At 49.5% G+C, this 115,343-nt stretch carries 81 protein-coding genes, 4 tRNA genes, 3 rRNA genes and 6 pseudogenes (1 of these 94 running past the window's edge); 43 read left to right on the forward strand and 51 right to left on the reverse strand.

The annotated features are described in order from the left end of the window. The first annotated feature begins 359 nt into the window (after positions 1-359). From J4864_RS00005 to rrf, 5 genes are all read left to right on the forward strand, one after another. Positions 360-1,892, forward strand: a 16S ribosomal RNA gene (locus J4864_RS00005). Positions 1,893-2,030: 138 nt separating this feature from the next. After that, positions 2,031-2,104, forward strand: a tRNA-Ile gene (locus J4864_RS00010). 22 nt (positions 2,105-2,126) lie between these two features. Beyond that, positions 2,127-2,200: transfer RNA gene (locus J4864_RS00015), tRNA-Ala, on the forward strand. A gap of 220 nt (positions 2,201-2,420) precedes the next feature. Next, positions 2,421-5,322 (forward strand): 23S ribosomal RNA (locus J4864_RS00020). A 167-nt stretch (positions 5,323-5,489) separates the two neighbouring features. Continuing rightward, positions 5,490-5,602 (forward strand): 5S ribosomal RNA (gene rrf / locus J4864_RS00025). The 16S, 23S and 5S rRNA genes sit together here with 2 tRNA genes alongside, the layout of an rRNA operon. Before the next feature lie 158 nt (positions 5,603-5,760). Here rrf and J4864_RS00030 read toward each other — a convergent pair. The 3 genes from J4864_RS00030 to J4864_RS00040 all read right to left on the reverse strand — a co-directional run bounded on the left by J4864_RS00030 (position 5,761) and on the right by J4864_RS00040 (position 9,932). Continuing rightward, a complete protein-coding gene (locus tag J4864_RS00030) occupies positions 5,761-6,744 on the reverse strand; it encodes an ISAon1 family transposase (RefSeq protein ID WP_449579655.1) in 984 nt (327 codons plus the stop codon). Position 6,745: 1 nt separating this feature from the next. Further along, positions 6,746-7,090 carry an ISAon1 family transposase N-terminal region protein gene (locus J4864_RS00035; protein WP_211813866.1) on the reverse strand — a complete coding sequence of 115 codons (345 nt, stop codon included), beginning with the start codon at positions 7,088-7,090 and terminating at the stop codon, positions 6,746-6,748. A gap of 709 nt (positions 7,091-7,799) precedes the next feature. Next, on the reverse strand, positions 7,800-9,932 hold the full coding sequence (locus J4864_RS00040; RefSeq protein ID WP_211814143.1) for a TonB-dependent receptor: 2,133 nt from the start codon (positions 9,930-9,932) through the stop codon (positions 7,800-7,802). Between the two features lie 176 nt (positions 9,933-10,108). Here J4864_RS00040 and J4864_RS00045 point away from each other — a divergent pair, with 176 nt between their 5' ends. The 7 genes from J4864_RS00045 to J4864_RS00075 all read left to right on the forward strand — a co-directional run bounded on the left by J4864_RS00045 (position 10,109) and on the right by J4864_RS00075 (position 16,739). Beyond that, entirely contained in the window at positions 10,109-11,293 is a 1,185-nt protein-coding gene (locus J4864_RS00045; protein ID WP_025068328.1) for a sensor histidine kinase, read from the forward strand. A gap of 583 nt (positions 11,294-11,876) precedes the next feature. Beyond that, entirely contained in the window at positions 11,877-12,395 is a 519-nt protein-coding gene (locus J4864_RS00050) for a YceD family protein (RefSeq protein WP_211814144.1), read from the forward strand. Positions 12,396-12,417: 22 nt separating this feature from the next. Further along, entirely contained in the window at positions 12,418-12,603 is a 186-nt protein-coding gene (gene rpmF, locus J4864_RS00055; protein ID WP_004382259.1) for a 50S ribosomal protein L32, read from the forward strand. Positions 12,604-12,605: 2 nt separating this feature from the next. Beyond that, positions 12,606-13,625: a beta-ketoacyl-ACP synthase III gene (locus J4864_RS00060; RefSeq protein ID WP_211814145.1), complete on the forward strand. Its 1,020-nt coding sequence runs from the start codon at positions 12,606-12,608 to the stop codon at positions 13,623-13,625. Between the two features lie 139 nt (positions 13,626-13,764). Further along, the gene (era, locus tag J4864_RS00065) at positions 13,765-14,646 is read left to right on the forward strand and encodes a GTPase Era (protein ID WP_211814146.1); all 882 of its coding nucleotides are present in this window, start codon (positions 13,765-13,767) and stop codon (positions 14,644-14,646) included. A 357-nt stretch (positions 14,647-15,003) separates the two neighbouring features. After that, complete coding sequence (gene der, locus J4864_RS00070; RefSeq protein ID WP_211814147.1) at positions 15,004-16,317, forward strand: ribosome biogenesis GTPase Der; 1,314 nt, start codon at positions 15,004-15,006, stop codon at positions 16,315-16,317. Between the two features lie 17 nt (positions 16,318-16,334). Further along, positions 16,335-16,739: a hypothetical protein gene (locus J4864_RS00075; protein WP_211814148.1), complete on the forward strand. Its 405-nt coding sequence runs from the start codon at positions 16,335-16,337 to the stop codon at positions 16,737-16,739. Positions 16,740-17,188: 449 nt separating this feature from the next. Here J4864_RS00075 and J4864_RS00080 read toward each other — a convergent pair whose 3' ends face one another. Both J4864_RS00080 and J4864_RS00085 read right to left on the reverse strand, forming a co-directional pair. Beyond that, complete coding sequence (locus tag J4864_RS00080) at positions 17,189-17,959, reverse strand: ABC transporter ATP-binding protein (RefSeq protein ID WP_211814149.1); 771 nt, start codon at positions 17,957-17,959, stop codon at positions 17,189-17,191. A 97-nt stretch (positions 17,960-18,056) separates the two neighbouring features. After that, positions 18,057-18,803: an MlaE family ABC transporter permease gene (locus J4864_RS00085; protein WP_007368089.1), complete on the reverse strand. Its 747-nt coding sequence runs from the start codon at positions 18,801-18,803 to the stop codon at positions 18,057-18,059. A 511-nt stretch (positions 18,804-19,314) separates the two neighbouring features. On the opposite strand from J4864_RS00085, the gene lptB reads away from it, so the two are divergent. From lptB to J4864_RS00115, 6 genes are all read left to right on the forward strand, one after another. Beyond that, positions 19,315-20,151: an LPS export ABC transporter ATP-binding protein gene (lptB, locus tag J4864_RS00090; RefSeq protein ID WP_211814150.1), complete on the forward strand. Its 837-nt coding sequence runs from the start codon at positions 19,315-19,317 to the stop codon at positions 20,149-20,151. Between the two features lie 374 nt (positions 20,152-20,525). After that, the gene (gene tig / locus J4864_RS00095) at positions 20,526-21,893 is read left to right on the forward strand and encodes a trigger factor (protein WP_211814151.1); all 1,368 of its coding nucleotides are present in this window, start codon (positions 20,526-20,528) and stop codon (positions 21,891-21,893) included. 177 nt (positions 21,894-22,070) lie between these two features. Continuing rightward, positions 22,071-22,763: an ATP-dependent Clp endopeptidase proteolytic subunit ClpP gene (gene clpP / locus J4864_RS00100; RefSeq protein ID WP_040554688.1), complete on the forward strand. Its 693-nt coding sequence runs from the start codon at positions 22,071-22,073 to the stop codon at positions 22,761-22,763. 10 nt (positions 22,764-22,773) lie between these two features. Next, a complete protein-coding gene (gene clpX / locus J4864_RS00105) occupies positions 22,774-24,012 on the forward strand; it encodes an ATP-dependent Clp protease ATP-binding subunit ClpX (protein ID WP_211814152.1) in 1,239 nt (412 codons plus the stop codon). A gap of 103 nt (positions 24,013-24,115) precedes the next feature. Beyond that, on the forward strand, positions 24,116-26,299 hold the full coding sequence (recQ, locus tag J4864_RS00110; RefSeq protein ID WP_211814153.1) for a DNA helicase RecQ: 2,184 nt from the start codon (positions 24,116-24,118) through the stop codon (positions 26,297-26,299). A 255-nt stretch (positions 26,300-26,554) separates the two neighbouring features. After that, positions 26,555-27,211: a YiiX/YebB-like N1pC/P60 family cysteine hydrolase gene (locus J4864_RS00115; RefSeq protein ID WP_211814154.1), complete on the forward strand. Its 657-nt coding sequence runs from the start codon at positions 26,555-26,557 to the stop codon at positions 27,209-27,211. A 508-nt stretch (positions 27,212-27,719) separates the two neighbouring features. Here J4864_RS00115 and J4864_RS00120 read toward each other — a convergent pair. The 4 genes from J4864_RS00120 to J4864_RS00135 form a co-directional block, all read right to left on the reverse strand. Beyond that, positions 27,720-28,595 (reverse strand): tRNA threonylcarbamoyladenosine dehydratase, encoded by an 876-nt coding sequence (locus J4864_RS00120; RefSeq protein WP_211814155.1) that lies wholly within the window; start codon positions 28,593-28,595, stop codon positions 27,720-27,722. Positions 28,596-28,697: 102 nt separating this feature from the next. Continuing rightward, the gene (locus J4864_RS00125; RefSeq protein ID WP_211814156.1) at positions 28,698-29,555 is read right to left on the reverse strand and encodes a CvfB family protein; all 858 of its coding nucleotides are present in this window, start codon (positions 29,553-29,555) and stop codon (positions 28,698-28,700) included. 125 nt (positions 29,556-29,680) lie between these two features. Continuing rightward, on the reverse strand, positions 29,681-30,376 hold the full coding sequence (locus J4864_RS00130) for an ABC transporter ATP-binding protein (protein ID WP_211814157.1): 696 nt from the start codon (positions 30,374-30,376) through the stop codon (positions 29,681-29,683). A gap of 111 nt (positions 30,377-30,487) precedes the next feature. Next, the gene (locus J4864_RS00135; RefSeq protein WP_211814158.1) at positions 30,488-32,605 is read right to left on the reverse strand and encodes a cation:proton antiporter; all 2,118 of its coding nucleotides are present in this window, start codon (positions 32,603-32,605) and stop codon (positions 30,488-30,490) included. 479 nt (positions 32,606-33,084) lie between these two features. Between J4864_RS00135 and J4864_RS00140 the strand changes: the two genes are divergently transcribed. From J4864_RS00140 to lipA, 4 genes and pseudogenes are all read left to right on the forward strand, one after another. Next, on the forward strand, positions 33,085-34,092 hold the full coding sequence (locus tag J4864_RS00140; protein WP_211814159.1) for an aspartate-semialdehyde dehydrogenase: 1,008 nt from the start codon (positions 33,085-33,087) through the stop codon (positions 34,090-34,092). Positions 34,093-35,145: 1,053 nt separating this feature from the next. Then, positions 35,146-38,555, forward strand: a pseudogene (locus tag J4864_RS12000) (leucine-rich repeat protein). Positions 38,556-38,569: 14 nt separating this feature from the next. Then, entirely contained in the window at positions 38,570-38,761 is a 192-nt protein-coding gene (locus J4864_RS00150; RefSeq protein ID WP_040554970.1) for a hypothetical protein, read from the forward strand. Positions 38,762-39,549: 788 nt separating this feature from the next. Further along, entirely contained in the window at positions 39,550-41,370 is a 1,821-nt protein-coding gene (lipA, locus tag J4864_RS00155; protein ID WP_211814160.1) for a bifunctional lipoate--protein ligase/lipoyl synthase, read from the forward strand. 197 nt (positions 41,371-41,567) lie between these two features. Here lipA and J4864_RS00160 read toward each other — a convergent pair whose 3' ends face one another. From J4864_RS00160 to guaB, 7 genes are all read right to left on the reverse strand, one after another. Next, positions 41,568-42,731 carry an OmpA family protein gene (locus J4864_RS00160; protein WP_211814161.1) on the reverse strand — a complete coding sequence of 388 codons (1,164 nt, stop codon included), beginning with the start codon at positions 42,729-42,731 and terminating at the stop codon, positions 41,568-41,570. Positions 42,732-43,159: 428 nt separating this feature from the next. Further along, on the reverse strand, positions 43,160-45,031 hold the full coding sequence (mutL, locus tag J4864_RS00165; RefSeq protein ID WP_211814162.1) for a DNA mismatch repair endonuclease MutL: 1,872 nt from the start codon (positions 45,029-45,031) through the stop codon (positions 43,160-43,162). A gap of 11 nt (positions 45,032-45,042) precedes the next feature. Next, positions 45,043-45,330 (reverse strand): ubiquitin carboxyl-hydrolase, encoded by a 288-nt coding sequence (locus J4864_RS00170; protein WP_211814163.1) that lies wholly within the window; start codon positions 45,328-45,330, stop codon positions 45,043-45,045. Between the two features lie 241 nt (positions 45,331-45,571). Next, a complete protein-coding gene (locus tag J4864_RS00175; RefSeq protein WP_211814164.1) occupies positions 45,572-47,503 on the reverse strand; it encodes an OstA-like protein in 1,932 nt (643 codons plus the stop codon). Further along, the gene (locus J4864_RS00180; protein ID WP_211814165.1) at positions 47,500-48,942 is read right to left on the reverse strand and encodes a peptidylprolyl isomerase; all 1,443 of its coding nucleotides are present in this window, start codon (positions 48,940-48,942) and stop codon (positions 47,500-47,502) included. Before J4864_RS00180 ends, J4864_RS00175 begins: the two co-directional genes overlap by 4 nt. A 25-nt stretch (positions 48,943-48,967) precedes the next feature. Next, positions 48,968-50,392 (reverse strand): peptidylprolyl isomerase, encoded by a 1,425-nt coding sequence (locus tag J4864_RS00185; protein WP_211814166.1) that lies wholly within the window; start codon positions 50,390-50,392, stop codon positions 48,968-48,970. A 75-nt stretch (positions 50,393-50,467) separates the two neighbouring features. Then, complete coding sequence (gene guaB / locus J4864_RS00190) at positions 50,468-51,952, reverse strand: IMP dehydrogenase (protein ID WP_211814167.1); 1,485 nt, start codon at positions 51,950-51,952, stop codon at positions 50,468-50,470. A 527-nt stretch (positions 51,953-52,479) separates the two neighbouring features. On the opposite strand from guaB, the gene J4864_RS00195 reads away from it, so the two are divergent. Continuing rightward, positions 52,480-52,968 (forward strand): Dps family protein, encoded by a 489-nt coding sequence (locus tag J4864_RS00195; RefSeq protein ID WP_007368120.1) that lies wholly within the window; start codon positions 52,480-52,482, stop codon positions 52,966-52,968. Positions 52,969-53,535: 567 nt separating this feature from the next. On the opposite strand, the gene asnS is transcribed toward J4864_RS00195, so the two are convergent. The 5 genes from asnS to J4864_RS00220 all read right to left on the reverse strand — a co-directional run bounded on the left by asnS (position 53,536) and on the right by J4864_RS00220 (position 58,443). Next, complete coding sequence (asnS, locus tag J4864_RS00200; RefSeq protein ID WP_211814168.1) at positions 53,536-54,927, reverse strand: asparagine--tRNA ligase; 1,392 nt, start codon at positions 54,925-54,927, stop codon at positions 53,536-53,538. A 148-nt stretch (positions 54,928-55,075) separates the two neighbouring features. Continuing rightward, positions 55,076-56,605 carry a pseudouridine synthase gene (locus J4864_RS00205; RefSeq protein WP_211814169.1) on the reverse strand — a complete coding sequence of 510 codons (1,530 nt, stop codon included), beginning with the start codon at positions 56,603-56,605 and terminating at the stop codon, positions 55,076-55,078. 134 nt (positions 56,606-56,739) lie between these two features. Continuing rightward, positions 56,740-58,086 carry an adenylosuccinate lyase gene (purB, locus tag J4864_RS00210; RefSeq protein WP_211814170.1) on the reverse strand — a complete coding sequence of 449 codons (1,347 nt, stop codon included), beginning with the start codon at positions 58,084-58,086 and terminating at the stop codon, positions 56,740-56,742. A gap of 160 nt (positions 58,087-58,246) precedes the next feature. Beyond that, positions 58,247-58,321, reverse strand: a tRNA-Val gene (locus J4864_RS00215). A gap of 47 nt (positions 58,322-58,368) precedes the next feature. Continuing rightward, positions 58,369-58,443 (reverse strand) — tRNA-Val (locus tag J4864_RS00220). 1,507 nt (positions 58,444-59,950) lie between these two features. On the opposite strand from J4864_RS00220, the gene J4864_RS00225 reads away from it, so the two are divergent. Continuing rightward, a complete protein-coding gene (locus J4864_RS00225; RefSeq protein WP_211814171.1) occupies positions 59,951-60,385 on the forward strand; it encodes an HU family DNA-binding protein in 435 nt (144 codons plus the stop codon). Between the two features lie 315 nt (positions 60,386-60,700). On the opposite strand, the gene cysK is transcribed toward J4864_RS00225, so the two are convergent. Together cysK and J4864_RS00235 are read right to left on the reverse strand one after the other, a co-directional pair. Further along, positions 60,701-61,648 (reverse strand): cysteine synthase A, encoded by a 948-nt coding sequence (gene cysK, locus J4864_RS00230; protein WP_211814172.1) that lies wholly within the window; start codon positions 61,646-61,648, stop codon positions 60,701-60,703. A gap of 19 nt (positions 61,649-61,667) precedes the next feature. Further along, positions 61,668-62,954, reverse strand: coding sequence for an O-acetylhomoserine aminocarboxypropyltransferase/cysteine synthase family protein (locus J4864_RS00235; RefSeq protein ID WP_211814173.1), 1,287 nt, complete (start codon positions 62,952-62,954; stop codon positions 61,668-61,670). A 472-nt stretch (positions 62,955-63,426) separates the two neighbouring features. On the opposite strand from J4864_RS00235, the gene J4864_RS00240 reads away from it, so the two are divergent. The 3 genes from J4864_RS00240 to J4864_RS00250 all read left to right on the forward strand — a co-directional run bounded on the left by J4864_RS00240 (position 63,427) and on the right by J4864_RS00250 (position 66,217). Further along, a complete protein-coding gene (locus J4864_RS00240; RefSeq protein ID WP_211814174.1) occupies positions 63,427-64,245 on the forward strand; it encodes an AAA family ATPase in 819 nt (272 codons plus the stop codon). Positions 64,246-64,266: 21 nt separating this feature from the next. Then, entirely contained in the window at positions 64,267-65,298 is a 1,032-nt protein-coding gene (locus J4864_RS00245; RefSeq protein WP_007368134.1) for a DUF4435 domain-containing protein, read from the forward strand. Between the two features lie 130 nt (positions 65,299-65,428). After that, positions 65,429-66,217: a Fic family protein gene (locus J4864_RS00250; RefSeq protein WP_211814175.1), complete on the forward strand. Its 789-nt coding sequence runs from the start codon at positions 65,429-65,431 to the stop codon at positions 66,215-66,217. Between the two features lie 24 nt (positions 66,218-66,241). On the opposite strand, the gene J4864_RS00255 is transcribed toward J4864_RS00250, so the two are convergent. Further along, on the reverse strand, positions 66,242-67,648 hold the full coding sequence (locus J4864_RS00255; RefSeq protein ID WP_246479392.1) for a DEAD/DEAH box helicase family protein: 1,407 nt from the start codon (positions 67,646-67,648) through the stop codon (positions 66,242-66,244). Between the two features lie 100 nt (positions 67,649-67,748). Between J4864_RS00255 and rhuM the strand changes: the two genes are divergently transcribed. Then, on the forward strand, positions 67,749-68,750 hold the full coding sequence (gene rhuM / locus J4864_RS00260; RefSeq protein ID WP_211814176.1) for a virulence RhuM family protein/type II toxin-antitoxin system death-on-curing family toxin: 1,002 nt from the start codon (positions 67,749-67,751) through the stop codon (positions 68,748-68,750). A gap of 48 nt (positions 68,751-68,798) precedes the next feature. Here the strand turns inward: rhuM and J4864_RS00265 are convergent, their stop codons facing one another. The 10 genes and pseudogenes from J4864_RS00265 to fic form a co-directional block, all read right to left on the reverse strand. Then, entirely contained in the window at positions 68,799-69,275 is a 477-nt protein-coding gene (locus J4864_RS00265; protein WP_211814584.1) for a phosphohydrolase, read from the reverse strand. Positions 69,276-69,304: 29 nt separating this feature from the next. Further along, a pseudogene (locus J4864_RS00270) lies at positions 69,305-69,550 on the reverse strand (cell filamentation protein Fic); the annotation flags it as partial. Between the two features lie 232 nt (positions 69,551-69,782). Continuing rightward, the gene (locus tag J4864_RS00275; protein WP_211814178.1) at positions 69,783-70,241 is read right to left on the reverse strand and encodes a DUF6078 family protein; all 459 of its coding nucleotides are present in this window, start codon (positions 70,239-70,241) and stop codon (positions 69,783-69,785) included. Next, positions 70,238-70,915 (reverse strand): hypothetical protein, encoded by a 678-nt coding sequence (locus J4864_RS00280; RefSeq protein ID WP_211814179.1) that lies wholly within the window; start codon positions 70,913-70,915, stop codon positions 70,238-70,240. The genes J4864_RS00275 and J4864_RS00280 overlap by 4 nt, the downstream gene beginning before the upstream one ends. A 252-nt stretch (positions 70,916-71,167) precedes the next feature. Next, the gene (locus J4864_RS00285; protein ID WP_211814180.1) at positions 71,168-71,308 is read right to left on the reverse strand and encodes a hypothetical protein; all 141 of its coding nucleotides are present in this window, start codon (positions 71,306-71,308) and stop codon (positions 71,168-71,170) included. A gap of 282 nt (positions 71,309-71,590) precedes the next feature. Further along, on the reverse strand, positions 71,591-71,965 hold the full coding sequence (locus tag J4864_RS00290) for a hypothetical protein (RefSeq protein ID WP_211814181.1): 375 nt from the start codon (positions 71,963-71,965) through the stop codon (positions 71,591-71,593). 90 nt (positions 71,966-72,055) lie between these two features. Then, complete coding sequence (locus tag J4864_RS00295) at positions 72,056-72,274, reverse strand: hypothetical protein (RefSeq protein ID WP_211814182.1); 219 nt, start codon at positions 72,272-72,274, stop codon at positions 72,056-72,058. A 41-nt stretch (positions 72,275-72,315) separates the two neighbouring features. Further along, positions 72,316-73,512 (reverse strand): LPO_1073/Vpar_1526 family protein, encoded by a 1,197-nt coding sequence (locus tag J4864_RS00300; protein ID WP_211814183.1) that lies wholly within the window; start codon positions 73,510-73,512, stop codon positions 72,316-72,318. Continuing rightward, complete coding sequence (locus J4864_RS00305) at positions 73,493-73,681, reverse strand: hypothetical protein (protein WP_004350115.1); 189 nt, start codon at positions 73,679-73,681, stop codon at positions 73,493-73,495. Before J4864_RS00305 ends, J4864_RS00300 begins: the two co-directional genes overlap by 20 nt. A gap of 76 nt (positions 73,682-73,757) precedes the next feature. Beyond that, a pseudogene (gene fic / locus J4864_RS00310) lies at positions 73,758-74,444 on the reverse strand (protein adenylyltransferase Fic); the annotation flags it as partial. A 213-nt stretch (positions 74,445-74,657) separates the two neighbouring features. Here fic and J4864_RS00315 point away from each other — a divergent pair. After that, positions 74,658-75,845, forward strand: coding sequence for a transposase (locus J4864_RS00315; protein WP_246479394.1), 1,188 nt, complete (start codon positions 74,658-74,660; stop codon positions 75,843-75,845). A gap of 13 nt (positions 75,846-75,858) precedes the next feature. Here J4864_RS00315 and J4864_RS11740 read toward each other — a convergent pair. From J4864_RS11740 to J4864_RS00380, 15 genes and pseudogenes are all read right to left on the reverse strand, one after another. Further along, positions 75,859-76,078: pseudogene (locus J4864_RS11740) on the reverse strand (cell filamentation protein Fic); the annotation flags it as partial. Between the two features lie 10 nt (positions 76,079-76,088). Further along, on the reverse strand, positions 76,089-77,165 hold the full coding sequence (locus tag J4864_RS00320) for a Fic family protein (protein WP_211814185.1): 1,077 nt from the start codon (positions 77,163-77,165) through the stop codon (positions 76,089-76,091). A 28-nt stretch (positions 77,166-77,193) separates the two neighbouring features. Further along, complete coding sequence (locus tag J4864_RS00325; protein ID WP_211814186.1) at positions 77,194-77,412, reverse strand: helix-turn-helix domain-containing protein; 219 nt, start codon at positions 77,410-77,412, stop codon at positions 77,194-77,196. A 63-nt stretch (positions 77,413-77,475) separates the two neighbouring features. After that, positions 77,476-80,946 carry an anti-phage protein Upx-like protein gene (locus J4864_RS00330; protein WP_211814187.1) on the reverse strand — a complete coding sequence of 1,157 codons (3,471 nt, stop codon included), beginning with the start codon at positions 80,944-80,946 and terminating at the stop codon, positions 77,476-77,478. A 273-nt stretch (positions 80,947-81,219) separates the two neighbouring features. Beyond that, positions 81,220-81,849 carry a hypothetical protein gene (locus tag J4864_RS00335; RefSeq protein WP_211814188.1) on the reverse strand — a complete coding sequence of 210 codons (630 nt, stop codon included), beginning with the start codon at positions 81,847-81,849 and terminating at the stop codon, positions 81,220-81,222. Between the two features lie 2 nt (positions 81,850-81,851). Then, on the reverse strand, positions 81,852-82,772 hold the full coding sequence (locus J4864_RS00340) for a relaxase/mobilization nuclease domain-containing protein (RefSeq protein ID WP_211814189.1): 921 nt from the start codon (positions 82,770-82,772) through the stop codon (positions 81,852-81,854). Beyond that, a complete protein-coding gene (locus tag J4864_RS00345; RefSeq protein ID WP_211814190.1) occupies positions 82,769-83,122 on the reverse strand; it encodes a plasmid mobilization protein in 354 nt (117 codons plus the stop codon). Before J4864_RS00345 ends, J4864_RS00340 begins: the two co-directional genes overlap by 4 nt. A gap of 143 nt (positions 83,123-83,265) precedes the next feature. After that, on the reverse strand, positions 83,266-84,156 hold the full coding sequence (locus tag J4864_RS00350; protein WP_211814191.1) for a DUF8464 domain-containing protein: 891 nt from the start codon (positions 84,154-84,156) through the stop codon (positions 83,266-83,268). A gap of 203 nt (positions 84,157-84,359) precedes the next feature. Next, entirely contained in the window at positions 84,360-85,574 is a 1,215-nt protein-coding gene (locus J4864_RS00355) for a virulence-associated E family protein (protein ID WP_211814192.1), read from the reverse strand. An 11-nt stretch (positions 85,575-85,585) separates the two neighbouring features. Then, positions 85,586-85,942 carry a helix-turn-helix domain-containing protein gene (locus tag J4864_RS00360; protein WP_211814193.1) on the reverse strand — a complete coding sequence of 119 codons (357 nt, stop codon included), beginning with the start codon at positions 85,940-85,942 and terminating at the stop codon, positions 85,586-85,588. A gap of 254 nt (positions 85,943-86,196) precedes the next feature. Further along, a pseudogene (locus J4864_RS11910) lies at positions 86,197-86,562 on the reverse strand (mobilization protein); the annotation flags it as partial. A gap of 85 nt (positions 86,563-86,647) precedes the next feature. Further along, on the reverse strand, positions 86,648-87,106 hold the full coding sequence (locus tag J4864_RS00365) for a DUF6078 family protein (RefSeq protein ID WP_211814194.1): 459 nt from the start codon (positions 87,104-87,106) through the stop codon (positions 86,648-86,650). After that, a complete protein-coding gene (locus tag J4864_RS00370) occupies positions 87,096-88,019 on the reverse strand; it encodes a RipA family octameric membrane protein (RefSeq protein ID WP_211814195.1) in 924 nt (307 codons plus the stop codon). Before J4864_RS00370 ends, J4864_RS00365 begins: the two co-directional genes overlap by 11 nt. Before the next feature lie 66 nt (positions 88,020-88,085). Next, on the reverse strand, positions 88,086-89,990 hold the full coding sequence (gene dnaK, locus J4864_RS00375; protein WP_211814196.1) for a molecular chaperone DnaK: 1,905 nt from the start codon (positions 89,988-89,990) through the stop codon (positions 88,086-88,088). Between the two features lie 357 nt (positions 89,991-90,347). Beyond that, positions 90,348-93,059, reverse strand: a complete 2,712-nt coding sequence (locus tag J4864_RS00380; protein ID WP_211814197.1) for a DNA gyrase/topoisomerase IV subunit A — start codon at positions 93,057-93,059, stop codon at positions 90,348-90,350. Between the two features lie 520 nt (positions 93,060-93,579). Here J4864_RS00380 and J4864_RS00385 point away from each other — a divergent pair. The 4 genes from J4864_RS00385 to J4864_RS00400 all read left to right on the forward strand — a co-directional run bounded on the left by J4864_RS00385 (position 93,580) and on the right by J4864_RS00400 (position 98,308). Next, complete coding sequence (locus J4864_RS00385; protein WP_211814198.1) at positions 93,580-95,127, forward strand: glycine--tRNA ligase; 1,548 nt, start codon at positions 93,580-93,582, stop codon at positions 95,125-95,127. A 92-nt stretch (positions 95,128-95,219) separates the two neighbouring features. Further along, positions 95,220-95,882, forward strand: a complete 663-nt coding sequence (locus tag J4864_RS00390; RefSeq protein WP_211814199.1) for a BamJ family beta-barrel-assembly machinery protein — start codon at positions 95,220-95,222, stop codon at positions 95,880-95,882. A 34-nt stretch (positions 95,883-95,916) separates the two neighbouring features. After that, entirely contained in the window at positions 95,917-96,738 is an 822-nt protein-coding gene (locus J4864_RS00395) for an alpha-1,2-fucosyltransferase (RefSeq protein WP_211814200.1), read from the forward strand. 148 nt (positions 96,739-96,886) lie between these two features. Further along, positions 96,887-98,308, forward strand: coding sequence for an MATE family efflux transporter (locus J4864_RS00400; RefSeq protein ID WP_246479396.1), 1,422 nt, complete (start codon positions 96,887-96,889; stop codon positions 98,306-98,308). Between the two features lie 92 nt (positions 98,309-98,400). Here J4864_RS00400 and J4864_RS00405 read toward each other — a convergent pair whose 3' ends face one another. Further along, positions 98,401-99,951, reverse strand: a complete 1,551-nt coding sequence (locus J4864_RS00405; RefSeq protein ID WP_211814201.1) for a phosphatase PAP2 family protein — start codon at positions 99,949-99,951, stop codon at positions 98,401-98,403. Between the two features lie 696 nt (positions 99,952-100,647). Here J4864_RS00405 and J4864_RS00410 point away from each other — a divergent pair. The 8 genes and pseudogenes from J4864_RS00410 to J4864_RS00445 all read left to right on the forward strand — a co-directional run bounded on the left by J4864_RS00410 (position 100,648) and on the right by J4864_RS00445 (position 111,785). Next, positions 100,648-101,730 (forward strand): OmpA family protein, encoded by a 1,083-nt coding sequence (locus tag J4864_RS00410; protein ID WP_007368158.1) that lies wholly within the window; start codon positions 100,648-100,650, stop codon positions 101,728-101,730. Between the two features lie 349 nt (positions 101,731-102,079). Beyond that, positions 102,080-104,002 carry a 1-deoxy-D-xylulose-5-phosphate synthase gene (gene dxs, locus J4864_RS00415; protein ID WP_211814202.1) on the forward strand — a complete coding sequence of 641 codons (1,923 nt, stop codon included), beginning with the start codon at positions 102,080-102,082 and terminating at the stop codon, positions 104,000-104,002. Positions 104,003-104,148: 146 nt separating this feature from the next. After that, complete coding sequence (gene trkA / locus J4864_RS00420; protein WP_007368160.1) at positions 104,149-105,489, forward strand: Trk system potassium transporter TrkA; 1,341 nt, start codon at positions 104,149-104,151, stop codon at positions 105,487-105,489. 2 nt (positions 105,490-105,491) lie between these two features. After that, entirely contained in the window at positions 105,492-106,949 is a 1,458-nt protein-coding gene (locus J4864_RS00425; RefSeq protein ID WP_211814203.1) for a TrkH family potassium uptake protein, read from the forward strand. Between the two features lie 121 nt (positions 106,950-107,070). Further along, the gene (locus tag J4864_RS00430) at positions 107,071-107,415 is read left to right on the forward strand and encodes a DUF6078 family protein (RefSeq protein ID WP_262897211.1); all 345 of its coding nucleotides are present in this window, start codon (positions 107,071-107,073) and stop codon (positions 107,413-107,415) included. A gap of 441 nt (positions 107,416-107,856) precedes the next feature. Next, positions 107,857-109,104, forward strand: coding sequence for a VapE domain-containing protein (locus J4864_RS00435; protein WP_211814204.1), 1,248 nt, complete (start codon positions 107,857-107,859; stop codon positions 109,102-109,104). Positions 109,105-109,568: 464 nt separating this feature from the next. After that, positions 109,569-109,835, forward strand: a pseudogene (locus J4864_RS00440) (cell filamentation protein Fic); the annotation flags it as partial. Positions 109,836-110,075: 240 nt separating this feature from the next. Next, positions 110,076-111,785, forward strand: coding sequence for a hypothetical protein (locus tag J4864_RS00445; RefSeq protein WP_211814205.1), 1,710 nt, complete (start codon positions 110,076-110,078; stop codon positions 111,783-111,785). Between the two features lie 751 nt (positions 111,786-112,536). Here J4864_RS00445 and J4864_RS00450 read toward each other — a convergent pair. Next, positions 112,537-113,838 carry an alpha-L-fucosidase gene (locus tag J4864_RS00450; RefSeq protein ID WP_211814206.1) on the reverse strand — a complete coding sequence of 434 codons (1,302 nt, stop codon included), beginning with the start codon at positions 113,836-113,838 and terminating at the stop codon, positions 112,537-112,539. Between the two features lie 275 nt (positions 113,839-114,113). Here J4864_RS00450 and J4864_RS00455 point away from each other — a divergent pair, with 275 nt between their 5' ends. Both J4864_RS00455 and J4864_RS00460 read left to right on the forward strand, forming a co-directional pair. Continuing rightward, a complete protein-coding gene (locus J4864_RS00455; RefSeq protein ID WP_246479399.1) occupies positions 114,114-114,710 on the forward strand; it encodes a DUF4840 domain-containing protein in 597 nt (198 codons plus the stop codon). 93 nt (positions 114,711-114,803) lie between these two features. Beyond that, positions 114,804-115,343: the 5' portion of a DUF3316 domain-containing protein gene (locus tag J4864_RS00460; RefSeq protein ID WP_211814208.1), read on the forward strand. Its footprint extends 279 nt past the window's final position; only the first 540 of its 819 coding nucleotides appear in the window; its start codon is at positions 114,804-114,806; its stop codon lies beyond the right edge, outside the window.

Consider the following 115,343-nt stretch of genomic DNA (forward strand, 5'->3'; position numbering starts at 1 on the left):
TTCTTTATACCTTTGCACTCGCTTTACGAAACGAGCCGCACGGCTTGTTCCGTTTGCACAGAAAGAAAGAGTTCTTTGAAAGGATTTACATAGACAGAGAAGTAGTACAAGAAGCGTCTGCGCGGCACGCATGCCGTGCGGACGGGTAAAAGAAACGAACCGATCAATTCGGCATCAGGGCAGGCATTCTGGCTTCCGCCATTCTGCCGTTCCGCCCTTTTGCTTTTTGAACGAGGTGCTCTTTGAGCTTGATATTTCGGTAAAGGCGTTCCGGGACAGAGATTATCCGAGGCCTGGATGACGGGACGGGGCTTTCGCTCCTGTCCGCTATCCGTCGTCCGGTCTTGTCATCACATTTTACAGTGGAGAGTTTGATCCTGGCTCAGGATGAACGCTGGCTACAGGCTTAACACATGCAAGTCGAGGGGAAACGGCGTTGAGTGCTCGCACTCTTCGGACGTCGACCGGCGCACGGGTGAGTAACGCGTATCCAACCTTCCCGTCACTGCGGGATAACCTGCCGAAAGGCAGACTAATACCGCATGGCCTTCACTGACGGCATCCGAGGTGAAGTAAAGCTTTTTTGCGGTGACGGACGGGGATGCGTCTGATTAGCTGGTTGGCGGGGTGACGGCCCACCAAGGCGACGATCAGTAGGGGTTCTGAGAGGAAGGTCCCCCACATTGGAACTGAGACACGGTCCAAACTCCTACGGGAGGCAGCAGTGAGGAATATTGGTCAATGGGCGGAAGCCTGAACCAGCCAAGTAGCGTGCAGGAGGACGGCCCTACGGGTTGTAAACTGCTTTTATGCGGGGATAAAGTGAGGGACGCGTCCCTTTTTGCAGGTACCGCATGAATAAGGACCGGCTAATTCCGTGCCAGCAGCCGCGGTAATACGGAAGGTCCGGGCGTTATCCGGATTTATTGGGTTTAAAGGGAGCGTAGGCCGGGGATTAAGTGTGTTGTGAAATGTAGGCGCTCAACGTCTGATGTGCAGCGCATACTGGTTCCCTTGAGTACGCGCAACGCCGGCGGAATTCGTCGTGTAGCGGTGAAATGCTTAGATATGACGAAGAACCCCGATTGCGAAGGCAGCCGGCGGGAGCGCAACTGACGCTGAAGCTCGAAGGTGCGGGTATCGAACAGGATTAGATACCCTGGTAGTCCGCACGGTAAACGATGGATGCCCGCTCTCGGCGCCTGGCGCCGGGGGCCAAGCGAAAGCGTTAAGCATCCCACCTGGGGAGTACGCCGGCAACGGTGAAACTCAAAGGAATTGACGGGGGCCCGCACAAGCGGAGGAACATGTGGTTTAATTCGATGATACGCGAGGAACCTTACCCGGGCTTGAATTGCAGAGGAAGGATTTAGAGATAATGACGCCCTTCGGGGTCTCTGCGAAGGTGCTGCATGGTTGTCGTCAGCTCGTGCCGTGAGGTGTCGGCTCAAGTGCCATAACGAGCGCAACCCCTCTCCCCAGTTGCCATCGGGTTATGCCGGGCACTCCGGGGACACTGCCGCCGCAAGGTGCGAGGAAGGTGGGGACGACGTCAAATCAGCACGGCCCTTACGTCCGGGGCTACACACGTGTTACAATGGCCGGTACAGAGGGCTGGCGTTCCGCGAGGCGCGCCGAATCTATAAAGCCGGTCTCAGTTCGGACTGGGGTCTGCAACCCGACCCCACGAAGCTGGATTCGCTAGTAATCGCGCATCAGCCACGGCGCGGTGAATACGTTCCCGGGCCTTGTACACACCGCCCGTCAAGCCATGAAAGCCGGGGGTGCCTGAAGTCCGTGACCGCGAGGATCGGCCTAGGGCAAAACTGGTGATTGGGGCTAAGTCGTAACAAGGTAGCCGTACCGGAAGGTGCGGCTGGAACACCTCCTTTCTGGAGCGGTCGTCTTTCCGCTTCATGCGACGGGAGCGTCTCGGGTTCGTTTCCCTTCCTGTGCTGCTCCGTCTCTGTCTTTTCGAATAAGAGAAGAGGAAGTCCGGCAGCGGAGGCCGCATAGCTTTCTTCCAACTCAGTCCTATAGCTCAGTTGGTTAGAGCGCCACACTGATAATGTGGAGGTCGGCAGTTCAAGTCTGCCTGGGACTACTTCCGTCCTTTCTCTTTTCCCGGGGGATTAGCTCAGCTGGCTAGAGCACCTGCTTTGCAAGCAGGGGGTCAACGGTTCGAATCCGTTATTCTCCACTTCCGGAGGGAACCGGTGCGGGTCCGGGGGATTCCATCCTCCCGTCCTCCTCCTTCTCTCTCCGCACGATCTTTGACATATTGACACAGGCAAGACTGTAAAGCAGAGCCGGTCTCCTCACGGAGTCCGGCGTTCTCCGGGGGTTTTTTCCCCCGGATGGAATCTGAAAGACAGCTGAAAGTATGAGCTGCATCCCCGCGTTTTCCCGCGGGGAAGGCGAAGAAAGTAAGAAAGGGCGCATGGCGGATGCCTTGGCTCACGGAGGCGATGAAGGACGTGATAAGCTGCGATAAGCCCCGGGTAGGTGCAAATGACCGTTGATCCTGGGATTTCCGAATGGGACAACCCGGCAGGCTGAAGGCCTGTCATCACCGCATCTGCGGTGAGGCGAACGGAGGGAACTGAAACATCTTAGTACCTCCAGGAAGAGAAAATAAACGAATGATTCCCCCAGTAGCGGCGAGCGAACGGGGAGTAGCCCAAACCGGCTGCGTAGCGATGCGCCGCCGGGGTTGTAGGACCGCGCCGTCGCACCCTGACTGTGAGGAGAACCCGCTGGAAAGCGGGACCGTAGCGGGTGACAGTCCCGTATCCGGAGCATGATGGGGCGTAGCGGTATCCTGAGTAACGCGGAACACGTGGAATTCTGCGCGAACCCGCCGGGACCATCCGGCAAGGCTAAATACTCCCGTGAGACCGATAGTGAACGAGTACCGTGAGGGAAAGGTGAAAAGCACCCCGCGAGGGGAGTGAAAGAGTTCCTGAAACCGTGCGCCTACAAGCGGTCGGAGCCGCGCGAGCGGTGACGGCGTGCCTTTTGCATAATGAACCTACGAGTTGCCGTGTCCGGCGAGGATAAGCGTCATGAGACGCGCATCCGCAGTGGAAGCGAGCCTGAAGAGGGCGTCGAGTCGGACGGGGCAGACGCGAAACCAAGTGATCTACACTTGCCCAGGCTGAAGTCCGGGTAACACCGGATGGAGGGCCGCACGGATAAGCGTTGAAAAGCTTCCCGATGAGGCGAGTGTAGGAGTGAAAGGCCAATCAAACTTGGAGATAGCTCGTACTCCCCGAAAGGCATTTAGGTGCCGCGTGCGGCGATATCCATGAGAGGTAGAGCGACCGATAGGTCGAGAGGGCTTCACCGCCTGTCGAGACCTGACGAACTCCGAATGCTCATGGACTGCAGCCGTGCAGTAAGGGGGCGGGTGCTAAGGTCCGTCCCCGAGAGGAGAAGAATCCAGACCGCCGTCTAAGGCCCCGGAATTCTGCCTGAGTTAGTCTAACGAAGTCTGGTCCCCGTGACAGCCAGGATGTTGGCTTGGAAGCAGCCATTCATTCAAAGAGTGCGTAACAGCTCACTGGTCGAGGGTCCGGGCGTGGATAATAATCGGGTATAAGGCAGATGCCGAAGGCGCGGGATAGCAATGTGCATTGCAAGTATCGGTAGGGGAGCATTCCATGGCCGCTGAATGGTGAGGGCGACCGATCCTGGAGGGCATGGAAAAGCAAATGTAGGTATGAGTAACGATAAAAAGGGTGGGATTCCCTTTCGCCGAAAGACCGAGGTTTCCCGGGCGATGCCAGTCAGCCCGGGGTCAGTCGGGTCCTAAGCCTCAGCCGAACGGCGATGGCGATGGCAGATGCGGTCAACATTCCGCAACTCGCATTATCAGTGACGTGGAGACGGAGCAGTGACACTGCCGCGCCCTGACGGAACAGGGCGTTTAAGTGCGTAGGCTTTGACAGCGGCAGGCAAATCCGCCGCTGGAGCTGAAACACGAAAGTACGGCTCTTCCTCCGGGAAGGGCCGAGCGCAGGTAACCATACTCCCGAGAAAATCCGCTAAACTTAATGGTACTGCGACCCGTACCGCAAACGGACACACGTGGTCGGGTAGAACATACTGAGGCGTTGAGAGATTCATGGTCAAGGAACTAGGCAAACTGACCCCGTAACTTCGGGATAAGGGGTCCTCGTGGCGACACGAGGCGCAGAGAATAGGTCCAGGCAACTGTTTAACAAAAACACAGGGCTGTGCGAACTCGAAAGATGAGGTATACAGCCTGACACCTGCCCGGTGCCGGAAGGTTAAGAGGAGACGTCACCAGCGATGGGAAGCGTCGAATTGAAGCCCCGGTAAACGGCGGCCGTAACTATAACGGTCCTAAGGTAGCGAAATTCCTTGTCGGGTAAGTTCCGACCTGCACGAATGGTGTAATGATCCGGACGCTGTCTCGACCATGATCTCAGTGAAATTGTAGTATCGGTGAAGATGCCGATTACCCGCGATGGGACGAAAAGACCCCGTGAACCTTTACTGCAGCTTAGCACTGACCTCGGTCATCCGATGTGTAGGATAGGCCGGAGGCTTCGAGGCGGGCGCGCCAGCGTCCGCGGAGCCGCCCTTGAAATACGGCCCTTCGGCTGTCTGAGGTCTAACGCGCCTGTGGCGCGGACACTGCTTGGCGGGCAGTTTGACTGGGGTGGTCGCCTCCAAAAGCGTAACGGAGGCTTCCAAAGGTGCCCTCGGGCCGATCGGTAACCGGCCTCATGGAGTGCAATGGCATAAGGGCGCCTGACTGGGAGGCAGACATGCCGAGCAGGTGGGAAACCAGGGCATAGTGATCCGGCGGACGTGCATGGAAACTCCGTCGCTCAAAGGATAAAAGGTACTCCGGGGATAACAGGCTGATCCCCCCCAAGAGCTCATATCGACGGGGTGGTTTGGCACCTCGATGTCGGCTCGTCACATCCTGGGGCTGGAGAAGGTCCCAAGGGTTGGGCTGTTCGCCCATTAAAGTGGCACGCGAGCTGGGTTCAGAACGTCGTGAGACAGTTCGGTCTCTATCTATCGTGGGCGTTGGAGTTTTGCGTGGTGCCGTCACTAGTACGAGAGGACCGTGGCGGACAGACCTCCGGTCAGCCGGTTGTGCCGCCAGGTGCACCGCCGGGTAGCTGAGTCTGGATCGGATAAGCGCTGAAAGCATCTAAGTGCGAAGCCGGCCGCAAGATTAGAACTCCTCATGAGGGCCGTCAGAGACGATGACGTTGATAGGGCGCAGGTGTAAAGACGGCGACGTCAAAGCCGAGCGCTACTAATTGCCCGAGACTTTCTTCCGGGTCTCCCCCGCCTTTCCGGCGCCGGGGAGGCCGGCGCTCACTCTTCCGGCTGTCCCCTCCCCCCTCCGGGGGACGGGTTCCTGTCCTGCCTGTGCGATACGTCACCCATACGGGCGCCGCGTCCCTGCGGAAGGACATTCCGCGGGAGCGCCGTCCCGGATACATTCAGGTGGTTATTGCGGCGGGGTCCCACCTCTTCCCATTCCGAACAGAGAAGTTAAGCCCGCCTGCGCCGATGGTACTGCAATGCAATGCGGGAGAGTAGGTGGCCGCCTCCTTTCAGACACGGGAGAGCCCCGGAGAGAAATCTCCGGGGCTCTCCCTTTTTCTGTTGGGGGCAGGCGGTGATAAGCGATGTTAGGCGGTTATAGGAGGGAGAAGAGGGTCAGTAGAAAATAAGGGGTCAGTCCTAAAACCCAGTTGCAAGCCTACCCGCTTAAACACACAATTTCATAAGCCTATATAAAAAGAAAGGAATATCTGTAACTCCTCTGAACTGTGCCCTGAATGCCTTAACCTTAGCATTGAATGACTCGGCATTTGCATTCGTAGCTCTGTTTACAAAGAAATTGAGTATGGTTTGATAATGATTTTCAAACGTGTCAATCACTGTGTAGAAATTGTCCACTCCCAGCTCTTCAACCTCATTAAACCATTTTGCCAGCTTCAGCCTTGCAGCATCCTTGATGCTCTTGATGTTATAAATGTCGGTAAGTTTCATAGCCAAATCATATGCCTTTTTCAGTGTCGGATAATGTTCAAAGATGATCTGTGCCCTACCTTTCTGTGTTTCAGTCCACTTGGTCTTGTGCTTGGTCAATATGAACTTTGCTCTGGCGAGCAACTGCTTGCGCGTGTCACCATTGCTGTATCTAAATGGTATATATTCCTTTCCCTTACTTTTAGCTTCTTTTATCTCCTCATTCTCTTTATCTCTTGCCATCCATCGGTAAGCGATACGCATGTCATCCAGAGCATCATAATATAGTTTCTGCACATGAAATCTGTCATTGGTAATAAGTGCTTTGGGAAAAACAGAGCGGGCTATGCGCATCATCGAAGATGACAAATCGAGTGTTATCTCCTTGACAGTCTTCCGTTTAGAAAGGTTTATCTTCTTGAGAACCTGGATGACGTCCTCAGCCTTGGTCCCTTTAACCACAGCCACTAAAGTCCCTTTTCTGCCCTTTCCCGCCTTGTTGGTCAGAAAAGTATAAACCTCGCCACTGCTTAGACAGGTCTCATCGATACTTAGACTCTCTCCTATGTTATCTTCAAACAATAGCCAGTCTTGAGCATGATCCAACTGATTCCAGCTACGATAATCACTGAAATGTTCCTTGTACTGTGTGGATAACAGCTTGCCATTTACGCCATAGTGCGCACCAATGCTTGCGATGCTCTCTGCAGTGGACTCAATTCTATTCTTTTAAAAAAGAAACGAACTCGGGGGATAGTTTACTGCCCTCGGCCGTCAAATCATCATATGAATAAGTAAATATCTCTCCGTTGGAACTGTCACGCCACTTGCGACGGCGAACATGGAGGTAAACTGCTTTGCCACGAAGGGGAAAGTCCTGAATAACACGCTCGCTGGTAAAACCATAACTGCTTACAGTGCCTAACTTATGGTCTGACTTTTCCATGAAGTTACGCTCGTCAAGCCAAAAGTCAAACTGGGAAACACTCTCTTGAATATCGACAACATCAAAGTAGTCGGCAAGTACATCTGGAAAGATGCAACGTAATAATTGGTGACTCTTCATGATGCAAAGGTAATAAATACTTATGAAATTATGTGCTTAAGCGGATAGACTTGCAACTGGGTTTTAGGACTGACCCAATGATAGGCGATGATAGGGGGAGAAGAGGGTCAGTAGAAAATAATAGACTGTGATGGGTTTTGAAGTAAACTGTTGAATTGCTTTTTTGCAATTGAGGAAGTCTGCTGTACTGTGAGGATTTCTCCACCGGGAATGGTGAACAGAAAAAGAATGATTATGTTCTTGAATTATTGCTGTCCGGTAAAACTTTTTGGGTCTGTCCTTGTTAGATAAAATAGACTTAAACTTATGATTTCTTTGAATTATCGGTCATTATAGGTTTGCCGTTGCCAAAATAAACACATTTTTATAATGCTTGCAGTGTGAAACAGAAAACCAAGCCTCTGGATAAGTAAAACAGCTGCAACACCGATGGATAAAAAGATACAGAGGTTTCAGTTTATTTTTACCGGACAGTGATATTCTTGAATATGCCTGCCTGACAGTATCTGTGGAGGGCAGTTATCAGTCTGGCATTGGGCAGAATGATGACTAATCAGCTGGTCTTTGTCGGGTTGAATGATGATTTCTGGAGAATTGCGATAGAATGTTTACCAATCAGTTTTTGGTAGACTATGACTCCGCAATTTATCCTATAGAGCGATGTAAAATTATTCGCTCGGTAGGATAAATTGCGGATTTTTGTTGTAGCTTAGTATCTGAAGCTTGCAGTGAGGGTTATATTGCGTCCGTCAGCATGTGCATATTCCGCATTGCGGGCCATCAGCATGGAGGACGGAGTGTAATAGGTGTAGTTCAGCAGATTGGAAACGGCCAGGCTCAGGTCCCATGCCTTCAGCCTTACTCCTGCCGTAAGATTCAGAAGGTTGATGCGGTTCACCTTTCCTTCTCCTTCGTTGTATGCCCCTGCGGCATTCGGTGCAAAGCGGTCACGTTTTCCCGTATGGATGTACTGTAGGTTCAGATAAGTGTTCTTGACCGGAGCATAATTGACGTACATTGCCAGTTTGGCGGCAGGAATGGAGATGTTTGACATATAGGTGTCCCAATCTCCTGATGCCGATTTCAGCTTTCCTTCGAACCATGAAAGATTTGCTCCTGCCTTGAGGTTGCTTAGAATCTGTGCATCTGCGCTTAGTTCAATGCCATAGACCTTCTGCGGTGTACGGTTCACTACCCAGAATCCGTTTTCAATCTTGAGGTCGCTACCCAGTTTTGAGTAGGTGTAGAAGAATGAACCGTTGATCTGCAGCCAGTTGTTGATGTTTGAATAAGCTCCTATTTCGTAGTTGTCCGTCTTTACCGGTTCGGTGGAGATCTTTTCGAGTACATCCGCTTTGGCAGCACGCAGGGTGCGTCCCAGGTCGAAGATGGAGAACCCCTGTGAGAAAGCGACGAAAGGCTGGAAGACGGGATACCTGTTATAGGAAAGCCCGATATTGAACGAGAGGTTGTTGTATCTGAGCGAGCCACCTTTCACATGAACCTGCGGGGCAGAGAGCTTGTTACGCAGCACATCGTAATCGGGCACGCTTACATTGATGAAGTCGTAGCGTCCGCCCAGCTTGATGTTGAACCACTGCCACAGCGTTGTCTTTGTCTGCAGGAACGGCGCATGGTTGTTGCTCGTCAGCCACGGCATCCAGTAACGTCCGTCGACGAGGGGCTGTGCCGTCTTGTCGAAAAGGTAATCATAACCATAGACAAGGTGCGTGAAAGCATTGTCCGAGAATATGAGACGAGTGCTGAACTGCGTGCGGAAACCGAATTTACGGTCCTTGACGGCCGACTGTCCGCTGGTCTCCTCCCAGCGTGGCTGTGCCGGATTGGCTTTCCGGAAGTCGAAGATGGTGTACAGGCTCGATCCGTAGACAGCCGTTTCAAAATCCGTATGGGCGAACAGATCATGTGACGTGAACTTCAGGTAGGCATTGTGGTTGTAGCGTGTTCCCTCGTCCACTGCCAGCGGATCCCTGTCGCCGACGATGCCGATGGCCGGCTGCTTCAGGTATTTGCCGCCGGAAGGGACAAGGCGTGTGTCCTGCAGACTGCGGTAGAAGTTGTACATAAGTTCGATTCTGTTCTTCGGCGAAAAGGCATAGCCCAGTTTCACGAGTGCATTCGTCGTATAGGTGTCTCCAAGCCCGTACCGGGGCGAGATGAACTGTCCGTCCCCGTCGACGCTGCTTCCTGTCCGTCCGAATGTCCCATTGACAAGGTAGTCGAGATTCCCGGCCGCCCCGTATAGCTGCTGGTTGATACGATATCCTTGTCCCTTTCCCTGACGGAAGAAGTTGTAGGTAGAACCGGAGAGCGTCGTCTGTCCGCCGATGGCTCTGTGGGCAGCATTCTTCTTGGTGATGATATTGATCAGGCCGCCGATGGCACCATTTCCGTATAATGCCGTTGATCCTTTCACGATCTCGATATGGTCGATTGCCGATACGTCGATCGTACGGATGTCGCGGTCGGTAGAGCGCAGAGGGGTAGACTGCGGAATACCGTCGATCAGTACAAGCGCGCTTCTGCCGCGGAGCGACTGTGAACGCGAACTGGTTGTATTGCTCGAAAGTGCCATGCCCGGTGTGAGCAGTCCCAGCAGATGTGACATATCCGGAGCGACCTTGCTCATCTCGGCAATCTGTTTCTGGTCGATGATTGTGACCGTTGCCGCTGCGTTCGACTTCACCTCCGGAATGCGGGTCGTGCTGATGGTTACTTCCTTCAGCTGCAGAGTCGCTTCTCGTGTGCTGTCAGTCTGTGCATGACAGGGAATGGCAGCCGTGGCTGCTATCGCAAGTGACAGAAAAATCTTTTTTTTCATTTTGAATGCAATCTTGTTAAATAATAATTAAAGATGTGCAAAAGTATGGAAACGCTTCCTTTCCTGCAATACCTAAAACAAGGTATTCTCACGACGTACAATCTGTTTTCCCTGCTGATGCGGTCTTGTCCTATGACCATGCAATAATCTACACGCTTTGTCGTTAGATGGAATATATGCAGTGGACAGACAGAATCCGGCAGGTAAAGATATTCCTGGTAGTGGCAGCAATCATCATTGCCGTCGCCTCGCTGGTTGTGTCCCATTTCCTGACCGATGACCTTGCCAGGCAGGAGCGGAGCAGAATGCAGGTCTGGGCAGAAGCGATGAAGTCGCTGAGCGAGGCGGATGAGAACACGGACCTGAGCCTGGTGCTGAAGGTGCTGGACGAGAACAACTCTATCCCGGTCGTCGTCCTGGACAGTGAGGGCACTGTGACGGATTGCCGTAACGTAAGTGTCAGGGCACACAATGCCGCCGACCGTACGGCGAAACTGGCGGATATGGCCTTGCGGATGAAATCGGCGGGGCGGGTGATCCGTATTCCTTTAAGCAGCCGCCGCGGAGATTACATAGACGTGTGTTATGATGAATCGCTGATGCTGAAGCGCATAGCTGTCTATCCTTACATCCAGCTGGGCGTGGTGATGCTTTTCGTGGTCGTGGCGGTCATGGCCCTGCTCACCTCGAAGCGGGCGGAGCAGAACAAGGTGTGGGTGGGCCTGAGCAAAGAGACGGCCCATCAGCTGGGTACGCCTATTTCCTCTCTGATGGCATGGACAACAATCCTGAGGGAAAACTATCCCGACGACGAACTGCTGCCGGAGATGGACAAGGACGTAAAACGGCTGCAGCTCATCGCCGACCGTTTCTCCAAGATCGGCTCCGTCCCCGAGCCTGTCCCTGCCGACCTGAAGGAGGTGCTGCAGCACGTCGTGGACTACATGAACCGGCGTACATCCCGGAAGATAGACATCAGGACCGAGTTCCCGTCCGGCAACTTTATTGTAAAGATGAATGCCTCGCTCTTCGAATGGGTTGTGGAGAATCTCTGCAAGAATGCCGTCGATTCGATGGGCGGTGCGTCCGGTTCCATCACGATCCGTCTGGAAGAGGCCGGAAGACGTGTCGTCGTAGAGGTCTCGGACACGGGCAGGGGAATTAAAAAGAAGGATATAAGAAATGTGTTCCGTCCAGGTTTCACGACCAAGAAACGTGGCTGGGGACTGGGATTGAGCCTTGCCAGGCGCATCGTGGAGGAATACCATCACGGAAGGATCTTCGTGAAGAGTTCAGAGATCGGGAAAGGAACCACTTTCCGTATTGAACTTGGGAAGGAGCAGGAAATGCGCCAGATATAAGGGCAGATGACCAGCAGAGGGACATACGGAGGATGCCTGTCCTTGCGAATCGGATACCTGAAGCGCTCCCTCATGCGCTTTCCGGGGGCTGAATCGTGAGTACCTTTTCTGCACGCTGACGGCTGGTACTCCTGTTCCCGGCGGCCGGTACCCGTGTTCCCAGGCATCGGTACTCCTGTTCCAGACCGGTTGGGAACAGGATTCCCGGTGCCCTTGATGACCCATCTTGATCTGCAAGACGCTTCTTTGCCGTATCAGTTGAATCGGCAGACACTCTTTTCGCAAGCCTGCCGGATTGTCGGGTACAGGTGGAAAGTCCATGCCGGAACGGCAGGGCGACAATGCCCCTGTCGGATTGCCGTAGCACCGGAACGCTGCTTCCGTAGTCCGTCATCGTATGTTCCATGGCCTGCTTTTGCAGGCAGCCGGCTCCTGTGCCGGCTTGCCGTTGCATACGTTTTACCGGCTGCCTTATATAGGAAAGGAATGATGATGCAGGAGAGGCTTGCTTTATGCGTCCTCACTTTTTTTACTTTTAATTTGCTTATAATCAGAAAAATATTCGTAACTTTGCAACCCAATTATGGACTTGGAAACCCTTAAGATTGACTTGAAAGGTCTGGAAAAAGGTGCAAGTCACCTTGATTTCGACCTGGATGACACTTACTTTAAGGCGATTGACGCTCCCGAAGTGAGGCGGGGGTGCGTGCGTGTGTCTGTCGACATCGTGCGCACGGAAAATGATTTCTTTACCCTGGACTTTCATGAGACAGGCACGGTGATGGTTCCGTGCGACCTCTGTCTCGAACCGATGGAGCAGTCTGTAGAGACAACGCAGCGTCTCGAAGCGAAATTTGGAACAGAAAACTCAGAAGAGGACGACCTTGTGACGGTGGCCGAGGACGAAGGAATACTCGATGTCACATGGCTCCTCTACGAATTCATTGCCCTCGCAATCCCTATCAGGCATGTGCATGCACCTGGAAAATGCAACCCTGCTATGATACGAGCTCTCGAAGAGCACTCTGCCGCCCGAAGCGGTCAGGAAGACGGGGTGACGGTGGATCCGCGCTGGGAAACTCTATTAAAACTGAAAGAATAATATATTAAACGTTTAAAGAATTATGGCACATCCAAAAAGAAGACAGTCAAAGACCCGTACACTCAAGAGAAGAACTCACGATAAGGCAGTAGCTCCTACACTGGCAGTATGCCCCAACTGTGGCGCTTATTATGTTTACCACACGGTTTGTCCTACCTGCGGTTACTATCGTGGCAAGGTTGCTGTCGTAAAGGAAACAGCTGAATAGACATGAGCAACATCAATGCGATCATCACAGGTGTCGCAGGTTACGTGCCCGACTATGTCCTCAACAACGAGGAACTGTCGCGTATGGTGGATACCAATGACGAGTGGATCACCACCCGCACGGGCATCAAGGAGCGCCGCATTCTCACGGAGGAAGGTCTCGGCACATCCTATATGGCACGCAAGGCGGCCAAACTTCTGATGAAGAAGACCGGTGCCGATCCTGACAGTATCGATGCTGTCATCGTCGCCACTACGACTCCTGACTATCCGCACCCTTCCACAGCTTCCATTGTCTTGGGCAAGCTGGGTCTGAAGAACGCTTTCGCATTTGACTTTGCTGCTGCGTGCTGCGGCTTCATGTATGCTTTCGATGTTGCCTGCAACATGATTCAGAGCGGCCGTCACAAGCGCATCATCGTAATCGGAGCTGACAAGATGTCGGCCATTACCGACTACCGTGACCGTGCGACCTGTCCGCTCTTCGGCGACGGGGCAGGTGCCGTGATGGTGGAAGGGACGACCGAGGAAAACATCGGTCTGATAGACTCCTACCACCGTACGGACGGCAAGGGACTTCCGTTCCTCCACATCAAGGCGGGCGGTTCCGTATGCCCTTCTTCCCGGTTCACGGTCGACCATCGGCTGCATTACACTTACCAGGAGGGGCGCACGGTGTTCCGTTATGCTGTCACGGCCATGGGCGACGACTGTGCGGCTTTGCTGGAACGCAACGGTCTGACACAGGAAGACATCAATTATGTTGTCTGTCATCAGGCCAATCTGCGTATCATCGAGGCTGTGGCAAAGCGTATCGGTGTTCCGATGGAGAAGGTGCTGGTGAACATCCAGCGTTACGGCAACACCAGCGCCGCCTGTATGCCGCTTGTTCTCTGGGACTTCGAATCGAAACTGAAGAAAGGCGACAGAATCATCTTCACGGCTTTCGGAGCGGGTTTCGTCAATGGTGCCTCTTATTACAGGTGGGCGTATGACGGAGCTTCCGCAGCGGTTAAGAAATAAAGACGCTAAGTTATCATACACAAAAGAACGCATCTTTCTTTTCCCAATAAGATTGATGCGTTTTTTTAGGAGTCAAGTTTGTCAAGGAGTTGAAACAGATTGACCGGGGCGGCTCCTCCCCGGTAACTTAGAAAAGATTATGCACAAAGCAGGATTCGTAAACATCGTCGGCAATCCGAATGTCGGAAAGAGCACACTGATGAACCAGCTCGTCGGTGAGAAGCTCAGCATTGCCACTTTCAAGGCACAGACAACGCGCCACCGTATCATGGGTATCGTCAATACGGAGGATGCTCAGATCGTCTTCTCGGACACGCCGGGCGTGTTGAAGCCGAACTACAAGATGCAGGAGATGATGCTCCAGTTCTCCGAGTCGGCCCTGGCCGATGCCGATGTCCTGCTTTATGTGACGGATGTCATCGAGAATCCGGAGAAGAACATGGACTTTCTGGAGAAGGTCGCGAAGATGACGATACCGGTAATCCTCCTGATCAACAAGATTGACGAGAGTGACCAGTCGAAGCTCGGCGACCTCGTGGAGAAGTGGCACAGCCTGCTTCCCGATGCGGAGATCCTCCCCATATCGGCCAAGAACAAGTTCGGCACGGATATGCTCATGAAGCGCATCCATGAACTGCTGCCGGAGAGTCCGGCCTTCTTTGACAAGGATCAGCTGACGGACAAGCCGGCAAGGTTCTTCGTCTCGGAGATCATCCGTGAGAAGATCCTGCGCTATTACGACAAGGAAATCCCTTATTCTGTTGAGGTTGTCGTTGAGCGTTTCAAGGAGGATGACCGCCAGATACATATCAATGCGGTCATCTACGTTGAGCGCAGCAGCCAGAAGGGCATCATCATCGGGCACCAGGGAATGGCGCTCAAGAAAGTGGCGACCGAGGCCCGCAAGAGCCTGGAGCGTTTCTTCGGCAAGAAGATTTTTCTTGAGACGTTCGTGAAGGTGGACAAGGACTGGCGCAACTCGCAGAAGGAGCTGAACAACTTCGGGTATAATCCGGAGTGATCCGAGAGGAAAAGTGAAAAGGTGAAAAAGTAAAAAGCGCCGGTTCTTACGGGGGATGCCTGACGGAAAAAGACGGGAGAGGTTCTGGGACTTGTGCCCTATGGGACTTTATTTGTCTATGGATTCAATTCGACTGACAGGACTGGCGGAATCAATGAATCTGACAGTCCTCCCTGATCATAAGAGAAACAGAATCGCCCTGACTGTTTAGTAGGGCACACTCTCGCACAATGCGAGGGCTGGGGAATGGTCATCCCCGGCAAATATTCATCGGATGCCTGACCACATCCGGCGCCTCCTCACAGTAGAATACCGGCATTGTCCAGTTGTCCATGAGGAGGGAAAAGACCAGCATGAATGGCAAATTTAGTAGCGATTGTGGGCCGTCCGAACGTCGGTAAGTCCACGCTTTTCAACCGGTTGACCCAGACCCGCCACGCCATCGTGAGCGACACGGCCGGTACGACGCGCGACCGGCAGTATGGCAAGTGCCAGTGGAACGGACGCGAGTTTTCCGTTGTCGACACTGGCGGATGGGTCGTCAAATCAGATGATATTTTTGAAGATGCGATCCGCAAGCAGGTGCTTGTGGCGACCGAAGAGGCCGACCTCGTGCTCTTCCTTGTTGATACCGAGACCGGTGTCACCGACTGGGACGAGGATGTCGCAATGATTCTCCGCCGTACCAAGCTGCCTGTGCTTCTTGTCGCCAACAAGGTGGACAACAGCGGCGAGTCCTATCAGGCGGCCGAGTTCTATAAGCTCGGTCTGGGCGATCCCGTCTGTATCAGTGCCGCTACGGGCGGCGGTACAGGCGACCTGCTGGACCTGCTGCTTGAGCGGCTGAAGGATGCGCCGGACGAGACGGTCGACCAGGACATACCCCGTTTCGCCGTCGTAGGCCGTCCTAACGCCGGCAAGTCGAGCATCATCAATGCCTTCATCGGCGAGGACCGTAACATCGTGACCGAGATTGCCGGTACGACCCGCGACAGCATCTATACCCGTTACAACAAGTTCGGTTTCGACTTCTATCTCGTCGATACTGCCGGCATCCGCCGCAAGAACAAGGTGACCGAGGATCTGGAATTTTACAGCGTCATGCGTTCCATCCGAAGCATCGAGAACTCTGACGTCTGCATCCTTATGCTGGATGCAACCCGAGGCATCGAGGCGCAGGACATGAATATCTTTCAGCTCATCCAGCGCAACAACAAGAGCCTTGTTGTAGTCGTGAACAAGTGGGACTTGGTGGAAGACAAGAACCAGAAGGTTATCGATACTTTCGAGAATGCTATCCGTAAGCGTATGGCACCGTTCGTCGACTTCCCGATCATCTTTGCTTCTGCACTGACCAAGCAGCGTATCTTCAAGGTGCTGGAAACGGCAAAGGAAGTCTATCAGAACCGCAAGAGGCACATCGGTACGACGAAGCTGAACGAGGTGATGCTGCCCATCATCGAGTCGACGCCGCCCCAGTCGGTGAAGGGAAAGTACATCAAGATCAAGTACTGTTCGCAGCTGCCCAACACGCAGATACCGTCTTTCGTGTTCTATGCCAATCTGCCGCAGTATGTCAAGGAGCAGTACCGCCGTTTCCTGGAGAACAAGATACGCGAGAACTGGAACCTGCACGGCTGTCCGATCAATGTGTTCGTCCGTCAGAAGTAGCCGTAGGAGGTGTGTATATGAAGTGGATGATACTACCCTTTCTTTTTGCTTCGGCATTGCTGCTGGCGGCTTGTGGAAGTAAGAAGGAGGAGGTTGATCAGGGAGAACTGGCTGCCCGTGCGGCCAGACTCTATTATGAACAGCTGCTGAAAGGGAAGTATGAAGCCTTCTTGAAGGGTGAGAACCGGCCGGACAGACTGCCCGACGGCTATCGGAAACAGCTGCTGCTGAATCTTCAGCAGTTTGTGGAGCAGCAGAAAAGCCGGCACGAAGGAATCGACTCGATATCGTTAGGAGCATCCGTGTTCTCGGCGAAGGACAGTACAGCCAGTGCTTTTCTGCTCTTTCATTTTGGTGACAGGACGACGGAACAGGTCGTTGTCCCGATGATCAAGAAGAAAGGCGTGTGGAGGATGAGATAAGCACTGTGTGGGATAAAGAGACGCGAACGGATTTTCCAGTCACTCCCGTCACACTTCGGTGGCACTCAAAGTGTTTATATACAGCGTATTGGCTGTAAATGTTAAAATGACAGCCGGCAAAACAAAAACTTATCTGGTAAGGAAAGTCGGTCTCTTGAAAGTTTTAGTGGCGGCATGAAAGCCTGTGTGCAAGGGATTGTTCTGCACTTTTCAGGCAGGTTTTATCATCCCTGTTTCCGGGGCGCTCTTCGGCGGTCGAAGGGTGCTTGAGCGGAGCCTGACAGAGGCTTGTCTGCAGTCCTGCCAAGCCTCTTTCTGCATGGTCTTTAATGATCGGTTCCCTTGTGTCTGCCGATGGGAAAAGACAATCCCTTATCCTCCCTGTCTTGGCAGGAAGGATAAGGGATTGTGCAGGAATATATCAGTGTGTCATGAGCTGCCGGGTCTCCTTACAGCGCAGTCTTGTTTTCTTCTATGCTCTTGACTTTCTTGAAGAGGTCGGAAGCGAAGACGAGGTCGTTCAGCTTCTGGTTGTGGGAGGAAATGACCGTGTCCTTGTTGCCCTGCCACTCCTTTCTGCCATCAGCAATGAAGATGATATTCTCCCCGATGCCCATCACCGAGTTCATGTCGTGGGTGTTGATGATGGTCGTCATGTCGAACTCCCGGGTGATGCTGGTCAGCAGTTCGTCGATGACGAGCGATGTCTTCGGGTCCAGTCCGGAGTTCGGCTCGTCACAGAAGAGGTACTTCGGGTTCATCACGATGGCGCGTGCGATGGCGACACGTTTCTGCATGCCGCCCGAAATCTCACCGGGAAACTTCTGCTCGGCTCCTGCCAGGTTTACACGCTCCAGACATTCCATCGCCCGGCGGTCACGTTCCTGTGCCGTCATATCCGAGAACATGTCCAGCGGAAACCGCACATTCTCCAGCACGGTAAGCGAATCGAAGAGGGCTGCACCCTGAAAGATCATTCCCATTTCGCGGCGCATGAGAATCTTCTCCTTCTTTGTCATGTTGACGAAGTTGCGCCCGTCATAGAGCACTTCGCCGCTGGTCGGGTCGAGCAGGCCGGTGAGCGACCGCATCAGTACGGTCTTTCCCGCACCGCTCTGTCCGATGATGAGGTTCGTCTTCCCGTCTTCAAAGACGGTGTTTATATCCTTCAGCACTTCCTTGTTGCCGAACGACTTGTAGAGATGTTTTACTTCAATCATAATGAGAACTTCCTCCAGTCCCTCCCAAGGAGGGCAGTAGGTTTTGCTTTTTCACCTTTGTCAATGTTTACTTTCCCCTCAGGGAGAGGTGTTCATATTAACTCAATATCTGCGTCAGGAACACATCGCTGAAGAGAATCAGGACACTCGAGCAGACGACGGCATCGGTGGATGCCTTGCCCACTTCTACGCTGCCGCCTTTCACCGTATAGCCCATGTAGGAGGATACGCTCGAGATGATGAAGGCGAAGAAGAATCCTTTGATGATGCTCATCCACATGAACCAAGCATTGAAGTCGTGCTGCAGTCCGGCGGTCAGGTCGATCGGCGTGATGATGTGCCCGATGTATGCCGTTGCATACGCTCCGATGATACCCGTAGCCGCCGAGAAGATGACAAGGAACGGCATGATGGTGATCAGTCCCAGCATTTTCGGCAGGATGAGGTAGCTGGCGGAATTGATGCCCATAATTTCCAGGGCGTCGATTTGCTGCGTGACCCGCATCGTCCCCAGCTCTGATGCGATGTTCGACCCGACCTTCCCCGAGAGGATCAGGCACATGATGCTGCTGGAGAACTCCAGCAGCATGATTTCGCGCGTCACGTAGCCCGACACCCAGTGAGGCATCCAGGGGCTCTGCACGTTGAGCTTGATCTGTATACATATCACCGCACCGATGAAGAACGAGATGAGCAGGACGATGCCGATGGAGTCGACCCCCAGCTGCGACATTTCCTTGACGTACCGTTTCAGGAACATCCGCATCCGTTCAGGGCGGCTGAACGACCGTCCCATCAGTATAAGATAATTGCCGAATGTGTTCAGCCACTTGAAGACAAGCATGATTTCTCCTTTTGGTTTGAATGTGCAAAATTAGCCAAAATATCACAGAAACAGGCAGGAAAGACATTATTTAATAGTCGGGAAGGCTGCTTCCCGCCCTTTGTAGACGGCGTCTCCGCACCAGTCGTAGGTGTGTTTCCCCGATGTTCTTCGTATCCCCGCAGGTTCTTGTTGTTGTAGTGCGCAATACAGATCGGTGTGTTTCCCCGATGTTCTTCGTATCCCCGCAGGATAACCGGGCAGGTGCAGGCTGTGAAAAGCGGTCCGGCAGAGTGCGGGAGATGTAGCCCGATGTGCGGACCGGCGGCAGCCCCGTGCCGGCACAAGCCCTGCTGGTGAAGGAGACAGGCGGAAGCGTACGCGTACGCCCCCCGGTCCGTATGCAGCTCTTCTCTTTTGTTTCTTTTCACGTCTTTATGACGGCTGTCTGCTTTTAATTTATTAATTTTGCAGCGATTGCAGCGGTGGTGTCAGGTGATGCCCGCCTGTGTAAATGCTAAAAGAAAAAGCTATGTCAGAGACAGATAAGATTGTGGTCCGTCCGCAGGAGGAGGGGAGTGTGCTCCGGACGGAGAAGCTGGTGAAGCGGTACGGGAAGCGTACGGTAGCCAACGGGGTAAGCATCCATGTGCGGCAAGGGGAAATCGTGGGACTGCTCGGGCCGAACGGTGCCGGAAAGACAACGTCGTTCTATATGACGACGGGGCTTGTCGTTCCGAACGAGGGGCACGTCTACATCGACGACCGGGAGATCACCAACTTCCCCGTCTACAAGCGCGCCCGTGCCGGCATCGGCTATCTGCCGCAGGAGGCGAGCGTCTTCCGCAAGATGAGTGTGGAGGACAACATCATGAGCGTACTGGAAATGACGAAGCTCTCGAAGCAGGAACGCATCGACAAGATGGAGGGCCTCATACGGGAGTTCCGGTTGGAGAAGGTGCGCAGGAACCTCGGCGACCGTCTCTCCGGCGGTGAGCGTCGCCGCTGCGAGATAGCCCGCTGTCTGGCGATCGACCCGAAGTTCATCATGCTCGACGAGCCGTTTGCCGGGGTAGATCCGATTGCCGTCGAGGACATCCAGCACATTGTATGGCGGCTGAAGTTCCGCAATATCGGAATCCTCATCACGGATCATAATGTACATGAAACGCTGAACATCACCGACCGCGCCTATCTCCTTTTTGAGGGGCGCATCCTCTTCAAGGGAACGCCGGAGGAGCTGGCTGCCAACAAGATCGTGAAGGAGAAGTACCTCGGTACAGACTTCGTCCTGCAGAAGAAAGACTTCCAGCTGCTCGACCAGCGCAAGCGGGCACAGGAAGAGGCAGACGGCATTGTCCGCCAGTAATCCGGCCTCCCGGCAGTCGCCGTAGCGTTGCTGATACGGTGTCCCGGCGGCGACCGTGTCCCCAAGCATCGGGCACGGCATTTCCGGCCGTTCCGGTTGTGGAGTCCGGTGTTGCGGCCTTTCGCCTGGAAGGTACGGATGGGCGTGGACGTACTGTGGGGAAGCGGCAAGGTCATGGCTGGATCCGGAAGGGATATACCCGTCCTCCAGCCCCGTCCTCCTTGGTTAAAAAAACAAATTTCCACCTGTATATTATAAAGGTATGCGATTTTTTAAGTACCTTTGCACCTCAAAGACTGCGGGGAGGGAGTGTGTCTTCTCGCAGCTGTACGCTGTTGATAAATAACAATAAACAATAATATAGAACATCAAAGATGAAAATTTCATTTGAGAATCCCGACAAGGTGAACGGTCTGATGACGATTACCGTTGAGGAAGCTGATTACAAGGATGAGGTGGAGAAGACCCTCAAGGATTACCGCAAGCACGCCAATGTCCCCGGCTTCCGTCCGGGGCAGGTGCCGATGGGCTTGGTCAAGCGTCAGTACGGCATGCAGGTCAAGATGGATACCATCAACAAAATCCTGGGTGAGAACCTTCAGAAATACATTGCCGACAACAAAATCCAGATGCTGGGCCAGCCGCTGGCGCCGGAGGCCGGGGAGGCTGTCGATCTGGAAAAGGCTGCTCCTTATGAGTTCAAGTTCGATATTGCCGTTGCTCCTGAGTTCAATATTGAACTGAGCGGAAAGAACAAGGTTGATTACTATGAGATCGCCGTTGACGACAAGCTGATCGACCAGCAGGTAGAGATGTTCCGGAGCCGTGCAGGCCACTATGACAAGGCCGAGACCTTCGACCCGGAGCAGCGTGATATGCTGAAGGGGGATCTTCGCGAGCTGGACGAGAACGGCAATACGCTCGAGGGCGGCATCACTGTGGAGGGCGCTTCGATGATGCCGCAGTACATCAAGGTCGAGGATCAGAAGAAACTTTTTGACGGAGCCAAGCTGGGCGACATCATCACTTTCAACCCGACTGCCGCTTATCCCGACAACGATATAGAAGTCTCTTCTCTCTTGAAGATCAAGAAGGAGGAAGTGGGCGAGCATAAGGGCAACTTCTCTTACCAGATTACCGAGATTTCACGCTTTGTCAAGGCTGAGAACAATGCCGAACTCTGGAACGGTGTCTACGGCGAAGAGGCCGGCATCAAGGACGAGGCCGGTTTTCGCAAGGCGATTGCCGACGGCCTGAAGGAACAGCTGAAGGGTGATTCTGACTACAGGTTCATCCAGGATCTCCGTGCTTACTGCGAGAAGAAAGTGGGCAAGCTGACCTTCCCGGACGCGCTCCTGAAGCGCATCATGCTCGCCAACAACAAGGACAAGGGCGAGGAGTTCGTAGAGAAAAACTATGAGCAGAGCATCAGGGAACTGACATGGCACCTGATCAAGCAGCAGCTGGCAGCAGCCCACGGCATCAAGGTAGAAGACAATGATGTCCGTGAGAGTGCGCGTCAGATGGCCCGTGCGCAGTTCGCCCAGTATGGTATGACAAACGTTCCGGACGACTACCTGAACGGCTATGCGGACGATATGCTGAAGAAGCGTGAGAACATCGACTCGTTCGTCGAGGCTGCACTCGACCGCAAGCTCGCTGCCGCTGTCAAGGAAATTGTCAAGCTGAATGTCAAGAGCGTAAGTCTTGAAGAGTTCAACAAACTTGTAAGCGAACAATAATTTTAGGAAAAATCTTCCTTTAGATAGAGAGGTTATCGATTTTTTTGCTTATCTTTGCTTAAGATATGCAGCCGGATGTCGCCCCCGGGTGGCACGGTGTTTGTATAGATGGCAATGATAAGAGAGGTCGATAACCTCTGTTTTTTTGTCACATTTTATATTATAGAAAGGAAAACAATGAACGACTTTAGAAAGTATGCTACCAGGCATCTCGGGATCGACGGTATGGTGCTGGACGACGTGGTGAAGGCACAGGCACAGTATCTGAACCCGTACATTCTTGAGGAACGGCAGCTGAACGTGACCCAGATGGATGTGTTCTCCCGGCTGATGATGGACCGCATTATCTTCCTCGGCACGCAGATAGATGATTACACCGCCAATACGCTGCAGGCGCAGCTGCTTTATCTGGACTCCGTCGACCCCGGAAAGGACATCTCCATCTACATCAATTCCCCCGGTGGAAGCGTGACGGCCGGACTGGGCATCTATGATACCATGCAGTTCATCTCGAGCGATGTGGCGACCATCTGCACAGGCATGGCCGCCTCGATGGCTGCCGTGCTGCTCGTGGCCGGTCAGGAAGGCAAGCGTTCGGCTCTGACCCACAGCCGTGTGATGATCCATCAGCCGCTCGGCGGTGTACAGGGTCAGGCTTCCGATATTGAGATTGAAGCACGCGAGATACAGAAGTTCAAGAAAGAACTCTATACCATCATCAGCAACCACTCGCACCAGCCGTTTGACAAGGTTTGGAACGACAGTGACCGCAACTACTGGATGACGGCGGAAGAAGCCCGGGAGTACGGCATGATCGACGAGGTGCTGACGAGGAAACCAGTTAGTAACGCTCCAGAAGCAGTAAAGTAAAGGAGAGACGATGCCCCAGAAGAAATGCAGTTTTTGCGGCCGGAGTGAGAAGGACGTGAAGCTCCTGATCACAGGCCTGAACGGTTATATCTGTGAGGACTGTGCGCAGCAGGCTTATAACATCGTCATGCAGACGGGTGCTCTGGCACAGGAACAGAACGGTGACGGCGGATCTTTCAAGATAAAGAAGGTGCCGAAGCCGAAAGAGATAAAGAAGTATCTTGACGAGTATATCATCGGGCAGGATGAGGCGAAACGCTATCTTTCGGTAGCGGTCTACAACCATTACAAACGGCTGCAGCAGCCCAAGGACGATGACGGTGTCGAGATAGAGAAGAGCAATATCATCATGGTCGGCTCTACAGGTACGGGCAAGACTCTGCTTGCCCGCACGATCGCCAAGCTGCTGGAGGTGCCTTTCACGATTGTGGATGCGACTGTCTTCACTGAAGCCGGCTATGTAGGGGAGGATGTTGAGAGCATTCTGTCGCGTCTCTTGCAGGTTGCCAACTACGACGTGGAGGCGGCAGAGCGCGGCATCGTCTTCATCGATGAGATCGACAAGATCGCCCGTAAGAGCGATAACCCCAGCATTACCCGTGACGTAAGCGGCGAGGGGGTGCAGCAGGGTCTGTTGAAGCTTCTGGAAGGAACGATGGTGAACGTGCCGCCCAAGGGCGGACGCAAGCATCCGGACCAGGACTACATACATGTTGACACGCGCAACATCCTCTTCATCTGCGGAGGTGCCTTCGACGGCATCGAGCGCAAGATAGCGCAGCGGCTCAATACGCATACGGTTGGTTACAACTCGGTGCAGAATGTCGCACGGATCGACAAGGCTGACCTGATGAAGTATGTCTTGCCGCAGGATCTGAAGTCGTTCGGCCTCATTCCGGAGATCATCGGGCGTCTTCCGGTGCTGACCTATCTCAATCCGCTCGACCGGGAAGCGTTGCGAAAGATACTCGTCGAGCCGAAGAACTCCATCGTGAAGCAGTATGTCAAGCTGTTCGGCATGGACGGCATCACGCTCAGCTTTACGGATCCGGCACTCGATTACATCGTGGACAAGGCTGTCGAGTACAAGCTCGGTGCGCGCGGTCTGCGTTCTATCGTCGAGGCGGTGATGATGGATGCGATGTTCGATGTGCCGTCCCGGCGTATCAAGTCGTTTGAAGTGACGGAGGAATACGTCCGTCAGCAATTGGATAAGGCGCACATTCAGAAAGCGAATGCTGCCTCGTAACCTTATACACATACAGCCTGCGGATGTGAAGACGGATTCATGTCGGCAGGCTGTGTCGTTTTTCTACCGAACCTAAAAGGATAAGGAACAACCAGCTATTAACATGACACAGGAAGTCAATCTTACCGGAAAACTTAAACATTACTTTGGCTTTGACAAGTTCAAAGGCGATCAGGAGGCCATCATCCGCAATCTTCTTTCCGGACACGACACGTTCGTGCTGATGCCGACAGGCGGCGGAAAGAGCCTGTGCTATCAGCTTCCTTCATTGATCATGGAGGGGACGGCGATTGTCGTCTCTCCGCTCATCGCCCTGATGAAGAACCAGGTGGATGTCATCAACGGCATCAGCGAGGAGGACGGGGTGGCGCATTACCTCAATTCTTCCTTGAAGAAAGCCGAAATCGACCAGGTGCGTGCGGACATTGTCTCGGGACATACGAAACTGCTCTATGTCGCGCCGGAGTCGCTGAACAAAGAGGAGAACATAGCTTTCCTGAAATCAGTAAAGATCAGCTTCTATGCCATTGACGAGGCACACTGTATCTCGGAATGGGGACATGACTTCCGTCCGGAGTATCGGAAGATCCGTCATGCGATTGAAGCGATCGGCGTGGCTCCGGTCATTGCGCTTACGGCGACGGCTACCGACAAGGTGCGTACGGACATCGTGCGCAGTCTGGGCATCGAGGATTGCGTGGAGTTCAAGAGCTCCTTCAACCGTCCGAACCTGTATTACGAGGTACGGGCGAAGAAGAGCGACGACGATACAGACAGGCAGATCATCAAGTTCATCAAGCAGCACGCCGGCAAGAGCGGCATCATCTACTGCCTGTCGCGCAAGAAGGTGGAAGAACTGGCCGCCGTCCTGCAGGCCAATGACATCAAGGCCGCACCTTATCATGCAGGTCTCGACTCGGAGACGCGGTCGAAGACGCAGGACGACTTCCTGATGGAGGATCTGGACGTGATCGTGGCGACGATCGCCTTCGGAATGGGAATCGACAAACCCGACGTGCGCTTTGTGATCCATTATGATATCCCGAAGAGCCTTGAAGGTTATTACCAGGAGACGGGACGTGCCGGACGCGACGGTGAGGAAGGTATCTGTATCGTGTTCTATTCCAAGAAAGACCTGAACAAGCTGGAGAAGTTCATGGAGGGGAAACCGGTCGCCGAGCAGGACATCGGACGGCAGCTGCTGCAGGAGACGGAAGCCTATGCCGAGTCGTCTGTCTGCCGGAGGAAGATGCTGCTGCATTATTTCGGTGAGGAATACCCGAAGGACAACTGCGAAATGTGTGACAACTGCCTGCATCCCAAGAAGAAGATCGAGGGGAAGAAGCAGCTTCTGATAGCCCTTCAGGCGGTGAAGGTGCTGAAGGAGAACTTCCGGCAGGAGTATGTCATCGACTTTATAAGGGGCAGGGCTACTGACGACCAGAAAGACCATAAGCATGACGAACTGGAGGAGTTCGGAGCCGGAGAAGACGAAGATCCGAAGATATGGAATCCTGTCATCCGTCAGGCGCTGCTGGCCGGCTATCTGGAGAAAGACGTCGAGAATTACGGACTTCTCAGACTGACTGCCGCCGGCAGGCGTTTCATGAAGTCGCCGGAGTCGTTCATGATCGTGATGGATGCCGAGTTTAAAGATGATGGCGATGATGAAGAGCCGGTGGCAGGTACGGCTGTTCTCGACCCGGAACTCTTCTCCATGCTGAAGAATCTCCGCCGCAAGATCGCCCGTAAACTGGAGATTCCGCCATACGTGATTTTCCAGGACGTATCGCTGGAACAGATGGCGATGATGTATCCTGTCAACGAACAGGAACTGCAGAATATACAGGGAGTGGGAGCCGGCAAGGCGAAACGCTACGGAAAGGAGTTCTGTGAACTGATAAAACAGCATTGCGAAGAAAACCATATCGAACGGCCGGAGGAACTGCGTGTCAGGACGGTGGCGAAAAAATCGATGCAGAAGGTCAAGATCATCCAGAGCATCGACCGCCAGCTGCCGCTCGACGACATTGCTTCGGCGGAGGGACTCGACTTCGACGATCTGCTGACGAAAATCGAGGAAATCGTTTATAGCGGGACGAAACTCAATATTGACTACTTCCTTGAGGAAATGTATGACGAGGAGCAGATAGACGACATCTACGACTACTTCATGGACAGTGAGACCGACAGCATTGAGACGGCAATGGAAGAACTGGACGGAGACTACAGTGAAGTTGAAATCCGTCTTGTCCGTATCAAGTTCCTTTCCGAAATGGCCAACTGATGCTGTTGCAGTTCAGACAGTAGGCAGAGGAAAGTGTGCCCCTACAGTTTAGCTGCCGTATGATCTTTTGGTGCAGCCTCCTCCGCCAGGGAATATCCGCTGCCGGGACGGCCGTACGCTCAATCCTGTTCCGTTTCCATGCCTTGATGCCGTTGTGCGGATCTTGTTTTCAGCATTGAGCATTTTGCCGGTATGCTATCTGCACAGATCAAGAAACCCGTAGACATATATTATTAACATCAGACTTTATACTCCATGAGAAGATTCCCGGAAAACCTGAAGCCCCTGCTTTTAGTCTTGTTCATTCTGTTCTGTGGCTGTTCGTCAGCGTTTGAGCAGGATGAAGACATCTCCCTCCGCAACCTGCGTGAGGGAGACCTGATGTTTGTTGTGAAGGAACAAAGCAATGCCATTACAGATGCAACGCAGGGCATTGACGGACTGAAGATTGACCATGTGGCGATTTTCCATCATACGGACAGCCTTGATTATGCACTGGAAGCAATCGGGAAAGGGGTTGTGCTTACCGCCCTGACCGACTTCCTCAACCGTGCGAAGGGGAAAGAAGGCAGGCCGCTTATTGCTGTAGGAAGGGTAATTGCCGACTGTGATATAGCTGCTTCTATGAAACGGGCATTGTGCTATCTCGGCAGGCCTTACGACCACTTCTATATGCCCGATGACAAGGAAATCTATTGCAGTGAACTGGTCCAGAAGTCGTTCGTCGACCATCATGGACTCCCGGTATTCCACACTATCCCTATGTCCTTTCATGGTAAAGACGGTAGGATTTTAGACTCCTGGATCCGCTTCTATGCCTTCTACCATCGTGAAGTGCCCGAAGGAGAACCCGGTACTAATCCCGGACAGCTGTCACGTGACAAGGCCGTAAAAGTTGCTTACGCATTCTGAACTCTGACTTTCGAATAACCTGATCATTGTGAATGGCCTTTGTCATACCACAACTCCTTTCAGAGATAATCACAATATAATTTTAAATTCATTTGCTGTCATTCTAACATTTCGAGATAATATCCTGTAAGCTAATCACTTTTACACCTGCTTGGGATGACGGGAATGACAGCAAATAGAATTTAGTGCTGTTCGGTGAGCATTTTCAATATAAGTTGTTCATTGGTGCTTTACTGTATATAAAAGCGGCCGGAATGCAGGTCTTCCCGTTCCCTGCAGATGTGTTGATGGCCGTCACTTATGGAGTTGTCGGTAAACACCAGTCATGTTGTTGGCCCGCTCCCTGCCGTATATTGCCGGAATGGGAGCAACTTATAGTCGGTGAAGCATTGTGTCGGAAAGACTTATTTAATAAGGGACTTACTTATTCTGCACTTATAATTGTACCGGCACCCGTAAAGGGTTCTGACTTGTTATCATCTTTCATCTTCGCTTTTTAAATTTCTTGTCAAAAGCACTGCTTGTCCGCCGCCTCCTGCTCCGCTTTGATCCGTTTATGCTCTTCCAGCATCATTGCAGCCCGCTCACGTGCGATGCGGGCCGGTTCGCTTGCTGCCTCTTCTTCGGGTCGGATGCGCATGGTGTGGGCTGAAAGGATAAGGTCCTTCACCGCCTCTCCTCCTGCGATTAGTCCTGCTGCGGCCGGTACCCATGCGTTTGAGGCGGGCACGGAATGCCGGATGGTGTCGGAGCAGTCTTCATCGGACGGGCCGGAACCGTCGAGTGGCAGGATGCTTTCGAGCGGTTCTTCGGGGCTGTAGACTACTTTGAGATGTTTGATATTCGTCTTGCGGAGTTTCTTGCGGATGACTTTTGCCAGCGGGTCGTTGATGGTCTTGAAGATGTCGGTCACACGGAACAGGGTGGCATCCAGCTTGTAGGCGGCACCCATGCAGGCAAGCAGAGGGGTATTCTGCTTGTGGCAACGGAAGATGAGGTCGAGTTTTGCCTTGACCGTATCAATACAGTCAATCACGTAGTCATAAAGAGTGAAATCGAACTGGTCGGCATTGTCCGGCAGGTAGAATGTCCGGTGCTTGCGTACAATACAGTCGGGATTGATGGCATGGATGCGTTCTTCAGCCACATCGACCTTATATTGTCCTACCGTCTTGGTGGTGGCAAGGAGCTGCCGGTTGATATTGGACGGACACACACGGTCGTTGTCGATGATGTCAATGGCCCCCACACCGCTGCGTGCGAGCACTTCGACGGCATAGCCTCCTACGCCCCCGACTCCGAAGACCGCCACGCGGCTGCCGTTGAGGGTGTCGGTAGCGGGTCTGCCAAGGAGGAGTTGGGTTCTTGAGAATTGGTTGTGCATAGGCGGTGATGGGCGGTGATAGGCGATGATGAGATTTATCCTGATGGCCTCCTCTGTCGAGATGGTTCTTGATAGAGGAAACGGGGCAGGGGAGCGGGACTCTCAGACTAATTTTATCATCAGTGGTTCGACGGTGATGAGATGGCGCTTGTAGAGGTCGCCGACGGCTCGTTTGTACACTTTCTTCGATACCTGGAAGCGGCGTTTGATGTCTTCTGCCTCGCTCTTGTCACCGAGGTCGCATACACCGCTGTTGTCCTTCAGATACTGGAGCAGGACTTCTGCAAAGTCTTCAGCATGCCGGTGTCCGGCCGGCTGTAGCGTACAGTCTATCTTTCCGTCACGGCGGACAGTGGAGATGTAACCTTTGAGCCGGTCGCCGGTATGAATGTACTGGAAAATCTGGTCTTCATAGACAAGTCCTGCATACCGGTTGTCAACGATGACCTTGAAGCCGAGGTCGGTCTTCTGCCATACCAGCAGGTCAACTTCCTGTCCGTGCTTGTAACCTTCCGGACATTCGTCGAGATAATGTTCCACCTTTGCCGAGGCTACAAGCCGGTAGGTCTCTTCGTCGAGATGGATGTAGACGATATAGCTGCTGCCTTTCTCCATTCGTTTCTTCTGTTCACGGAACGGACTGAAGAGATCTTTCGTGACACCCCATGACAGGAATGCCCCATACTCATTGACCCACGAACATTCCAGATAAGCGAAGTCGCCTACCTGTGCCAGTGGTTTCTCGGTCGTGGCGATGGGGCGTTCGTCCTGGTCGAGATAGACGAAGACTTCTATCTCGTCGCCGATCTGCGTGCCCTCCGGGACGTATTTCTGCGGCATGAGGATTTCACCTGCCGGTCCGCCGTCGAGATAGAGACCGAACGGATCGCCGTTGCCTTCACGCAGGGCGACTTTCTGTACTGTGAGCGTATTGTATGCTCCGAGTTTTATTTTAGACATTTTTGAAGATGATTATTGGGTGATGATAAGCGATGATAAGCGATGATAAGCGATGATAAGCGATGATAAGTGGGGATAAGCGATGATAACGGTGATAGGTGATATAGAAAGAAGGATGGTAGACCTTATTCTGATGTTTTTGTTTCAGGAGTATTCTCTCTTTCCGGGGAGGCTTCTATCAGACCGTCCTTCAGGTGGATGGTCCTGTCTGTTATCTTGGCAAGTCCCTCGTCATGCGTCACGATCACGAATGTCTGTCCGAATCTGTCGCGGAGATCGAAGAAAAGCTGATGCAGTTCCTGCTTGTTTTTTGTGTCCAGACTGCCCGAGGGCTCATCGGCAAGGATGACGGCAGGATTGTTTACCAATGCTCGGGCAACGGCTACACGCTGCTTCTCACCGCCGGAGAGCTCGTTGGGCTTGTGTCCGGCACGGTCGGCCAGTCCCATGAACTCAAGCAGTTCACCGGCACGTTTCCGTGCATCCTTCGTCTTCCTGCCTGCGATATAGGCAGGAATCATGATGTTCTCCAGTGCGGTAAACTCCGGGAGGAGCTGATGGAACTGGAAGACGAAGCCCAAGTGCTGGTTGCGGAAGTCGCTCAGCCTGCCGGCCGACAGGCTGCCGACATCCACACCGTCCACGATGACGGACCCGCTGTCGGGTCTGTCCAGTGTGCCGAGTATCTGCAGCAGGGTGGTCTTTCCGGCTCCGGACGGCCCGACAATGCTGACGACTTCGCCTTTGTCAATGTGCAGGTCGATGCCTTTCAGCACCTGAAGTGACCCGAAACTCTTTGTTATGTTCTTAATGTCAATCATATTTTTTTCTTTTCTCTGTCCGATCGAATCTGTTGGGAAGGCAGGCCGGTAAGGTCTGCCGGGACGGGTAGACCCGTCTGTTTTGTGAAACGGATCAGGCAGAGGCAATGCCTATACCTTATTCTGAATCCACTCCCTTACAGCCTCGTAGGCACTGCGCTCCTCTGTGTGCTGCGGCTGGGCGAAGGTCATGTCGTCCATCCGGTTGCCGTACTGGTCAGGGAAGATAATCATCAGTGTCTTGCCCTTGAAGTACTTGTTCACCTCTTCGGGTAGCCGTTCCATCGCACTCTTGTAGGAAATGGTTCCCTTGCGGGCCGTCACGATGACGAAGAGGTGGTCTTCCCGTATTCTCGTCGCCAGTCCTGGCAGTTCGTTCCAGTGTTCCAGTTCCTCATACTCGGCCCTGACGCTCGGGAAACGGTTGTGGATGAATTCCTTGACAAGCTGCAGCGTATCCTGCCGGCCGTGGAAAACGATACGGCACTCCAGGTTGCCGGCCATTCTCGCCATCCGCTCCACCCAGCGGTAGAAGCCCGGCTCGAACTCCGCACGTGAGGGGACAGCCACCTGTATGCGGCGGATGGTATTCAGCGGCTGCATGATGCGGGTGATGATGATCTGTCGGCTCAGTCCGTTGTACAGGCTCCGTGTAAACTCCCCCCAGAAGCCCCGGCTGACTTCCTTGTGGAAGTGCAGACCCATCAATATCTCTGATGCCTGAAACTCCTTGAAAGCGTGTTTGATGCCATTGGCGATGTTTGCCGCAATACGCACCTGTGTGGTCATGGGTACGTCCGATGCGCTGGCCAGATGCTGAAGATGGTCCAGCAGTCGCTGTCCTTCGGCCTGGTTGTGCCGCATGTTCACATCATCATACACCACATTCAATGCCACCAGCTCCCGTCTGGAGCGGGGATTGCGCATCATCGTCGCCATCGTGACGAGGTTGTCGGCATACTCCCGGTATTTCACCGGGATGAGTATCTTCTCGTCGTCAACGTCCTTCTTCAGTTGCGGTTCCTCCTTCTCCTGCAGGCGGAGACGCTGCGCCGCGCGCTCGGTGATGACGGTCGAGATGACGCAGGTGAAGAGAATCATGATGACGATGCCATTCAATACTTCATCGCCGAACAGATAACTTCCCGGTGCCGTCTCCAGCTGCCGGCCTACCATTACCATGGCGATGGCGCCGGCGGCATGGGCACTGGTCAGTCCGAACATCATGTGCCCCGACAGCCACGGCATACGGAAGAGCCGTGCTGCCAGGTAAGCCGCCACGGCTTTCCCCAGTGTGCCGAAGAAGACCAGACAGAATACCACCCAGAGGATTCTGCTCCCGGCAAAGAGCAGCCGTACATTGATCAGCATACCCACACCGATCAGGAAGTAAGGAATGAACAGTGCGTTGCCCGTGAACTCGATGCGGTTCATCAGCGGTGATACCTTGGGTACAAACCGGTTCAGTATCAGTCCGGACATGAACGCACCGAAGATGCCTTCCAGTCCGACGGCATCCGACAGTGCTGCCGAAAGGAAGACGACGGCAAGGACAAAGATGAACTGCATCACCGAGTCTGAATAGCGACGGAGAGACCAGCGTGTCAGTCGGGGGATGATGAGAATGAGTCCGGCACAGTAGACAGCGAACTTCACGACGAACAGCAGCCAGAAGCCGATACCGCTGCCGCCATGGAACGAATTGACGATGGAGGCCATGACGATCAGTGCCAGGAAGAGCGCCGTCATGGAGGAGCCGACACTCAGCGTCGAACTTGTGTGGCGTGTCAGTCCGTACCGTCCTACGATGGGGTAGGCGATCAGCGTGTTCGAGGCCATGATGGCTGCAAGCAGGAGGGATGCCAGAGGCGTGTAGTGCAGCAACCCGGTCGCCATGGCGTAGGTTATCGCAAAGGGAGCAAGGAAAGTAAGCATGCCGAAAACAGCCACGCGGCTGCGGTTCCTCTTCAGTCCCTCCATGTCCATCTCCAGTCCGGCAAGGAACATGATGTAATAGAGGCCGACACGTCCGAAAAGCTCAAACGAGGCATCGCGCTCCAGTATGTCCAGTCCGTATTGCCCCACGACGACACCCGCCAGCACCATGCCGATGATATGCGGAATGCGCAGTCGTCCCATGATGATGGGCGAAAGCAGTATCATCAGCAGGACGACGAAGAAAATCAGCGTCGGGTCGGTGATAGGAAAATATTGGGATAAATTCAGCATGAAAGTCTATACGCTTGTTGTCTGCAAATTTACACAAAAACTGCGATTTATAAGCCAGCGGGAGAAAGAAAATGTTTTTTTCTTCAGAGGGGGATAGCGGAAAAGTCTGATATGTCTCTACATGATGAATAGGCTTTGATGGCGTATTTATGAGCAGAGAGAAAGTGTTGAAAGTGGAATGACCGGTTTTTGACGAGTTCGTTCTTAGGTGGAAGCAACAGAATCGCATAGGGATGACAGCCGTTTAAAATCACTGTCAGACGTGGGATTCTTTCTTCTGCTTTGAAGACTTTAATCTTCTGTCGTACGAAAGATAATTGCGTAATCGTACGGTGCATATTGTCTTGCAAAAGGTTATAATCAAATTGAAAGTGCTGCAAAAATCGAAAAAAGAAAGGCTGACAGTAGCCGGCATTGCGGGAAAAATAGTACTTTTGCAATGACAAAGGATTCGTAAAACCAATAAAGACATAAAAGAGATGAAAGTAGCAATTGTTGGTGCCAGCGGTGCCGTAGGACAGGAACTCCTGCGCCTTCTGGACGAGAGAAACTTTCCGCTGGACAGCCTGGTGCTGTTTGGTTCGACACGTTCAGCCGGACGTAAGTACACCTTCAAGGGGAAGGATTACGAAGTGAAGCTGCTCCAGCACAATGATGACTTCAAGGGTGTTGACATTGCTTTCACCAGTGCCGGTGCGGGTACATCTGCCGAGTTTGCGGAGACCATCACCCGGTACGGTGCCGTGATGATCGACAACTCCAGCCAGTTCCGTCAGGATGCCGATGTACCGCTGGTCGTTCCGGAAATCAATGCCGAGGATGCGCTCGTTCGCCCGCGTGGCATCATTGCCAATCCCAACTGCACCACCATCATGATGGTCGTCGTGCTGAATCCGATCGACAGGCTCAGCCCTATCAGGAAAGTACACGTCAGCAGTTACCAGAGTGCATCCGGTGCCGGTGCAGCGGCCATGCAGGAACTGCAGCAGCAGTATAAGGAACTGGTGGAGACGGGCGAGGTGAGGACCATCGAGAAGTTTCCGCACCAGCTCGCTTACAATGTCATCCCGCAGATTGACAAGATGACCGGGAACGACTACACGAAGGAAGAGATGAAGATGTTCAACGAAACACGGAAAATCATGCACTCCGACATCCGTACCTCTGCCACCTGCGTCCGTGTGTCGTCGCTCCGCAGCCACTCCGAGGCGGTCTGGCTCGAGACCGAGCGTCCGCTCTCCGTCGGGGAAGTCCGTGAGGCTTTGAAGACGGCTCCGGGCGTGACGCTTGTCGACGATCCGCAGCACTATATCTATCCGATGCCTCTGGAGAGTGCCGGCAAGGATGATGTCTTTGTCGGGCGCATCCGCAAGGACCTTGCTGACGAAAACGGCATCACCCTCTGGCTCACCGGCGACCAGATCCGCAAGGGTGCTGCACTGAATGCCGTGCAGATTGCAGAGTATCTGGTCAAGTCGGGGCTTTAACGGTCTGTATTGATTTCTCTTTTCAGGCAGCTGGAACTTGCCTTTCCTTGAAAGCGTAGCACGATGCTCTTTCAAGAAGAGGCAAGTTCTATTTGTTTAAAACGGTGGAGATTTCCTCTAAATGGTCATTCCCCGACGTCATTCCTGTTCTAAACGTACTTCACGTTTGTTCCGTCCGGCAAACCTTTTCTGTATAAGTCGGTCATTCCGAATGCAAGTGATTTCATGAATAGGGTATAACCATATCAATAGGAAAAACTTCTGGTTCTTCCGTTAAATGGATAGGATAGAATAAAGGGCTTGTGTACTTGCATAGTATGACTCTCCCAAAACGGATGGTCTTGCAAAGGAGTGTAAACTACAGGATAAAATGCAGAAAAGACAAATTGATACGATGCCTGTCCGTCAGCATTTCTTTCCGTCTTTTACAAACAACTTATTCTCAGATTATCTGTGTTTGTAAAGATTTTTATGCAGTTCAAAGCTGACACATGCTCTTCTGGCTTCTAAAAGATGCCTGATTGACCTGCAACAGGTGCTCTCTTAGCGTGTTACCAACGCCCTTTTGAAGTCCAATCAGGCACCTTTCACAAACGACTTGACAACCGATTGATTGACTGCTGGTTACAAACTCGATTTTTGCACGTGTTCTTTACATTTACAGGTGAACTGTTTGAAATTATGTAATGGTTTTTCAAAATCTTATCTGTCTTTTCAACGTATTAAAATGAAAAGGTCTTTGACTCGGAGGCTGATGACAGGATCGGCAGTTGACGGTCTTGGCCATGTTTTTGTTTCATCAATCACTTCGGTTCTTCCGTTAAAGCTATATGAAAAGCATCTACGCATTTAACGGAAGAACCAGACTTCTGTTACCCATTCAAATCAACTTTGATCCATAAATACTTGTGTTTTCAATATAAAATGTTTACCTTTGCGGACGAGAGTTGTTATATAAGAAAGAGGCTAAACATAATTTAAAGTGCTGTGGGTTTTAAACGAATGGCAGGCACTCACAAAAATCAGCTGGAATTATTAAAATAATTGATAAATATGGTAAAAACTAAACTTTTTTTATTGGCATTGCTGTTTGTGGTAATACCGAAAGGGCTCTATGCCTATACCAATGGCCAGATTGTTAAGATCAATCACATGAACTATAAAGTGACTTCGGTTGATTTACACTATCTTGCTTTTTTGAATGCTGACAATGTTGTTGGCGAGTTGGTGATTCCTGAAACAGTTCCAGATGGTCATGGTACAACTTTCACTGTTACAGGCGTAACTTATATGGGGGGGTATGATTGTAAGATGATTACTTCGGTTAAGTTACCTGAAAGTATTACTTACTTGGATGCAGGTGTCTTTTCAGGCGCTAGTTTGGAATCTATCAATATTCCAAAGAAAGTAGAAAGAATCGAAGAAAATGCAAATACACAGTTGAAAAAGGTGCCTAAGTACACCGTGTCTTCCGATAATCCCCATTTCAGTTCAGATAGTGATGGCGCCCTTTATTCAAGGGATGGGAAGACGCTGCGTTTTGTACCTTCATCTGTTCCTCTTACCGGTGGTACCTATACTGTTAAGCCCAATGTGGAAATTATTAAAAATTCGTGTTTCAGTCTGATTGATGGTTTAAAAAAAATAGTTCTTCCCCCCAACCTGAAAGAAATATCTGTTGGCTATCCTTCTATCGCCCCACTCAACTCGCTTGAGGAGTTTGCCATAGCTGGTGGAGGAACTACTCCTTTTAGAACAGAAGCTGGGGTACTCTGTAAAGGTGAAGAGCTTATGCTCTATCCTCGTGCTAAGAACACAGAGGATTACACAGTACCTAGCAGTATAACCACTCTTGCAGGTTTCGCTATTGCTTATCCTGAGAAGATGAAAACAATCGACCTGAATCGGGTTACCAGTTTGGCAAAATCTTCTCTTTTTTCAGCCTATAAGCTTACCACGATTACCCTTCCTAAGGAGCTAAAGAAATATGATTCCACTACAAAGAAGGGTATGGAACCTGGTTGTTTTGGTGCTTGTACAAAAGTTGATAAGTATATAGTTCCTGAGGAGAACACAGACTTTGTTGCTGTGAACGGCGTGATTTATTCTAAGCCTGAAAAGGATATCCTCTATTTCTATCCGGCTGGTAAACCTGGTGATACCTACGACATCCTTCCAACAACAAAGATGATTGAGGCTCTGGCTTTCTGGTCTGTACAGAGTCTTACGGCAATGACCTTTCCTGTAGGGTTGGAATCAATCAATGATGAGGCTTTTCGTCAGCTGCCAAAACTTGAAAATGTGACATTCACGGAACCTTCAGATGTTAAGCATCTTGGTACAGCTGTTTTTAGAGCGTGTCCGAAATTGAAAGAGGCGACATTGCCTTCAAAGGTGACATCGCTTGATAAGCCTTTTGACGGTTGTGCCAATTTAGAGACGATTAATGTTCCGAATGGCTCCCAACTAAAAACGCTCCGTTCCAATTCTTTTTCTACTAACAAAAATTTGAAGCATTTTAACTTCAAAGGAAATTGTCAGCTTGAAAAAATTGAATCGAATGCTTTTGCCTACTTGCCAAAACTCGAGTCTTTCAAATTCCCCAAGACAGTAAAGACTATTGAAATCAATGCTTTCAGAGGCTGTTCGGGTATGAAAACAGCAGAATTCCCTTCTGATGCCGAGATTGAAGTTATTGGTCAGGGGGCTTTCGCAGACTGTGGTTTGACGCAGTTTACCGTTCCTAATAGGGTGCAGAAGATTGAACGCGAAGCATTTAACAAATGTGCAGCATTAGATGTCGTGAATATTTCAGCAGCTACGACGGATATTAGCCCGAGGCTTTCAAGTCCTGCTTTAAACTCACAGATATTAATGTAAGTAGAGACAACACTGTTTACTCCAGTATTGATGGTTACCTCTTGTCTAAGGATAAGAAGACATTGAAGATATTCCCTGCAGGTAAGGCCAATGACCATTTCACATTACTGCCTCCTTCACTCACAACCATAGGTGAATACGCATTCTATGATTGTACGGTCTTGAAGAATGTGGTGATTCCCAACTTGGTTACTAAGATAGAAAAACGTGCGTTCGGTGGTTGCTCTAACCTGAATACTATCACGTTCCTCTGTGATAATAAAATCGATCCAGTTAATATCAACCAAAAAACGAATGAAAGATCTTTCGATGATGGTGTACAGGCTCCTAATTTGATGAAAAATATTGATATCCATGTACGTAAGGAGAAACTTGGCGATTACACTGGTGATGCTTTCTACAAAAAGTTCAAGACCATCAGCCCTTCTTTTATGGATGGTACAGAAGAGTATATAGCTGTGTCTGATATGTCTGTGGATATGCTCAAAACAACGAGCACAGATGAGACTTTCGTTTTCCCGGCAAAAGTAACCCACAACAGCAAGAACTATGTTGTGAGCTTGGTTGGCGACTATTCCTTCGATGGCGTTAGCAGCAGGATGAAGGAGGTTGTTGTAACGAAAGATGTTAAGTATGTTGGAGCTAAGGCCTTCATGACCGATAAGGATCACGATAAGAGTACTATTCAAAGTGTTTTCTTTATTGAAAGCAATCCCACGAAGCGGATGTTGAGCACTACTCGTTTTGAACTCGATGATACACGTAAGAGCTACAACGAGTTTGCAGAGACAACTACCATCTACGTGAAGAAAACGGCTCTCACGAAATACAAGAAAGTCTGGACTAAGACAATCTATAATACAGCTACCAAGACTGAAGAACCAAGTCCTTTTAATTTCACGTCACATCTTAAATATCAGATTCCCGGTGTAACAATAAAAAACAAATATGGGACATTTGCACGTGAGTTTGATGTGGACTTCAGTGTTTATAACGCAGAAAAAGGAAATAGCAATGTAGCAGCTTTTGTTGCCAAGATAGGCGATGTGAAATCGGGAAATGGAGACTATGGGAATTCTGACTATTTTGTAAGAATGTCCAGTGTAGACGTAAATGGTGGTTCCAATAACAGCTATGGTTATGTGCCGGCTAACACCGGCGTGTTATTGAAAGTGCTGGACAAAGAAGCTACATCAAATGATTTCTACTATGCCATTGGTGAAAAGGATGATCAAGTCTATAACATTAGCAATAATATCATGACAGGTGTTGTAGTAAATTCAAAGAGTGTGTCGGCATCGGTTACAGATCCGGTCTATCTGATTCAAGGCGGTATCTTTAGAAAGGCTGTGAGCACCATTAATCCCTTCCCCATCCATAAGGCGTATGCCAAGATTCAGGGCATACCTGCAGGTGCCAAGTTGACACTTGTATTTGCAGACGACGATGAAACAACCGGAATAACGACGGTAGACGCTGCCAAGACCGATGATGATAGCTATTACAACCTCAACGGTCAGCGTGTGATAAAGCCGCAGCATGGTATCTTTATCCATCGCGGAAATAAAGTAATTATTAAATAATGCATAAGGAAATTATGGAAGAAAAAAAATATATTACACCGACCACAGAGGTTGTTCACATGACGACTGAAAACATCATGATCACCGCCAGTCCGGGTGTGGGAGGCAATTACAATCCCAGTGAAGAGATAGGCGCAAAGAAGAATGACTTTTTCGAGGAAGATGTTGTAGTTGAGTGGCCTAGCTATAATTTTTGGGATGAATAACTCATAACTATATATTATTTTGTAATTCTTTTTTTAAGATGCGGACCGGATAGTTGAAACTATACGTTCCGCATTTTTTCGTACGTTCGGCATGGGTATAGTCTAAACGGGGAAAGTACCGGATAAACCCAAATAGCGAGAATCATATAGCTAAAGGAAAGGGTGTCCACCGTGAGATGAAATCTGAAGAAAGCTGATGGCAACCTCCTGCTCCAACGCATAGGAACTTCATATAAGACATGTAGTGTGGGTAAGGTTGCTAAACAAACTAAAGCCCGATGGCTATTCGTAACGGTTGATATAAATGAAGTAGTTATGAGGAAAAGGCAATGCCTTTGTCCGAGTAAGTTTCATGTACGTGAAAATCAGTTGTTCTTACTGAAGTTATGGGGTAGAACTTGCCATGAAAAGTCATCAGAGGTCATAGTGACCAAGGCGTAAGTTGCTTATAAGGAAGGTGCGAATTGTGCTGTGCAATTGTAAAACAAACCGATGTGAATAATTGTCCACGTTGGTCTGCCGTTGACAGAGGTGTTTGTCAACGCTTTGTGTCTTTTGCTTTTTATGCCGGTTTAAAGGAAGGCGTGCATTGCTATCCATGACATTCGGGTCTTACCGGACAATAATCATTCCGATTGTCACTACTTGCAGACAGGTAGGTCGGCCCGCTTGCAGAAACAAGCCTCGCAGGGTCGATTTGTCCTTATCTTTCAGTTTCTCCGGCTTTCTTTTCTTCTATTGGCTTTTTATTCGTAAATTTGTCCGTATAAACAATCAAATACCAAGCTATGAAATATATACTACTGCCGGAACCTGACGTTATCCGCCGGCTCCCCTTCTATTTTGCGGTAGAGGAGTATGTGGCACGCCATTATACAGACGATGACTACTTTATGGGCTGGCGTGTGAATCCTACGGTCATGCTGGGACGCAACCAGCTGATAGACAATGAGGTGAATGCGGATTACTGCAGGCAGAATGCGATTGACATCTTCAGACGGAAGAGCGGCGGGGGATGTATTTATGCCGACAGGGGCTGCATACAGTTCTCTTATATCTCCCGCACCTCCAATGCCGGCGAGGCCTTCGCACGGTACATGCGGCGTATGGCCGGGATGCTGCAAGGACTGAAGATCGATGCACGGCTGTCGGGACGCAATGACATCCTGATTGATGATACGAAGGTGTCGGGGTGTGCTTTTTACCAGCTTCCCGGCCGGAGCGTGCTGCACAATTCCCTGCTCTTCGACACCCGGCTCGACCATCTCTCCAATGCACTCACACCGGCAAAGGAAAAACTGCAGAGCAAGGGAGTGGAGTCTGTAAAACAGCGGGTCATAAACCTTGCGGCCTATACGCATCTCGGCATTTCTGCTTTCATGGACTATGTACGTCGTGAGATGTGCGGTGCAGAGGTGCTGCAGCTGACTGACGAGGATATGAAGGGTATGGCGGAGTTGGAGAAGGAACTGGCATCGGACAGCTTTGTCTATGGAAAGAATCCGAAGTACACCGTCGTGCGGAAGCACCGCTTCGAGGGTGTCGGTACGCTGGAAGCGCATCTGGAGCTGAAGAACAACATCATAGGAAATATCAATATGGTGGGCGACTACTTCCTTCTCGGCGACATCGACCATGACTTCCTGGCACTGCTCAAGGGATGCGCATTCACCCGGGAGGCGGTAGGCGAGACGTTGCAGGACGTGGATCTGTCTGCCATTGTGCGGGGCTTGCAGCTGCGCCAGTTCCTCCGTCTGCTCTTCGGACGTGAGCCGCACGTGAGGAAGCCTGAATGGTTGAAGATCGACCTTACCTCGAAGAAATCGACCGGTGAGACGGCTGGAATCTTGGCTAAACACCACATGAACACAATTTGTACCAGTGGTCTCTGTCCTAACCGGTCGGAATGCTGGATGGCACGCACGGCGACACTGATGATCGGCGGTGAAATCTGCACGCGTAAATGCCGGTTCTGCAATACGCTGAGCGGTCGTCCGCACCATCTCGATCCCAATGAACCGCGCCATGTGGCGGAATCGATAAAGGCACTCCGGCTGCGGTATGCCGTCATCACCTCAGTCGACCGCGACGACCTGCCCGACTATGGAGCCGCCCATTGGATAAAGACGATAGAAGAGGTCAGGCGGCTGAATCCCGGCACGAAGATAGAGCTTCTCATCCCCGACTTCATGGGACAGGCCGACCTCATCCGGCAGGTGATGGAGACCCGTCCGCATGTGGCAGGGCATAACATGGAGACCGTGCGCCGCCTTACACCTTCTGTCCGCTCTGTTGCCCGGTACGACCGCAGCCTGGATGTCCTTCGTGAAATCGTGCGTTGCGGTGTCACCGCCAAGACCGGCTTCATGCTCGGTCTCGGGGAAACTTGCGAGGAGATATTAGAGACGATGGACGATATTCTTTCGACCGGATGCCGGAGGCTGACACTCGGCCAGTATCTCCAGCCGACCGCCCGTCACCTGCCGGTCAGGGCCTATATTACGCCTGAACAGTTTGCTGAATACAAACGGATTGCCTTGGCAAAGGGATTCCGGCATGTGGTAAGCGGCCCGCTGGTGCGCTCTTCCTATCATGCTGCCGAGGGATAGACGGCTCTTTCTCCGAGAACCTCCCCCGGCCTTCCCGGAAGCGGGAGAATGGAATTTGCGGGCCGAGACAAGCGATGGAAGAGAGAAGACTGGCCATGTAACGGGGGAGAGCGGGAAATGAAAACCGATGAGATCACGCATAAAAAAAGTGCTTCCTTTTACGGGAAGCACTTTTTTTATGCGTGATAAATAGAGGATTACTCTGTAACCTGAACAGTAGCGCGACGGTTGAAGGAGATAGGAGACAGAGTCTCTACACCACCCTTGCCGACTGCGGTAATCTTGCCGTTCTCAACGCCCATCTTGACGAGCTCGTTGGCAACCGTGTTGGCACGACGCTCAGAAAGCTTCTGGTTGTAAGCAGGAGTACCTGTTGCGCTGTCAGCATAACCTGTAACGAGGAGGCTGTTGTTGTTGTCCTTTGCATACTTTGCAAGAGCCTGAACGTTTACGAGATCCTTCTGAGAAGCGATGGTAGACTTGTTGATGTTGAAGAAGACGGAAACCGGTGTGTTGACCAGCTGCTTGACAGACTCTGATGTTGTCTCTACCGGCTTCTGGTTGGCAAGCTGGTCGCGGAGACGGGCATTCTCTGCCTCTGAGTCGCGGAGCTTTGCGTTGAGTGCATCGAGGGCTGCCTGGTGCTGTGCGTTGATGGCCTCTACATCCGGAACCTTGTTCCAAGTGCCCTTGCCGAGGTTGAAGTTCAGACCTACCTCTGCGTAGAGGTTGTTGTCGTGAGACTCCCAGCCGCGTGCCTTGGTCGTAGCCTCTGCGACACCGTCGAGGTCACCCTCGTAGCGGTTCCATCCTGCCTCGAGGTAGACACGCATTGCCTTGCAGACCTTCCATGAAGACTGGACACCTGCGCTCAGCCCCATTGCATAGCGGTCGGCAGACATAGAACGGCCGACACCGGCACCTGCGAACGGAATGAGGTTCCATACACGGTTCTCATTGTAACCGCAGAGGAGGTTGCTCAGGTTGAACATTACCTGCTCCTGCGCAAGCCAGTACTTGTTGCCGTTGTCGAGGCGGGAAGCCGGGTTGAAGCTGGCACCTACACGCTTTCCCCAGATGCCCTGTACCTTTGTACGGAGACCGAGACCCGGTGTGAACCACTTACCTACGGCAATGGAAGCACCTGGGTTTGAACGGAATCTCTTCAGTGGGCTGATTGCGGCATCACGGCCGTGCTCCTGGTTTGAATACCATGCATTCCAATCTGCACCAACCTGTATGAACCAGTTGCTCCAGAAAGAATTTGTTGCGACACTGTACTTCTCAGTAAGTGTCTCATTCTGAGCAAAGCCAGTCATTGTACAACCGGCTAATGCCAAAAACATAAATAACTTTTTCATAACCTTATTTATTTAACAATCTAAATTTGTTCACCTCTTCTTTAATGGATGTGATTTTATCATTCACACCAGAATCATGTGCAAAGGTAGTAATTTAATTCTAACTATAATATTATTTCTCAAAAAAATCACACTTTTAACAAAGTGCCCCTCTAAGATTTTCCTTTTTGTCCACCTTTTTTCCTTAATAGGCAGGTACCAAAAGGGTTATGAAGGGTTGGCGGGATGCTTGTCCCGGTCTGTTCTAAGAATTTCATACCGGAATACCGGTACCGTGGAAGCTGCCAGTAGCTGGGTTTCCGGTCTGTCTGCTGAATGCGAGGATGTTTGTCTCAGAACCGTATGTTGGATGATCAACAAGTGCCCCTTCTCGAGGGGTTCGTGCAAGGGAGTTCGGCAGAGATCCCGCACCTGTATGGATCCGGATTCTATCGGTCGAACAGGTGCTCGATGTCCTGCTGTTTCATGATGGCGATCACCGGCTCTCCCGAGGGGGTGTAGTTGACGTTGTCGCAGGCGAAGAGTTCGTTGACGATGTTGTCCATCTCGGCATTGCCCAGAACCTGTCCCTGTGGAATGGCGGCATTGCGTGCAAGACTGAGCGCCAGGGCATGGTCGATGTCCGCTTTCACGCTCGTGCCGCTGTCTACCGCCGCCGTCACCATCTCACGGATGAGTGCGACGACGTTCAGCCCCTCAATGCCGGCCGGGACGGCATTGACGGCATAGCTTCCACCGCCGAGGCTGTCGAGCTGGAATCCCATCTCTCTCATCTCGGGCAGGATGCTGTCGAGGGCAAGCTGGTCGGTGGCAGCGAACTGCACCATCTCCGGGAACAGCACTTTCTGCGAGTGTGGCTTGTGCTCGGACAGCTGGCGGAGGTAGGATTCATAGAGGATGCGGATGTGGGCGCGGTGCTGGTCGATGATCATGAGCCCGGACTTCACCGCCGTCATGATGTAGCATCCTTTGTATTGGTAATGGGAAGGGGCTTTGTCTTCTATCATCGACTCCATGACCGGCTGTGTCGCCATGGAGGAGACGACCGTCTCTCCGTCTGTTCCGGTACCGGCCGTCTCCCCCTCCTGCCGGTCAAAGAGCTGTGACTGCTGCGGTCCGGCATCAGAATCCAGCCCTGGATACAGGTTCTCCCATCCTTTCGGGGATGCCGGACGGGCGGGTCTGGCGGTCTGCTTGAAAGGATTGTAAGCAGGATTGAAGTCTATTTTCGGGGCGGTTGTTCCTGTCGTGGGATTGAATACCGGGATGTCTGGTTTTCCTTCTGTGTCGAAGTCGATGGCAGGGATGTCATTGAAGCGTCCTACCGCTTCCTTGACGGCGGCGAGCAGTATCTGCCAGATGGCCTGTTCGTTCTCGAACTTTATCTCGGTCTTGGTCGGATGGATGTTCACGTCGATGTTCTCGGCCGGCACTTCGAAGTAGAGGAAGTACGGCACCTGTTCTCCCTGCGGGATGAGCCGGTCGAAGGCGGTCAGGACGGCCTTGTGGAAATAGGGGTGCTTCATGTACCGTCCGTTGACGAAGAAATACTGGTGAGGAGCCTTCTTGCGGGCAGACTCCGGTTTGCCCACGAAGCCATGTATACGGCAGAGGCTTGTATCGGCGTCTATCGGCAGCAGATCCTGGTTGAGCCGTTTCCCGAACACTTCCACGATGCGCTGGCGGAAGTTGCAGGAGCGGAGGCAGAAGAGCTCCGTGCCGTTGCTGTGCAGGGTGAAGGCTATCTGGGGACAGACCAGCACAATGCGTTCGAAGGCGGTGATGATGTTGTTCAGTTCGGTGGTGTTCGACTTCAGGAACTTGCGGCGGGCGGGAACATTGAAGAAGAGGTTCTCGACCAGGAAGTTGCTTCCTGCCGGACACGAACAAGGCTCCTGCCCCGTAAAACGGCTGCCGGCGAGGGACAGATGTGTCCCGAGTTCTTCGGCCTCCATGCGGGTCTTCAGCTCGATCTGTGCGACGGCGGCGATGGAGGCCAGTGCCTCGCCGCGGAATCCCATCGTATGGAGCGAAAAGAGGTCGTCGGCCTTGCGGATCTTGGAAGTGGCATGACGCTCGAAAGAGAGCCGTGCATCGGTCTCCGACATGCCTTTTCCATCGTCGATCACCTGGATGGACGTACGTCCGGCATCGGCTACCAGCACATTGATGTGCTGCGCCCCGGCATCAATCGCGTTCTCCACCAGCTCCTTGACGACCGAGGCCGGCCGCTGGATGACCTCGCCGGCTGCTATCTGGTTGGCTACGCTGTCTGGTAAAAGTTGTATGATGTCACTCATGAACGGTCCGTTTAAAAGATGAACAATAATAAGGTGAGCAGGGCGATGACGCCTGCGGAGAGTATCAGCGATGTCCACATCGCCGTATAGCGGTTGTGCCGGCGGCGGAGCAGTCCGGGCTTCAGAGAGCCTCGTATCCTGCGTTGTAACGCTTCGCGGGATGCGCCTTCCGGTCCGGATTCTCCGTCGGGCTGATGCTGCGCGCGCTGTTCGAGGTCGTGGAGAAACGCTTTGCGCTCGTCCACATACATGTATTCGTGGTGGAAGCGGCGGGGATGTGATGACGGGAGGAAAAGCATAGGGGGAGTTGAAGAGGGGGAAAGGGTTTAAGGGAGTTAAGCCGGCAGCTTTCGAGACTGGCCGTTAGGTGCGGAGGAGACAGATGGACTTCCGGGACAAGGGCAGGGGGCGGGAAAGTTGTTCCCGACCCATTGGGAACCCTGTTCCCGGCCGTCGGTACTCCGGTTCCCAAGGTCTGGTACTCCTGTTCCCAGCCGGTTGGGAACGGTCCGACTGCTCCCGGCCTGTTCCTGTCCGGTGTCACTCGATATGTTGTCGGGGCGGCAGGGACACCCGTGCATTGCGTACCGTCGCGCTCGTCTTGCGTGCGGCGCGGCGGAAGATGTCGTTCTTGTCTTTCGGACGAACCTCGTCGAAGAGCTCGAAATGGGGGAGCGTCAGCCGGTCGGGCGGAATCTGCGTCATCGGGCTGATGACCCCGTCCGACTTCGACATCCATATCTTCTGCAGCTTCCGAAGGGGAGAGATGTACATCCGGAGCGTATCCGTCTCGGTATAGTTGTGCCCGATGAGCGTGCTGTCCTTGTCGGTATGGTAGAACACCACCTCCACATTTCCCCATGCGTCTATGCGCCGCACGGCTCCGTCGACGAAGTCGGCCCGCATATCCCGGGACGAGATCTGGTTGTAATGTTTCCTGTCGGGCAGCGTCTCTATCGAGAAGGCATTGCCGTAGACGTAGGCCTGGCGGATGGTTGAATCGTTCATGTAAGCCTTGATGGAGTCGCCCACCAGCTGCCGGTTGCCGCTCCACACGATGGGGTAGTCGTAGAGGGTCACGCACGAGTCCTTGGTGTTGGCGATCAGAAAGCCGCATACCGTCTGTACGTCGGTGCGGTAGGCGCGGACGTTGTTCACGCCGTATATCTCACGGTACATCCCCGGGGTATTCATGTGAAAACCCTTCATGCTGATGGTGTCGGCGTGTACAAAGAGCGTGTCGCCCTGTGAGAAGTCCTTGGCGACAGGACCGGGCTTGCCGCCGAAAGCGATGGCCGCGGAATCCGTGTAGTGCAGATAGTCGCCCGAGAAGGCGTGCTTTCTTTTGTAGTCGATGTAGTAGACGTCGCCCTCGCCCGTCCCCTCGCGCGTATTGCTGTTGTAGGTGAGGTCGCGTCCGGTCACGGTGCGCTGTTTCAGCCGGTCCACGATCTTCACGTTTCCGTGCCCTTCGCTGTAGCCGGTCTTGGCGTTGTAGGTTACCTCGTCGCCTGTAATCACCCGCTGTGCTTTACGGTCGTCGATCTTCACATTGCCGCGTGCGTTGCTGTGTCCGGTCTTCTCGTTGTAGAAGACATCCTGGCCGATGATGGTACGGTTGTTCGCCTTGTCAACGATCTTCACATTGCCGTGGCCTTCTGCATCCCCTGTCGTACTGTTGTAGACGATGTTGTCGCCCTCGACATCCTGTCTGGGAGAGGTGATGGTAGAGTGTCCGTTCAGCTCCATGTGGTCGGTCTTGCTGTTGTAAGTCCCGTCGTTTGTGTGTACCACCTCGCCCTTGGCGGTACGGATGACCGACTTCCCGACGACATGGACAAGTCCTGTCTCCGTGTTGCCGTGGGCTTCCGGCGTGTTGATGCGGTACTTGGGCGTGAACATGACGACGTTTCCGAAGAAGTTGGCCTCATGGGTCTCCGTATTGTAATCGCCTTCATCGGCGACGACCGTATTGCCGTTGTAGACGAGCGTGCCGCGTCCGCCGAAGTAGTTGGCTACCTTGGAGGCCAGGCTGTAGTCCAGACTGTCGCAGCGGAGGGAGTGCCCCGGCTGCCGCACGACCACGTTCTTCCGGGCATGGACCAGCTGGGAGAAACCGTCGTAGTGGATGCGCTGGCAGTCGATGGACACGCCGCCGGGACGTGTGATGTGGACACGCCCGAAGGCCTTGAACCAGTTGGCTTTCTCGTTGAAGTAGGCGCTGTCGCACTTGAGCGTCGTGCCCTTGTAGCGGAAACGGACACTGCCCTTGGCAATCTGCACGTCGGGCATCACCATCTGGTTGTAGCGGAGGTTGTCGGCATGGTCGATATAGAACTTGCTTCCTTTCTTCTCCACCGTTTTCTGTGCCCGGAGCGGTTGGGACTGCCATAGCCCAAACAGGCATAGAATCAGGATGCCCAGGATTCTATGCCCGCAATGTGTATCTTTATGCCTGCTGTCTGTCGTCATTTAAACCAACCTTCGTACTGGAATTTACAACTTTTATAGCGAGGATTGATCCTTACATAGGTCTCTTTCACCTTCTTCACGACCCAGTCGTGGAGGATGTCTTTCCTGCGCTGTGCCGTAACGATGTCGCGCATCGCCTGGAAGTCTTCGGTGATGGTGGCCCTGTGCTCCGGTATCCGCTCCTTCAGCTTCACGATGGCGCAGACGACCTTTCCGCGGGGGTTGACCATCTGGAACGGCTGGGAGACCTCGTCGACCTTCAGCGTGTCGACGATGCGTGCCACCTCGGTCGGCAGGTCCTTCATCTTGAAGCGTGACGTGCGGGCGTTCTCGGACGAGTTGACCATCAGTCCGTGGTTGTTCTTGGTGTCTTTGTCGTCCGAGAGGTAGGCGGTCGCGTCCTCGAAGGTGAACTTCCCGTTCCGGATGTCTCCCCCGATGGAGTCCAGCCGCTCCTTGGCCGCGTCGATGGAGGCCATGGACACGTTCGGCTTCAGCAGGATATGGCGGCAGTTCACCTTGTCGCCGCGGCGGTCGATCAGCTGGATGATGTGATAGCCGAACTCGCTCTCTACGACCTTCGACACTTTCTTGGGGTCGGTGAGGTTGAAGGCGGCGGCGGCGAATGCCGGGTCGAGCATGCCCCGTCCCATATAGCCCAGCTCGCCTCCCTGGCGGGCAGAGCCGGGGTCTTCCGAATAGAGACGTGCCAGCGTGGCAAAGGAGGTCTCGCCCTTTGTGATGCGGTCCGTATAGTCGCGCAGCTGGTTCTTGATGCGGTTGATCTCTTCCGGCTCGACCTTCGGAGTCTGTGTGAGAATCTCCACCTCCACCGTCGTCGGAATCATCGGGATGCTGTCTACCGGAAGTTTCCGGAAGTATTCGCGCACTTCGGCAGGCGAAACCTTCACGTCGCCGACCAGTTTCTCCTGCATCTTCTGCACGAGCTGGCGGTTCTTGTAGTCGTCGTGCAGGTCCTGGCGGATCTGCGCCATGCTCTTGTGCTGGAACTCTTCGAGTCTCTCCTTGGAACCGATCTGCGGCAAGGAGATCCAGTAGTTGATCTGCTGGTCGATGCCCTGTGCGATTTCCGACTCCGTCACCTCGATGCTGTCGAGGGCCGCCTGGTGGAGGAATAGTTTCTGCACGGCAATCTGTTCGGGCAGCACACATTCGGGATCGCCGTCCCACTTCATGCCTTCCGCCTCGCCCTGCAGCTTCATGATTTCCACTTCCGACTTCAGGATGGGTTCGTCGCCCACTACCCAGATAACCTCGTCTACGACGTTGTTCGCCCTGTCTGTCGCTGCCGGTACGGTCTTCAGCGAGTCTGACAGTGTACCCGGGCCGTCGGCACGGAAGGAACCGGCGTGCAGCCCCATTGCCGTGAGGACTGTTCCTGCAAGCAGGACAATCGTTTTTCTTTTATTTATCTTCATTGATATATGCTGTATGATCTTTCTGTTAATGTTTGTTGACCGTGGAAAGCACGGCCTTGTCGACTACGACCTTGTATTTCCTGCGAAGCGAAGCGACCCATTCCTTCTCCAGTTCTCCCTGGTAGTCCGAGATGACGAGGTCGCGCACGTCGTCCATCCCCTCCGGTGCTTTGATCTTCTTGCCGAAGACGGCATCAATAGGATAGCCTTCGACCGGTGTGGCTGCCGTTTCCTGTCCGAATATCTCACGGTCTATGAGGGCGTTGTCGCCCTTGCGGAAGATTCCCTTCTCGACCCGGATGCGGATGTTGCCGTCCTTGTTGAACGTATCGCGCAGCCGTTCTGCCCACTTGCTGAAGGGCAGCCCTTTCACGCATGCTTTCACGGCATCCACGTCTGCCTGTTTCTTTACGTGGTAGGCGATACCCTTGAAACGTGGTTCGGCCCACTTATATTGTTTCCTGTGCTTGCGGTAATACGCCTCCAATGCCGTTTCGTCCTTGGCAGCCTTGTCCCAGACGGTGCGGTTGCTCATCTCGACCATCAGCAGGCCGTCGTGGTATTCACGGACAAGATGCTTCAGGTCGGCATCCTTCTCTTCCAGTTCTGCAAGTTTCCGGTCCAGTATCTGCTCCTGTGTGACCTCCTTCCCGCCGGCCTGGGCGAGGGAGTCCAGCCGCTGGCTGATGATCTGGTCGCGCAGGCCGCGCATCTCGATGTACTGCATGATGTCCGCACGGAGCGAATCGTAAGGAGGAAGCTCCTCGTGCCCGATCATCTTGATGATGTGATAGCCGAAGGGGGAAAGCACCGGACGGCTTGTTTCCCCGGGCTTCAGAGCCAGCATGGCCTTCTCGAACTCGGCCACGGTCTGCCCTTTCTGAAGGCCGGGCAGGTCGCCGCCGTTCTTGGCAGAACGGGTGTCCGTGGAATATTTCTTTGCCAGTTCCGTAAAGTCGGCACCCTTCTGGAGAGCCGTATAGAGGGAGTCTGCCAGCTGTCTTGCTGCATTCTCTTCCTCTTTTGAGGCGCGCTGTCTCATTCCCACGAGGATGTGCGCACAATGCCACAGCCCTCCGTTGGCTTCGATCTGCCGCCGGGTGTCGCGGTATATCTTTCGTGCTTCGGCCTCGACATCGGCGTCTGTGATGAAGGCCGGGCGTATCTGCTGGTCGCGGTAGCCGAGAAACTCCTTCTTGAAGGAGGACAGTGTGTCAAGGCGGGCATCGAGGGCCGCCTGCACCTTCAGCTTATAGTCGATGAAAAGCGGTACGTATTCGTCTATGCTTTTCTTGTCAATGACTCCGTCGGAATTGTTTTTATTGTACGAATATTCAAACTCCGAACGGCTCACCGGCTGTCCGTTGATGGTCATTAGGGTAGGGTCTGCCTGCCCGTATGCCGTCGTGGCGGAGAGCAGTGCGGCTGATAGTAGTGCCTTGAATTTCATTGTTGTGATTAAGAAACGCACATACCCTCTCCCCTGGCAGAACAGGGAAGAGGGCGGATGGTTGACGGTCTGTTTTTATTCCGGACGGGAATAGTTGGGAGCTTCGCTGGTGATGGTGATGTCGTGCGGGTGGCTCTCCATCACGCCGGCATTGGTGATGCGGGTGAATCTGGCATTGTGCAGGTTCCCGATGGATGCCGCACCGCAGTAGCCCATGCCCGAGCGCAGTCCGCCGACGAGCTGATAGATGACCTCCTGCACTGTCCCCTTGTAGGGTACACGGCCGGCAATGCCTTCTGGGACGAGCTTCTTCGCATCCCGGATGTCGTTCTGGAAGTAGCGGTCACGCGAGCCGTTCTTCTGTTCCATGGCCTCCAGCGAGCCCATGCCACGGTAGCTCTTGAACTTTCGTCCGTTGAAGATGATGGTGTCGCCCGGCGACTCTTCCGTGCCGGCGACGAGCGATCCGATCATCACGCTGCTGCCGCCGGCTGCCAGTGCCTTGACGACATCGCCCGAGTAGCGCAGTCCGCCGTCTGCAATCAACGGCACGCCTGTTCCCTCCAGCGCCTTGTAGACATCATAGATGGCCGTAAGCTGCGGTACGCCGACGCCGGCTACGACGCGTGTGGTGCAGATGGAGCCGGGGCCGATGCCCACCTTGACGGCATCAGCGCCGTTGTCAACGAGAAACTTCGCCGCCTCGCCTGTCGCAATGTTCCCTACGACGACATCGAGATCGGGGAAAGCGGCCTTCACATCGTGCAGCTTGCCGATCACGCCGGCAGAGTGTCCGTGGGCCGTGTCGATGACGATGGCATCCACACCAGCGGCCACCAGAGCCTGTGCACGCTCCATCGTATCGCCTGTGACACCGACACCGGCGGCCACGCGCAGCCGGCCTTTCTCGTCCTTGCAGGCCATGGGCTTGTCCTTGGCCTTGGTAATATCTTTATAGGTAATCAGTCCCACGAGGCGGTTCTCACGGTCGACTACCGGCAGTTTCTCGATTTTGTTTTCCTGCAGAATCTGTGCAGCGGCCGTAAGGTCGGTCTGCTGATGGGTGGTGACGAGGTTTTCCTTTGTCATCACCTCGTCGATGAGCTTGTCCAGATGGCGTTCAAAACGGAGGTCACGGTTGGTGACGATACCTACGAGATGGTTCTCCCCGTCGACGACAGGAATGCCGCCGATATGGTAGTCGGCCATCATGTCGAGTGCATCTTTCACGGTGCGTCCCTGACGGATGGTGACGGGGTCGTAGATCATTCCGTTCTCGGCCCGCTTCACGATGGCGACCTGGCGTGCCTGGTCCTCGATGGTCATGTTCTTGTGGATGACGCCGATACCGCCTTCACGTGCAATGGCGATCGCCATCGAGCTTTCTGTCACGGTGTCCATGGCCGCCGTCACGAAAGGTACGTTGAGGTCGATGTGCCGCGAGAACTTGGTCTTCAATTCCACCTCTTTGGGCAGCACTTCTGAATAAGCCGGGATTAGGAGGACGTCATCGTAGGTCAGACCGTCCATCATGATTTTTTCTGCAACAAATGATGACATAATTGTATTTTAGAAATTTATTGCATGCAAATTTAGCAATTTAAATCCAAACAGACAGTGTTTTTCTTTTTTTCCATTCCTTAATTAAAGCTATTTAACGGCATACACCTGCTCGGAGTAACTGTTCAACGAACAGTGATGGCTATCGTTATTTTTGTATGGTCCGGATAGATTTGTTTTATTTCTTGTTAAAGCCCGGCCGGAGGAAGGTGTTCTTCGGGGCGGGCGTGTTGATGAATATAGATGAGTGTTTTCTCCGAATCTAAGCGACCGACCTATGGACTTTTCCGCCGGGCAGACTTTGTTCTCTTCACGGCGGTCGACTGCCACTCGGATTGTATTTTTGAGCTGCGGTTGAAAATGAATGCCGTCGTTTTATAATGAATAAAATCCTGCTGGTCAATAGAATACGGATATTGATAGAAATAATCTATCGATAGAATAGACACAGTCTGTTGTCTGAAGAAGATTAAAAGACTATCTTTGCATTCGAATCGATTAAATAACTTAACAGAAAGGTTTTAGCAATGAGAACATCAGATTTTTTAGGTTTAGATGAGAAGAAGGTACAGTACGTGGTAAAGGAACTCTCCGTATTGTTGGCTGACCTTCAGGTGTATTATAGTAATCTTCGCGGTTTCCACTGGGACGTGAAAGGGCATGGTTTCTTTGTAATGCACAGCAAATATGAAGAGCTTTACAACGATGCAGCAGAGAAAGTGGATGAAGTGGCAGAGCGTATCCTCCAGCTGGGCAGTGCGCCGGAGAGCCGTTACAGTGCTTATTTGCAGACATCTGAGATCAAGGAAGCCGGTGTCGTGAGCTGTGCCAAGGAAGGAATTGATCTTCTTCTTGATTCTTACAAGACTTTGATCGCCCGGGAACGTAAGATCATTGAGCTTGCATCCGATGCCAAGGACGAAACGACGGTCTCGCTGATAAGCGACTTCCTGAGGGAGCAGGAGAAGACGGTCTGGATGCTCGTTGCAGTCAGATCACAGAGCTGTGCTGAATGATTCGGCAGGAACGGGGCACTGTCTATAGGGCAGGCTCTGGAGGACGTGGAACATAGAAGGTCTGTCCTGGGGCAGACAAAAGCCTCGGGCACACCTCCTCACGTTCCTCCATAAATAAACAGCCATATCCTGGCAGGTAATGCCTCGATATGGCTGTTTTTGTCAGAATATTTCTTGTTTCAAAATCTGCTGACGGTGAGTTGCGTTCCAATCGGGCACTACTTGCGTCTCAATTGGTGCTTGGTTGGAGGGCAAGTAATGCTTGATTCGGATGCAGATGGGCGTAGTTTTCAAGAGCAATCGTAAGCTGCTGATTTCGTGTCGCCTGCAAGTGGATATTGAGTTCCTTCTTTCCGTCCTTCAGGCAGGACGGAAAGCAATTGCTGTAAGGATATTTCAAATCTGGCAGCCCATGTGTCCATCTGGGAATCGGCAGAGTTCTGCAGGAGAATCATACCTGTGAAAGTGTGCAGAAACAGAACAGGGACACACAAAATCTGTGTGTCCCTGTTTCTACATGGGGCGGTCTGTATGCCGCTCCTTTGTTTCTTTGTGCAAGAAGAATCTTCAGAACTCTGCGTTCTTCGGTGTGCGTGCGAACGGAATTACGTCGCGGATGTTCTGCATGCCGGTAACGAAGAGGATAAGCCGTTCGAAGCCGAGACCGAATCCGCCATGAGGGCAGGTTCCGTACTTGCGGGTGTCGAGATACCAGTCGTACACCTCACGCTTCATGCCCCGGCTGTCTATCTCCGCAAGCAGTTTGTCATAGTTCTCTTCACGGACAGAGCCGCCGATGATTTCGCCGATGCGCGGGAAGAGTACATCGGTTCCCTGCATGGTCTTTCCGTCGGGGTTCTTCTTCATGTAGAACGACTTGATTTCGCTCGGGTAGTCGGTCATGATGACAGGACGCCTGAAGTGCTCCTCGACAAGATAGCGTTCGTGCTCGCTGCTGAGGTCCATGCCCCATCCGGTAATCGGGAACTCGAACTTCACGCCGTCGGCGACAGCCTTCCGGAGAATCTCGATGCCCTCTGTATAGGTAAGGCGGACGAAGTCTTCCTTCAAGACACCTTCCAGGCGTGCGATGAGCTCCTTGTCGATCATCTTGTTCAGGAACTCAAGGTCGTCCTTGCAGTTGTCCAATGCCCACCGGACACAGTACTTGATGAAATCTTCCTCCAGGTCCATCAGCTCGTCCTTGTCGATGAAGGCGACCTCCGGCTCGACCATCCAGAACTCTGCCAGATGGCGGGGCGTATTGGAGTTTTCGGCACGGAACGTCGGCCCGAATGTGTAGATGGCACCGAGTGATGTCGCGCCCAGTTCGCCTTCCAGCTGTCCGGAAACGGTGAGATTCGTGCGCTTTCCGAAGAAGTCAGCATTGTAGTCAACCTTTCCTGACTTGGCGATGCGGTCGAGGTCGAGTGTCGTCACCTGGAACATATTGCCGGCTCCCTCTGCATCGCTGCCTGTAATCAGCGGGGTATGGAAATAGTAGAATCCATGCTCATGGAAGTACCTGTGGATGGCGATGGCCATGTTGTGGCGGATGCGGAAGACTGCTCCGAAAGTGTTTGTACGCAGACGCATATGCCCGTACTTGCGCATGTATTCGAAGCTCTGTCCCTTTTTCTGCATGGGATAGTCGCTTGGACAGAGACCGTAGATTTCGACTTCCTTGCATTGGATTTCGGAAGTCTGGCCTTTTCCCTGGCTTTCGACGAGCGTGCCGACAACACTGATGCAGGCCCCTGTCGTGATGCTCTTCAGTTCATCTGCGTCCATCTTTGACGGGTCGACGACTACCTGGATGTTCTTGATGGTGGAGCCGTCGTTCAGTGCGATGAAGTCAACAGCCTTGCTGCTTCTGTGTGAACGCACCCATCCCTTTACGTTGATATCTTTTCCAAAGTCGGTGCAGGCGAGTGCATCGACGATTTTTGTTCTCTTCATTTCTATATGTTGTAATTGAATGCTCCTTGTCCCTCTCATGGAGTTTTATCCTCCCACATCCCCCTCCTTCTGAGGGGCTTGTGGAGGCTTTCAGTGGAGTTTTATCCTACTATATTCTCTCCTTCGGGGAGGTTTCGGAGAGGCCTTTTTATTCAAATGCCCCCATGCGCAGCATATCCACTTCCTTCTCGGTGAGGAAGCGCCAGTCGCCACGACGTACATTCTTCTTCGTCAGACCGGCGAACTGTACACGGTCGAGCTTGACAACGCGATAGCCGAGGCTCTCGAAGATGCGGCGGACGATGCGGTTCTTGCCGCTGTGGATTTCGATGCCCACCTGTGTCTGGTCCTGTGGGTCGGCATATTCAATGGCATCGGCCTTGATCTCACCGTCCTCAAGCTCGATGCCGTCAGAGATTTTCTGCAGGTCGTTGGCTGTGACCGGCTTGTCGAGGAACACATGATAGACCTTCTTCTTCAGGAACTTGGGGTGGGTAAGCTTTGAGGCAAGGTCGCCGTCGTTGGTAAGGAGCAGCACGCCAGTCGTGTTGCGGTCCAGGCGGCCTACAGGATAGATACGTTCCGGGCAGGCTCCCTTCACGAGGTCCATGACCGTCTTGCGCTGCTGCGGGTCATCGCTCGTGGTGACGTAATCCTTCGGTTTGTTCAGAAGGACATATACTTTCTTCTCCAATGATACCGGCTTCTCCTGGAAGAGGACTACGTCGGAGCGCAGCACCTTGCTGCCGAGTTCCTTTACGACTTCTCCGTTTACGGTCACTGCGCCGGAGAGGATGAACTCGTCAGCCTCACGGCGTGAGCATACACCGGCATTGGCAAGGTACTTGTTCAGGCGGATCGGCTCGTTCGGGTCGAAGTTCTCCTCCTTGTACTCAATCCGCTTCTTGAGCGAGTATTTAGCATTCGGGTCATAATCAGCTGTACGCTGGCGATAACCGCCCTGGTTGTAGCCGCCGCGGTTCTGGTAGCCGCCGCGGTTGTTGTATCCCCGGTTCTGGTAACCGCCCCGGCTGTTGTATCCGCCCCGGCTGTTGTTATATCCCCGGTTCTGGTATCCGCCCCGGTTGTTGTATCCGCCCTGCCGTGGGTGATAGCCGCTCTGGCTTGCCTGGTAGCTGTTGTTTTCCTCACCTTCAGCTCCGTTGTTGGCATTGTAGCGAGGGCGGTAGGGTCTCGGCTGATAACCGTTCTCGTCGTTGTTGTAACGAGGGCGGTAACCGCCCTGCTGCGGCCGGCTGTTGTATCCGCCCCGGTTGTTGTATCCGCCCTGCCGTGGCTGGTAGCCGCCTTCTTCTCCGTTATTGTTGTTGTAATGCGGCCGGTATCCCCCCTGCTGCGGCCGGTTGTTGTATCCGCCGCGGTTGTTGTTGTATCCGCCGTAGCTGTTCTGGCGTGGCCGGTATCCGCCCTGCTGCGGCCGGTTCGCGCTCTGCAGACCAGATCCGAAACCCTCCGGACGGAATCCGCCTTCGTCGTTGCCGCTGTTTGTCTTGTTGCTGCTGTAGGCACGCTGGCTGTGAATACGCGGCCGCTGTGTGCGTCCTGTTGTGCCACGGTACTCTCTCTGATAGCCGCTTTGACCGGCTGCCGAATAGCCCTCCCGGCTGTTCTCGTTCTGCTCAGACTGAACTTCTTTGTTCTCGAATTCTTCTGCCATAATTGTTTTATTTTTGGTTTTGATGTTACTGGCCTCACGGCCAATGATTGTTGTTTTATTTGTATGTTTATAAATGGAACTCCGTTTGTCGGGAGTTACCCGGTTGCTGTTTGTAGGTTTTTACGAAGAAGTGGTTAAATTCCCGTATAGTTGTGCGGGGTGATAGCCATCAGTTCTTCCTTCACGCTGTCGCTGACATTGAGCGTGCGGATGAACGCATGGATGGTCTCCTCGGTCATCTTCTCGTTTGTGCGGGTGAGCGCCTTCAACGCTTCATAAGGATGCGGATAGGCTTCACGGCGCAGGATGGTCTGGATGGCTTCGGCCACGACGGCCCATGTGTTGTCAAGGTCCTCGCTCAGCTTCTTCTCGTTGAGGATGAGCTTCCGCAGGCCTTTCAGCGTACTTTGGATGGCGATGATGCTGTGTCCGATCGGTACGCCGACGTTGCGCAGTACGGTGGAATCCGTAAGGTCGCGCTGCAGGCGGCTCACCGGCAGCTTCTGTGCCAGGAACTGCAGGATGGCGTTGGCTATCCCGAGGTTTCCCTCGCTGTTCTCGTAGTCGATGGGGTTCACCTTGTGCGGCATGGCGCTTGACCCTACCTCGCCGGCCTTGATTTTCTGTTTGAAATAGTCCATCGAGATGTACATCCAGAAGTCACGGTCCAGGTCGATGATGACGGTGTTGATGCGGCGGATGGCATCGAACACGCCGCCCAGGTGGTCGTAGTTGCTGATCTGCGTCGTCCACTGCTCACGCTCCAGTCCCAGCTTCTCACTGACGAACCGGTTGCCGAAGGCACGCCAGTCATACTGCGGATAAGCCACGTGATGGGCGTTGAAGTTGCCCGTGGCACCGCCGAACTTGGCCGTCAGTTTGCAGCTGCGCAGGGATGCGAGCTGCTCGGACAGGCGATAGACATAGACCTCGATCTCCTTGCCCAGTCGGGTGGGGGAGGCCGGCTGTCCATGTGTCTTCGCCAGCATCGGCACATCCTTCCATTCCCCGGCGTATTCCTTCAGCTGTGCGATCAGCTCCTCGACCTGCGGATAGAACACCTCTTCGAGTGCTTCCTTTACTGACAGCGGGACGCTTGTGTTGTTGATGTCCTGCGAAGTCAGGCCGAAGTGAATGAACTCCTTGTAGGCCTCCAGGCCGCCGATCCTGTCAAACTCTTCCTTGAGGAAGTATTCAACCGCCTTCACGTCGTGGTTGGTCGTCTTCTCTATTTCCTTTACCCGTGCCGCCGAAGCCTCGTCGAAGTTGCGGTAGATGTCACGCAGCGGCTCGAAAAGCGTACTGTCGAAACTTTCCAGTTGCGGCAAGGGCAGCTCGCACAGCGTGATGAAATACTCGATTTCGACACGTACCCGGTAACGGATGAGGGCATACTCGGAAAAATAGTCGGCAAGGTGTTCGGTCTTGTTTCGGTAGCGACCGTCAATGGGAGATACGGCTGTTAATGTGTCGAGGATCATAACGATGTTGATTAATATGGTGCAAAATTAACAATAAAATCAGTAACAGCGCAAATAATAATAATAATATTCTGAAAAGAATGCGGATAAATTCTCAATAAATTAAAAAAGACCTCACAACAGGTGTTGCAAAGTCATTCATTTCTCTTATATATAAAGGTGGGCGTTGACGGATTCGAACCGCCGACCCTCTGCTTGTAAGGCAGATGCTCTAAACCAGCTGAGCTAAACGCCCTTTAAAATTCCCTGCAACCCCGAAAGGTCACAGGGAAACACCCCTTGTGGGCGTTGACGGATTCGAACCGCCGACCCTCTGCTTGTAAGGCAGATGCTCTAAACCAGCTGAGCTAAACGCCCCTACTTTTTGTAAGGCGAGTGCAAAGGTAGGGAAAGATTTTGAATCTCGCAAACAAAAGAAAGATTATTTAAAGGAAAAAGTTGTTTTCCCCTGTTTTTTCGGTCCTCCCGTTAAATCCGTAGACTGGAAATAAAGGCTTATGCACTTGCATGGTATGATCGTCCAGAGTCAGGTGGGCTTACAACAGAGGATAAACTACAAGATAAAATGCAGGAAGACAAATTGATACGATGCCTGTCCATCAGCCTGTCTTTCCGTTTTCTACAAACAACTTTTTTCCCTATCATCGGTATTTGTAAATTGTTTTCATGCAGCGCAAAGCAACACATGCTCTTCTGGCTTCTAAAAGATGCCTGATTGACTTGCAACTGGTGCTCTGTTAGAGCGTTACCAACGCCCTTTTGGAGTCCAATCAAGCACCTTTTAAAACTGGCTTGACAACCAATTGATTTACTGTTGGTTGCAGACTTGCTTTTTTGCACGTATTTCCTATATCTGCAGATGATTTATCTGAAATTATGTAATGACTTTTCAAAATCTTATCTGTATTCTCAACGTATGAAAATGAAAAGATCTTTGTATCGGAGGATGAGGCCTTGAAGTCTTCGGGGGCGGGGAGCGGACCGCGGGAAGTGCGTTCAGACTCCATCGCCATGAAGGCTTTCACAATGATGGTACCGCTGTTCGGGATCGAGTGTGTCGAGCACTTTGTTGACATCCGTAATTTCCTCTGACAACGCTTCGTTGCAGGTAGTCACAGATGATGTATGCTCAGTTTCTTTTCATTCTTTTCCTTCCTTCAGCCAGCACTTTGATTACCGTTTCCATGTCTTGGGCAATGACTCTTGCGTCCCGCTGCAGGTCGTCTATGTCATTTCCGTGAAGATATTGGGCAAAACGCTTTCTGGGTGTCATGCCCAATGCGGAAAGGATGCCGGTCTCCCTTGTCGGCCTCTGTGAAAGAAGTTCCGATGTTGATGTCCGTTTATTGACAGTCTGCCGTAATATCTTCATGTTGACAATGATGTTATGATATGAACATACCGCAAAATTAAGTATTTCCGTTGATATTTCAAAATGGAACGAAATGTTTTTGCGTGACGCAAACGAACAGCCCCTTTGAATACTTGGATGAACAAACGCAAGGAGGTCCCACCCTGATTGTATTGTCGCCGGAGGCTTGTTATCACTTTCTCATGACGTTCAGTTTAAGAATGTCCTAAACATCTGTGCGGATAGGTGGACTCTATGGAATCAGCCAATTCTCAAGAGTAACTCTGTCTGCGGACTTAATGTGAGGCATTCATTAAGGCCTGTCCTGAAAAGTTTGTGCAGGTATACTGGTGTTATGAGCCCCCTCTTTGAAAACCTGCCTTAAAGATTGTTTTAGTGCTTGCCCAAGGTAGAATGGCCCTGTAAAATAGTTTATTTTTATCTTGTCCGAACAGTTTATTTTGCTTATATTTGCAGTGGTTTTACAGAAAGGGAACAGATAAGCATAATGTTATGGCAGTAGAGATAAGACTGGAACAGAGTAAGTTCAAGGACAAGAAAGGTGCTGGCAAGTGGTATGCCCGCACGGTCAGTACGGGTGTCGTGACGACAGAGGAACTTGCCGATGCCATTCAGGAGAACACATCGTTCTCGCGTGGCGACGTGCGCGGGCTTGTCATTGCGCTGGTGGATGAAATCTCCTACCGGCTGCGTGAGGGAGAGACGGTGGTTCTCGAAGGTCTCGGCCGTTTCCATCTCACCGTGGAGAGTGAGCCGGTAGACAATCCCGAGGATTTCGATATCAGGAAGCACGTCAAGAACGTGAAGTGCCGTTTCGTACCCACCAGTACCCGCAATGCCCGCACGGGGAAGAAAAACCAGACCCTTGCCTACGGTGCGCGTGTGGAGTGGGCAGAGCCGGAAGAGGACGAAGAGGAGGATGATTAAAAGGCCCGCCGGCGGGTCCCTCCCGCTGAAAACGACTGTGGGAAATCATCGGCCGGGCATGGATTTGATATTGTACAGAGAGGGTGTGTCAAAATCCGATTCCAACTGAAGACAGCTGTCATTTGTAAAGGACAACCGCTACCAAAGAGTTAAGAACTCGATGATGGCGGTTGTTCTGATGTTTATGAGGGTCTGAGACGGTCAATTAGGAAAGGGGTCTTTCTGACTCCTGAGTTTTGAAAAACCCTCGTTCTCAGTGTCCGGCCCCGGCTTCCGTAGGGAGGAAGCAGATCGCAGACACCGTGAGGGGAAAAGTTAAAGAGGATATTCCTCAAAAGCGTAGAGGACGGTCGAGAGGTAACGCTCGCCCGTGTCAGGGAGAAGGGCCACGACGGTCTTGCCTGCATTCTCCGGCCGGCGGGCTATCTCGGCGGCCGCAAAGGCGGCCGCTCCGGAAGAGATGCCGACGAGCAGACCTTCCTGCTGTGCCAGCTGGCGGCCGGCGAGGATGGCCTGATCGTTCTCAACCTCGAACACTTCATCTACGTATTCCCTGCTGTAAGTCGCCGGTACGAAGCCGGCCCCGATGCCCTGTATCTTGTGCGGTCCGCTCTTCCCGCCGCTCAGGACGGGCGATGCGGCCGGCTCTACGGCAACGATCTTGACAGCCGGATTCTGTTCCTTGAGGTAACGTCCGATGCCGCTGACGGTGCCGCCGGTCCCCACGCCTGCTACGAAGACATCCACCTTGCCGTCGGTATCCCGCCATATCTCCGGCCCTGTCGTGCGGTAATGCCGTTCCGGATTGGCCTGGTTCTCGAACTGCTGGAGGATGACGCTGCCCGGAATGGAGCTGCGCAGTTCTTCGGCAGCCTTGATGGCTCCCTTCATGCCGTCCTTCCCGCTGGTCAGCTTCACCGTGGCACCGTATGCTTTCACAAGATTCCGCCGTTCGACGCTCATCGTCTCGGGCATGGTCAGGATGAGCCGGTAGCCTTTCACGGCCGCCACCAGTGCCAGTCCGACTCCCGTGTTTCCGCTGGTCGGTTCGATGATGGTCGCACCGGGCTTCAGCTGTCCTTTCGCTTCGGCATCTTCTATCATTGCCAGTGCGATACGGTCCTTCACGCTGCCGCCGGGATTGAAATATTCTATCTTTGCGAGGATGGGTGTTTCGAGTCCCTTCCCTGCAGAGAACTTACGGAGTGCCAGCAGCGGCGTGTTCCCGATAAGTTCTGTGAGTCTGTCTGCTGTCTTTGCCATGATGTTGTCGTTTTGATTTTTACTTTATCGCCTCGAAAGCCTGGTCGAGGTCGGCGATAATGTCTTCATAATGCTCTGTGCCGATGGAGAGGCGGACGGTGTTCGGGTAGATGCCCTGGCCGGCGGCCTCCTCCACGTTCAGTTCTGAGTGTGTGGTGGAGAGCGGATGGATGACGAGCGACTTCAGGTCGGCCACATTGGCCAGCAGGGAGAACACCTTGAGATGGTCGATGAAGTCGAATGCCTTCTGCTGGTCGCCGTCGATCTCGATGGTGAAGATGCTGCCTGCGCCGTTGGGGAAGTAACGCTTGTAGAGGTCGTGGTTGGGATGGGAAGCCAGGGCCGGATGGTTGATCTTCTTGACCAGCGGCTGTTTCTCCAGGTATTCCAGTACCTTCCTGGTGTTGTACACGTGCCGTTCCACCCGCAGACTCAGTGTCTCCAGCCCCTGCAGCAGCAGGAAGGCATTGAACGGAGAGATGGCTGCTCCCTGGTCGCGCAGCAGCAGTGTGCGGACGCGTGTCGCGAACGGTGCGGGCACGTTGCCGAAGACAAGGCCGTGATAAGAAGCGTCCGGCTTGTTGAAGCCCGGGAACTTCCCGGGGTCTGCCTTCCAGTCGAAGGTACCGCCGTCGACGATGACACCGCCGAGGGAAGTCCCGTGGCCGCCGATGAACTTCGTGGCGGAATGTACGACGACATCGGCACCGTGTTCTATTGGGCGGATCAGGTAAGGTGTGCCGAACGTGTTGTCTATCAGCAGCGGCAGGCCGTGGCGGTGGGCGATGTCGGCCGACCGTTCGATGTCGGAGATGTTGGAGTTGGGGTTGCCCAGCGTCTCGATGTAGACCAGCCGGGTGTCGTCCCGGATGGCTGCCTCCAGTTCCTCGTAGTTGTCAGGGTCGAAAAAGGTAGTGCTGATGCCGTATTTGCTCAGCGTGTGTGCCAGGAGATTGTACGTGCCGCCGTAGATGGTCTTGGAGGCGACGACATGGTCGCCGGCGAAGGCGATGTTGGTGATGGCGTAGGTGACGGCCGCTGCGCCGGATGCGACGGCAAGTCCTGCCACACCCCCTTCGAGCGCAGCGATACGCTCTTCAAAGGCTGTCTGTGTCGGATTGTTCAGCCGGCCGTAGATGTTGCCGGTCGCCTTGAGCGCAAAGAGGTCGGAAGCGTGCTGACAGTCGTTGAAGACGTAGGAGGTCGTCTGGTAGATGGGCACGGCACGTGAACCTGTCGCCGGGTCGGCCTGTTCCTGTCCTGCATGGAGCTGGAGTGTCTCGAAGTGATACTTTTGTTTTGCCATAAAACTGGGTTTCCTTTCTTTTCTGTTCCTTCCGTGGACCTTAATGAGAGGGCGGAGGGGAAACGGTTAATACATTTATTGATATTAATTCTCTGCCGGTCACGTGTCACATCGGGCATCCACGCCCCGGATGTAGCTTGTTCGCGGTTGCAAAGGTACGGACTTTTCCCGATGCGTGGAATACTCCACTTGTGTTATTTTCCCTACCATGAATGTGGTATTTATGGGTGACGGCCGTGGCGGCAGAGCCACCTGTCGCATTGCGGCAGCCTGTTGGGGTAAATCGGCAGCCTGTTGCCAACAGATTGGCGACACATTGCCAAAGGGCTGCCGACAGGTATGTCCGTAGGCGGATGCTGTCTGTGCCAGGCGCTTTCAAACCTGCCTTGTGCAATTAAAATATCGGTCTCGCATTGCCATTCGGATAAAAAACATTATATTTGCATGACTGTTGTCATCAATCTCTACGATTATGCAGAAATACGCTGATTACATAGAAGAAATCGAGATCGACTCGCTCTGGAGCGGAAAGAAGCACATCCGGTGGACGCTGGACCGGCAGGTGAACATCCTGAGCGGCATCAACGGCGTGGGCAAGAGCACCATTCTGAACAAGGTGGTTCGCAGCCTGTCGCAGGGCGGCGAGTTCCCCAGCCACTCGCTCAAGGGCGTGCGGCTGAAGGTCTGTCCGGACGATGCGCGGTGGATACGCTACGACATCATCCGCTCGTTCGACCGTCCGCTGATGGCCTCGGACAGCATCAGCAAGGTAAATACCGCCCTCGTCACGGAACTGGACTGGCAGCTCTTCCAGCTCCAGCGCAAATACCTCGACTACCAGGTGAACATCGGCAACCGCATCATAGAGACCTTGCAGGGGGGAGAGGCTGACGCCGCGGAGAAGGCACAGCGCATATCGCAGCCTAAGAAGCGGTTTCAGGACATTCTGGACGACCTGTTCACCGAGACCGGCAAGAAGATTGTCCGGTCGGAGAATGAAATCCGCTTCTCGCTGATGGGAGAGACGCTCGCCCCCTATCAGCTGTCGAGCGGCGAGAAGCAGATGCTGGTCATCCTGCTGACGGTGCTGGTGGAAGACAATAAGGATTATGTCCTCTTCATGGACGAGCCGGAGGTGAGCCTGCATATCGACTGGCAGAAACGGCTTATCGACCTCATTCTGGAACTGAACCCGAACGTACAGATCATCCTTGCCACACACAGTCCGGCCGTCATCATGAACGGATGGATCGACCGTGTGACCGAGGTGACGGACATCACCGACAAATGACGGCAGAAAGGGGGATGAACGATGGGAAGAAGACTGAGCGACAACCTTTCGTCGGCCTACATTGAAGCGGCGAACCGGCTGAACGGGAAGCACGCGCGGAGGAAGATCATCGCCTATGTGGAGGCGTATGACGACATCTTCTTCTGGCGTACGGTGCTGAGCGGATTCGAGAATGAGGAACGCTACTTTGAAGTGATGCTGCCGTCACGGATCAACCTGACGAAGGGGAAGCGGTCGGTGCTGATGAACCTCGTTTCGAAGAACATGGGCGAGAACATGATTGCCTGTGTGGATGCCGACTACGACTATCTTCTTCAGGGAGCCACGCCTCTGTCGGCGGAGGTGAACGGCAACCCTTATGTCTTCCACACATACGCATACGCTATCGAAAACCTGCAATGCTATGCGCCGAGCCTGCACGACGTGACGGTGGCCGTGACGCTCAACGACCATGCCCTCTTCGACCTGGAGGAGTTCCTGAAGCAGTACAGTGAGATTGTCCATCCGCTCTTTGTGTGGAGCATCTGGCATTATCGGTGCGGAGTCCACCGGAGGTTCACCATCTCCGATTTCAACAGGGTGGTGGAGATAGGCAGCTTCTCTCTGCGGGGAGCAGCGAACTGTCTTCAGCATCTGCGCCACAAGGTTCAGATACGGGTACGGCAGCTGCAGCGTGAGAATCCCGGTGCGAAGGAGAGTTTCCTCAGGCTCAAGGATGAACTGCGGCTGCTGGGCGTGACGCCGGAGACCACCTACCTCTATGTGCAGGGACATCATCTTTTCGACAACATCGTCGTCCCGGTGCTGAAGCGTGTCTGCGACCGTCTGATCCGTGAGCGGGAAGAGGAGATAAACCGCAATGCCGTACACGATACGCAGCGTCGCAACGAACTGTCAAGTTACAGCCACAGTACGGAGGCGGTAGTCCCGATGCTGCGCCGCAACGTGGGCTATGCCGGCTCTGAACCGTTCCGAAGGCTTCGGGAGGACGTGGCCAGATTCCTGGAACAGGCGGCACGGCGGACAGGCGGCATACTGAAGAGCGGCTTCTGAAAAGCCGCCCCGCTGATGGCGCAGCATTGATGTTTATAATTTCAATCCCTCTTATTGCCCGCTTTTTAGCAGAATAATTGTTTTACTCCGCATAAGTTGGTACATTTGCCGTCATAAACACAAGATGATCATGAATAAGCAAGATTTTTTAGATATACTGGAAGAGCATGGGAAACTGGGCTTCCAAGAACAGATAGACTACGACAAGTTCTGTCTGTATTCCATCGTGACACATTCAACGGCCATAGAAGGCTCTACAATGACCGAGATCGACAATCAGCTGCTGTTTGACGAGGGGATTTCTGCCAAAGGCAAAAGCATAGTCGAGCAGAATATGAATCTCGACTTGAAGGCTGCCTATGAAAGAAGCATGGAATTAGCCAGGACCCATACTCCATTTTCTGTTGGCGTATTGAAGCACCTGTCTTCTCTGGTCATGAGAAGGACTGGTGGGGTAGTCAATGGCATGGGAGGCTCTTTCGATTCCTCGCGGGGAGATTTGCGTCTCGTCAACGTAACTGCCGGGGCTGGGGGAAAGACATATTTGAATTACCTTAAAGTACTGCAGAGACTGGCTGTTTTCTGTAGGGAAATGAATGAAAGACGCGAGCAGCTATTAAAGCAGCCGGATGTATATGAACAATACAAGCTGAGCTTCGATGCTCACCTGAATCTGGTAACAATCCACCCATGGGTAGATGGAAACGGAAGGATGTCAAGGCTGGTCATGAATCATCTTCAAAATGAATTTGGGCTTATACCCAGCAAGGTGCTAAAGGAAGACAAGGGGGAATATCTTAAATCCTTGATTTTATCAAAGGAGAAAGAAAGTGAAGTGCCATTCCGGGAGTTTATGTTTGAAGAGCACGCTGGAAATCTCCGTCAGGAGATTGAAAATTACAAGATGTCTATGGAATAGGAGGATTAGGGTGAAAGGTTAACTTCATTTCTTATCCATTAACGCTTCTATCAGTTCTGCGGCTAATCGTGCATTATCTGAAAGTTTAATGATATTGTCTTCTTCTGTTGAGAAACCGAGCAGGTGAATGCCGCCGTACCAGACGATGGATCTGTCGATGATGGCACAACTGTGAGAGAGGGTTTTATTCGTATTCACAGTGACACCTAATGACTTCAGATAATCGGTCTGTTCGTCAGACTGCTTAGACAGTACAATGATGTTAATGCCATTGACAAGTAAGTTTTTAAACATATCGGTGAGCTGGTTCTGCTGAACATGATACAGCTTCGGAGACGAGATGATAATGGAGTGTCTGGCAGCAAGAAGGTCTTTACAGAAAGGTACAAAGAATGTCTTGCCATTGAAAATCTGTCCTTCGCTGCTTGCGAGGTCAAGGTTGGGTAAAGAATCAAATAATGTTGGCGAAGATACATCTGCCACCTTGTAGCCAATAGAGGCGTAACCTCTCAGGCGGCGTTTGTACATACTGTCATAAACAGGGTGATGAAGGTCAATGTAATCGTAGATACGCACATCTATTTTGCCGGGGTATTCACGATGAAGCCGACCGGCATACTGTGCCAGAAGTCCCTTCCATGAAATGGGCAGAGCAAGAAACAAGGTGTCTAATCGTGGGTGATCAAAACCTTCACCGACATATTTTCCCGTAGCTACAACTACCAGTTTGTTTTTTACCGGAACAATCCTCAATTGATGAAGTGCGGTCTTTTTCTCTTTAGCAGTGCCGGACCCCGTCAACCGAATGACATCTTTGCCCCTGTCATGCAACATCTGCGAAAGGATTTCAACGTGTGCCGTCCTACTGGTGAGGATCATTGGGATACGTCCGGCATCTACTGCCTTACACACATCATCAACAATCAGATTGTTACGAACCTCATCATCCACCAAAGACTGATAAAGCGAGCTGATATTCTGTTTATCTTCTGTAAGTGGCCGGAAAGATGTAAACCGAGGAATAAAGTAACGATGGAAACCTTGCTGTGCCATCAGGCCTGCTGCATCGGCAGAGAACCGGATAGGGCCGCACTGCATAAAAATAATGGGCTGATGACCGTCTTTTCTAATCGGTGTAGCAGTTAATCCATACACGTAACGAGCCGTCACGCCTTTCAACACACGCTCAAAAGTAACGGAAGAGACATGGTGACACTCATCAACTATCACCATTCCATAATCACGTACAAACGGTTTCACCTCATCTCCATCTAAACACGATTGCATCAAGGCGACGTCTATCATTCCATGTAAGACATTACCTGTAGAATCAAGACAACCAATAGGCGAAAAAGCCTTATACCTTCCTCTTCTTTTCGGGCGATCTGGCTTTTGATAATCAATATTAATAAAAATATCGGTATGAGACATAAGAAGATAGAGGCATCTTAGGAGGAACTCCAATTTGTTATAATGGAATGCTGTACAGACAGAAAAATTATGTAACTTTGCGCCCAAACAAGTAATAACTATGAACGAGCCAACAAACCTAAACAACGAAATTGTAATCTATCAGAGTGAAGACGGACAAACACAGCTTGATGTCAAGCTGGAGGGAGAGAGCGTCTGGCTAAATCGGCAGCAGATGGCTGAACTATTCGGCAGAGATGTGAAGACCATTGGCAAACACATTAACAATGCATTACAGGAAGAGTTGAACGATGGAATTTCAACTGTCGCAAATTTTGCGACAGTTCAAAAAGAAGGAGAAAGACTCGTGAATCGTTCTATAGAACATTATAATCTTGATGTGATTATCTCTGTCGGTTATCGAGTAAAGAGTAAGCGAGGTGTAGAATTCCGACGTTGGGCTAACAACGTCCTGAAGCAGTATCTCATCAAAGGGTATGCCGTGAACGAACGCCTCCGCCAGCAGCAGATAGCCGAACTGCGACAACTGGTGCAGGTGGTGGGCAGGACGATAGAGCAGCAGCCTGTCTCCACAAACGACGAGAACCATGCCCTCTTTGATGTGATAGTGGATTATACCTATGCCCTTGACACACTGGATGACTATGACTATCAACGGCTGAACATCAACAAGACAACCAGTGAGGAACTCTTCCATGCCACTTATGAGAACGCCATGCACGAGATAGAGATTCTCCGTGAGAAGTTCGGTGGATCAGCTCTCTTCGGTAACGAGAAAGACGAATCCTTCAAAAGCTCTATTGGACAGATCTATCAGACTTTCGGCGGTGTGGAGCTATATCCCAGTGTAGAAGAGAAAGCTGCCATGCTGCTCTATCTCGTAACCAAAAACCACTCGTTCTCTGACGGTAACAAACGCATTGCCGCTACGCTTTTCCTCTGGTTTATGAACAACAATGGCATCCTCTATCATAAAAACGGTTCCAAGCGCATTGCCGACAATACGCTCGTTGCGCTCACGCTCATGATTGCCGAGAGCCGGACGGAGGAGAAAGATGTCATGGTAAAGGTAGTGGTGAACCTGATTAACAAGAACAACTGAGAACGATCTACCTTCTTAGTTTTGCTTTCCTCATAGTTATATGTGATGTTATATTTTATTCAGATAATCGTACTCCTTTTTGTAACGTGCTACTCGTTCATAATCCTTTTCTGTTGGGTTAGGCAGACGAGACAGATCCATATTATGCGTAAGGTCGTGCAGCTTTACGGCGGTTGCGAGAGGGTTGTCTTTGATACGATGGATATACGTTTCCCTATCAGGTGCGAAGTGGTGATTGAGTAACCGCAAAGCCACAGTTAACTCTTCTCTTTCTGCAGCAGACAGCAGTGTTCCCAGCTTCTCTTCCAATAAGTTCAGAACCTCATCGACCGTGTTCGGAGTATCTTCGCTTGCATCATGGAGATAGCCGACCACTTGTTCTTGCCAGGTTTGTCCCATCTTAGCAACAATCGTAAGATGCCCGCTGAAGTAATCTACTCCAGCTTTGTCCACCTGTCTTTTGTGTAACTGACGAGCCAAGGCGGCAGCACACCTCACGAGTTCTTTTCCCTTGTTAACAGATATGCTCATAACGCATTAATCGTTGTTTTCTATTCTGGAGTTTGCAGTTTCAACTGGTTAGTGGCACTAACCAGTTCACTGTTTACTTTCTTCAACTTTGTTTTGAGATACTTCCAATATTTTCTCGTCTTTTGATAATCATCCTGCTCGTTGATGGCAGCAATGATGTCCAGCACAGAGTACCACCGTTTATTGCGTTCCTCGTCCCATATCGCCCTTACTTCACGGTCCTTGAAAGAGTGAATCGACTTCTTATGTTGCTCTGGGTGCTCTGTCATAAGTCAGGTCTTAATAGCATAAGATGATGATTGCAAAGATAGTAAAAAGGTTTGAAAGGGGGCTTGCATGTGAGAGGTCTGTTATTGATTAGGTGAGAAATAAGGATGGTATAATGAAGTTTCTGTTATGCTAAGACCAAAGTTTCATAATAATGAAACTCGATTTTCATTTCAACGAAACTTTAGTTTCATATGTATGAAACTTTTGGTTCGTATTGATGAAACTCTTATTTTATGCTGACTTGTAGATACGCATGAGGATAGGATATTGTTCTTCATAGCGATCGAATTCTATTTTAGAACCGTCATACCCTGCATTTGTAAAGGCTTCTCTTATCTCTCGCTGTTCACGTTCAGTCAGGACACGTTCCTTTCGTTTAATCCGGTAATAGGCTGTGCGGCCAAAGGTGTAGATAAGATTCTGTCGGATATCACTTAAATCGGCCACCCGCACGTTGTCATAGATGCGTGAGATGCCCCATGCAAAACGTTCCTTGCGGTCGGGGGCGAAGAAAGGACAGGATTGCTTTTCCGTTATCACTTTCTCGTTCACCACCATATACCGCTCCCGTGTACTTGTTCCGAGCATCGTGTAGGCAGTATGATGCAAACACTGGCTGGCTTTCTCGCAGTGAGTGCCAGCACAGTGTGCATAGTCGTAGGATAATTGGTCGTATTCTTCTTGGGTCATAGGAATAGTAGTTTATCAAGTGAAAAAGAATGATTACTTATATTTTTTGTTTTTTTTGTAATGTAAGAATAAAAAAAAGTATTATCTTGTTTTGAGAAAGCTATAAAAAGGATTTTTGGAATATTACCATCATATATGCTACATGCTTTTTCAAAATAATTAGAGAGTTCCTTTCTATCCTCCTCATTAGCTTCAAACACCATCAAACACATCCCAGTATTAGGTAACAATAGTTTTTGGAAATCATATTTTATAGCTCCATATTTATCTTTTGTATCCGTGCATCCTCTATTCTTTTCCTCTTTACTTATATATCTTCTTTTGGTCCATTCAGATTCAACTGCAAGGACTATACTTTTTAGAAGATAACCGCCTTCTTCCTCTTGATACCAACATAAATCAAATAACCATTCCCAATTAACAAAATGCTTCTTCTTATGTTCTTTCAAGAAAGATTCCGACAAACTATGAGAGTATACCCTGTAACCTTCTTGATCTCCTAATTCTGTTAGTAGTTCAAATAGTTTCGTTGTTTTATCTCTCTTACACTCTATTATTTTACCATTACTATCAAGGAAAAAATCTTTCCATTTTTCTATTAACTTCTTAACAATATTTTCAAATACTAACGTAGGAAAATCTGTTATTGCTCCTTTTGCTTCTATCCACCTCATATTGATAAAAAAATCGCAGCAACCCATTGCTGGATTACTGCGATTATATTAGTTGTTATATTATTTCACTTCTTCGAATTTATTCTATACTGATTATCAATGATTTATATTTGTATGGTACAAAAATGTTTCCTCAATTTGAGTAGTATTGATTAGAAATCATCTTGGATGTTGTCACCCATCCAGATACTCTATACTCTCATATTATGAGCATACGGATATAAATGGAATTGATAAACTCGTATTGGAGGCTTATTTATGAAATATCCACCTGTTTCCTTTTTCAAAATAATATGCATATATTTCAGCCCATTTTCTTTTACCATTGGGTATAAGAATGGGAATTCCACCAGAAATAGTTTCTTTTGTAAGTGGAACATAAAAAAGTTCCATGATATCTTTTAATCCACTAAAAATATATCGTAATAGAAACCTCTCCTTAGAATATATTTGGGTCTTCCGGAATTTGGAGTGATAATAATTGGTTATTAATAATCAACTACTTACACCATTGCTCATATATGTTAAACCCTTTATATACGGAGAATTATAATCATAATGTGCTAATTAGTAGTGCAGGAGTTACTATAACTTATAGATTCACTTCATTTAGTCTAAATCCATTATTAATGAGAAGATTATGAAGAGATTTTTGTCTCAAACTTTGAGTATCATTCATAGGTTATCACTCCAAATTCCGGAAGACCCATATATTTCTTCCCATTGTTCAAAAGCAATGCCATAAAATGGCTGATGATTATCACCTTTGAGATTTGTCAGGACAATACCTCCTTGAATCAGATTATATTGAGTATGTGTAATAGCATTCCTTAAATTTTTATTGTATGCCTCATTCAACAGCTTTTGAGAATTAGGAACTTTTGAAAACTTTGCAATAATAGCGTCTTTTATATAATTGCTTCTTGTATTTCTTGTCTTGCTATCAATATCTAATTCCCAATCGTAATTCTCGCCATTAAGAATATGACTGATCTCTTTCAGTGTCTTTAGGAAATAACCATTTTCCCAAATCAATTGATACCTATGCATTTCTTCTTCTATGGATTGTTCAAAATCCGTCGTACCATTAAAAAAGATAGATCTTAATTTTACAAAGCACTCATTATCATTTGTTTTTTTTCAAATACCTGGATAAACTATCTGATTAAGTTGCTGCATATAGTTTATTCCTGTTTCCCCAGGATCCAAACAAGGAGCGCCCAAACCTATGAAACCATTTTGTTGACATACTAACAAATCACCAGGGTGCTTCATTGTCTGTTTGCAAATATTGAAAAGTTCGCAAATAATTAACCTTACTCCTTCGTTATATTTATCAACAAAAGTTTCTCTTATCATGTGGTATAATTTTTAGACATTATAGATAATGGATTTATCTTTTAATACATACTTGGGATAGTAGGATATTTCGTCCTAATATATGCATTTGCAATAGCAACTCCAATGGGTGTTATTGTAAAAAATATTGGTAGTTGATTCCACCAGATTCGCACATTTCTTAAATTTTCATAATTATCCCATTCTTTGATGAGCTTTGAAGTCAATGATTCAACATTTCGCCCATCCTTGTATGTTATTTCTGAAAGATGCTTAAATGCAAGGAATTGTTCTCGATTTAGAGGAATATCTAACTCTTGTGCTCCAAGATTTACTTTAATACTAATACTATTCCCCTCAGTAAAAGCCTCAGGTGGATACGCACATATAAGGAACCCTTCTCTTAAAGGATGCTCTTTAAATAACGGCATTTCGATTTTCAGAACCTTTTTATTATCTCCATTATCTTCATTAAGTTCTGCTATTTCCTCTTTGGGGTCATAGAGCCCAACCCTATGTAGTTCTGAGAGTATCTCATTATATTCCTGTGAATTTCGTTCTATTCCCATAGGTAAATATGCTAATTGATTAGATAGGAATTCTTCCATTTTCTTAAAAGATTGTATTCCCGAAGAACCCATTCGAACTGCAGAAAGCACATCCAAATTTTCTATCCATTGTGTACCAACAGGCAATTCTATATCATTAAGGATACTCTTATATAGATTATCAAGAGTTTTTAATCCTTGATGTATGTCAAAGGATTTTGACTCATATCTATCTATTGCGTAGAAGGTTGAAAGCCCTATTAAACTGGATTCTGGAATTTGATCTATGATTTCTATAGCTTTTGTTATACCTAATGTTCGCTCTCTTTTACCATTTTGTTCGGCTCTATGAACGATTAATTCAGAAAGCATATCTAAGTCTCTTTCTTCTCCACTTGATGCAGCTGATATTTGCGCTTTTCTTAAAACAAATTGAAAAGCAGGATCACCGAATATCTTTAAGGTTTCATCATGCTGTTTCATCTTTGGTATTAGTTTGTCCTCTAATGCCATTACACGTTCTTGGGCAATACCTTGGGCCTCTTGAGTCCAATTAGCTTTTGCAATGGCATATTCTTCCTTACAAATAGTACGGGCACGTTCTTCATCAATCCCAACAATATTTGTGGTATTATAATAATTATTTACAGTCCCAGCTTGTACCTGCGTAGAATTATCACCAGCAGTTTGCTCACTTTTGTTTATCTCCATAGTAATTATTTATAATTCCTGTTTGACTTTGTGTGGCATTATCACCTGCGCTTTGTTTTAAATTAGCCTTTTGGTGGATTCCTATTTTGTAGCCAGTAAATCCACCAAGTAAAAATGTAACTATAAGAACCAATATATTAGTGCCGATTCCTTCAAATATCCATTCCATATTTTTCAATATTAATTTTGTTGTAAATATAATTAATTTCATCAAAAAATAATAGGATGATGTTTCTTCATATAAATCAATCCTTTTGTTCGTAATAGTATGAATAGTCAATACCTTTCATAAACATTTCTCGGTCATCAATCTTAGTGGTGAGAGCAGGCTTTACCAAAGCTTTGATCTGTGTACTATCAGATATACTCTCACGCATTGCAGACAAATATTCGTTCTTATCAATTTGGCTCCAATCCACACACCGTTTTAGTGAACGCTTCAGCATAAGGTCAAGCCAAATACGAGTGCTGCGACCATTGCCTTCCATGAATGGATGGGCGACGTTCATTTCAACATATTTGTCCATTATCTCATCAAAGGTTGTTTCGGGCATTCGTTCAATTGCTTGCAGCGTATCGGGGAAGTGCATACAATTAGCGAAAGTAAAACCTCCTTTTGAAATATTCTTGGTACGGATTTGTCCTGCAAAGTCATACAGTCCTCCAAAGAGATAAGCGTGTATCTGTTGCAGACACTTAATACTGCCAGGTTCTGCCGTTTGCAAGATACCACTTTCAAAAAGCTGATAAGCCTTTTTCTTGCTCTGTCCATCAATAGTGTTATCACTATAGAGGAACCAGTCAAGAAAGTTCGTAGCCTTGGTATTGTTGATATGCTTTGCCAAAAGGGTTACACCCTCTGCATCAAACGTATCTGTCTTATAAGACTTCCCGTCAAAGGTTTTTAGCTTCAGTTGGTTAGTAGCACTACAATAGTCCGTTAAATTTTCGCGGTTTGCGAAGCTTTCGTCCCTAAGGCAACAGAAATTGTGGCAGAAAGAAAACATGATAAGTCTCTGAAAAAGAGTAGATCAAATAACAAAATACAACACAATAAAATCGGCTATCTCATTGAATTTCAGTAACTTTACAAATGTAAAAAGACAATAAAGTTTATGCTGATAACCAACTTGATTAGCCGATATATGAAGCTCTGCAAAGCAGCATTCAGTGCCGAAGATGGAGCAAAGTTAAGCAAAAGTATCCAGACAAACATCATGGAAATGCTTTTTCTTTTGATGGTCATCCCAAGGAGATGCAATTTCACGCAGATGGGACGCTATGGCAATCGTGGCGAGCAGTGCTATCGGCAGACGGCAGAGCGCAGCGTGGACTGGCTTGAGATGAACATGTGGCTGAGTGCTTTCGCCTTCAAAAAAGGCAAGGGTCGCAATGCCATCGTCATAGACCCGAGCTTCATCAGGAAGGCTGGGAATCATACCCCATACGTGGGTACGTTTTGGTCGGGCTGTGCAGGTGCGGTAAAGCACGGTCTTGAGATCCTCGGCATCGGTGTGATAGACGTGGACCTGCATGAGTGCATGATGCTCAAGGCTGTGCAGACCACATTGGAAAAAGGCGAGGAGAAAAAAGAGATGAGCCTGTACGACTGGTATGCCAAGGTGTTGGAGGACGACAAGGTAAGGCTGCAGCGTATCTGCAAGGTTCTTGTCGCCGACTCAGCCTTCTCCAAAAGACCCTTCATCGACAAGGTAATGAAGATGGGATTCCATGCTGTGAGCCGCCTGCGTCACGACGCAGCCTTGTTCTACACATGGGACGGGGAACCCACGGGAAAGCCCGGCCGTCCTCGTGTCAAAGGTGACAAGATTGACGTGAGTAACATCGATATGTCTAAAGTCGAAAAGCTTGAGCTGGAGGAGACTTCCGGAAAGGCTTATGCGCTCAAGGCATGGTGCAAGTCCTTGCACAGGGTCGTTTCGCTTGTCATCCACGAGTTGCCCAACGGTGTCCGCCGTCTGTACTTCGCTACGGATGAGAACATGGGCGGACGCGACGTGGTGGAATATTACACCACACGTTTCCAGGAGGAGTTCTGCTTTCGCGACGCAAAGCAATTCCTCGGCCTTACAGATTGTCAGGCACGCGACAGGAGAAAACTTGACTTTGCCTTCAACTCTTCATTCACGGCACTCAATGTGGCCAAGATCATGTGCAAGGAACTTGGCACGTCCATCGGTCGACTTAAAGCGCAGATGGTCAATGCCTACTATGCACAACGAATTATTGACGTGTTCGAGAAAAACCCGAACACGCCTTTAAATAAAGAAAGTATTAATGAGATATTTAATTTCGATGCTGACGCAGCATAAAAATTAACGGAGTATTGAGCACTAACCAACTGACTATTTTCTTTTCTTAGTTTGGTTTTGAGATACTTCCAATAGTTTCTCGTCTTTTGGTAATCATCTTGCTCGTTAATCGCAGCAATGATGTCCAGCACAGAGAACCACCACTTACTGTGTTCCTCGTCCCACACCGCCCTAACTTCACGGTCGTTGAAAAAACGAATAGATTTTTTATATTGTTCTTTACGCGCTTCCATAAATGGGAATTTAGTTGTTCGTTTTATTATTTTTTATCTCCCAATAGCCATTGCGCTTACCATTTTTGCGTTCAATAATGCCACGTTCTGACAAACGCGTTGTCATACGTTTTACGGTTCGCTCAGACTTACCTATATGCACAGCAATTTCCTTTTGCGTTGCTTGTGGTTTCTCCTTGACAAACTTTATAAGTGCTACTTCTTCCAAAGTGCAATCCAAAGTGTCATTATGGCTCTTTGGAACTTCCAGACTGGCACTTTGAACCAAATGCTTTGGTGCTTCTATATGTAGAAGTCTGTTCTTTAGTTCATTCTGCTCACCTAATATCAAATTGCGAAAGAAAGCTTCAAGGTATTGCGTTGTAGCAAAGACGCCTTTAGGCATATTGTTATAGTTGGCTCGAACCAGTGCGTTACGAAAATACCACGAATAGTTAGCAAAGGTTTCGTTACTGATGTCGAAACCAAATGTACGCAGATACTTAATGGTAAAAACTGCCGTTGTACGGGTATTGCCCTCCCCGAACGGATGAATTTGCCAAAGGTCAGAAACAAATTGTGAGATATGGCTCACAGCTTCTGCTATATCATGATGCTTATAATCGTATTCTTTTTCACGGGCAAAGTCGTAATCCAGCGTTTCACGGATACTATCAGCACCAGCATATAGTACCGTTTCTCCATTCAACACCCATTCCTTTTTCGTAATGTTATAATCTCTTATCTTTCCTGCATGCTCATAGATACCTTCAAACAAACGACGATGAATCGAAATATATTCCAATGGCGAGAACGTAAAGCTCTGTTCAGATAGTAATTCGGTAATACGAGCCGAAACTTTATCTGCTTCCTCTGTTCTGTCTTCTACGTTCTTACGGGCTGTCATCGACTCATAATAGCTATTGACAAGCCGCTTTACCTCTTCAATCGTAATATCGCCCTCAATATGTTGACAAGCTGTTTGACGCAGATAGTCTGAAGTCTTCAGCCCATCAACAGCCTGCAAACCAATAGCAGTCTGCCACGCATAACCTTTCTCTCGTTTATGCGGTTCGCTCTGTCGGATATATTTTTCAAAGTCAGTCATCTTGCTACCTAAATTAAATGTCCCAACATTAATTCTTAACTTTCTTATCCACAAACACAATAAGGTCAATTGGCTCAACTTGCAATATATCGGCTATCTGAGCAATCATATCAAGACTCGGTTGACGGTGGTTGCCCACATAGGCATTGCCCATTGCAAAGCTCTTGCCCAATTGCTCTGCTAGCCACGTCTGCTTAATACCTTTCTCATTAAGTACCTCTTTGATTCGATTGTTTGGAGTTTTCATAATTATTCCCTTATCAATTACAAAAATAACAAATATTATTTGATAAACAAAAAAATGAGGAGTTTACTCAAACAAAATTGAGGGATTCTCTATGATTTCAAGCAATGACATTTCTACAACCCCGTGTTCCATATTCTCCATATATTTATGCGAAGATTTATGATGTGTCATAAATATCATTTTTATACGATAAGCTTCATCCATAGATGGGTAAATCTTCTTTAGTTGCATTTTTTCTTTATCCAACCACTCACATCGCTCGTAAACATGAATAAGTTTATATCTATATGTCTTTATTGCACACAAGAACTCATAGGGTGTGCGGCATTCTATAAAGTCTTTTAACTCAATGCCTACTATCACTTTATTTTCATCATTTTTTAGTAATAAATCAAAATCGCCTATATTTTTATCTTCATTTACCAAAACCTCATTTTTCCCAATTTTTACTTCCATCTTAACATCAGAATTAGGAAGTTCTTTACTCAGGAAAACAAACACTGCTTCATTAAAGGCTTTACCTTTCTTGTCATTTACCTTACTTTCAAATGTTGTCATTTCCTTTGATGAACATGATAAGCGACCATTCCTTATCCTTTCGTACAAGACAATGTGTGAACGATATATAGATTTATATGAATAAAGTACATGTCCGTCATATATTATCCAAGGTCGGGTAGCAAGTTCTAATTTTCTATTATGACGAGTAGCATAAGTATCTGAAAAATTAAACTTTTTATCACGCCCTATTTGTTGTGCTAACTCACCATATAGCATAAAATGTTCTTTAAAAGGTTGGTATTTATCTGTACCTATACCATTATTAAAAACATAATCAATAAAGGTTTGCAGCTCAAAATTTGCTATTACTACATTCTCTTCATTTACCAAGTCTATAGATTTAGTTATTATATTCTTATAATCGCTATAACTTATTCCATATTCAGCAACAAAGGCTCGTTCAAAGGTCTTATCTTTTATATCTATTTCAAAATCTGGCACATGAATACCCATCTTTATTAGACGATCCTGCTCATAAAACTGCTCGCGACTAAAGTCTATCATATATTTATTTATATCATCTATGGCTGATAATTTTGCAATTCTACCATTCTCCAATATTTCTATTCCGTCATTATCATCGTGAGTATTATTCAATATATCCATAAACGTACTGAACACTTCCAATTGATGAGCTATAGAGAAGGCATAGTATATTTCATCAACTGATTCCAACTTATTCTCATTAAATGGTTGTCCAAGGACAATCTGTTCAATTATCCATTTACATAGTGCATTAGTTTCCTGATAACCTTGTTCAAAAGTATGCTGTTTTGTCTCATGAATTCCAATATAATCATATACCCTCTTATAATATATGTATCGGCTATTTGTTAAAGCCAGCCAGAATAATTGCCCATGATGCAGTTCCAATAACTTTATCAGCTCTCCTCTTTTTGACAGTTTCTCAAGTAGTGGCCTCAAGAGCTGATTCAAATATGTAATAATATCTTTTACTATTTTCTTTGAATCTTGTATATTATACTTGACCCCTTGGGGGGACCAGTTAAAATGCTCTTGAATGTTAGTTAATACAACATTATTGAAACGTTTACTGATAGTCATGCACCCCTTTAGACCATCGTCAATCACTGCAATTGAACCTTGAGATTCGTCAAACAAAAAATGACCACCAGTTTCTAAAAATACTTGTTTTAGATGATCCATAGTAAAATTTCTACCAGCAAGCCTCTTGTTCATGAACACTTCACATAGCCCTTTAACTATATAATATTCATCAATATTCAAATTATTTATATCAGATAGAGATATGTCTATTCTTAGTTCATTTCTCTTAAAATGAGAAAAATTAAAAGTGCCTTTTTCTGTTAAATTAATAAATATGGTTACAGGACACCTTAATACATGGATATTAAACTTTTCTTCTATTATAAATAGCCACATGCCAATGCTCTTTGCTATTTGAGCAGAGATTTGAGCATACTTATTAAAACTATAAAACAGCAACATATCCGCATCACGAAGTTTCACCAATAAATAGCTACCGTCATTCTTACTCAGGGAATTTATATAAAATGGTACTTCATCAGCAAAATCTGCTAAATGCTTCACAGTTTCAATCTTACTACAAATATATTCCACATGTTCATCCTTTTCCCATAAGAGCTTATATATGTCGTAAAGTAAAGGATTACCAGAGATAGTTAATCCTGTTGGAATTGCGATATCATCATCTACATAAAATGTCATCTCATGTTTATAATAAAAGCCAAAAATCTCAAAATCATTATTTATCGGTGCAAATCTTATCTTTCTTTTATCCTCTAGAAACCAGTAAAGATTATACAATCCTTTATTTAAAAGCTCTACTATCCACCCAAGTTGATCGACAGAGAACACTAATCCGATAGCTGCAATTGTTGAGCAGAACGATCCAAATGCCTTTGGTCCACAAAAAACGATAATATTAAGGACTTTACTTACATTGCTTATAGATTTTATTTGGGACTCATTATTGATAAGGCATTCTATGATTCGAGACGAAAGTTCATCAGTAACCCTCTCGGTCTCAAACATTTTGTCTAACTCTATTCTATCAGGAATATTCGTAACAAAGGTAAAGCTGGCGTATTTATCTATATCCAACCTATAAACCATATTCTTTACATCAGAATATTGTTTTATACCCTGGAGTTCTTCACAATTATCAAGCTTTATGGCAATTTCTTCCAAACATATTCTACCATAAGCATCTTCAAAATTTTCTTTACCCACGTTATTAACTAATGACTTAAAGAAAAAAGAATGCGCACAGAGTAACAAAGCATAAGGAGATAGTACTAAATAGCCTGTTTGGGTTTTGTAAAGAGGATACCATTCCAGTGGTCCACTTAATTGATTTTTATATATACTCAAATCTGAAAAAGGCTTATCCTTTTCATAAACCATTATTTCCAAACTTTTATCATCTAAATTATAACCTTTTAGAATTTTTAAAATATCACGGTCTGAAAATAACAAAGGATTATTCTTTAGTTCTTTGTTATTAGGAAAAATAAAATATTCATTGCATAATTCACCTAATTCATATCGCCCGTACCCAAATCTTTCACATATTATATCCGACATATCTAGCATAACGCGCCCTATTCTCATTAACTTATCATTCACCTCATATTTTCTGGCTATCATGTCCATTCTGCGAATAGCATATTGCTCACCTTCGCTCATCAAGGCATATACACTATATGATCTGTCCTCTGTTATACACTGATCTATACACAGATTAGCTTGAACTTCATCTGTTACACCTTTTGGTATAAGCTCATAAAATTCTTTCTTTAAAAATGTAACATCAATAGGCATATCGCCATTGCTGTTTTCTAATATATATCGTTGAATGATTGCAAGATTGTATTTCCATGCAGAGTTTTCCTTCATCCCCATCATGTATGACATACATGATAAAGCCTGCTGTTTGTCGTATTTATCTAAATAACTTAATTCTTTCATTTATAAAAATAAATGACATATATTATGCTAAATTACAAATATCTTAGATGCTTTTCGAACAAATCTTTAACAAGTTGAGCGCTACCATGTAACTTTCCCTTTCTCGCTAAGTACTGCCTTTATACGATTGTTTGGAGTTTTCATATCAATTTGCTTATGATTTACAAAAATAACAAATTTAATTTGATATACGATATAAAAGAGGATTTATTTCTCCTCTTTTATGTCGTATGCGTTTTATTTGGTTAATCAACTATTTTTCTTTGCATCAGACTATCTGCTTTCTGCTTTCTGCTTTAATCCTAATTCATGACCATCTATTTGCTTCTTAATATTTTTGATTGCAGTTTTGTTCCGATGAATGTCAAATACATCATTGAGCCATAAGATTTCTTTTGAGCTGCAACCTCGCCATACTCTGATGATACGGAACTTCAAGGCATCGTCTTTGTATTGCTGTTTGCTTTGCCATAGGAAGTAATTACCGACCAAAGAAACAAAACAAAGGATAGACACTGCCACCACAGCAGTAAAGACTTTCGACGACTTGATGTCAAAGCTATGTCTGTGAACCAGTTCCTGCGATTGTGGATGCTCTTTCTGCTCCTGCCACTCGTGCAACATGGTCAAGACGCTTGCCACCAATTTGTCCATGGATTTAGCCTCCTCGTCCTTGATGCGCACTTGCACACCAATATACTTGTTAATCACTTCTTTTGTTCGCTCTTCATACTGATTGAGCAATTCCTGTTCTTTCTGCTCATCACTTTGTGTTGGTGTAGATTGAACAGGGAGAAAGGCAGAGTTGTTCTTCTTTTCTTTCAGTTCATTTAGTTCTCTGTAAATTGTCTCCAGCTTGTTTTTGATTTCCTCAAAGAGGACAAATGTATTATTATCAGCCATAGTTATAAATGTATTTTACGTTTTTTCTTTTTCTTCTTTTTATCAAGTGTGTTGTAAACCTCCGCAGGGACAGTACCATGAGTTTGAAACAAATCCAATCCTCCTTCTATGAGGTTGTTGGTAATTTCGCTCGTAACACTTGCAACATTGGATATGAGGTTTATCATTCCTTGTGTCTGCTGTTCGTGTTCCCTGTTATTCTCTTGCAGAGCAAAGTCTATTTTAGAATAGCTGAAATTCCTATCCACCTTAGATCCATTGAAATGATAGCCATTCTTTTCAAAGATAATTCCCTGCACCTCCTGTGAGTTGCCTTTGTACTTGAAGCGGACGTCAATATCTTGTTTTTTCAAATAAGCAAGAAGGTCTTTCCATTCCCTGCACCGAGTAATTTCAGTTTTCAACGCCTGATAGATTTCATATTTGGTCTTATCAGGTTCTTTCAAGCGATGCTTCTTGACTTTCTCCTTGCCATCGGCAAAGTATAAACTGTATTTTATTGTCAGTTCCTTACAAATCTTCTCGCTCCTGAATCTGTCATTACGGTCAGAGATAGTCTTGCCGTTATTATCTATTCTGTTGAAAGCTATATGCACATGAGGGTGCTCTTTGTCAAAGTGGCGCCCAATGATGTATTGCGTATCTTTTATTCCCATCTTCTCCATATACTCACGAGCCATCTGTGCCATGAACTTGTTACTTAATTTGGAAGAATCCTGTACAGAGAAACTTAGGGAGATATGTCCCACAACCTTACCCACTCGTGGATTAAGTTCTGTTTGGTCGATGAAACTTTGGGCAATATGACTAATACAATCTGTTCTCACACCCGAACTATCTATGAGTTCCGTTCCTTTCTTCGGGTCAAGGATGTAATTTATTACACCCTTGAAGCCCGAACCTTTCATTATCTTTGCAATCATCTTCGTATCAGATTTAGGATTTCATCAATCTTGCTAATGATGATTTTATGGAAAGGAGCAATGGTATGAAATCCTTCCGCATTGGCGTGATGTGCCAACTGATTGAGATTGTTTGCCATTCCACACAGCTTGCGGATGAAGTCTGCTTGCTCTACGGTCAGTCGCTCAATGACATTTCCTTTTTCAAGAACTTTCCTTACAAACTCACTCATGGTTACTCCTGCGCTTTTGGCTTTGCCTTTGAGCGTATAGTAATCCTGCGTATTCAGTTTCACCGTGATACGGTATTTCTTCTTTTCGGCTACGCCCTTGGTTGGACGACCACCTTTTTTATATTCTGTTTTTATCATACCTGTTTCTTTTATTTAATTTGATGGAGACCAGCGGGATAATCCTCTGCAACGACTGTCAGGAGGTGGAGCAAGTGGTTTTGGTATGCCCAAAACATAAACTTGCTCCCCGAAAAACAGATTATGCGAAGCATATCCCATTGTTATAGCCTTAGTCCTTTGGATTTCTTGATTTCAGCTCTCTCTGAATGCTTGAATTCAGCACATAAATACTCATTTAGGTCTTTATAATTCTGGAAGGCGGAAGAGCAGTCTTGAACATCAAAACCGTCTCTTTTGAGTTGTTCTAAAGTTTGCTTTCCTCCTTCATCATTATCTAAATATGAATAGATGAGTTTGTGCTTTGAAAGAAAAAATCTTGACTTTTTGATATTATTAATCGAGTTAAGTATCAGTGCAGCTTTCTTCTCTTCATCTGGATTCATCGTAAGTAGACTAAGATAATCCATAAAACCTTCAAACAGATTGATTTGTTCTGAAGGACTGGGAACATACGAGATATCGGAAGGAGACAAACACCCTTTGAAGTATGGATTGCGCAACGCATACCCATAAGAATTGTTTGGAAATCCTATTGCGTAAAAACTTCTATCACCAATTCTATAATGGATTTCCCTACAATATTTTTTCGCAATGTTCAGATTGATTCCTCTATGTGTGAGATATTCTATGAGATTTGGATGACATAAGTTGCTAGAGCCAATAACCTCTATACGTGATTGGTTTGGAGAAATTGTTTTGCTATTAGCTATGGAGAATTTTGGTAGGTTATTTTGTTTGCCATTAAACAACTCTATAGCTTGTACTAAACTGCAATTATGTAATTTCATAACTAAATCTATAAGACTCCCACCTTTATCAAGTGCAAAGTCATACCATAGATTTTGGTTATAATCAACTTTGAAACTTGGAGTATGTTCATTTCGGAATGGACTTTTATACATTCCGTAATAGCCATAATTCTTTATAGGGTATATAGACATACTACCTAAGTAATCTTTAATTGATATTGCTTTAATTTCATCTATTGTCATACTTGTAACTTTTAAGTTTAGTACTTACTACAATGTGATATTCTTGTAAGTCTTTGACAATGAAAGAAAAACATGTAGTACTAACTATCTTTGTAGTAATTATTGCACATGTATATGGGAGGTAGTAATACCTTATATCATTATTTACTACGGTCTAACCTTTTTTCTTTCAATGCCTTATCCCTCTTTGTAGTAAAGTAGTATTAATAATTAGTATTGTAATTTTGAATAAAGGGATTTGGAACAATCTTACGTATATGATAAACATACATTGGATTGCCACCTATCCTTTTGGATTTCCGTAAGAAACCAGCCTTTTTCAAGGCTTCTCCCATTCTCCTTTCACTTAGGTTAAGCGTTGTATATCCACGCAAATAGTTTAGGATTTCAGAAGTGGTCATATAACTCTCTTCGGTTGCTGCTGGTTTTTCCATGCCTTTAAGAAGCATTTCAAACTCAACAGTCTGCACTTGAAACCCTTCGCTCTCTTGATGCAGTTCGGCTATTTCCTCTTCATTGAACCAGTAATGATAGTCAACTCTCCACAATTCAACTGCCTCGGAGTACACCTTATTGATATTAATCTCTTTAGCTGCGTCAATATCAATATGTTCAACTTCAAAAGGTAGAAAGCGACGACTTCCTGTCGGATCTGTTAGAAAATCATTACCGTTAACTGATGCCATAAAACTTGCTAAGTGGGGATACTCTTCGATGTAAGTGTCGTATGGTCTACGATATTTTACTCTTGGTGTCGTTATCAGATTCTTCAATTCATTTTCATCTCTCTTATTGAGTGCCTTTAGCTGGTCGTCAATATTGATAAAAAGGTATTCCGCAATCAGTGTTTGTACATCTTTTCCTTGTGGGTCAATCTTTCCTGTGAAAAGATAACTCTTCAGTTCTTCTGGACAAAGTAAATCAAGGAAAGTTGTTTTGAATTTTCCTTGTTCACCTGTAAGAACTAAACATGTATGATTACGACACTGTAAATCATCCATAGCATTGGCTACAACCGCAACCAGCCATTTTACAAAGTAGTGTTTCCATTTATCAGGATTTCTCACCACAACACAATTTGCCAACCTTATGATTTCAGATTCATCTTCACCTTTAGGCTTTGGAAGATTCAACAAATACTCACGAATTGGGTTAACTTTATTGCAAAAGTCGCTCTCCAATATTGCTCGAATATTATCAGCTGGAGTATATATTCCCAAAGTCCCATCTACCAGCCGACGCATAGAGTTAATATCATATTTAGTAAGAGGACGAAATGAAGTATTAGAATCTTGTTCTCGAAACTCTGTTCCACTTTTAACTGTATTAAAACGAAAAGCATAATGTTCTTTCAAGAATTGCTCTATACGTTCATTCTTAGATTGCTTGGCTCGCCCTTCAGTTCTTTCCCTTTCCATAATGCATATATTTATAAAAGGGAAGAATCAGAATGTTTCTCAGAAATAAATGCTTTTGTCTCCTCGTTGATTTCGGCAACAGTCTTTTTCTTACCTCCTTCAATCCATGCCAATAACTCATCTTCAAAAAAATAGAGATGCTTACCATTCTTATAACAAGGTAGTAAGCGTTTACGTACTAAGGTGTAACCCGTGGGTTTGGCTTTCCCTATAAGTTTACACGCATCATCTATTCCAATAGGAATACGTTTGGGAGGGACAATAGGGGTTTGTCCTTTACATACTAAATTCTTGATTTCAGCAACTTCGCTGACTAAGTGAGCAACTGCCTTTGGCAAGTTCTCAAAAGTGATTTCATTTTGTACCATAATACTTGTTATTGATTTTTACGGTGCAAATGAAAAAAGTATTGAGGGTGTGTCAAAATGCAAATTAATAACTTGACACCTTTCAATCTATAAGTAGGATTCTTCTAAAGGCAAAGAAAAGACCATTTCTTTACTCAAAATCAAGTACAGAAATGGTCATTTTTTATTGGATTGTTTCAAACTGTTAGATTATCAAAATGGTATTTGCATTTTGACACACCCTCAACACTACAAAAACACAATAGGATTGTGTGTTATTCTGTTATTTGGTGGTCTGAAAGGCCTTGTACAATAGGTATAGTGCCTTTCTTCTCATCATCACGGAGGTGACTTTTTATACTTCCAACTTCCACATCTTTGAATGTGATGGCAAAAACCTGTTTGAGGAACTGCGAAATTTCATCTTGTTTGCCTACTCTAAAATGGTTCCATATATTCCAACCAAAATGAAACAGGTCTAAGGCAACTAAACCTTTGATATTAATTGGTTAAACGTGTGATAAGGGAAGCTTAGCGGAGTACAACTCTATATATTCACAAAGTCTGAGTAAATATTTGTTAGAAACATAAGGTGCGAACTATAGTTGAGTATATTTAATAGCTATAGCTTTGTTTTGCTCTTTATAAACTAATTATTTTCATACTGATGAAATTAGAGTTTCAAACTGTTAAAACTATCGCTTAGTACCGAGAAGAAGTTTTGTTTTATACACGTTTGTAGGTACGCATAAGTGTAGGGTATTGTTCTTCATAGCTGTCGAACTCAATTGCAGAGCCGTCATAACCCATGTCTGTGAAGATATCTCTTATCTCCTTTTGCTCACTTTCAGTCAGTACACGCTCTTTTCGTTTAATTCGATAATAGGCTGTGCGCCCAAAGGTGTAGATGAGATTTTGTCGGATATCACTTAAATCAGCCACTCGCACATTGTCATATATTCGTGATATTCCCCATGCAAAACGTTCCTTGCTGTTAGGGTCGAAGAACGGACAAGGCTTCTTATCCGCAATCACATTCGTGTTCACCATCATATACTGCTCCCGTCCACCCGTTTCGAGCATCGTGTAGGCAGTGTGGTGTAAGCACTGGCTGGCTTTCTCGCAATGAGTGCCAGCACAGTGCGCATAGTCGTAGGGTAATTGGTTGTATTGTTCAATGGTCATTAGTGTCGTTTATTTGTCCTTTATCATTGTCACTAGAGGTATTATCAGGCTTCAACTCTGAACTGTAGTTCCAGAAATAGTAGATTTCTTTTCCATTTCTATCTTTATGTGACACATGAAAGAATTTCTGAAAGAATTCCTTAAGTCTTTCTATTAAACAAAAAAATTTATTCTTTTCCTTTCCATTTGAACTACCATCTTTAGGTAGTTTGGCGACAAACCCTTTACATCTCCATATTACAAAGCCCGAGAACATGATTATAACAATGAATCCTATAATGGTTCTCCAAAAAATATTATCCTGTAGAAAAAATAAAATAGTATCAAGGATACTACAATTAGCAATGAAATCTTTGATACACTGTTTATCTTTTTCATTAAAGATGAGAGTATCTTTAATGAAAGTTAGGAACCAGCTGATTGTAATAATTAGGCTAACCATTTGATTTACCTTTGAAACAGAGAAAGGATAATGCCCCATTACTTTGCGTATAGGGTCTTTATGGCTTTTTATGATACCAAATATAGGAGTTCCTAAATACGTACTTAATTCCTCAATATGAGCCTCCCAATTCTCTTGCCAAAACTTACTCCCTCGATTTGCCATATACCATAAAAGAGATAATAAAAAGCCTAAAGCAGCAATAAATAAAGATGCCCAATGTGATTTTGAATTTGAAAAAACATTATAATATCCAACAAAGATAGCACCAATAAAAAGAACAAAATAGGCTGTGCGTTTCCAATATAACTCAATCTCAAATTTTCTTGTATCAAGTGCTATTTCAAGAGCTTTATTTATCAGATCTTTATTCGGGATTTCTTTTCCAGAAGTAGGGTCCTTTTCAGAATTATAACACCTTATGTATTCTTCTTTTGATATACTTTCACCTTTTTTCTTTGCTTGTCCCATAGTGTTTGATTAATCTAAAAAGCCCCAATGATATTTCTACCATTGGGGCAAGGTTATAATATTATTTTACTTCACTTCCTCAAAGTCTGCATCTTGGATGGTGTCATCCTGCTTTGGCTGCTCCTGCTGACCAGCGTCTGCGCCTGGCTGAGGACCGCCCTGTGCACCTGCTTGGCTGTACATCTGCTGTGATGCAGCCTGCATAACGGTGTTGAGGTTGTTAATAGCTGTGTCGATGGCTGCAACATCAGCTGACTTGTGAGCATCACGGAGCTGCTGAAGAGCAGACTCGATACCTGACTTCTGGTCGGCTGGAATCTTGTCACCGTTGTCCTTCAAGAAGTTTTCGGTGGTGAAGATCATTGAGTCAGCCTGATTCAGCTTGTCAATCTTCTCACGCTCTTTCTTGTCGTTCTCGGCGTTCTGCTCAGCCTCAGCCTTCATACGGTTGATTTCGTCCTCGCTCAAACCGCTTGAAGCCTCAATGCGGATGCTCTGCTCCTTACCTGTTGCCTTATCCTTAGCAGATACGTTAAGAATACCGTTGGCATCGATGTCGAATGTTACCTCAATCTGTGGAACACCACGACGAGCAGGAGCAATACCTGTCAGGTTGAACTGACCGATAGACTTGTTCTGTGCTGCCATCGGGCGCTCACCCTGCAGAACGTGGATGGTAACCTCTGTCTGGTTATCAGCTGCGGTTGAGAACACCTCGCTCTTCTTACAAGGAATGGTAGAGTTAGCCTCGATGAGCTTTGTCATCACGCCACCCATTGTCTCAATACCGAGAGTAAGAGGAGTTACGTCGAGCAATACGATGTCACCCACACCACTCTCCTTGTTAAGGATAGCACCCTGGATAGCTGCACCGACAGCAACCACCTCATCAGGGTTGACACCCTTTGAAGGCTCCTTACCAAAGTAGTTCTTTACCAATGTCTGCACAGCAGGGATACGGCTTGAACCACCTACGAGGATAACCTCATCAATATCTGATGTCTGCAACTTAGCATCACGGATAGCGTTCTGGCAAGGAACGAGACAAGCCTGGATGAGGTTGTGTGCCAGCTGCTCGAACTGCGCACGAGTCAATGTCTTTACCAAGTGCTTTGGAACACCGCCCTCTGCCGTGATGTAAGGCAGGTTGATTTCAGTAGAAGAAGAACTTGACAACTCAATCTTTGCCTTCTCGGCAGCCTCCTTCAGACGCTGCATAGCCATCGGGTCCTTTGTCAGGTCGATACCCTCATCAGCCTTGAAGCCGTTAGCAAGCCAGTCGATGATTACCTGGTCGAAGTCGTCACCACCCAGGTGCGTGTCACCATTGGTAGAAAGTACCTCGAACACACCGCCACCAAACTCAAGGATAGAGATATCGAACGTACCACCACCAAGGTCGAACACGGCAATCTTCATATCCTTGTTCGCCTTGTCAACACCGTAAGCAAGCGCTGCGGCAGTAGGCTCATTCACGATACGCTGTACGTTCAGACCGGCAATCTGACCAGCCTCCTTGGTAGCCTGACGCTGTGAGTCGGAGAAGTAAGCCGGTACGGTGATGACGGCATCCGTCACCTCCTGACCGAGATAGTCCTCTGCGGTCTTCTTCATCTTCTGCAGAATCATTGCAGAGATTTCCTGCGGCGTATATTTACGGTCGTCAATCTGTACACGTGGATAACCACCCTCATTGACCACCTTGAACGGAACACGCTCTGCTTCCTTCTTACTCTGGTCGTAAGTCTCACCCATGAAACGCTTGATAGAGTAAACGGTCTTCTGCGGGTTGGTGATGGCCTGACGCTTGGCAGGATCGCCCACCTTCCGCTCGCCGCCGTCAACGAAACCTACGACAGAAGGTGTCGTACGCTTTCCCTCGCTGTTAGCGATTACCACTGGCTCATTGCCTTCAAATACAGAAACACATGAGTTGGTTGTTCCTAAGTCAATTCCAATAATCTTTCCCATAATCGTATATTTTTATTTTATTATTTTCTAATTTCTTTCCTGTTCTTAATGCCCTGCTGCAACCTCGCCGGCCAGCCCAGTTACGCTGTCCCTGCCGTCACAGTATTATTCGGCATCAATCGCCAACAAGGAGACAAATGACGTGCCAACGGAAAGAGACTGACAGAATGGCAGAGCAATGCAGAATTACGACAGCATCTGCCTGTAAATGTCCCATGACGAGGGAATCGCAAATGTCCCGTGACAAGGGAAATGCCGGCATGCTTTCTCGTGCCCGTCAACAAAAGAGGCAGAGACACACGCCCCATGTGTCCCTGCCCCTTTCGTTTCCATATAATAATAATATACGCCGGCAGCCTATTCGTCCGTAAAAAGATTCAGCTGTCCGGTGATTTCGTCGATGACCTGCTGCTGTGTCTTCCCGGCATCAGGATCGAGATTCTCTTCCGTCTGCACCTCCGACGGTTCTCCCTCCTTGTTCCCGCCGTCCTCTTTGTCTCCATCCGGGAAGCGGAGAGGTTCCAATTCCTCAATCTTGTCGACCGTCCACGTGGTCAGCCGCTTGCCCTTCGCCTTGAAGCCCTTGACACCGACAAACTGCTCGGCATCGAACTCTTCCGTGCCACGTGCCGCATCGGCACCGCCGTAGGTCACCTGTATGCGTGGGAAAGCAGCATCCGTCAGCAGTACCATCCGTGAATCGGGATTGTCGCCGACGAAGTTCTGATGCCGCTTCGAGGCCTCCATGTGGAACCGCTTCAGGTAAGGATAACCCTGGTTGTCAGCATCGAAGATGACCGCCGTCCACGCCTTGTCGGCTACGAACTTCTCTATGCGCAGGATATTGTCCTCGTAATGGTTGGAGGAATCGATGTTGGTGATGTAGAACTCGCCGTTCTTCAGCACGACAAGGATGCTGTCCTGGTCGGAGAACTCGCCGAGGAACAGTCCGTGCTCCTCGTAGTTGATCCGCTTGACATCCGGGTCGAACCACACCTTCCGTCCGCCGAGCGTGGAGTGTCCGTGGCTCTTCAGCGAGATGCGGTGGATGCTCTCCTTGGTCAGGAGATTGCCCTTTGCAGCACGTCCCTTGATGAGGATGCCGGCAAAGTCACGCTCCATGAAGATGTTCTGCTTCTTCCTGTCGGGGTTCGGGTCGAGGGTAATCTTGATCAGTTCAGCCTCGCCGTTGGGATTGGCTGTAAAGTAACAGATCCGCGATCCCGGCGTCCCCAAGGTGACATCATACTCCTTGTCGCGGGTGATGGAGGTTACGTTGAACCGTTTGATATAATAAGGTCCGGTCTTTCCGTCCCGGTAGACGACATTATAAATCGTCCGTTTGTCATTCTTCTTGAACACCTGCACGTGCAGGACACCCTTGCCGACGAACACCTTGTCGGCAATGCGGATGACCTTATACTTGCCATCCCGATAGAAGATGATGACATCATCGAGGTCGGAGCAGTTCTGTACGAACTCAGCCTTCTTCAGCCCTGTACCGATGAAACCCGCCTGCCGGTCGATGTACAGCTTCTCGTTGGCATCCACCACCTTGGCCGCCACAATCGTGTCGAAGTTCTTGATTTCCGTGCGGCGGGGATGGTCCTTGCCATACTTCTCCTTCAGATGCGTGAACCACTCGATCGTGACACGCACCATCTCGCCGAGGTCCTTGTCAATCTCGGCTATCTCCGCCTTGATCTTCCGTATCAGTTCGTCCGCCTTGTCCTTGTTGAACTTCAGGATACGCTGCATCTTGATTTCCAGCAGCCGGAGGATGTCGTCGCGCGTCACCTCACGGACAAAAGTCTTCTTGTAAGGCTCGAGCTTGGAGTCGACGAAAGCCACTACCTCGTCGAGACTCCTTGCCGTCTCAAACTTACGTTCTTTATAAATACGGTCTTCGATGAAGATGCGCTCCAGCGAGTTATAGAACAGCTGTTCCTCCAGTTCGTGCTTCCGGATTTCCAGCTCCCTCTTCAGCAGTGCCTTGGTATGCTCGACAGAATTGCGCAGCACGTCGGAGACGGTGAGGAAACGGGGCTTGTTGTCCTCGATGACGCAGCAGTTGGGCGAGATGTTTATCTCGCAGTCCGTGAAAGCATAGAGTGCGTCGATGGTCTTGTCACTCGACGTGCCCGGCGTGAGATGCAGCTGGATCTCCACCTCCGAGGCCGTCATGTCTTCCACCTTGCGTATCTTCAACTTGCCCTTCTCGACAGCCTTGGTGATGGACTCCTGCAGCGAGCTGGCCGTCTTGGTGAACGGCACCTCACGGATGACGAGTGTCTTGCTGTCGAGCTTCTCCACCCTGGCACGCACCTTCAGCACGCCGCCGCGCTGTCCGTCGTTATATTTCGACACATCAATGCTGCCGCCTGTGGGGAAGTCCGGATAGAGATGGAACTCCTCGCCGCGCAGACAGCTGACGGCGGCATCGCAGATGTCGTTGAGGTTATGCGGAAGTATCTTTGACGAAAGACCGACGGCGATACCTTCCGCTCCCTGTGCCAGCAGCAGCGGGAACTTCACCGGGAGCGTGATCGGCTCTTTGTTCCGTCCGTCGTAGGAGAGCTGCCACTCGGTGGTCTTGGGGTTGAAGACCGTCTCCAGGGCAAACTTCGACAGGCGCGCTTCGATGTACCGGGGAGCAGCGGCACGGTCGCCGGTGAGGATGTTTCCCCAGTTCCCCTGCGTGTCGATGAGCAGGTCCTTCTGTCCCAGCTGCACCAGGGCATCGCCGATGGAGGCGTCGCCGTGCGGATGGAACTGCATGGTATGCCCCACGATGTTCGCCACCTTGTTGTACCGTCCGTCGTCCATCCGCTTCATGGAATGGAGAATACGCCGCTGTACCGGCTTTAGGCCGTCCTCGATGTGCGGCACGGCCCGTTCGAGGATTACGTAGCTGGCATAGTCCAGAAACCAGTTCTTGTACATCCCGGAGAGATGATGCACGGCCGAGGCGTCAAACCTGTCGGCAGGCTTGTAGTCGGAATGGGTATCCTGTTCCAGCGTCTCCTCCCCGGGCGAAAGTCCGTCCAGGTCTTTTGTTTCGTCATCCATATTGTCTTCTTTCTTGTCTTGGCAGAGGACGTGTCAGAAAGGATGTCCGGCGAACAAATGCCCCCCCTCTTCTGACACGACACCTCAAAGGACTGCAAATATACGAAAAAAAAAGGAAACCGGCAAATCGCGCCTTGCCCGATTGCCGGGCGGGGCTCTGTACCAGGCCGGTACAGCCCCTTGCCGTCCCGGCAGGACAATGTCCGGACGTACCGGTGTCTGGGAATGGGATTCCCGGTGCCTGGGACACCTGTTCCCAACGCCCGGGACACCTGTTCCCAACCGGTTGGGAACAGCCCTGCGCCATCCTCCCGTGCAGATTACAGGCATTCTTCAAGAAACCATCCCGTTTGTTTCCTGATGGCAGGCAGCCGTTTGGCAGACGGCGTTTCTGCCCTGGCGAATCCGGCAGACGGCCGGGAATAATCGGACTTCATGATAAACTTTCACGATAAACCTGTCCTTATTCGGCTAAAAAAGCGTAACTTTGCGACAAAAACCAAGGTATAAAAAGACAATTATGGCACAAGAGGATGTTTTCAAGAAGATTGTAAGCCACTGCAAGGAATATGGCTTCGTCTTTCCGAGTAGTGATATTTATGACGGTCTGGCAGCTGTTTACGACTACGGTCAGAACGGTGTCGAACTGAAGAACAACATCAAGCAGTACTGGTGGCAGTCGATGGTGTTGCTGCACAGCAACATCGTCGGCATTGACGCATCCATCTTCATGCACCCGACGGTATGGAAGGCGAGCGGCCATGTCGATGCCTTCAACGACCCGCTGATTGACAACCGCGACTCGAAGAAGCGTTACCGTGCCGACAACCTCATCGAAGACCAGATCGGCAAGTACGAGGAGAAGATAGCGAAGGAAGTGGCCAAGGCCGCCAAGAAGTTCGGCGACTCCTTCGACGAAGCCAAGTTCCGTGAGACCAATCCGCGTGTCCTGGAGAACCAGAAGAAGCGCGACGAACTCCACGCCCGCTATACCGAGGCCATGCAGGGTCCCGACCTCGAGGCACTGAAGCAGATCATCCTCGACGAGGGAATCACCGACCCGATCAGCGGAACGAAGAACTGGACCGACGTCCGCCAGTTCAACCTCATGTTCTCTACCGAGGTGGGGGCTTCCGCCGAGGCTACCAACAAGATCTATCTCCGTCCGGAGACGGCGCAGGGCATCTTCGTCAACTTCCTCAACGTCCAGAAGACAGGGCGCATGAAGCTGCCGTTCGGCATCTGCCAGATCGGCAAGGCGTTCCGCAACGAGATTGTCGCACGACAGTTCGTCTTCCGTATGCGTGAGTTCGAGCAGATGGAGATGCAGTTCTTCTGCCAGCCGGGCACGGAGATGAAATGGTTTGAATACTGGAAGAAACACCGGCTGGCATGGCACGAGGCGCTGGGCATGGGCGACGAGAACTACCGCTTCCACGACCATGAGAAGCTGGCACACTACGCCAATGCCGCTACCGACATCGAGTTCCATATGCCCTTCGGCTTCAAGGAAGTGGAGGGCATCCACTCCCGCACCGACTTCGACCTCTCCCAGCACGAGAAGTTCTCGGGCCGCCAGATCAAGTATTTCGACCCGGAGCGCAACGAGAGCTATACGCCGTACGATGTGGAGACCTCTATCGGTGTCGACCGTATGTTCCTCTCCGTCATGTGCCACAGCTATACAGAAGAACAGCTGGAGAACGGTTCGAGCCGTGTCGTACTGAAGCTGCCGGAGCCGCTGGCACCTGTCAAGTGTGCCGTACTGCCGCTGGTCAACAAGGACGGACTGCCGGAGAAGGCGCGGGAGATCGTGAACAGCCTGAAGTTCCACTTCAACACCCACATGGAAGCCAAGGATTCCATCGGCAAGCGTTACCGCCGGCAGGATGCCATCGGTACGCCGTTCTGCGTGACGGTCGACGGCGACACGCTGAACGACAACACCGTGACGCTGCGCTACCGCGACTCCATGAAGCAGGAGCGGGTGCCGGTAGAGAAGCTGCGCGAGATCATCGAAGACCGCGTTTCCATCACTTCCCTGCTGAAGAAGATCGATATTGATTAGATGGAGTTGACGAGCGGACAAGTTGACGGGCGGACAGGTTAGTTGACCGTTTCGACTTGTCCTCCCGGTCCTTTTTTACAAGCAATACGGATATGACAAAGAAAACAAAATCCCTTCTCCGCCATGCCGCAGGAATTCTCTGTCTGGGCAGTCTCCTGTTTACCGCCGGTGTCTTCACCTCCTGCTCCGAGGACAACGACACCGTAGAGGAGTATGCCGACTGGCAGGCGAAGAACGATGCCTACTGGAACAACCTCTACACTGCGACCCAGCAGAAGATCAAGGGGGGCGACACGTCCTGGAAGACGATACTCAACTATACGTTCCAGAACCAGAAGAGCGATGCCAAGACACCGCCGGCCTACGGGCCGGAGAACCACATCATCGTGCATGTCGAACAGAACGGGACAGGCACGAAGAGTCCGCTGTATTCCGACTCCGTATCGGTGCATTACATGGGGCGCATGATCCCTTCCGCGACCTATACGTCAGGACTGATCTTTGACAAGTCATGGTCGGGTGAGACTTTCAATGCCGCTACCTCACGTCCGTCGCACTTCCTGACACAGGGACTGGTCGACGGCTTCGCGACGGCATTGCAGGCGATGCACCGGGGCGACCACTGGACCGTGTACATCCCTTATCAGCTGGGCTATGGCAGACAGGGGCAGGGACAGGTGCAAGCCTATTCGGTTCTGATCTTCGACATCAGGCTGGTCGATTTCGCCCACCCCGGCAGGAAGCTGAAGGATTAGGCAATACGCTCGGTCTTAAAGATTATTGTGGGGGATGAAGATTGTGAATTTCCAAGGCGGATTGGGCAATCAGATGTTTATCTATGCCTTCACCCGGTATCTGTCCCGACTTTATCCGCAGGAGAAGATCTACGGTTCGTATTGGTCACGTTCTTTATATGTCCATTCTGCCTTTCAGTTGGACAGGATTTTCAGTCTTCAGCTCCCGCCCCATAATCTTTTTACTGACTGTATCAGCAAGCTCGCGCGGTTTTTCGAACGTCTCCGACTTGTTCCGGTGGAGGAGACACCGGGGAGTATGTTCTATAATGGTTATTGGCTGGATAAAAAGTATTGGGAGGGGATCGATCTGTCTGAGATGTTCTGTTTCCGCAATCCTGACCTCTCCGCAGAAGCCGGTGCTGTCTTGTCCATGATAGAGCGTAGCAATGCCGTTTCTGTTCATATTCGCCGGGGCGACTATCAGTCTGAAGAACATATAGAGAAGTTCGGGAGATTCTGCCCGCCAGACTATTACCGCATTGCGACGGAACGCATCCGACAACGGGAGGACAACCCTCTTTTCTTTGTTTTCTCGGACGATATGATGTGGGTGAAGTCCAACATGGATGTTCCCAATGCGGTCTATGTGGATTGTCATCATGGCGATGACAGTTGGAAGGATATGTTTCTTATGGCAAAGTGCCGGCATAATATCATCGCGAACAGTACGTTCTCGTTCTGGGCGGCGATGCTCAATGCGAATCCTGATAAAGTAGTCGTCTATCCGCAGCGCTGGTTCTGCTGGCCTTCACCGGACATATTCCCTGAAATGTGGTTGCCTGTAACTGAAAAAGAAATAAAGTCCTCTTTCTGATACGTTCCAGGAGAGATTCTCTGCAAGGCAGGATCCATGCTCATCTATATTAAGGTGATGGAAACGGGGGAACATCCTATAGATCAGTTTCATTTCCCTTTCCAGATCATCAATGTCTTATTCTCTTTAAAATCCAGCTTCGTCAGTTTTGCACATATCTTTCAGCAGGTCCGTTTCCGACAGCCTTCTTTCTAAAATCCGCAGTGGTGAAGGAATGAGTAGGAATGAGAAACTCAATCTCATTGTCCAGCTCAGTATTCCCTCTATCCTGGCACAGGTAACGACGGTGCTCATGTTTTATATTGATGCGGGGATGGTGGGTTCGCTCGGTGCCAGGCCTTCGGCGGCCATCGGACTTGTCGAACCGGCCACCTGGTTTATCTTCTCCCTGGTGGGTGCGGTTACAATGGGCTTTTCGGTGCAAGTGGCTCATTTTATCGGTGCAGACGACTTTGCAAAGGCACGTGCTGTCATGCGGCATGGTTACGCCTTCGGCCTTTGTTTCTCATTGCTTATGCTGCTGACAGCCTTTCTTATTGCCCCTCGTCTTCCGATGTGGCTTGGCGGAGGAATTGATATTCAGCATGATGCGATGCTCTACTTCCTCATTTTCTCTCTTATTGCGCCCTTCCATCTGATAGAGTATATGTCGGCGGCAATGCTCAAAGTTTCCGGCGATATGCGACGCCCGAGCATGATGGCGATTCTGATGTGCGTACTGGATGTTGTCTTCAATTACCTTTTCATATTCCCTACACGCGCGATTTCTCTCTTGGGGGTCGAAGTGACGATGCCGGGTCTTGGTGCAGGTGTGGCAGGTGCAGCCCTTGGAAGTCTCTTGGCCTTTGTCTGCGTAGCCTTGCCTTTAGCTTATTATGCTGTTTTCCGCAGTCCTATTCTGTCTTGGAGACAGGATGCCGGACGCTTTGTCTGGCGGTGGCAGTATATTTGGAATGCGATGAAGATAAGTGCTCCAATGGCCTTGCAGTATCTTCTGATGAACGGGGCACAGCTGGTTTCGACCATGATTGTCGCTCCTCTGGGTAATGTTTCCATTGCCGCCCATTCGTTCGCCATTACGGCAGAGAGCCTCTGTTATATGCCGGGTTATGGCATCAGCGAAGCCGCCACGACCTTGGTAGGGCAGAGCGTGGGGGCAGGCCGCCGTGACCTCTGTCGTAGCTTCGCCTGGATGACGGTTTCTTCGGGTATGGCCGTCATGGCATTCATGGGGATTGTCATGTATGTTTTCGCTCCCGAGATGATCGGACTGCTGTCGCCTGTCGCTTCCATCCAGCATCTGGGGACGGCTGTCCTCCGTATCGAAGCCTTCGCCGAGCCGTTCTTCGCCGCGGCCATCGTAGCGTACAGTGTCTGCGTGGGAGCCGGCGACACGCTGAAACCCTCACTGATCAATCTGGGCAGCATGTGGCTCATCCGCCTTACCATGGCATACGCCCTCGCCTCCCGTTACGGCCTCCGTGGCGTATGGTTTGCCATGGCGGTGGAGCTTACTCTCCGCGGACTGATGTTCATCTTCTATCTGTTCCGCCATCTCCGGAAGACGTGATGCCGGACCGGAAGTGTTTTCCTCTCTCCGGTTTGTTGACAGAAGTCCTGCCCGGAGGTCTTTCATCTGCCGCATGGGAAAGCCGTCCGGCTCTAAAAGGTGATGGAGAAGGCGGCTCCCAGCACCGTCTGCGCCAGGCCTCTCTTCAAGGATGCCACATTCGGTTTCACATAACGTTCTACTGAAGACACAGGGCTGCCGTTGAATGTCACGTTACGGGCAGCAGCCTTCAGGAAGTGCATGGGATCGTAGACGATGGTATAATTGCGGTATGAATAGTCGTAATCCAGGAAGATTCTCCATGCCGTCAACGATTTATAGGAAAAGTTGACGGACAGTCCCGTGCCTATTGTGAAAGCCTTGTTCCCCATGACCGTCAGGTAGTCCCATGAACAGTCATAAACATCGCCGTTGTCTTCCCGTTGGCCCAGCACCTCGCAGGTAATCCGCCTCTTTCCTTTATCCGCCTCATAAGAGAAGTCCAGGTCGCGCTGGTGTCCGCGCACACGTGCGTCAATATCCACGTCCCGCATATAGCTTCTGCCAAAGAGCAGCTTGGAGCCGAGGGATATGCGGGATGTAAGGGGGAGATTGAAGTAAAGTCCTCCACTGAGAGAGAACTCCGCCAGATGATTGGACTGTACCGTGAGTGCATATTCGTCCATGAATCCATCCAGGTCGGGGAAGGTCTTTGAGAACTCATACAGACTCTGTTTCGTAAAGTCATCCAGATTCTTCACGGCCCTTGATACGACACGCAGCCGCCCGCCGACCCCTATATGACGGTTGATAAAATATGCTCCCTCGCTGCTTACGGAAAGGGCATGTGAGAGCTTCAGCCCACGTACATTTTCTTCTTCATAGTCGTCTTGCAGCACCTCATTCCCCAGCAGGATGTCCAGCTGCTGCTTGCCAAGTCCTACCCCGGTCTGTATGCTGAAGAACGACGGACGGCTGCTGGAAACAGGCTCTGCCGTCCGGTCGGGGCGGCGCAGGCCATGCTGTCTGAAGAGCAGGTCGGCGAGGGTATAGCCCAGTTCGGCCGACAGAATACCGATTCCGGCACCGGCGAAGGTATCGCTCACCCAGTGACGATTGTTCAGAACCCGCATGCAGCCGGTAGCCGTAGCCATCATATACCCTCCGATACTGTACCATGGACTTCGTGTGAGACCGTATTCCTTGTGCAGGATGGTGGCTGCCGCAAAGGCCGTTGCCGTATGCCCGGACGGGAAGGAGTTGCGGGTAGAACCGTCAGGACGTTGCTCACGGGCGGTGTACTTGATGCTGTTCACAAGCAGAGCCATGACGGCATAGGATGCTGCCGCACTCACGGCATAACGTCCCCACGTACTGCGTCCTTCCACCCCCGCGGCTTTCAGTCCGGTTGTCAACAGCAGCGGGGAATATTGCAGGTAATTGTCTGCGGGACTGTGGAAATTGTACTGGAACTTCTGCCGCAGACTCCTGATATTCGTCCGCTGCCCTCTCAATGCGGCTCCGGCAATGATCCAAGGGAAGCCGGAAAACGTGAAGTCGGTGCCCGGACTTGGGGCCGGGCAGTGCTTCTCATTCCCTTCCGATGCCCGGAGGGGCGCAGCTTTTGTCCCTGTATATAATAAGGTGGAGGAGTCGGGGCGCATGCTGTCCCCTGCGGATAGGATATGGCCAGACTTATCCCCTGCTGGGTGGAATGAGACGGAGTCGGGCGGTACCGGACTGTGACCGGCACCGGCAAGGCACAGGACAGGGGGCAGAAAGCAACCTGCCAGGGAGTGTATGAACTTTATAGTCATGTATGCTGATTCCAAGTTTGTGTGCCTGCAAAAGTACGAATTTCCCTACGATTTTGATGAGAAGTACGTTCTGAAAACGCGATGGGGTGTCGTTCTTTGCCGAAAAGTCCCGTTCCTCTGCTGCATGTCTTCTTTTTCGCCGCATAGAACAAGCTCTCACATGCTACGAGGCTATGCCCTTTCATGAAGATAACGGGAGAGAGCCGGAAGACGATGCGATGTTTTCATAGGGCAGTGGCAACGGTCGGAGGGCGGCTGTCTGAGGGACGGGGGGCGGCATCAACAGCCAGCATGAGGAAGACACAGACCGTACATGTCCGCATTTGCTCCAAGTGGCATGGTCTGGGATGCAGAGACTTCGAAGTCAACTTCCCAACCCCATTTTATTGCTCATTATGGCGGAAAAGAGGTTTTTTTCATCCTAAATTACTGAAATTTGCGTTTTTTTCTTTAAATTAATGTAGTCTATTCAAAAAAAGTACTATCTTTGCATACTGAATTTAATTAAGTCGCTAAAATTAACAGAATTAATATTAAGCATTTATGAAAAAGTTTTTGTTTGCACTTTCGATGCTCGCTATGGGTATCACGAGTACACAGGCTCAGATTGCCTATGAGAAGGCTAAGCCGTTTGACAACGTTTACCTCGGTGTAGAAGGTGGCGTTATGGGGCCTCTTAATTTTAACCACTTTGCTCCACTTAACGCTGCAGCCGGCCTGAAGCTCGGCAAGCAGTTCAGCCCGGTTTACGGTGCTAACCTCGAAGGTCTTGCTTTCTTCGGTGACAACCGTTGGCAGACAGGCTCTTTAGGTTTCTCCAACAGCCACACTGTTGTTCGCGCCATCAACCTCGGTCTGAACGGTACGATCAACTTCACCAATCTCTTCGGCGAGTACAATCCTGACCGCAGATTCGAAGTAGGTGCTGAGGCTGGTATTGGCTACTGGATCACTTACGGTGACAAACACATCATCCAGACAGACAATACCGGTGACGACACAGAGCTCACAGCCAAGACCGGCCTTACATTCGCTTACAACCTCGGTAAGGACAGAGCATGGCAGCTCTATGCTGAACCGGCAATACTCTGGAACCTTACACACGGTCCTGGCGATGCCATCCAGTTCGGCAAGCAGGCAGCGCAGCTCGGCCTCTTCGTAGGTGTCAACTACAAGTTCAAGACCTCTAACGGTACACACAACTTCAAGATCTGGAATGTCGGCGAGCTGAACGATGAGATCAACTCTCTCCGCGACCAGCTGAACGCTAAGCCGAAGGAGGTTGTCAAGGAGGTTGTCAAGGAAGTCATCAAGGAAGTTCCTACAACAACTACCCAGACTATCAGTGTTGACAATCTCGTATTCGTTACCTTCCAGCAGGGTAAGTACATCCTCACTGCTCCTAACAAGAAGGCCCTCGATTCTATTAAGGCAGGCCGCCACGTACAGATTGTCGGTACCGCTTCTCCAGAGGGTTCCAAGGCATTCAACGACCGCCTGTCTCAGAACCGTGCAAACGTGGTTGCTGAGTACCTCCAGGGTCGTGGCATCATCGTTGACGAAGCTACTGGTCAGGGTGTTCAGGGTGTAACCTCTAACCGTCTGGCAGTTGTTTACGTAAAGTAAATTGAACCTCTTTCCTGCCGGTCACCACAGACCGGTCAGGAAGATAGAAGAGGGGATGAATCCTTCGGGATTCATCCCCTCTTTCTTTTTCTTGCAGGTGCATCCTCTTCCCGCAGGCGGGAAATCCACATTCTGGAAGATACGTTCCCTGACTTCACATGGCTTGCCCCGTCGATCCGTCGTCCTTGCCGGTCAGGCTGTCAGTCAGCCCCGAACGTATATGGGAAAGCGGACATTGATATCGGGAAAAACACAAACGATTGTTTCCCGATACTTACTTACCCGTGGTTTTATTTTGCCTTTTAAGCTATTTAGCGTATCTTTGCATTGTTATTCATGCTATTCAATAATGTCGAACAAGAAGAAATACGACTTGTTAAACCAGATACAGTCACCTGCCGATTTGCGCAGACTGAAGCTGGACGACCTTCCGGAGCTCTGCCAGCAACTGCGGGAGGACATCATTGAGGAAGTCGCTGTCAATCCGGGACACCTCGCTTCCAGCTTGGGAGCGACCGAGATCACGGTGGCATGCCATTACGTCTTCCATACGCCGGAAGACCGCCTCGTATGGGATGTCGGCCATCAGGCCTACGGCCATAAGATCCTGACAGGAAGGCGGGACAGCTTCTGCAACAACCGCAAGCTGAACGGACTGATGCCTTTCCCTTCGCCTGTCGAGAGCGTTTACGACACTTTCACCTGCGGCCATGCCTCCAACTCCATTTCTGCCGCTTTGGGGATGGCCGTTGCGGCCAAGCTGACGAAGCAGCACCGGCATGTCGTGGCCATCATCGGCGACGGAGCGATGAGCGGCGGTCTTGCATTTGAAGGACTGAACAATGTCTCCAGCCAGCCCAATGACCTGCTGATCATCCTCAACGACAATGACATGTCCATCGACAGATCCGTGGGAGGCATGGAACAGTATCTGCTGAACCTCGATACAAACGAGACTTACAACCGGCTTCGTTTCAAGGCGTCGCAGTGGCTGAACTCCAAGGGACTGCTGAATGACGAGCGGCGCAAGGGGCTGCTGCGCCTGAACAATGCCCTGAAGTCGGCACTGGCTCACCAGCAGAATATGTTTGAAGGCATGAATATCCGTTACTTCGGTCCCTTCGACGGCAACAATATCACCGAACTGGTACGCATCCTCCGGCAGCTGAAGAACATGAAAGGGCCGAAGCTCCTCCATCTGCATACGAAGAAAGGAAAGGGATATGAACCGGCGGAGAAGAGCGCAACCGTCTGGCATGCACCGGGCAAGTTCGACCCTGAGACAGGCGAACGGATGGTGCAGGACAGCAGCCGGGAACCACCGAAGTTCCAGGATGTCTTTGGAAAGACACTGCTGGAACTTGCCAGGAGGAATCCACGCATCGTAGGCGTCACACCGGCCATGCCGACCGGCTGCTCGATGAATATCATGATGGACGAGATGCCCGACCGGACCTTTGATGTCGGTATTGCCGAGGCACATGCCGTGACCTTCTCCGCCGGCATGGCAAAGGACGGACTGCAGCCTTTCTGCAACATCTACAGTGCCTTCTCGCAACGTGCGTACGACAGCATCATCCACGACATGGCGATACTGAATCTGCCGGTCGTACTTTGTCTGGACCGTGCAGGGCTGGTGGGTGAGGACGGTGCGACGCATCATGGTGCGTTCGATATGGCTTTCCTGCGTCCTGTTCCTAATCTCACGATAGCTTCTCCCATGGACGAGTGTGAGCTGCGGCGGCTGATGTACACCGCGCAACTGCCCGGAAAGGGCTCTTTCGTCATCCGCTATCCGCGCGGACGTGGCGTACAGACCCGGTGGGACTGTCCTCTCACGGAGGTAAGGGTCGGTACCGGCCGCCGCATCCACGACGGATGGGATGTCGCCATACTGAGCATCGGGCCGATCGGGAACGATGTCGAACAGGCCATCGACCTGATTGAACGTGCCGAATCACCTGCTACAAAAGGGCATTGTCCTTCGGTAGCCCATTACGATATGCGTTTCCTCAAGCCGTTGGATACGGATATCCTGAAGGAAGTCGCCGCCCGGTTCTCACGTATCATAACCATTGAAGACGGCGTACGCAATGGCGGACTGGGATCTGCCGTAACCGAATGGATGGCCGATCACGGGTACAGTCCGCGCATCACCCGTATGGGGCTGCCCGACCACTTTGTCGAGCAGGGCACCGTCCAGCAGCTGCGAAAGATATGCGGCATCGACGTAGACGGCATCAAGGGACAGCTCACCGCTGCCTGCCGATAGTCACAGTGCCTGACAGTCTTTGCCGCCTGTCATAGCTGCCCGTCACATCCCCTCCCTCGGAGGAACTTGGGGAGGCCTCCTGCCATACCCCTCCCTCGGGCTTGGGAGGCCTCCCATCCCCACCTGCAAGAATCAAAGAGCAAAGAATGAAGATCATTATTTCAGGAGCATACGCCATAGGGACTTTCCTGGCAAAGCTTCTTTCACGAAACAAGGAAGACATCATCCTGCTGGATGAAAATCCCGAGAACCTTGACAAGATCAGCAGCGAGTTCGACCTGCTGACCATGGAGTGTCCTGCAACCGATATCAAAGGGCTGAAAGCTGCCGGTGTAGAACATGCCGATCTTTTCATCGCCGTCACGCCGAACGAGCCGGCCAACATCGCGGCCTGTGCCATGGCGCACCAGCTGGGAGCCAAGAAAACGGTGGCGCGGGTGGACAGCCCGGCATACGTTGAGGAACAGAACAAAGAACTCTTCCGCAAGATGGGCGTCGACGATATTATCTATCCTGAAATACTGGCTGCAAAGGACATCATCAACGGACTGAAGATGTCATGGGTGCGCCAGCGGTGGGACGTACACGACGGAGCACTCGTCATGCTGGGCATCAAGCTGCGTGAAACCTGTGAAATCCTCGACCGGCCGCTGAAGGAAATCAGCGGGCCGAACGACCCTTACCACGTCGTCGCCATCAAGCACAACGACGAGACCATCATCCCCGGGGGAAATGACACCCTGCAGGTGTACGACCTCGTCTACTTCATGACGACAAAGCAGTACATCCCCTACATCCGGAAGATTGTCGGCAAGGAACATTACGTGGATGTGCAGAACGTCATCTTCATGGGGGGCGGAAAGACGGCCGCGCGCGCCGTGAAGATGCTGCCCGAATACATGCACGCCAAGATCATCGAACAGCGGACGGAACGCTGTGAGGAACTGAACAACATCTTCAATGAAGACACGCTGGTCATCAACGGCGACGGACGGGACATCGGACTGCTGAAGGAAGAGGGCATCCGAAACACACAGGCTTTCGTGGCGCTCACGTCGAATGCCGAGACCAACATCCTGGCCTGCCTGACAGCCAAGCGGATGGGGGTACGCAAGACGGTCGCCTCCGTGGAAAACTTCGACTACGTGGGGACGGCGGAGAGCCTCGACATCGGCACGATCATCAACAAGAAAGCCGTTGCGGCCAGCCATATTTACCAGATGATGCTGGATGCCAATGTGGAGAACATCCGGTTTCTCATGTCGGTCAATGCCGATGTGGCGGAGTTCACGCCGAGCCCTGATTCCAAGATCACCCGCAAGCCCGTCAAAGACCTCAATCTGCCGAAGGGGGTCACCATCGGCGGACTGGTAAGGGACGGAGAGGGAATGCTGGTCTCCGGCAACACGCAGATCGAGGCGGGCGACTCGGTCGTGGTCTTCTGCCATAACGTAGATATGAAAAAGGTGGAGAAATTATTTATCTGATCATGCTGAATCTGAAACTTATCTCCAAAATCCTCGGGGCACTGCTGTGGATAGAAGGCCTCCTGCTCTTCAACTGCCTGCTCGTCTCACTGTGGTACCAGAGTGTCGATATCTTGCCTTTCGTCTGGAGCATCCTCATCACCGTCGGTGCAGGACTGCTGTTCCGCCTGCTGGGGCGCAATGCCGACAACCTCCTGGGACGGCGCGACGCCTATTTCGTCGTGACAGTGGCATGGATTCTCTTCACGCTGTTCGGCACGCTCCCGTTTATGATCAGCGGATACATCCACAGCTTCACAGATGCCTTCTTTGAAGCCATGTCGGGCTTTACGACGACAGGAGCCACCATCATCGACTATCCTGAACGGCTGCCCAAGGGACTTCTCTACTGGCGTTCGCTCACCCAGTGGATCGGCGGACTGGGCATCGTGTTCTTCACCATCGCGATCCTCCCCTCCATCGTAGGCGGATCGGTAAAGGTTTTTGCCGCCGAGGCCACAGGGCCTATCAAGAGCAAGCTCCATCCCCGCCTGAGCACAAGTGCGAAGTCGATATGGATTGTTTATCTGGTGCTGACGGTGGCCTGCATCCTCAGTTACAAACTCTGCGGCATGGGATGGTTTGATGCTTTCAATTATTCCATGACAAGTACGGCGACCGGTGGTTTCGCCACCGAAAGCGGTTCCATCATGACCTTCCATTCCCCGGCCGAGGAGTATGTCTGTACGCTGTTCTGCTTTCTTTCGGGCGTGAATTTCACGCTTATGTACGCTTCTGCTGTGGGCATGGATATCAAGCGGCTGCTGAAGAACAGCGAGTTCCGGTTCTATACGGTCATGGTGCTGTCGTTTGCCCTCTTCATCGCTGTCGAGCTTGTCTACCGCAATCATTACGACATCGAACACGCCTTCCGCAGTGCCATCTTCCAGGTGGTGTCTTTCATTACCACGACCGGACTCTTCAGCGATGATGCCGGCAAGTGGCCGCACGTGACGTGGGTTGTTCTGGCAGCCTGTATGTTCTTCGGCGGATGTTCGGGATCCACGAGCGGAGGCATCAAGAGCATCCGCGGGGTCATGCTGCTGAAGGTGGTACGCAATGAGTTCCGGCAGATCCTGCATCCGAATGCGGTCCTGCCCCTGAAAATAGACGGCGTCAATATTCCGCAGGCTAAGCGTGTGACGCTTCTTGGCTTCATCGGACTGTACCTCTTCCTGACGCTCTTCTGTGCTTTCACGATGATTGCCTTCGGCATCGACAACACGAACGCCATCACCATCACGCTGAGTAGTCTTGGCAATGTAGGACCTACCCTCGGCATGGAGATCGGACCTACAATGTCGTGGGCACAGCTGCCCGGTTTCGCCAAGTGGATCTGCTCTTTCCTCATGCTCGTCGGCCGTCTGGAACTGTTCACTGTTCTGGTGCTGTTCACACCGGCGTTCTGGAAGGAAAACTGACACGATCCATCATGATCTCCCGGACCTGCCGGCACAGCGGAAAGTACAGAAAACGCCATGGCCGTCCGTAAACATCGGGTGAAACGTCCGGGGCACGGTTCAGGTACCGGGAGACAGCCGTCTGTCCGCTTTTCCTTGGGACGGCCGGACTTGGCCTTCCCGCCGTTGCGCCTGCTCCCCTCCTGCCTGGACCGGAGACGGCTGGCCGGCGTTCCGCACCGTTGAGACGGAACGGCTGGCATGGGGCTTCTCGCATCTCTTCGATGATGTGAAGCACAGTGACTACCGCCCTCTGCGCCGTGAGATAGAGGCGTATTTCGGAAGCCGCTTTGTGTACTATCGCTATCATCGGGGCTTCAATAAGCTGTATGAAGAAGAGCAGCAATGGATAGACGGGCTTTTCCGGCGTTATGGCTATAATGCTCCACGTGTTTATGACAACTACCGGACGAGCTGGAAATATTAAGAGTTAAGGAGTGAAAGGGAGTGAAAGGAGTTAAGGTATTAGCTTATTCTGAAAGAATGGAGAAGTTAACTTTAGCGTAAAGGAGTTGGGTTGACAGGCTGTTAAGGAGGTCTTGTTTCCTTGGTGTTAACGCTCCGCACGAATCGTGTTTGCTACTGACACACTTGGTGTTGGTATGCGTCTTAAAAATAATTTCTCTGTTCTCTGTGTGAACCAAATACTGTGCAGATAAAGACAGAATGACAGACAGGATAAGAAAAGACAGAATAACAGTTTAACTTTTTCCTACGGCTCTTTTCGCTCCTTAAACCTTTAGGTTTCTCTGCGCAGGTTCTGTCCTCCGTTTCTCTGTGCTCTCTGTGTGAGCCAAGATAAAGACGGAATGACAGACAGGGTAAGAGAAAGGCAGAATAACAGTTTTACTTTTTACTCTTTTTCCCTATGAAAATTAAGAATCTTAAGAAAATCAAAGCTGAAAACCAGCGTGACCGACAGGCTGGAAAACTGAACCATGACATCACCCGCCGCCTGCTCGACTATCTTGAGCGGAAGTATGAAATGCGGCATAATACGGCCTTAGGTTGTACAGAAATCCGCAAGGCGGGCAGTAACGAACCTTTTGTGGCAGCGGATGAACGGATGCGCAACACAATCGCCATCAAGGCACGCCTCGACGGGATTGATGTATGGGACAAGGACATCCGACGCTATACGGAATCGAGGTTTGTCAAGAGTTTCAACCCTGTGGACGATTTCCTGAATCGTCTGCGAGGACGATGGGACGGGAACGATCATATCAAGGCCTTGGCGGATTGTGTGCCCAATGACAACGACCGGTGGCCCGACTGGTTCCACACGTGCTTTCTTGCGATGGTGGCACAGTGGATGAGGCTGGACACATCGCACGGCAACAGCGTGGCACCGCTGCTCATCTCCCGGCAGGGCTATCGGAAGTCTACCTTCTGCAAGCGGATTCTGCTCGAGGCGTTGCAGTGGGGATATAATGACAATCTCGTCATCAGTGAGAAACAGAATACGCTGCGGGCTATGACACAGTCGTTGCTGATCAATATTGACGAGTTCAATGCGCTGTCTGCCAAGACACAGGACGGTTTTTTGAAGAATGTCATGCAGCTTGCAAGTATCAAGCTCCGTCGGCCTTACCGCCAGCAGCAGGTTACGCTGCCGCGTGCCGCTTCTTTCATCGCCACGGCAAATGTTTCGGATGTCTTCTGCGACCCCAGCGACTGCCGCCGTTTCATAGCGGTTACGCTGACGGCCCCTGTCCGTCTGCCCGGGCACATAGACTATGATCAGCTCTATGCGCAGGCCGTCGCCGAGCTGGAGAGTGGCAGACGTTATTGGCTTGATGAGGCTGATACACAGGCGATAATGCAAAATAGCGTGCAGTATCAGCAGCACACGCCTGCTGAGGCTCTCTTTTTCGAATGTTTTTCCGTTCCGAAGGACTTAGTCAAGGGAGCTTATATGACGGCCGCTTCCATCTTCAGCCTGCTCCACCAGCGGTACGGCAGTCAGCTGCGCCTGACGAGTCTTTCCCATTTCGGGCGTATGCTTGCCAATATCCCGAACCTCCACAGCAAGCATTCCGCACATGGTACGGAATATTTTGTATCGGTACGTAGCAGTGCGGGGCTGACAGGCAGACTGGCGTTGAATAGAAAGTAGGAACGGCGTTGCGAATGTTTTTAAGTTGCTGTCACTGCCGTCAGGTAGTGATACGTTGTAAGTGGTTTATAATGTGGAATTTACATGAAGTGTTAAAAGTGACAGCAGCAAGAAACATACTTAACTTTTATATTTGGGTTAAAAGTAGGCTTATTAAGGTGTATTCTTGTATGAAAAAGTTTTGTTAATTCTCCTATATATATGGATTTTTTGTGTTATCTTTGTGAAACCCTATCGAAAGGGGGGCATCAGCTAAGAGCCTACCTGTGGAAGAACATAAATCACACATAACGTATCAATCAGTACTAACGATTGTGAAGAGTGGTAATAGCATTCCGTTGGCTTGAAAAATGATTAGCACCCCAGATGGATAAAGTGTCAATTCAAGAAGTTATATGATAACCGACTTTGAAGAATATTGCTCAACTTCGTTAAAGAGAAGCCGAATGCAGCCGAATTTATGCAACGTTGCCCATCCTTTTATGAAGGGTAATGATCGCAGCACTCGTATTTGGCTCGACCTCATGCTGAAGCGTTCTCTCAAACAGTGTGTGGATTGGAGTCAGATAGACAAAAACGAATATCTGACCGCAATGCGTGAGAGTGTGTCTGATAGCATTCACATCAAGTCTTTGGTACCGCCAGCTCTTACCACCAAGATTAATAACAGAGAAATGTTTATGAAAGGAATCGATTATTCATACTATTATGAACAAAATGAATCAATATAAGATAGGTCGCAATCCTATCAATGAACCTAACCCTTGCTTTCTACTACAACTACCTCTCATACAGATAAGGTTAATAAAAAAGAATCTTCAAAAGTTTCAGAAGACCAGGGAAAAGCAGAACTTTTCATCGAACAAAAGATGTCTTATGAAGAATAACTAAATTCATAATTGACTCTATTTCGAGTAACCTTGCTATTATGAATAATGAATAATAAAAAAGAAAAAGCTAAATAAAAAACTATGAACAAAAGTAATTATGCTTTTATAGCGGCACTTTATAATAATAAAGGAGCAGGTCTTTATAATGATGTTTATTTCCCCATTATTAAGTATACAATAGTTTCACTATTCTATAAGAAAGAAAAAGCTGGTGAAAACTTTTATGACGTAAAGGATGTTGAAGAATTTATCAAAGATAAGTTCGGTATCCATATTCCTTTAGTCGTGTTGAAGAAATCTGTGCGGTATATATCAAATAAAAATCATGATTTCGAACTTGATATATATGAAAATGGGGAATGTTTCAGAATTAAAAAGACATGGGATTTTTCTGTAAATGCAAATTTCGAGAGAATTTCTGCGGAGTTTGAATCAGATATAGATTTATTGGAAAAAGAATATAAAAAATACCTAACAAATGCGCACGTAGAGTCTGATTTAAGATTTATAGATTTTATATCAGATAACACAGATGATGTCTTAGGCTTTCTTTGCAATAAAATTGATTTGAAAGTAAATGAACAATATGAACCTGTTGCACGTTTTTTAGAACATATAAAGGAACATAAGGAGCAACTCTTCGCCACTGTAAGTAAGCTCTTTTGGGGGTCAATAATAGCTGCGTACCTAAGTCGTGAAGAGGCTGCTGTTGAAGAAGACAAGAGTGCTATTTCTGAATATTTCCTTGATACTTCTCTCGTTATGGGCCTACTTAAGCTATCAACACCAGAAATAGAGACTTATTCCGAAGATTTATTAAAAACACTCTTAATAGCAAAGGCTACGATACGAGTACATCCAATGACATGTACTGAGATAAAGTCAATCATTAAATCTGTAGAAGAACATGGGGCATATATTGGTAAAGATATATCATTTGCAGTAGAAAAATATAAATATACGAGTACAGATCTTGCAAGTATAAGGATTCATTTAGAGGAAAAGCTTAGTGAATTAAAAATATCAATCTTCCCGAATAAAGAATATAACTTAGAAAAAAAAGCTACAAATAAATATAAAAAAGATAATCGCGTTAAGCAACTTGCACATAGTCGAAAAAGTAATATCTCTGAAGAAAATTATCGGGAAATACATGACGTTTATATGTATGACTATATTCTCAATCGAAGTAATTCAAAGGACTGCTGTCAATTTATTACACTTAACAAAGACCTGATTGAAATATTGGACGCTAGTAATGATACACAGGGCCATATAATGATTCATCCATATAAGCTTACACTAAATTTATGGATGAATGGGAATCTATCGACGGGAGTGGAATCGGTTGTACTGACAGAGGTCATTACACGCTGTTTTTATCTTAACAATGTAGATATTCGCAATAAAATCTCTATTATGATAAATTACTATAGAGATAAAGATGGCAATATAGATCAAAGAACATATGATGCAATATTAATCGCTTTAATTAGACGAGATCGAAAATTAATAAATTTCATAGAAAACACAGATAATTTCGATACGAATAAAAGTATAAAATATGAAGAACAATTAAAGCAACATATTTTACTCAAAAATCGTGAAGTAGACAAATATACTCAAGATGAAATCGAAAGTCTGAGAACACAAGTATCAGAAGAAAGCAGACTGCACGAGGAAAAAAAGGTGAAGATTTCTCAATTGAAAAATGAAGTAGATATCGTGAATCAGAAGTTAAATGACTCACAAAAAATGAAAAGGAAAAAACAGAGATTCTTGAACAATTAAAGAACTTATCTAGAGCTAAAAAGGAAAAGGAGGATTTCTTAAAAAAGATCAAGGAGGATATTGATCCGCTCGCGGTAGAGAGAGAGCATAGTATTAATCTTACAGGGTTCTATGCACCTCGAATTTTAGTCATAATTATACTGCTACTAACTATTATAGCATTCATCAAAAGTTCAACATGGTATCAAATATCAGGAAGTGTAATTGGAGCTTTATTCAGTGCAATAACTCTTGTCACAAAGTTACAAATACTTACTCCTAAAGTTAGTATTTCAAAGTATAAAAAGGAGCAATATGATAGTTGGGAATCAAGACATCCTAGATATGTGGATATGATTAAGCAAAAAGGCGAAATTGAGAAAGAGCTTAGAGAACTTGACTCTAAGATAGAGGAAATAACTCAATAAAATAGTGACAACATCCAAGATGTTTTCTAATCAATACTACTCAAATTGAGGAAACATTTTTGTACCATATAAATATAAGCAACTGATAATCAGTGTAAGATATATTCGAGAAAGAAAACTATGCATAAACCCCAATCGGTCATTAGAAAAATTCGCTTTCATTTTACCTAAAGAAACCTTGAATACACGCAAATAGTTAGCTAACCATACGCACTCCATACAACAGAAGAGCATCTTTGTAACTGTTTGCTTTTGAAAATCTCTAAAGACCGATTTGGGATAAACATAATCCAACCCGCAGCAACCCTCTGTTGCTGCGGGTTGGATAAGTAAGAGGATCTATATCACAGTGTCAGCTCCACGATATAATCAATATCGGTGGGAACGGTATTGAGGTTGAGAGTGATGCCGTGGCCGGTCTTTGTGAAGTTGACACGCTGGTTGGTGCCGTAGACGGTGGCGGACTTCACCTTGTGGCTACCGGTCGGGAGGAAGAGGCTGGAGTCCATGCAGTTTAGGATATGGATATAGAGCTTGTTGCCCCGCTGCGTACTCACTCCCCAGTCGTGTGGGGCGATGATGCCGCCACGAGTGTTGTAGATGGTTTCGCCGTATTGGTTCAGCCATTTACCGATAGCCTGAAGGCGGTCGAGGGCAAGGGAAGGTAGTGCGCCCCCCGGTTCCGGGCCGATGTTGAGCAGGAGGTTGGCATTCTTTCCGGCAGCACGAACGAGCATCTGGATCAGCTGCTTCGGCGATTTGTAGTTGCTGTCGGTAATCGAGTAGCCCCAGTGGTCGTTGATGGTCTGGCACGATTCGAGCGGTAGACGGCTGATGCGCTGTCCTGACAGTCCGGCTTTGTTTTCGCCCGGCAGGTCACGCTCGAAGATCTGTATGTCCTCGCCGGCGTTGGGTGTCTGGTGGTGGTTGTTTCCGATGAGGCACTGCGGCTGCAGCCGGTGGATCATGGCATACTGCTCCGTCAGCTGCCAGTCGAACGGTTTTGCATCGCTGTCATGGTCCCACCAGCCGTCGAACCATATAGCCCCGACAGGACCGTAGTTGGTTAACAGCTCCGTCAGCTGGGTATTCATGAAATGATAGTAGCTGTTCCAGTCGGCTTTCTCCTTGTCCCGGCCTGTCCCCAGTCCTGTTCGTCCCTGCGGATAGTCCTCCCGTCCCCAGTCCAGGTGCGAGTAATACAGGTGCAGCTTGATGCCGTGCCGCTGGCAGGCAGCGGCCAGCTCTTTGATGATGTCCCGTTTGAACGGTGTTCCGTCCACGGTGTTGTATGTGCTGGTCGCTGTCTTGAAGAGCGAGAAGCCGTCGTGGTGACGTGTGGTGATGGTGATGTATTTTGCGCCGGCCGCCTTTATCGCCGATACCCATGCGTCGGCATCGAACTCGGAGGGGTAGAATGTCTTTGCCAGCTTGGGGTATTCCCGGTGGTTGATGTCCCAGTTTGTCATCACCCATTCGCCCGCACCGATCATCGAGTAGAGTCCCCAGTGCAGGAAGATGCCGAACTTCTCGTCCTGGAACTGTTCGCGTGCCTTGAGGTTCTCTGCTGTCGGCTTGTACGTTTCCTGTGCCATGCTGCTGAAGCCGGTCAGCAGGGCGGCAATCAATAGTAAGGTCTTCTTCATGTTACGAATTTATAGTTTAGGTTTCTGCCGGCAAAGATAATAAAAGTCCGGCAGATATGTATGGGAAATCGGGTTAACTTTGAGGTTTGAGGTTTGAGGTTTGAGGTTTGAGGTTTGAGATTTGAGGTTTGAGATTTGAGGTTTTCCTCCAAGCTTGAGCAATCATCCTGTTTTTTAACAGTTATTGTGTGGGAAATACGCAGGGAATGTGTAAATTTGCGAGCAATAAACTTAAAATGTGATAACCAAAACTTACTACAATGAATAGAAACAAGTTGTTTATTTTAATTCTTGCACTCGTAACGACTCTGTCTTTCACGTCCTGTCTGAGTGATGACTACGAAGACAAACAGATTTCACAGACAGAGCTGAAAGCAGCTTTCCTGACTATTCAGGGGAACTATCAGGGATGGCTGTTCTCTCATACCAGTGACGGTAAAAGCGGCAAGATAGAGAAAAAAGACTCCCTGCGCACTACCTGGGAAATCAGGTCGGACTCTACGGTGCTGGTCAGGAATTTCCCCAGCAAGATGCTGGCCAACAACATCACCAATCTCGAGCTGAAGAAGGTCGTGGAGGCTCTGCCTGCCCAGGACATCAAGTGTGCTTTCAATATCTACAGTGTGAATCCGATTCTGTTTGATGTGGCACCGTTCCAGGTTGAACTGGGTAAACTGACCTATGGCGGCGAGACGCACAAAGTAGCCATCGGCTTCGCTTTCAGACGCAACCTGACGTTCGGCGGCTTCTATGCGCCAAAGAAACAGGTCGGTATACGCCTTATTGAGGGTGGCGTGATCATTGATGACAAGGTGCAGAGCGAATTTTACAAGGGGCTTGATTATTTCTATCTTCTGTCGGACGCAAAGTGACATTCCTTGCAGTGTGTGACTGACATAGGCAGGGGCGCACAGACGGTGTGTCCCTGCTTTTGATACCCTCTTCCTGTTCCAAAACATCGATTCATGAACCTGAAAACCTCCTTGCTGCCCGCTCTCTGTCTGCTGTTGTCTATGCCTGTCGTTGCACAGGACACCTTGCACAGCCACAAGGTGATAACCAATGTGCAGATGCTCGGTGTCGGCACCGTAAACGTACTCGACACTTACCTCTCGCCAGAAGAATACCGTGGCACGGAGCTGCGGTATGTCTCCCACTCTGTACGTGAGAACGGCAGCCGGCTGTCCCGTGAGCTGGTACACCAGGCCCAGCTGCTGTCGGTCCATAACCGGAAAGACAACAACAATGAACTTGGCGGTTTCTACAATTTCCAGTACAGCTGGCACTATGCCCTCGGAAGATGGGAGCTCGGCAAAGGAGAACTGTGCCTGAAGGCAGGTGTCGGCATTGATACAAGGCTCGGCTTCCTTTACAACACCCGCAATTCCAACAATCTCGCACAGGCTTACGGACAGGTGAATGTTGCCCCCGATGCCGTCGCCGCCTATCGTTTCCACCTTTGGAACTGTCCTTTCCAGCTGCGTTATGAGTTGCAGGCACCGCTT

Source organism: Prevotella multiformis (assembly GCF_018127985.1).
Lineage (GTDB): Bacteria > Bacteroidota > Bacteroidia > Bacteroidales > Bacteroidaceae > Prevotella > Prevotella multiformis.

Bases quoted from the DNA above. Each gene is read 5' to 3' on its own strand.
- era (WP_211814146.1), top strand. From the start codon at position 13,765: ATGCACAAAGCAGGATTCGTAAACATCGTCGGCAATCCGAATGTCGGA.
- J4864_RS00320 (WP_211814185.1), bottom strand. From the start codon at position 77,165: ATGACTGACTTTGAAAAATATATCCGACAGAGCGAACCGCATAAACGA.
- der (WP_211814147.1), top strand. From the start codon at position 15,004: ATGGCAAATTTAGTAGCGATTGTGGGCCGTCCGAACGTCGGTAAGTCC.
- J4864_RS00390 (WP_211814199.1), top strand. From the start codon at position 95,220: ATGACAAAGAAAACAAAATCCCTTCTCCGCCATGCCGCAGGAATTCTC.
- J4864_RS00035 (WP_211813866.1), bottom strand. From the start codon at position 7,090: ATGAAGAGTCACCAATTATTACGTTGCATCTTTCCAGATGTACTTGCC.
- J4864_RS00280 (WP_211814179.1), bottom strand. From the start codon at position 70,915: ATGAGGTGGATAGAAGCAAAAGGAGCAATAACAGATTTTCCTACGTTA.
- rhuM (WP_211814176.1), top strand. From the start codon at position 67,749: ATGAACGAGCCAACAAACCTAAACAACGAAATTGTAATCTATCAGAGT.
- guaB (WP_211814167.1), bottom strand. From the start codon at position 51,952: ATGTCATCATTTGTTGCAGAAAAAATCATGATGGACGGTCTGACCTAC.
- J4864_RS00085 (WP_007368089.1), bottom strand. From the start codon at position 18,803: ATGCTTGTCTTCAAGTGGCTGAACACATTCGGCAATTATCTTATACTG.
- J4864_RS00225 (WP_211814171.1), top strand. From the start codon at position 59,951: ATGGCAGTAGAGATAAGACTGGAACAGAGTAAGTTCAAGGACAAGAAA.
- J4864_RS00425 (WP_211814203.1), top strand. From the start codon at position 105,492: ATGCTGAATCTGAAACTTATCTCCAAAATCCTCGGGGCACTGCTGTGG.
- J4864_RS00185 (WP_211814166.1), bottom strand. From the start codon at position 50,392: ATGAAATTCAAGGCACTACTATCAGCCGCACTGCTCTCCGCCACGACG.
- J4864_RS00120 (WP_211814155.1), bottom strand. From the start codon at position 28,595: ATGCACAACCAATTCTCAAGAACCCAACTCCTCCTTGGCAGACCCGCT.
- clpP (WP_040554688.1), top strand. From the start codon at position 22,071: ATGAACGACTTTAGAAAGTATGCTACCAGGCATCTCGGGATCGACGGT.
- J4864_RS00300 (WP_211814183.1), bottom strand. From the start codon at position 73,512: ATGGAGATAAACAAAAGTGAGCAAACTGCTGGTGATAATTCTACGCAG.
- J4864_RS00350 (WP_211814191.1), bottom strand. From the start codon at position 84,156: ATGACAATAGATGAAATTAAAGCAATATCAATTAAAGATTACTTAGGT.
- J4864_RS00275 (WP_211814178.1), bottom strand. From the start codon at position 70,241: ATGACCCAAGAAGAATACGACCAATTATCCTACGACTATGCACACTGT.
- dxs (WP_211814202.1), top strand. From the start codon at position 102,080: ATGTCGAACAAGAAGAAATACGACTTGTTAAACCAGATACAGTCACCT.
- J4864_RS00195 (WP_007368120.1), top strand. From the start codon at position 52,480: ATGAGAACATCAGATTTTTTAGGTTTAGATGAGAAGAAGGTACAGTAC.
- J4864_RS00315 (WP_246479394.1), top strand. From the start codon at position 74,658: ATGAAGCTCTGCAAAGCAGCATTCAGTGCCGAAGATGGAGCAAAGTTA.
- mutL (WP_211814162.1), bottom strand. From the start codon at position 45,031: ATGAGTGACATCATACAACTTTTACCAGACAGCGTAGCCAACCAGATA.
- tig (WP_211814151.1), top strand. From the start codon at position 20,526: ATGAAAATTTCATTTGAGAATCCCGACAAGGTGAACGGTCTGATGACG.
- J4864_RS00240 (WP_211814174.1), top strand. From the start codon at position 63,427: ATGCAGAAATACGCTGATTACATAGAAGAAATCGAGATCGACTCGCTC.
- J4864_RS00340 (WP_211814189.1), bottom strand. From the start codon at position 82,772: ATGATTGCAAAGATAATGAAAGGTTCGGGCTTCAAGGGTGTAATAAAT.
- J4864_RS00360 (WP_211814193.1), bottom strand. From the start codon at position 85,942: ATGGTACAAAATGAAATCACTTTTGAGAACTTGCCAAAGGCAGTTGCT.
- J4864_RS00080 (WP_211814149.1), bottom strand. From the start codon at position 17,959: ATGATTGAAGTAAAACATCTCTACAAGTCGTTCGGCAACAAGGAAGTG.
- recQ (WP_211814153.1), top strand. From the start codon at position 24,116: ATGACACAGGAAGTCAATCTTACCGGAAAACTTAAACATTACTTTGGC.
- J4864_RS00355 (WP_211814192.1), bottom strand. From the start codon at position 85,574: ATGGAAAGGGAAAGAACTGAAGGGCGAGCCAAGCAATCTAAGAATGAA.
- J4864_RS00060 (WP_211814145.1), top strand. From the start codon at position 12,606: ATGAGCAACATCAATGCGATCATCACAGGTGTCGCAGGTTACGTGCCC.
- dnaK (WP_211814196.1), bottom strand. From the start codon at position 89,990: ATGGGAAAGATTATTGGAATTGACTTAGGAACAACCAACTCATGTGTT.
- J4864_RS00370 (WP_211814195.1), bottom strand. From the start codon at position 88,019: ATGGGACAAGCAAAGAAAAAAGGTGAAAGTATATCAAAAGAAGAATAC.
- J4864_RS00380 (WP_211814197.1), bottom strand. From the start codon at position 93,059: ATGGATGACGAAACAAAAGACCTGGACGGACTTTCGCCCGGGGAGGAG.
- J4864_RS00305 (WP_004350115.1), bottom strand. From the start codon at position 73,681: ATGGAATGGATATTTGAAGGAATCGGCACTAATATATTGGTTCTTATA.
- J4864_RS00045 (WP_025068328.1), top strand. From the start codon at position 10,109: ATGCAGTGGACAGACAGAATCCGGCAGGTAAAGATATTCCTGGTAGTG.
- J4864_RS00255 (WP_246479392.1), bottom strand. From the start codon at position 67,648: ATGTCTCATACCGATATTTTTATTAATATTGATTATCAAAAGCCAGAT.
- J4864_RS00115 (WP_211814154.1), top strand. From the start codon at position 26,555: ATGAGAAGATTCCCGGAAAACCTGAAGCCCCTGCTTTTAGTCTTGTTC.
- rpmF (WP_004382259.1), top strand. From the start codon at position 12,418: ATGGCACATCCAAAAAGAAGACAGTCAAAGACCCGTACACTCAAGAGA.
- J4864_RS00285 (WP_211814180.1), bottom strand. From the start codon at position 71,308: ATGGAACTTTTTTATGTTCCACTTACAAAAGAAACTATTTCTGGTGGA.
- J4864_RS00140 (WP_211814159.1), top strand. From the start codon at position 33,085: ATGAAAGTAGCAATTGTTGGTGCCAGCGGTGCCGTAGGACAGGAACTC.
- J4864_RS00175 (WP_211814164.1), bottom strand. From the start codon at position 47,503: ATGACGACAGACAGCAGGCATAAAGATACACATTGCGGGCATAGAATC.
- J4864_RS00150 (WP_040554970.1), top strand. From the start codon at position 38,570: ATGGAAGAAAAAAAATATATTACACCGACCACAGAGGTTGTTCACATG.
- J4864_RS00290 (WP_211814181.1), bottom strand. From the start codon at position 71,965: ATGCATAGGTATCAATTGATTTGGGAAAATGGTTATTTCCTAAAGACA.
- trkA (WP_007368160.1), top strand. From the start codon at position 104,149: ATGAAGATCATTATTTCAGGAGCATACGCCATAGGGACTTTCCTGGCA.
- J4864_RS00335 (WP_211814188.1), bottom strand. From the start codon at position 81,849: ATGGCTGATAATAATACATTTGTCCTCTTTGAGGAAATCAAAAACAAG.
- J4864_RS00450 (WP_211814206.1), bottom strand. From the start codon at position 113,838: ATGAAGAAGACCTTACTATTGATTGCCGCCCTGCTGACCGGCTTCAGC.
- lptB (WP_211814150.1), top strand. From the start codon at position 19,315: ATGTCAGAGACAGATAAGATTGTGGTCCGTCCGCAGGAGGAGGGGAGT.
- J4864_RS00345 (WP_211814190.1), bottom strand. From the start codon at position 83,122: ATGATAAAAACAGAATATAAAAAAGGTGGTCGTCCAACCAAGGGCGTA.
- J4864_RS00160 (WP_211814161.1), bottom strand. From the start codon at position 42,731: ATGAAAAAGTTATTTATGTTTTTGGCATTAGCCGGTTGTACAATGACT.
- J4864_RS00130 (WP_211814157.1), bottom strand. From the start codon at position 30,376: ATGATTGACATTAAGAACATAACAAAGAGTTTCGGGTCACTTCAGGTG.
- J4864_RS00435 (WP_211814204.1), top strand. From the start codon at position 107,857: ATGAAAATTAAGAATCTTAAGAAAATCAAAGCTGAAAACCAGCGTGAC.
- J4864_RS00205 (WP_211814169.1), bottom strand. From the start codon at position 56,605: ATGGCAGAAGAATTCGAGAACAAAGAAGTTCAGTCTGAGCAGAACGAG.
- J4864_RS00040 (WP_211814143.1), bottom strand. From the start codon at position 9,932: ATGAAAAAAAAGATTTTTCTGTCACTTGCGATAGCAGCCACGGCTGCC.
- J4864_RS00295 (WP_211814182.1), bottom strand. From the start codon at position 72,274: ATGATAAGAGAAACTTTTGTTGATAAATATAACGAAGGAGTAAGGTTA.
- J4864_RS00125 (WP_211814156.1), bottom strand. From the start codon at position 29,555: ATGTCTAAAATAAAACTCGGAGCATACAATACGCTCACAGTACAGAAA.
- J4864_RS00235 (WP_211814173.1), bottom strand. From the start codon at position 62,954: ATGGCAAAACAAAAGTATCACTTCGAGACACTCCAGCTCCATGCAGGA.
- clpX (WP_211814152.1), top strand. From the start codon at position 22,774: ATGCCCCAGAAGAAATGCAGTTTTTGCGGCCGGAGTGAGAAGGACGTG.
- lipA (WP_211814160.1), top strand. From the start codon at position 39,550: ATGAAATATATACTACTGCCGGAACCTGACGTTATCCGCCGGCTCCCC.
- J4864_RS00405 (WP_211814201.1), bottom strand. From the start codon at position 99,951: ATGCGCCCCGACTCCTCCACCTTATTATATACAGGGACAAAAGCTGCG.
- J4864_RS00365 (WP_211814194.1), bottom strand. From the start codon at position 87,106: ATGACCATTGAACAATACAACCAATTACCCTACGACTATGCGCACTGT.
- J4864_RS00395 (WP_211814200.1), top strand. From the start codon at position 95,917: ATGAAGATTGTGAATTTCCAAGGCGGATTGGGCAATCAGATGTTTATC.
- purB (WP_211814170.1), bottom strand. From the start codon at position 58,086: ATGATCCTCGACACATTAACAGCCGTATCTCCCATTGACGGTCGCTAC.
- asnS (WP_211814168.1), bottom strand. From the start codon at position 54,927: ATGAAGAGAACAAAAATCGTCGATGCACTCGCCTGCACCGACTTTGGA.
- J4864_RS00075 (WP_211814148.1), top strand. From the start codon at position 16,335: ATGAAGTGGATGATACTACCCTTTCTTTTTGCTTCGGCATTGCTGCTG.
- J4864_RS00325 (WP_211814186.1), bottom strand. From the start codon at position 77,412: ATGAAAACTCCAAACAATCGAATCAAAGAGGTACTTAATGAGAAAGGT.
- J4864_RS00250 (WP_211814175.1), top strand. From the start codon at position 65,429: ATGAATAAGCAAGATTTTTTAGATATACTGGAAGAGCATGGGAAACTG.
- J4864_RS00135 (WP_211814158.1), bottom strand. From the start codon at position 32,605: ATGCTGAATTTATCCCAATATTTTCCTATCACCGACCCGACGCTGATT.
- J4864_RS00385 (WP_211814198.1), top strand. From the start codon at position 93,580: ATGGCACAAGAGGATGTTTTCAAGAAGATTGTAAGCCACTGCAAGGAA.
- J4864_RS00330 (WP_211814187.1), bottom strand. From the start codon at position 80,946: ATGAAAGAATTAAGTTATTTAGATAAATACGACAAACAGCAGGCTTTA.
- J4864_RS00170 (WP_211814163.1), bottom strand. From the start codon at position 45,330: ATGCTTTTCCTCCCGTCATCACATCCCCGCCGCTTCCACCACGAATAC.
- J4864_RS00050 (WP_211814144.1), top strand. From the start codon at position 11,877: ATGGACTTGGAAACCCTTAAGATTGACTTGAAAGGTCTGGAAAAAGGT.
- J4864_RS00245 (WP_007368134.1), top strand. From the start codon at position 64,267: ATGGGAAGAAGACTGAGCGACAACCTTTCGTCGGCCTACATTGAAGCG.
- J4864_RS00410 (WP_007368158.1), top strand. From the start codon at position 100,648: ATGAAAAAGTTTTTGTTTGCACTTTCGATGCTCGCTATGGGTATCACG.
- cysK (WP_211814172.1), bottom strand. From the start codon at position 61,648: ATGGCAAAGACAGCAGACAGACTCACAGAACTTATCGGGAACACGCCG.
- J4864_RS00180 (WP_211814165.1), bottom strand. From the start codon at position 48,942: ATGAAGATAAATAAAAGAAAAACGATTGTCCTGCTTGCAGGAACAGTC.
- J4864_RS00445 (WP_211814205.1), top strand. From the start codon at position 110,076: ATGAACAAAAGTAATTATGCTTTTATAGCGGCACTTTATAATAATAAA.